A 113008-nucleotide genomic window follows, 5' to 3' on the forward strand; every position below is an offset into this window, starting at 1 on the left:
AAAGGCGCCTGTAGAAGATTCTTTATAACCCTCTATTCAATAAGGAGCGGCTACGCCGCACCTACTTATCCAAAGGCGACGCAGCCGCTTGCCAGCGGTGAAAGTTCACTTCCAGTACAGCCGGATGGTCCCCGCGTTCAGGACGTCGCTTCGGTGACCGCCTTCTCCAGCAGTTGGTTGGCGGCGTCGACGGCGGCCATGAGCGTGGCGGGCTCGGAGTCGAGGCCGGCGAGGATGTCGTCGACGTGGCGCAGGCCCGCGACGTCGAGCAGGCGCTTCTCGTTGGTGACCCAGGTGGCGCGGGCGGCCATGACCGCGTGGGCCGCCTGGGTGGCGGCGGTTGCGATGGTGCCTGCGGTGCCGGTCAGGTGGCCGCGCTCGGCGTAGGCGCCGCGGCCGTAGGCGAGTTCGAACCGGGCTTGGGTCCACCAGCGCTCGGGGGCCTTGCGGCTCAGCTCCTCGGGGAACCGCGGGCGCGGGAGTTCGCCGTGCAGGACCTCGTTGAGAGCGAGTTCGGCGACGACGAGGTAGGTGGGGATGCCGGCGCGGTGGAAGGGGAGGAGTTCGACGTCGAAGCGGCCTTTGCGGGCTTCGGCGATGCGGAATTCGACGTCGTCGAGGTCGCGGTAGTGGACGTCGACGTGGCGGCCGTCGATGTCGAGCCATGCTCCGCCGTTGAAGACGCCGCCGCCCCAGCCGCCGATGTCGGATACCTCGCCGGGCCAGCCGATGGCGCGCAGGTCGTCGGGGTCGAAGCGGTGGCGGTAGTAGACGGCGAAGTCCCAGTCGCTGTCGGCGGTGTGGGTTCCGGTGGCCCGGGATCCGCCGAGGGAGACGGCGCGGACGCCGTTGAGCTGGGCGAGTGTGTGGGAGACGTGCTCGCAGAATTCGGTGTCGTCGCTGAGCCGCATGGGTGAAACGGTATCGCGGGGGTGCGCTCGTATGCTGTCGGGGTGCTAGAGGAGCTTGAGGAGATTTCGGCGACGCGGTATGTGCTGCCGCTGCGTGAGGGTGGTTCGCTGCCTGGTCTGGTCGAGGCCGATGACTGCGGCATGTATGTGGTGAAGTTCGTCGGTGCGGGTCAGGGGCGCAAGTCGCTGGTGGCCGAGGTGATAGCGGGGGAGTTGGCGCGGGCGTTGGGGTTGCCGGTGCCGGTGTTGGCGCTGGTGCGGGTGGATGCGGTGATCGGGCGCAGTGAGCCCGATCCCGAGGTGCAGGAGTTGTTGAAGTCCAGTGGCGGGTTGAATCTGGGGATCGATTTCCTGCCGGGGGCGTTGGGTTTCGATCCGTTGGTGTTCGAGGTCGATTCGGTTTTCGCCGGCCGGGTGTTGTGGTTCGACGCGTTGATCGGGAATGTGGATCGGACGTGGCGGAATCCGAACATGCTGGTGTGGCATGGGGATCCGTATCTGATCGATCATGGTGCGTCGTTGATCTTTCACCATAATTGGCGGGATGCGGATCGGGCCGCGGTACGGGCGTATGACGCGGATGATCATGTGATGGTGCCGGCGGGGCCGGATCTGGTGGCGGCTGATGCGGAGTTGGCGCCGCGGGTTACGGGGGAGTTGTTGCGCGAGGTCGTCGGTTTGGTGCCGGATGACTGGTTGGTGGAGGAGCCGGGGTTCGGTTCGGCGGGTGAGGTTCGGGATGCGTATGTGGCGCATCTGCTGGCGCGTGTCGGTGAGCGTGTGTGGTTGCCGGAGGTGCGGCGGTGAGCGGCTGCGGGGTGCCTGGGGCGACGGTGGTGCGTGATGTGTTCGAGTATGCGCTGGTTCGGGTGGTGCCGCGGTTGGAGCGGGGGGAGCAGGTGAATGCGGGGGTGATCGTGTATTGCCGTGCGCAGGGGTTTTTGGGTGCGCGGTGTGTGTTGGACGAGGGGCGGTTGCGGGCGCTGGATCCGGGGGTGGATGTGCGTGGTGTGGGGCGGGCCTTGGATGCGGTGGAGTTGGTGTGCCGGGGTGGTGCGGGTGCCGGTCCGGCGCGTGATGAGGATGCGGGGCGGCGGTTTCGGTGGTTGACGTCGCCGCGGAGCACGATTGTGCAGCCGGGGGCGATTCATACGGGGTTGACGCGGGATGCGGCGGGGGAGTTGGCGCGGTTGGTGGATCGGTTGGTGTTGTGAGGCGCCGGCGGTAGCGGTGGAGGGGGTCGGGATCGGGGGCGGCCGTCTGGCGGTGTGGTTAGTTGTGCTAACTAATCGGGGTGGGCAAGGTCACCGTGTGCCGGGTGCTGCGGGGGCGGTGGCGGGGGATGAGTGCGTGCGGGCGGTGCGTTGCCCGTTGAAGGAGCAGTGTGCAGGTTGTCGCCGGGGCCGGTCGTGCCCCGGTCATCGGATCGTTGGATGATGTGGAGGTTGTGGCGTTGTCGCAGAGCCGGTTATCCGGGGTGCCCGCGTCGGCGGGGTGGTTGCGTACGGAGTCGGGTCGGGTTCCGCGGCGGTCGTTCGCGCTGCTGGTGTTGGTGCTGGGGACGCTGACGGCGATCGGCCCCTTGGCGACGGATCTGTACCTGCCGGCCTTTCCCCAGATCGCGGCGGATCTGGATGCGCAGCAGGCGCAGATCCAGTTGACGCTGACGGCGATGATGCTGGGGTTGTCGCTGGGGCAGTTGGTGATCGGCCCGTTGAGCGATGCGCTGGGGCGGCGCGGTCCGCTGCTGGTGGGTTTTGCGGCGTTCGCGCTGGCGTCGTTCGCGTGTGTGCTGGTGACCTCGGCGTCGGCGCTGGCGGTGCTGCGGTTCGTGCAGGGGATTGCGGGTGCGTCGGGTGCGGTGATCGCGCGTGCGGTGGTGCGCGATGTGTTCGAGGGTGATGAGGCGGCGCGGTTTTTTTCGCGGTTGATGCTGGTGACGGGGTTGGCTCCGTTGCTGGCGCCGGTGCTGGGGGCGCAGCTGCTGCGGGTGGGGCCGTGGCAGGTGAGCTTCGTGGCGCTGGGTGTGCTGGCGCTGGTGAGTCTGACGGTGGTGGCGCTGTGGTTGCCGGAGACGCTGCCGGTGTCGGTGCGGCGGCCGTTTCGGGTGGGTTCGCTGCTGCGGACGGTGGGTTCGCTGGTGCGCGATGTGCGGTTCATCGGGCCGACGCTGACGCTGGGGTTGGCGTTCGCGATGCTGTTCACGTACGTGTCGTCGTTCTCGTTCGTGTCGCAGAGCCGGTTCGGGGCCTCGGAGCAGGGCTTCGCGCTGATGTTCGCGGTCAACACGGCGGGGCTGATGATCGGCACGCAGGTGAACGCGTATTTGATCGGCAGGGTGGAGACGTCGCGGCGGTTGGCCGGGGGTCTGGTTGCGGCGCTGTGCGCGGTGGGGGTGCTGGGTGTGCTGGCGCTGGGCGGGCTGTCGGGTCCGGGGGCGCTGGTGGCGCTGACGTGTGTGTTCTTCACGATGATGCTGAGCTTGGGGTTCGTGATGCCGAATGCGACGACGCTGGCGATCTCCTCGCAGGTGCCGGCGGTGGCGGGGACGGCGTCGGCGCTGATGGGGTCGCTGCAGTTCGCGTTGGGGGGCGGGTTGTCGTCGATGGCGGGGTGGACGGATTCGGGTGAGGCGAGTCTGGCGAGTATGGCCGTGGTGATGGGGTCGGTGGGGGTGGCCTCGGGTGCGGTGTTCGCGGTGTCGTCGTGGTGGTCGGCGCGTGTGCGGGAGCGGGCGCGTCGTTCGGCGGTGTGACGTGGGATGACGGTGTGATGGGCGGCCCCGGTCGGTGATCGGCCGGGGCCGCTTCGTGTTGGGGGGCAGGGTAGCGGTTTTCGGTGTTGGGGCCGGTGTTTCACGGGTTGCCGCAGGGTGAGATTTGCGTGCACAGTAGGGCCACTCGCGTGAGGCGCGCACGGGGGTGTCTCGCCGGTCCCCCCGCCGGCTGTGAGGAGTCTGGGCTGATGGTGGAGTCGTCGGTTGGTGCGGTCGGTCAGGGGCGGCTTCGGGGGTTGGGTGATCTGCCGTATCACTGGTGTGAGGGTGCGGCGCGCGAGGAGATTCTGCTCGGGTTGGACGCCGAGGCGGCGGCGTGGGGGCCGTTGACGTCGCGGGAGTTCTCGTCGCAGGTGGCGGCGGTGTCCAAGGGGTTGATCGGTGTCGGTGTGGGGGCCGGCGATCGTGTGGTGGTGGTGGCGCGTCCGGGGGTGGAGTGCGCGCTGGTGGTGTTGGCGGCCTGGGTGGTGCGGGCCGCGGTGGTGTGTGTGCCGCCGGGGGTGTCGGCGGAGCGGTTGGAGTATGTGCTGCGTGACTGCGATCCGGCGGCGGTGGTGTTGGAGGACGGCCGGCATGCTGCGGCGGTGGGGGCGCTGGGGCGTGAGTTGACGGCGTTGGCGCGGGTGTGGCGGTTCGATCAGGGGGGTTTGGAGGGGATCGCGCGTCCTGGGGCGTATATGGATTCGACTGCGGTGCGGTTTCGGCGGGAGGAGCAGTCGCTGCGGGATGTGGCGGCGATCGTGTATCCGGTGAGCACGGTGGTGCGGACGCGTGGTGTGGTGTTGACCCACGGTGCGGTGCTGGCGGCGGCGGAGGCGCTGGTGGAGCGGCTGGGGCCGGTGTTGGAGGGGCGGCGCCGGGGTGAGCGCGAGGGTGCGGGCCGTGTGCTGGTGGAGCTGGGGCTGTGGGAGCCGGGTGCGCTGGCGGGTCTGGTGGCGTGCGGGTTGGTGCGTGCGCCGGTGGGGTTCGTGGGGCGGGGGCCGCGGTTGCTGCGGGATGTGCGGTCGTTCGGGCCGCAGGTGCTGGTGTGCCGGTCGTGGCTGGTCGAGCGGGTGTTCGCGGCGGTGAGGGCGTCGGCTCCGCCGAACGGGTGGGACCAGGTGGACCGGTTCAAGGTGGCTGCGGAGCTGGCGGTGGAGTTCGACCGGGCGCGGCGCAAGGGTGCGTGGCGGCGGATGTCGCGGGCGATGTATGAGTGGGTTTACGGCCGGGTGCGTGATGCGTTGGGCGGGCATGCGCGGCTGGTGGTGTGTGCGGGCGGGGATCTGCCGGAGGAGTTGGACGGGTTCTTCAACGGTGCTGGGGTGCCGTTGGTGCAGGTGTGGGGGGTTCCGGAGGCGTGCGGGGCGGTTGCGGCGGGGGCGCCGGAGTCGCGGCGTGCGGGGACGGTGGGCCGGGCGCTGGCGGGGGTGTCGGTGCAGCCTTCGGGTGAGGGGGAGTTGTGTGCGCGGGGGCCGCAGTTGTTCGCGGGTTATCGGGGGGATGAGGACGCGGGGCGTTCTGCGGTGTGGGAGGGGTGGTTGGCCTCGGGGGTGGCGGGGGAGTTGGACGATGCGGGGTTTGTGGTGGTGGGGCGGCGGTTGCGGGCGCAGGCCACGCGTGCGGGGGATCGTGTGCGGGAGGTCGGCGGTGGGCGGCCGGGTGCGGTCGAGCCGGATTTTGCGGGGGTGTGGGAGCAGCGGGTGTGTGCGCATCCGCTGGTGGCCCAGGCGATGGTGGTCGCCGGGGGGCGGCCCTATGCCAGTGCGCTGGTGACGTTGGCGGCGGATCAGGTGGAGTACTGGCGGTTGGTGAACAATCGGCCGCTGTCGTTGTCGCGTGCGGAGTTGGCTGCTGATCCGGATCTGGGGGCGGAGGTGCGTTCGGCGGTGGTGGCGGCCAATCAGGCGGTGCCGGCGGAGTGGGCGGTGCGGGCGTTTCATGTGTTGGCCGAGGAGTTCACGGCGGCGGGGGGTCTGGTGCTGGCTGATGGGAGCCTGCGCCGTGATGCGGTGCTGCGGGCGTTCGCCGAGGAGATCGAGGGGTTGTATCGGGGGCGGGAGTTGCCGCGCGGCGATCGGTTCGCTGGTTGATCACTGGTTGAGGTAGGCCAGGACGGCGCGGACGCGGCGGCTGTCGTCGGTGGAGGGCGGCAGGTCGAGTTTGGTGAAGATGCTGTTGATGTGTTTGCTGACGGCTTTTTCGGTGATGTAGAGGCGTCCGGCGATGGCGGAGTTGGAGCGGCCTTCGGCCATTTCGGCGAGGACTTGGCGTTCGCGTGCGGTGAGTTGGGCCAGGGGTCCGGTGTCGGTGTGTTTGGCCAGGAGTTGGGCGATGACGGCGGGGTCCATGGCGGTGCCGCCGGCGGCGACGCGGTGGATGGCGTCGATGAACTGGCTGATGTCGAAGACGCGGTCTTTGAGGAGGTAGCCGACGGCGCCGCGGTCGTCGGAGAGGAGTTCGCGGGCGTAGAGCTGTTCGACGTGCTGGGAGAGCACGAGGATGGGCAGGCCGGGTTGGGTGTGGCGGGCGCTGATGGCGGCTTGGAGGCCTTCGTCGGTGAAGGTGGGGGGTAGGCGGACGTCGACGACGGCGACGTCGGGGCGGTGGTGGGTGAGGGCTTTGTGGAGGTCGGGGCCGTTGTCGACGGCGGCGACGACCTCGCAGTCGTGTGCGGTGAGCAGGCGGATGAGCCCGTCGCGCAGGAGGGCGAGGTCTTCGGCGATGACGACGCGCACGGTGGCTCCGTAGGGGTGTGGTGGGGCCCGCGGGTGGGGCTGGTGGGGTTTATGGTGCCATCGCCGGGGGCGGGGCGGGGGGTGGTGCGGGGTTTGTGCGGTGGGGGGTGTCGATGCCGCAGGGCAGTTCCATGGTGATGATGGTGGGTCCGCCGGTGGGGCTGTGGGTGTTGATGGTGCCGTCGAAGGCGGCGAGGCGGCGGTGGATGCCGGTGAGTCCGGTGCCGGCGCGGGGGTCGGTGCCGCCGCGGCCGTCGTCGCCGACGGTGATGACCATGCGGTCGCGGCCGTGGTTGATGCGGACCCAGGCGCGGGTGGCGCGGGCGTGTTTGGCGGTGTTGGTGAGGAGTTCGGCGACGGCGAAGTAGGCGGCGGATTCGACGGGGCCGGGGGGTCGGCCGGGCAGGTCGATGTCGAGGGCGATGGGGATGTGGTGGGTGAGGGCGAGGGCGCGGATGGCGCCGTCGAGTCCGCGTTCGACGAGGACGGGCGGGTGGATGCCGCGGACGAGGTCGCGGAGTTCGGTGAGGGCTTGGCGGGTGGTTTCGCGGGCTTCGGTCAGGAGGCGGTGGGCGGCTTGGGGGTCGCGGGTGAGGGTTTCTTCGGCGAGGCCGAGGTTCATGCCGAGGGCGACGAGGCGGGCTTGGGCGCCGTCGTGGAGGTCGCGTTCGATGCGGCGGACTTCGGAGGCTTGGGCGTCGATGGTGTGTGCGCGTGAGGTGGCGAGGTGGGCGACGCGGGCGGTGAGGCGGTCGTGTTCGGTGGGTGCCAGGAGGCGGCGGTTGAGGCGGGTGTAGGTGTGGACGGTGGTGGGGGTGAGGAGGAGGGCGAGGGTGATCAGTAGGGCGCCGGTGATGAGGGAGGGCCAGGCGTCGGGTTGGGTGGTGACGGGTTGGAGGGCGTAGAAGCTGGGGGCGTGGCGCCAGGTGTAGGTGTGGGCGAGGGCGAGGAGGCCGTGTCCGAGGAGGGTGGGTGGGAGGGCGGCGAGGATGAGGCCGGCGGTGCTGTTGGCGGCGAGCCAGGTGTAGTCGCGGCGGGTGGCGGGGTCGGTGAGCAGGGTGGTGAGTTGGGTGGTCAGGCGGGTGTCGGTGAGGGGGCGGTAGGCGGGTGCGGGGACGGGTCCGGTGGCCAGGAGGTGGCCGAGGAGTCGGCGGTGGGTGTGGGCGTGGCCGCGTAGGAGGCGGGTGAGTGCGGCCAGGAGTGGCAGGCCGACCCAGATGGCGGAGAGTGCTGCGGCGGCGAGGCTGAGGCTGAGCAGCACGGTGCCGGCGGCGGTGTGGGTGGTCAGCAGGAGTGACCACACCAGCAGGCCGGGGCGGGTGTGGTGCCGGTAGCGGGGTCGGGCCATGGGCGGGTCCTTGCGGGGCTGGGGCGGGGCGGCGGTGTCCTTTCCATTGTGGGGTGCGGGTGGGCGCGGGGTCGGTGGTGGTTTCTCCCCTCGTGGGGGTGGTGTTCAGGACCAGCGCATGTCGGTCGCGTAGGGCAGGCGGGTGACGGCGGTGGCGGGGTTGGCGTTGAGGGCGTCGCGCAGTTGGGTCCAGGCGTCGCGGGGTGTGTTGTCGGTGCGGGTGCAGCCGCCGCGCTGGGTGCAGGCGGTGTGTTGGGACAGGGCGCCGGCGAAGCGGATGGGGCGGTCGTGGTGGCGGGCGCCCCAGGCGCTGGCGTTGGCCCATTGGCGGGCTTGGATGCCGTCGGTGCGGTAGATCTGGGGCAGGGCGCGCAGGGTGGGTCCGGCGCCGGTGGCGAGGTAGTGGATGTCGGCGAGGTCCCAGCCGTTGTTGCAGGCGGTGGTGGTGTGTCCGGGGGTGGGGCAGCCGCCGGCGGAGTTGGCGGCGTAGAGGGGGCGCTGGGTGTGGTCGGTGTAGGCGTCGGCCCAGGCGCGGGCCCAGGCGGGGGTGGACCAGGAGGGTTCGGCGTCGATGGCGCCGGTGATGGTGATGTGGTCGGTGTCGGCGCGGTCGGCGGCGGCGTCGACGATGCGGGCCCAGGCGGTGCCGGCGCGGGCGCCGCTGATGCCGCCGTCGTCTTTGTTGTTGACGCCGAGGGCGAGGTGGGCGGTGGTGGTGCCGTTGTTGCAGCGGGTGAATCCGTGGGCGTAGGCCTGGGCGATGTCGATGGCGGTGGTGGCGGGGACGCGGGGGGTGTCGGTTTTGGCGGTGGTGCCGGGGTGGCGCAGGCGGTTGCCGTGTTCTTGGGTGCCGAGGAAGAGGATGCGCAGGCCGTTTCGGCCGGTTTGGGCGGCGGCGCAGCCGGCGTCGGCGGCGTGGTCGGTGTCGCGTTGGGTGCCGTTGGCGGTGATGTAGAGGCTGGTGGTGTGGCCGGGGTAGGTGGGGGTTTGGGCGTGGGCGGTGGTGGTGGTCAGGGCGAGTGCGGTGGCGGCGGCGGTGAGGGTGCGCAGGGTGCGGGTGGGGTGCATGGGTTTCTCCTGGTCGGGTGGGTGTGTGTGGGGCTATTGAGCCGTGTGGGCCCGGTGGTGGGCACGTATCCCGGGGAGTTGGGCGGTTTCGGGGCGAGGGGGGCGTTTGGGGTGAAGCGGTGGGGCGGGTGGGGGTGGTGGCGGGGGTGATTCGGGGACTCGCGGGCTCCGGTTTCCCGTGCAATGCCGCAACCTGTGATGATTCTGTGTGTGTGGCGTGAACTGATCGTTGAGCTGTACCCGCGGGCGGAGTTGGCCGAGCCGGCCGATCCGGCGGTGGTGGCCTTGATCGAGAAGGAGTTGGGGCTGCCGGTGCCGTCGGAGTTGGCGTCGTTGTACGGCGAGTGCGACGGGGTGTGCAACGAGTACGGCGATGCGGTGGTGTGGCCGGCGCGGCGGGTGGTGGAGGACAACCTGGCGATGCGGGCGGAGCCGGATTATGTGGAGCTGTATGCGCCCTTCGATGAGCTGATCTTTTTCGGGGACAGCGACATGGGGCCGCAGTTCGCCTATGTGCTCACCGATTACGGGCCGGGGATCGTGGTGTGGGATCACGAGAGCGATCGGCGGCGGTTGGCGGCGGTGTCGTTGCGGGATTATCTGGTGCGGTGCCTGGGGGAGGGCGGGGGGTGGTTCCGCTGAGTGGTGTGCATTGAGCTGGGGGTTTGGGTGCCGGGGGGCGGGGCTGGGGCCGCGGGTCGGGCTGACCTGCGGCTTTGTGCTATTTTGCGGGGATATCGCCCTGGTGTGTGCGGGGCGGGTGTCCACCTCGGCAGCAGAGAGCGGTTCCAGCGATGTCGCAGTCGTCGGCCCCGCAGCGGGGCAGCGCCCCGGCGCGGGTGCGTGTGCAGGGTGTGCCGGTCGAGTCGTTTCCGGAGTTGGCGCCGGAGGCGCGGCGGGGCCGGGTGCGGGCCGTCACCGAGGTGGGCGAAGAGGTGCTGCACCGGCCGTGCCGGAGTGTGGGCGAGGAGGAGTTCGGCGGTGCCGCGTTGGCCGCGCTGATCGACGACATGTTCGTGACGATGTATGCGGCCGAGGGTGTGGGGTTGGCGGCCAACCAGGTCGGGGTGGATCTGCGGGTGTTCGTCTACGACTGCCCCGATGACGACGGTGTGCGGCATGTGGGGCATGTGTGCAACCCGGTGGCGGCCGAGCGGGGGGCGGGCGAGGATCTGCTGGCGGTGGAGGACGAGGGGTGCCTGTCGGTGCCGGGTCCTCATGCCGAGCTGGCGCGGCCCGAGCATGCGCTGGTGCGCGGGCGCGACCGGGAGGGCCGGCCGGTGGAGATCGCCGGCAGCGGGTATTTCGCGCGGTGCCTGCAGCACGAGACCGATCACACGCTGGGGCGGCTGTATATCGACCGGCTGCCCAAGCGGGTGCGGCGCAAGGTGCTGCGGCGGATGGAGGACATGCGCGCCGAGGTGCTGGAGCGGCGCCGCGCCAACGCCGAGCGGCTCGTGGGGGGCGCCGGTGGCGCTCAGGGCTGAGCCGGCCTCGCGCGGCCGTGGGCCGGGGCGGGGCGCAGGGGTTCGCCGGGGATGAGGTGGCGGGTGTGGCCGCGGGCGCACAGCCGGTCGTAGGCCTGCCAGACGTCGTCGGGGATGTCGACGGGGGCGCTCCAGCCGCGGCGGGCGTAGACGGCCAGGCGCTGCAGGTCGCCGACGAGGAAGTCGATGAGTTCGGCGTGGGTGTGCTCGCCCTCGGCATAGCCCTGGTAGCCGCCGCCGAAGCAGTCGAAGCTCCAGCGGGGCCCGGGCCAGTGCAGGGCGGCGGTGGCCAGGGCGCGCTGGGCCATGTAGGGCTTGGCGGTGACCACGGCGCTGCGGGGGGCGCTGCGGCCGGTTTCGGCGATCAGGCGGCGGGCCAGGGCGAAGTTCTCGGCGGTGTTGGTGGCGCGGGTCTCCAGCAGGACGGCGGAGTCGGGGATGGGGGCGCTGCGGCGGGCGGCGCGGGCGAAGGTGGCGGCTTCGGAGTCGGGCCAGCGCTGTGCGGTGCCGTCGCCGCCGGTGCGGCGGCCGCGGTCGCCGCTGAAGACGAGCAGCGGCGCCACGCCGTCCTGCCACAGGCGGGCGGCGTGGGCGGCCACGCGCAGGTCGTGGCTGCCCAGGACCAGGATGAGGTCGTGGCCGGTTCGGGCGGGTGCGGCGGGGCGGGTGTGGAAGTCCCACAGGCGCCGGGCGAGGGCGTGGGTCTCGGCCGTGATCACGGCGCCACCTTAGCGCGGGCGCGAGGGGGCCGGTGGTAGCGCTGCGGGGGTGCGCAGCCCCCGGAAAGGGGGCCAATCCGGCGGGATTGGCTCTTTTTCGCGGGGTGGGCGGTACCGGGTGCGGCCGGTGATGTGGGATGCGGGTCCGGGCTGGGCAGGCGCGGGGGCAGCGGCGCGCTGGGTCAGGGGGAGGGGGCCGCATGATGCGGGGACGCCGGGTGGCGGTTGTGGCGGCGGTCGCGGCGGTGTGCGGGCTGAGCGCGTGCGGTCTGGGCGCGCGGCCGGTGGCGGGCTCGGGCGGCGACGGCGCCGAGCCGGCCGGGGCGGGTGCGGTCGAGCGCGACACCGGTGTGCGGGGCCGGGTGGTGCGCGAGGGCGGCGCGGTCGGCGCGCACTGCCTGCTGCATGCGCGGGCGGCGTCGGTGTGGGCGCCGCCGGTGCCCGAGGCGGCGGTGATCAGCGACGCCCGGGGCCGCTTCTTCCGGGCGCTGCCGGCGGGCACCTACACCCTGTCGGCGCGCTGCGGGGGCGAGGTCGGGCGCGTGGATCAGGTGGCGGTGGCCGAGGGCGAGGTGGCCGCGGCGATCATCGTGGTGGAGTAGGGCGTAGTGGGCCCGATGCGGGTTAGTTTGGCGGCCATGGTCAACGTTGTCAGCAGCCGCGTTCTGATCCGCCCCACCGATCTGGAGCGCAGCCGCGCCTTCTACCGCGACGTGCTGGGGCTGGCGGTCTACCGCGAGTTCGCCACCGGCGGCGGCGAGTACGGGACCGTGTTCTTCCTGGGCGGGGGTTTCCTGGAGCTGTCGGGGCGCAGTGAGCGCGCGCCGGAGCCGCAGGCGGTGCGGTTGTGGCTGCAGGTGCCCGACATCGAGGAGGCGCGCGCGGAGCTGGCGGGGCGGGGTGCCGAGATCGCCCGGGAGCCGCGGCGCGAGCCGTGGGGGCTGGTGGAGATGTGGCTCGCCGATCCCGACGGCCTGCTTGTGTGTGTGGTGGAGGTGCCCGCCGACCATCCGATTCGCCGCCGCGACTGAGCGGGGCGGCTACCAGGTGGGGCGCAGGGGGCGGGTGCGGCGCCGGCGGCCCCGAGCACGCCGCCGCCCGCGAGGCGGTGCTGCCGGGGCTGCGGGGCAGCCTGGAGCCGAGCGTCGACGGGCGGGTGCGGCGCCCGGGTCCCGCAGACGCGGCCGCGGGTGCCGGCCGGCAGCCGACCGGGGTGTCCGATCCCCCTCCGGTGCCGGCCGCGGCCCGGGTGGCCACCGGGGCCGGGCTGCGCGCGGTGATGGCCGGCGGCGGCCTGCCGAGCCCGCCCTGGACGTGCTGAGTCCCGCGGCTCGGCCGGCCCCTCAGCCGCCGCGGCCGGCGCGGGCGCGCATGTCGGCGGCGCCGCCCGCGCCCACCGCCGCGGCCCGCCGGTCGCGGGTGGCCTCCAGTTCGGTGCGCAGCCGGGCGATCTCGCGGGGGGCGAAGGCGCCGATGAGCGCGGGCAGCGCGCCGCGCACCCCCTGCACGGCGCGCAGCCAGGGCTGGCCGTAGACGTGGGCGCGGCGGCGGGCGATGCCCTCCAGCAGGCGCTCCACGGCCGGCTCCGGCGCATAGGTGCGGTTCATCGGCCAGGGCAGGCGCCGGCGCATCTGCGCCAGGGCGGCGTCCTCGTCGGCGCCGCGGACCATGTCGGTGTCGGTCCAGCTGAGGTAGGCCACGCCCACGCCCACCCCCTCGGCGGCGACCTCGGGCGCCAGGCAGTGGGCGAAGGCCTCCACGCCGGCCTTGCCGGCGCAGTAGGCGCCCATCAGCGGGGCCGGCGCCAGTGCGGCCAGGGAGGCGACCTGCAGCAGGTAGCCGCGGCGGCGGCGCAGGGCGGGCAGGAAGGCGCGGGCGGTGGCGATGCTGCCGAGCAGGTTGACCTCGATGACGCGGTCGAAGGCCGGGGCGGGGGTGTCGGCGAAGGGGCCGCCGGTGGCGATTCCGGCGTTGGCCACGACGATGTCGACGCCGCCGAAGCGCTCCTCGGCCTCATCGGCGACGGCGTGCAGGGCCCGGGCGTCGGTGACGTCGGCCTCGAAGGCGGCGGCGCCGGCGCCGCACTCGGCGGCCACCGCATCCAGCTCCTCGGGTTCCAGGCCGACCAGCAGGCATCGGACGCCCTCCTGGGCCAGGCGCAGGGCCAGCAGCCGGCCCAGTCCGCGGGCGGCTCCGGTGACCACGGCGGTCTTGCCGGCCAGAGCGGGGTGGGCTCGCTTGCTCATGCACTCTCCTGGCGGTTGCTGGGGGCGAGGTGGGTTCGGGCGAGGTCGGACAGGGCCTGGGCCAGGGCCGCGGGGGTCTCCAGCGGGGTCATGTGCCCGGTGCGGGGCAGTTCCACCAGGCCGCGGCAGTCGGGCAGCGCCTCGGCGATGCGGCGGGCGTGGGCGATGGGGGTGAGCCGGTCGTCGGTGCCGGCCACGACCAGGGTGGGTGCCTGCAGGGTGCGCAGGTTGCGCCGCAGGTCCAGGCCGGCCAGGACGCGCCCCCACCGGGCGCGGGGCAGGGCGGGGGCGGCGTGGACCATGTCGGCGCACAGGTCGACCATGTCGGCCTGTGCGTCCTTGGCCATGGTGGCGTAGTGCAGGGCGGCGCGGGTGAGGCGGGTGCGGGGCCCCAGCGGCAGGGGGGCGGTCAGCATCATGCGGTGGGCCAGGGCGCCGGCGCGGGGGAAGCGGGCGGCGCCGGGGAAGACGCGCGAGGAGGCGGTCAGGTCGCCGGCGCCGGTGCTGGCCAGTAGGGCGGCGGCGGTGCGCGCGGCGAAGCGGGGCCGCTCGGCGGCGGCCATCACGGTCATGGCGCCCATGCTGTGGCCGGCGACCACGGCGCGTTCGCCGGGCTCCAGGGCGGCGTCCATGACGGCGATGAGGTCGTCGGCCAGGGCGGTGGTGCCGTAGCCGGCGGCGCGGGGGGCCTGGCTGGCGCCGTGGCCGCGCTGGTCGTAGCAGATGAGGCGCAGGTTCTCGCCCAGCAGGTGGATGAGGGGGTGCCACAGGCGGATCGCGCAGGTCCAGCCGTGGGCGAGGATGACGGGTGGGGCGTGGGCGGGTCCGTGGACCTCGGCGTGCAGGCGGGTGCCGTCGGCGGAGCGGACGGCGAGGGTGCGCCGGGGGGCGGGGGCGGCTGTGGGCATGGGTGGGCGGCTCCTGGGGCTCCGGCGGGGGCGGATGGGGACCGAGCCTAAACCATGACAATGCTCATTGGAAGGGTTTTGGCGGGGCCGCCGCGAAGGCGCGCGCCCGCTGCGCACGACGCGGCGGCACGGTGCCGCAGGGGACCGCTCGCGGGACCGCGCCCGCACCGCAGGAGGCGCCCTGGCAGGAGGTACGGCGCAGCGGCGCGATCGAGCACGACCGCCTCGCGTGCCCGCCGCCCCGCCGAAGACTTTCGAGGACGCAGCGCCACCGGCAGCGACCACCTGCCGGTGGCGGCCGAGATCACCTGGTGAGTGCCGCACCCGCCGAGGGTGCCCGCGTGCGGCCCGGCCGAAGCGGGCGGCGGGATCCGGGAAGGCGCCGCGCGGTCAGGGGCTCAGCTCCTCCAGGAGCGCGAAGCCCTCGGCGATCCAGTCCAGCTCGGTGCGGGCGCGGGCGATGAGGCCGTCGTAGGCGTAGACCTTGAAGCGCACCGCGCGCTCGGCCTCGCGCTCGTCCAGTTTGGCCAGGCGGGCCGCCAGGGTGGGGTGGCTGCGGTCGAGGAGGGTGGCGCGGGTGCCTTCGAGCATGCGCAGCTGCTCGGTCCAGTACTCCTGCTGCCGGCGCAGCTGCTCGCGCACGGCGGCGGGGTCGGCGAAGTCGAAGTAGGCCGCCTTCAGATACACCGGGTCGCGCTGGCGCTGGGGCGCCAGCGGCGACTCCATCCAGGCGCGGAAGTCGGCCAGCCCGGCGTCGGTGACGTGGTACTCCTTCTTGGTCCCCTTCCTGCCCCAGGCGACCTCGACCGAGGCGAGCAGCCCGTCGCGCTCCATCCGGTGCAGTTCGGGGTAGATCTGCGAGTCGGGCGCATGCCAGACGTGGGCCACCGAGCGGCTGAAGCTCTTCGCGATGTCGTAGCCGGTCATCGGTCGGCCGGTGAGCAGCGCGACCAGCGCGTAACGCAGGGACAACGACCCTCCCTCCCTCGGATCGGCCACGCCGTCCGTCCTTGCCAACTAACTATATCCATAGATAGTTTGCGAGTCCTGCGTCACATACCTCTCTCCATAGGGAGTTTCCATGACCCTCACCGCATCGTCCCTGGTGGAGACCGCGCCACCGGCCACCGCGGCCAAGATCTTCAACCACCCCCGCAACGCCTGGTACGTCGCGGCCTGGGACCACGAGGTCACCGGCAAGCAGCCGCTGGCGCGCACCGTCGCCGGCGTTCCGCTGGCGCTGTGGCGCAACCGCCGGGGCCGCGCCGTCGCCCTCGCCGACGCCTGCTGGCACCGGCTCGCCCCGCTGTCGAAGGGCAGGATCCTCGGCGACGAGCTGCAGTGCCCCTACCACGGCCTGCGCTACAACGCGACCGGCCGCTGCACCGGGATGCCCGCCCAGGAGACGATCAACCCCAGCGCGATCGTCCCCTCCTACCCCGTCGTCGAGCGCTACCGCTACGTCTGGGTGTGGGTCGGGGACCCCGACCTGGCCGACCCGGCCGCCGTGCCCGACATGCACCAGATGGACGACCCCGCCTGGGCCGGCGACGGCGAGACCATCCACGCCCACTGCAACTACCAGCTCGTCCTCGACAACCTGATGGACCTCACCCACGAGGAGTTCGTGCACTCCTCGAGCATCGGCCAGGACGAGCTGTCCGAGGCCGAGTTCGACGTGGTCCACCAGGGCGAGACCGTCACGGTCACCCGCTGGATGCGCGACATCGACCCGCCCCCGTTCTGGCTGAAGAACATGCGCGACAGGTTCCCCGGCTTCGAGGGCAGGGTCGACCGGTGGCAGATCATCACCTTCCAGGCCCCCGGCACGATCTGCATCGACGTCGGCGTGGCCAAGGCCGGCACCGGCGCGCCCGAGGGCGACCGCAGCCAGGGCGTCAACGGCTACGTGATGAACACGATCACCCCCGAGACCGAGCGCACCTGCCACTACTTCTGGGCGTTCATGCGCAACTACCGCCTGGACAGCCAGACCATCACCACCCAGCTGCGGCAGGCCGTGCACGGGGTCTTCGCCGAGGACGAGGACATGCTGCGCGCCCAGCAGCGCGCCATCGACGCCAACCCCGACCACGAGTTCTACAGCCTCAACATCGACGCCGGCGGCATGTGGGTGCGCCAGATCCTGGAGCGCATGCTCGCGGCCGAAGGGCGCCCCTCGGCCGCACCGGCTCCGGGACAGGGGGCCTGAGGTGGCGGTGCAGACCCAGACACGCTGGCAGCGGGCCCGGGTGGCCGAGGTCGGCGACGCCGCCCGGGGCATCCGCCGCATCGTCGTCGAACCCGAGCATCCCCAACACGCCGCGCCCGGCACCCACATCGACGTCGAAACCGGGACCGGCACCGGAACCCCGCGCGTGCGGTCCTACTCCGTCGTGCGCTCCGAGGACCGCGGCCGCAGGCTGACCCTGAGCGTACAGCTGTCGCCGGCCTCGCGCGGCGGCTCCGCCGCGATGCACCGGCTGCGGGCCGGCGACGAGCTGGCCGTCACCGGACCCCTGCAGAACTTCCCGCTGGCGGTCGGCGCCGACCGCTACGTCCTGGTCGCCGGCGGCATCGGCGTCACCGCACTGGTGGCGATGGCCGCTGCGCTGCGCCGCCGCGGCGCCGACTACGAACTGGTGCTCGCCGGCCGCAGCCGCGCCGTCATGGCCTACCTCGACGAGCTGGTCGCCGAACACGGCGACCGCGTCCGCGTCCACGTCGACGACGAGGGCACCCCCCTGGCGGTCGACGACCTCGTCGCCGGGATCGCCCGGGCGCCCGCGGCGGCGGCCACCGAGCTGTACATGTGCGGCCCGATCGGGCTCATGGACGCCGTCTCCCGCAGCTGGGCCGCACACGGCCTGCCGGCGACCAACCTGCGCTTCGAGACGTTCGGCTCCAGCGGCCGCCACCCCGCCGAGGAGTTCCGGGTGCACCTGCCCCGGCTCAACCGGGAGATCACCGTCGCGGCCGACACCACGATCCTCGACGCCCTCGAGGCCGCCGGCGTGGACACGCTGTCGGACTGCCGCAAGGGCGAGTGCGGGCTGTGCCTGGCCAAGGTGGTCGACTCGCGGGGCACCATCGACCACCGCGACGTCTTCCTGAGCGAGTCCCAGAAGGAACGCTCCACCAGCCTGTGCCTGTGCGTCTCCCGGGCGGTGGCACCCGCAGGCGACCCGGCCGGCCCCGCCGTCCTCTCCCTCCACCTCACCTGACCCGGCGCCCCCGCGCACCCCCACCCACCCTCACCACCTGGACACCCATGAACATCACCGCACGCATCTCACAGGCGCCCATGAGCGGCTACCAATGGCTGATCATCGGCCTGTGCACCTTCATGAACTGCCTGGACGGCTTCGACGTGATGGCGGTCGCCTTCACCGGGCCCTCGGTCACCGAGGAGTTCGCGCTCACCGGCTCCCAGTTCGGGCTGCTGGTCTCGGTCGGCCTGATCGGGATGGCGATCGGCTCGATGCTGCTCGCTCCCTTCGCCGATCTCATCGGCCGGCGCCCCCTGATCCTGATCAGCCTCGCCCTGGGCACGATCGGCATGTTCGGCGCGGCGATGGCCGCCTCGGTGACGGTGATGGGCGTCTTCCGCCTGGTCACCGGCATCGGCGTCGGGGGCATCCTGGCCAGCACCAACGTCATCGCCAGCGAGTTCTCCAACGCCAAGAACCGCGGACTGGCCATCGGCGTCTACACCGCCGGGTACGGCATCGGCGCCACCGTGGCGAGCATGGTCGCCAAGAGCGCCGTCGGCGGCGACTGGCGGATCGTCTTCTACGCCGGCGGTTTCGGCACCCTGCTCGCCCTGCTCGTCATCGCCGCCGTCCTTCCCGAGTCGGTGGCCTTCCTGGAGCAGAAGCGCTCCGGCGGCGCGCCGGCGCGGATCAACCGGACACTGGCCCGGATGCGGCTGGAGCCCGTCACCGGCGCCGACCTCGACCGGGCGGCCGAGGCCCGGGCCACGACCAGGCGGGCCGCGTCGGGATGGCTCAAAGACCAGCTGCCCCCCACGGTCCTGCTGTGGATCGTCTTCATCACGATCATGTTCGGCTTCTACTTCGTCAACAGCTGGACCCCCACGCTGCTGGTCGAGAAGGGGCTCTCCGAGGGCGCCGCCGTGACCGCCGGCATGGCGATCTCCATCGGCGGCACCGTCGGCTCGGTCCTCTACGGGGCCGCCGCCCGGCTGCGCACGCCGCGGGTGGTGCTGATCGGCTTCTCCCTGCTCTCGGCCGTCATGATGATCGTCTTCATCGTGAGCACCTCCACCCTGTGGCTCGGATTCGGCATCGGCGTCCTCGTCGGCGCCCTGATCAACGGCTGCATCGCCGGCGCCTACACCGTCGGCCCGCCCCTGTACCCGGCCAACATCCGCAGCGTCGGCATGGGGTGGGCCCTGGGGATGGGGCGCATCGGCGCCATCCTGTCGCCGACCATCGCGGGCATGCTCAAGGACGCCGGCGCCTCGGCGACCCAGCTCTACGTCGGCGCCGCCGTGGTGGTCGCCGCCTGCGCCCTGGTCCTGGTGGGCCTGCGCCGCCACGATCCCGATTCCCGCCCGGCGGCCCAGGAGGCGGTGGCCGCCTGAGCCCTGCGTGCTCTCCCCGCGGTGCGGCCCGGCCGGTTCTGCGGCCGGCCCGCACGCGCCGCCGCGGCCGCACGCCGGTGCGGCCCGGCGCGCACCGGTAGCGCCCCTGGGCTGGGCGAACCGGCGCCGGTCGCGAGCCGCAGGGGCCTTTGTAGGCTGGGGACGGCGCAGAACGCCCACGGGCGGGGGCCGAACATGGATTCCGAGATCGAGCAGGTGCCCTGGCCCCGGGAGTGGAAGGAGGGGCCGGCGGCGGGCCACGTCCTCATCGGCGCCTTCCTGCTCCTGCTCGCCGCGGGGGCGCTGCTCGGCGGAATCGGCGCCGCGGCCTCAGGCGGTCGGTCCGGGGCGTTCCTGCTTCCGTTCTCCCTTCTGCTCGCGGTGATCGCCGCGCTGCCCGCCTTCGCCTACCTGCGCCGCCGCGATGTCGACACCTGGCGGCTCAGCCTCGCGCGGGTGGAGCCCATCGGCACCCGCGCCGTGCACGTCGGCTACTCCCGCAGGGCCGCGGGCGGCCACCTCGCGGTCCTGGGGCTCTGCGCCGCCGCGCTGCTGGGCATCGTCGTGCTGCTCCCGCTGGCACCGCCCGGGGACGGGCGGGCCCTCGTGCTGTGGTTCGGGTCGGTTCTGCTGCTCGGTTGGCTGGTGTGGGTGGCGCTGGCCGTGGTGCGCGGCAGGGCCGCCCGCGGGTGGCTGGCGCTGGCCCCCGAGGGGGTCGTGCACCGGGGTTGGGGGACGACGACGATCGCGGCATGGGACGATGTCGCGTCCGTGCGCGCAGACACCGTCAAGCTCAACGCCTTCATCGTGCTCGCCGTGCCCGGCGGACACGCGCGCCGCGTGGTGCACTGCCGCGCGGTTCAGGCGCCCGAGGACCGGCTGCGGCCGCACCTGGCGGTGCGGCCCCGCATGCCGGCGGTCGATCCCGCCGTCCTCTACCACGCGCTGTGCTTCTACCACGCTGTTCCCCAGGCGCGTTCGGAGCTGGGCGACGGACGGGCCATCGAGCGCATGCGCCGGTGCGACTTCGCCCCTGGACCGGCCTAGCGCGGCCGGGCCGGCGTGAGCGCAGGGCAGCGGCGACGATCGGCGAATCCGCCGGGCCGCGGCCACGTCCTGTTCACCAAGCCGGTCACCACAGGGGGTGCGGCAACGGGGCCGAGGGGCGGTGGGAAGCCGCGCCCCCGCCGTTCTCAAGCACGGACTGGCTAGGGTGGGCGCCGGGCAGGTGCCCGCGACCGCCGATCCGGGCCGAGGTTTGGCCCCGCTGTCCGCCGAAAGGGCCCGCACGTGGAGCAGGAGCTGAATCTGGAGACGATCCTGGCCGAGCTGGCGCTGTATGCCCCCGTGGGCGAGAGCCGGCGCGGCCGCATCAGCTCGGCCGCGCTGGAGCCCGGCGGCACCGGGCTGCTCAAGGCCGTGGTCGACTTCGGATCCACCCCCGAGGGCCCCGATACCGGCCCCGATGTGGAGATCGCCAGCCGCCGCAGCGGCGCCGGCGCCGAGGGCGCCCAGCGCGAGCTGCGCGCCTTCTGCGCCGAGCGCGCGCTGATGGAGCGGCGCGCCCGCGACCCCGAGGGCGCCGCCTCCTTCACTCTGGGCGAGGGCGCCTCCTGGTCGGCGGGCGCCCTGGTCCTGGACGGTGCCGAGCGTCCCGCCGCCGTGCTGTCCACCGCCCACGCCTGGGTGGCCGCCGCCGAGGGCCCGGGCGGGGTGATGGTGCGGGTGTTCACCCCGCCGCCGGGCCCCGGCCCGGCGGTGCTGCGCCGCCTGCTGCGCGCCGAGGAGCTTGAGCCGCTGCGCGGGCGCGGCTGAGCCCGCGGGTCATCCGCAGTCGGCCTCCGGCTGGGCCGCGGTGTCGCCCTCGCCCCCGGGCCGGGCCCGCGCGCGGGCGGGCCCGGCGAGCAGCCGGCGCGGGCCCGGGCCCTGATCGGCCAGGCTGTCGTGGGGGTTGGACAGCGTGCAGCGCTCCAGCGACAGGCAGCCGCAGCCGATGCAGTCGGTGAGGTCGTCGCGCAGCCGCTCCAGCTGGTTGATGCGCTCCTGCAGTTCGTCGCGCCAGGTCGCCGACAGGCGGGCCCAGTCCTCGCGGGTGGGGGTGCGGGCCTCGGGAAGGCAGGCCAGGGCGTCGCCGATGGACGACAGCGGGATGCCCACCCGCTGGGCCAGGCGGATGAAGGCGACGCGGCGCAGCGTGTCGCGGCGGTAGCGGCGCTGGTTTCCGGCGGTGCGGCGGCTGGAGATGAGCCCTTTGCGCTCGTAGAAGTGCAGCGCCGAGACGGCCACGCCGCTGCGCTGGGCCAGTTCGCCCACGGTGAGCTCCTTGGCCTTCCATGAGGGCCCGCCGGTCATCGCGGCTCCTTCCCGGTGAACATCAAGCCCGCTTGAGGTCGAGGGTAGCCGCCGGCGCGCCGCTCGCGCGCACCGTCGCACCCCCGCCCGCGGGGCCGGCTCAGGACCCACCGGGCCGGCGGCCCGCGAGTAGCATGGGGGCATGGCCCAGCCTTCGGCCACCGGTGCCGCGGCTCCTCCCGGCGCGCCGGCGCTTGCGACCCTGCTCGCGCTGCGGCGCGCCCGCGATGTGCTCGACCGCGACTACGCCCAGCCGCTGGACGTGGCGGCGCTGGCCGCGGCCGCCGGTTACTCCCCCTACCATTTCGTGCGCATCTTCCGGCTGGCCTACGGTCAGACGCCCGGGGCCTACCTGCGCCGGCGCCGCATCGAACGCGCCCAGCGGCTGCTGGCCCGCCCGGGCGCGCGCGTCACCGAGGTGTGCCACGCGGTGGGGTTCTCCAGCCTGGGCTCCTTCAGCGCCGCGTTCCGCCGGCAGACGGGCGTGTCCCCCTCGCGCTTCCAGGAGTTGCGGCGCCGCAGCGGCCCCCTTCCCGTGCCCGCCTGCTTCCTGCTGATGAGCGCGCCGGGACGCCCGACACCGCAATCGTGAAGAAGCCTTCAACGGTGCCCGCGGGCTAGCGTCGAAGGCACATGTCAGGGCCGACGGCGGAAGGGGCCGGCGATGATCACGAGACTGGGTGTGGCGGGCGTGTATGTGTCCGACTACACCGAGGCCAAGCGGTTCTTCCTGGACAAGCTGGGGTTCGAGGAGCGCTTCGACCTGCGGATGGACAACGGGATGCGGTGGCTGACGGTGGGCCCGCCGGCCGACCCCGGCTTCCAGCTGTCGCTGAGCGTGCCCGGGCCGCCCATGCACGACGAGGAGACGGCCGCGGCCATCCGCGGCCTGATGGCCAAGGGGGCGCTGAGCGCGGGGGCCTGGAACACCGACGACTGCCGGGCCACCTACGAGCTCTACTCCGCGCGGGGCGTGGAGTTCCTGCAGGAGCCCCGCGAGGTGCCCTACGGCATCGAGGCGGTCTTCCGCGACCCCTTCGGCAACTGGTACAGCCTCAACGAGCTCAACCCGCAGGCGCTGGACGCCGAGGCCATGGCCGAGCGGTTCGCGCCCGGGGAGGCCTGAGCGCCCCGCGCCCGCGGCGTGGCGCAGGCGGCGTGCGTGCGGCGCGGCCGGTCCGGCCCCCGAGTCGGACCGGCCGCGGGGCCGCGGGCGGGTGCGCGGCGGCCTCAGGCCGGCACGCGCGCGGCGTCGCGGTCCCAGACCCGGTGGCCGGCCAGTACCCGGGCGAAGGCGTCGTAGAAGCGGGCGGGGTCGCCGCCGCGGTGGGTGATGACGCCCTGGTCGACGACGGCCTCGGAGTCGGCGGGGCCGGCCAGCTGCAGCCGGGGCAGCGGGGCGGCGGTGAGCACGTCCACCCCCTCGTGCAGCGCCGCGACCGGTTTGGCGTGCTTGAAGGCCTCGGCGACGTAGTTGAGGGCCAGCCCGTCCTCGGCGAGGGCGGCCGCGCAGTCGGCTCCGCCGGCCACGACCACGGCGTCGTAGAGCACCGAGGACATGGTGTGCATGGCGCGGTCGACGGCCAGGCTCTGGCCGTCGGTGGCGCTGAGCCTGCCGTCGTGGGAGGCCAGGACCTCCACCAGGGCGCCGCGCTCGGCCATGGCCTCGCGGAAGCGGGTGACCTCGGCGGCGTTGACGCCCTCGGCGGCCAGCACCGCGATCTGGCGCGAGTAGATCGTGTCCGTGGGCGCGTTGGCCTGGCTGAGCGCGGGCGAGGAGCGGCCGTGGTTGGGCACCTCCTCCTGGTCGGGCGGGGTGACGCCGATGCCGTGGGCGACCTCGGCGGCCAGGGTGTGGTCGATGCGGTTGAGCTGGGTGACGACGCGTTCGCGCACCGCCATGGTCTCGCACTTGCCCAGTTCGAACTGGAAGGCCTGGGTGAGGTGGCGCCGCTCGAAGTCGGCGAGGCTGTTGAGGAACAGGGTCGCCTGGCTGTAGTGGTCCTTGAAGCTCTCGCTGCGCTTGCGGATCTTGGCGCCGTCGACGCGCTCGGCGTAGTGGGTGTAGGGCGCTTCGCCCAGGTAGGGGCAGCCGCTGCCCAGTGAGTTGGGGAAGTAGCTGGTGCGCCCGCGGTGGATGCTCTGCTGGTTGTAGCCGTCGCGCTGGTTGTTGCTGACCTCGGCGACGGGCCGGTTGACCGGGAGCTGCTGGAAGTTGGGCCCGCCCAGCCGGATCAGCTGGGTGTCGAGGTAGGAGAAGTTGCGGGCCTGCAGCAGCGGGTCGTTGGTGAAGTCGATGCCGGGCACCACGTTGGCGGTGTGGAAGGCGATCTGCTCGGTTTCGGCGAAGAAGTTGTCGGGGTTGCGGTTGAGCACCATCTTGCCCACCGGGGTGACCGGGACCTCCTCCTCGGGGATGATCTTGGTCGGGTCGAGCAGGTCGAAGTCGAAGTCGAACTCCCGCGACTCCGGGACCAGCTGCACCCCCAGCTCGTATTCGGGGTACTGGCCGCGCTCGATGGCGTCCCACAGGTCGCGCCGGTTGTAGTCGGGGTCCTTGCCGCCGATCTTCTGGGTCTCGTCCCAGGCCAGCGAGTGGGTGCCCAGCAGCGGCTTCCAGTGGAACTTCACGAAGGTGCCCTCGCCGCGCTCGTTGACCAGGCGGAAGGTGTGCACGCCGAAGCCCTGCATCATCCGGTAGCTGCGCGGCAGGGCGCGGTCGCTCATCAGCCACATCATCATGTGCAGCGTCTCGGGCTGCAGGCCGACGAAGTCCCACAGGGTGTCGTGGGCCGACTGGGCCTGGGGGATCTCGTTGTCGGGCTCGGGTTTGACCGCGTGGACGAAGTCGGGGAACTTGATGCCGTCCTGGATGAAGAAGACCGGCATGTTGTTGCCGACCAGGTCGTAGTTGCCCTCGCGGGTGTAGAACTTGGTGGCGAATCCGCGCACGTCGCGCACGGTGTCGGCCGAGCCGCGGGAGCCGGCCACGGTGGAGAAGCGCACGAACACCGGGGTGCGCAGGCCCGGGTCGGTCAGGAAGTCGGCGCGGGTGTAGCGCGCCAGGGACTCATAGACCTGGAAGTAGCCGTAGGCGCCGGCGCCGCGGGCGTGGACGACGCGTTCGGGGATGCGCTCGTGGTCGAAGTGGGTGATCTTCTCACGGAAGTGGAAGTCCTCCATGAGGGTGGGGCCGCGCTCACCGGCGCTGAGGGCGTTGTCGGTGTCGTCCACGCGCACGCCGGTGTTGGTGGTCAGCGCCTGGTCGGAGTCGTCGCGGACCCCTTCGAGCCGGCGGTCCTTCTCGTCGCCGGTCGGGGCCCGGTCGCGGGAGTTTTCGGACATGGCGGTGCCTCTTCTGCTGCTCGCGTCGTCTCGGGCGGATGCGCGCGCCCGACGGAACCGTCCCGCACGCCCGCTGACCGAGGATCGCGGGCTGAAACTTCGCCCCGGCGCGGCCCCGCGGGGGTGGTCCGCCCTGGTCAGCGGCGGTTTGGGGGCGCATCCGGCACCGGCGGGGTGGCCGTGCCGGATCGGGGTAGCGGGTGGGTAGGGCGGTGGCGGAGGGGCCGCGGCGCGCGCCGGCGCGCGGGGCCGCCTCGGCTGCACCGCGCACATCGAGGGAAGGGAGCAGAGAGCGCTATGGCTTCGACGGGTCTCGTGCGTACCCGCGACAACAAGGTCATCGCCGGAGTGTGCGGCGGTCTGGCGCGCCGCTTCGGGTTGTCGCCGTTTCTGGTGCGGGTGCTGTTCGTCCTCTCCTGCCTGATCCCCGGGCCGCAGGTGCTGATCTACATCGCGCTGTGGATCGTGATGCCCCAGGGGTGAGGGCGAGCCGGTGCGGCGCCGCGCCGCGCTAGTGCGGCGCGGCGCCGGCGAGCAGGGCGGCCACCAGGTCGCGGGCCAGGCGCCGGCGGGGTTCGCGGGCGCGGTCGCGCGGGCCGGGGAAGTGGCTGAGGAAGGCGTGCTGGAAGCAGGCGCCCAGGAGCAGGTCGGCCAGGCTGGCGGGGTCGGCGCCGGGGGCGAGCCGGCCGGCCCGGCGTTCGGCCTCCAGGTAGGCGGCCAGGGCGTGGCTGATGGCGCCGGGGCCGGCGCCGCGTTCGCGCAGGGCGGCGCGGTGGGCCTCCAGCAGGTCGGGTTCGGAGAAGATCGAGGCCGACATGGGGAAGGCCTCGGTGTAGAAGGCGATGGCCGCGCTGGCGACCTCTTCCAGGGTGGCGGCCAGGTCGCCGCTGCCGGCGCGCTGGGGCAGGCCAGCCATGAGCGCGGGCAGGGCGCTGGGGGCGCGTTCGCTGAGCACGGCGACGAACAGGTCGGTCTTGTCGCGGAAGTGCTTGTAGAGGGTGGCTTCGGAGTAGCCGGCGGCGCGGGCGATCTCCTTGGTGGTGGCGCGCGCCAGTCCGCGCTCGGCCATGACCTGGTGGGCGGCGTCGAGGATGCGGTCGCGTGTGGACACGGTGCCTCCCGGGCGGGGGTCGGGGAACAATATTGACAGGTGAGTGGGCACTTACCCATAATGGTGGTGAGTAAGCACTCACCAACCTTCGGGAGTCGGCGATGAACCTCACCCTCATGGGCGCCACCGGCGGAGTGGGCCGGGCCTTCGCCCGCCAGGCCTGCGAAGCCGGGCACAGCGTGACGGCCCTGGTGCGCGACCCCGCGCGCCTGGACTACTCCCACCCGCGCCTGAGCGTCACCCGGGCCGACGTCGCCGATGCCGACGCCCTCGAAGGGCTCGTCGCCGGCCGCGACGCCGTCGTCTCGGCACTGGGCCACCGCGGAAAGGGCCCGGCCACCGTGTGCCGGCGCTCGGCGGCGGCCGCCGCCGAGGCCATGGGCCGCACCGGCGTGCGGCGCCTGGTCGTGGTCAGCGCCGCCGGGCTGGTCACCGACGAGGGCGACGGCCCGCTGACCCGCCTGGTGGTCAAGCCCCTGCTCCAGCGCATCCTGCGCGACCACTTCGCCGACCTGGCCGCCATGGAGGAGACCGTGCGCGCGAGCGGCCTGGACTACACGATCGTGCGCCCGCCCCGGCTGGTGGACCGGCCCCGCACCGGCCGCTACCGCACCGCGGTGGAGATCAGCGTGCGCGGCGGGCGCAACCTGAGCCGCGCCGACACCGCCGACTGCATGCTGGCCTGCCTGGAGAAGGGCGAGCCCGTGCGCGCCGCGATCCACCCCGCCTACTGAGCCCCGCGGCCGGGGCGGCCCGCGCCCTTCAGGACCCGTCGACGGTGAGGACGATCTTGCCGCGCAGGTGGCCCTCCTGGCTGAGCTCGTGGGCACGGGCGGTCTGCTCCAGGGGGAAGGCGCGCTCGATGGGCAGGCGCAGACGGCCCTGGCGCATCAGGGGCAGCACCTCGGCGAAGACCTCCTCCAAGGCGGCGCGGTCGGCGGCGCCGCCGGAGAAGTACACGCCGTGCTCGGCTGCGTCGGGGTCGGCGATGGTGACCACCCGCTGGGCCGATCCGGCCAGCTCCACCGAGATCCCCAGCACGCCGCGGCCCGAGGCGTCCAGGACGGCGTCGACCCCATCGGGGGCGGCCGCGCGCAGCCGCTCCCGCAGTCCCTCGCCGTAGGCGACCGGCTCCACGCCCAGTTCACGCAGGAAGCCGTGGTTGGCCGGGCCGGCGGTGCCGATCACCGCGGCGCCGCGCCCGCGCGCCAGCTGCGCGGCGACAAGGCCCACGCCGCCGGCCGCGGCATGGACGAGCAGCCGGTCGCCCGCACCCACGCCCAGGACGCCCAGCGTGCGGTAGGCGGTCTCGGCGGCCACCGGCAGCGCGGCGGCCTGCTCGAACCCCAGCCAGTCGGGCTTTTCCAGCAGCTGGTCGGCATCGGCCAGGGCGCGCGTGGCCGCGGCCCCGCCCTCGGCCCGGCCGAAGACGTGCTGCCCCGGGCTCCACCGGGTGGTGCCCGGTCCCAGCGCCTCCACGGTGCCCGCCAGGTCCAGGCCGGTTCCGGCGGGCTCGGTCAGGGGTTCGGAGGCGAATGCGCCGCTGCGGATCTTCCAGTCGACGGGGTTGACGCCGACGGCCCGCACGGCCACCCGCACCTGGCCGGGCCCGGGCTCGGGGTCGGCGACCTCCTGCAGGGCCAGTACCTCGGGGCCGCCGTAGCGGGCGTAGCGGATGGCCTGGGCCATGGGGATCCTCCTGATCGTCGCGGGTGCGGGCGGGTGTGCCTCTGCCACTGTGGAACCTCTACCGCACTGGAGGTCAAGGCGCCGTGGCGCGGATCACCAATCCCACGCGCGCCGCGTGCGGGCACCATTGTGCGGCCGGGCGGGCGGCGCGGTACCGGTCGGATCGGCGCGCATGGCGGCGGCGGGTCGCCGAGGCCGGCGCGCCCGGCCGCCACCTGCGGCCCCTCGGGGAGAGCACCGGGGCCGACGCCTCCACCAGCCGACGATGGCCTTAACCTCTGAGCCGCCCCGCCGGCGCTCCTAGGGCTCGGGGCGGCCAGCCACGCGTCGATGCCGGCGGCGATGCGCCGCTTGAGGTCGGGAGGCGCGAACGAGGCGGCCACACCCGCGCGGGCGAAGTCGGCCATCTCCGCGTCGCTGCAGCCGAAGGCGGCGCGCACGCGCGCGTACTCCCGGGTCAGCGAGGTGCCAGCGACGTCGGGAACGCCGGTGTTGAGGGTGACCTCCAGCCCGGCCTCGCGCAGCCGCGGCAGGGGGTGCCGGGCCAGTGAGGCGGCGAAGCCCAGCGCCACGTTGGAGGAGGGGCACACCTCCAGCGCGACGCCCGCCTCGCGCACCCGCGCGCACACACCGGCGTCGGCGGCCGCACCGATGCCGTGGCCGATGCGCTCGGCGCCCGGCTCCAGCGCCTCGGCCACCGGTGCCGCCCCGCCGGCCTCTCCGGCGTGGTGGACGATGTGCACGCCCGCCTCCTCCGCCTCGGCCAGCACCGCCGCGAAGGGCGCCAGCGGGTAGGACTCCTCGCCGGCCATCCCGATCGCGGCCACCTGCTCGGGGTGCTCCAGCGCCAGCCGGAGATCGCGTCGGGCGCGGTGGGGCGGGCGCCGGCGGGAGTGATCCAGGATGAGCCGGGTGTGCGGCCCGTGGGCGGCCCGGCCCTCGGCCAGCCCCTGCAGCACCGCCTCCAGCGGCATACGCCCCTCGCCCAGGCGCTCGCCGTGGGAGGCGGCGCTGAAGGCGGCCTCGGCGTAGCCGGTGTTCTGGGCCGCCTCGTCGGCGACGAACTCCCGGGCGATGCGGGCGAGGTCCTCGGGGCGGCGCAGGCAGGCCCGCACCCGCGCGCCGTAGTCGGCGAAGGCGCGGAACCCGCAGAAGCGCTGCGGCGGCGGGCCGGGCGGCGGCAGCCCCTTCTCCGCGGCGATCTCGCGCAGGGTGGCCTCCCGGACGGTGCTTTCCAGGTGGACGTGCAGGTGGGCCTTCGGCAGCAGGCCGAGATCGCGCATGGGCCGCAGACCAGGAACCCGCGCCTGCGCGGCGCGAGGGGTTTTCGCGCCCGGCGCGGGTGTGTGCCGGCGTTGTCCGGGTGTTCGCCGGCGGGGACCTTCCGGGTCGGCGGGGCGGCGCGCTACAGTTCCCGCGCCCGTGCGCCGACCCTGCCCCGGCGGGCGCATCGCGGGTCCGCGGCGGCGCGTCCGCGCGCAGCGGATCGCCCGAGGCCACCGTGCGTGGCATGCTTGCTGCGCGTCGTAGTGCCGAGTTCGGCCGAAAGGAATTCACCCGGGCGACACCGCCGGTTGGATCCCGGCCCGGTACACCGGCCAGGGCGCACCGCCGGCGATCCGGCCGGCACCGTGCCGCGCCCGCGCATCCGCCCGTTCCCCGACAACGACAAGGCAGCCCCGTGAGGATTTCGGTGATCGTCCCGGCCTACAACGAGGAAGCGGTGATCGGCCGCTGCCTGGAGGCCCTTGTGAACCAGCGCGTGCCCGCCGAGGAGATCATCGTCGTCGACAACAACTCCGCCGACGGCACCGCCGAGGTCGCCGCGGCCTTCGCCGAATACGGGGTGCGGGTGGTGCGCGAGGCGCGCCAGGGCGCGGTGCACGCCCGCAACCGCGGGTTCGACGAGGCGTGCGGCGACGTGCTCGGGCGCATCGACGCCGACACCATGGTGGGGCCGGAGTGGGTGGGCCGGCTGGCCGCCTCCTTCGACCCCGACCCCGCCACCGGCGCCCGCCCCGACGCGGTCACCGGGCCGTCGTGGTTCTACGACATCCCGCTGCGCCGCACCGGGCTGGCGGCCCACCGCTTCTTCTGCCACCGCCTCAACCGGATGCTGTCGGGCCATGCGATGCTGTGGGGCTCCAACATGGCGCTGAGCGCCGAGTGCTGGCGCCGCGTGCGCGAGCACACCTGCGCCGTGCCGGGGATGTGGGAGGACCTGGATCTGGCGGTGCACCTGAGCCGGCAGGGGATGCGGGTGCGCTACGTCGACCGGCTGCGGGTGCCGGTGTCGGCGCGGCGCATCGGCGCCTCGGTGCGCGATCTGTACTCCTACCTGCGGGCCTGGCCCTTCACCTACCGGCTGCACGGCCAGCGCCGCGCGGCCTGGGGCGCGGCGGTGTGCCTGCTGATCGGGCTGGTGCTGCTGCGGCCGTGCTCGCTGCTGGTGCGCGCCCACACCCCCTACGACGGGACCCTGGCGCTGCGCCGGCTGTTCCGCCGCTCCTCGGCGGTCAGCCGCCCGCTGCCCTGAGGCGCCGCCGCGCGGGCTCGGAGGCACCGGGCGCCGGCGGGGCGGGGAGCGGGCGCAGCCCCCGCGGTTAGCGCCCGGGGGTGAGCCGCCGCCGGGGATCTCCCCCGCGCGGGGGAGGCCCGGCGCGGCGGGCGGGGATTGACTGCCCGCATGGCTGCTTACTCATCCGACACCGCGTCCCCGACCGGCCCGCATCACCGCCGTCTCCCCGCCCCGCCCGCCCGAGCCGGCGCCGGCGTGCGGGCGGTGGCGGCAATGACGGTGCTGTGCTGCGTGGGCTTCGCCGCGGTCAACGTCGTCTTCGCGATCGGCGACCGCTTCGCCGAGGGCGCCTACCCCGAGTACGCCGCCGGGCTGGAGGTGATGAACTGGCTGGTGGTGGTCCTGAAACTGCTGGGCGCGGCGCTGGTGGTGCTGTCGGTGGCCCGCCCGCTGCGGTTCCCCGCGCCGGGCGCGGTGGCCGTGGCGCTGTGGGCGGCCTTCTCCACCGTGGCCGTCTACGCCGCCGGCAACGTGGCCCACGTCGCCGCGATGGCGACCGGCCTGGCGGGTGAGGCCGCCGACATCGACGCCGCCGGCATCGCCTACGTCGCGTTCTTCCTGCTGATGTCGGCGGGCCTGGGCACACTGGCGCTGTCCCACACCCGCCGCCACCGCATCCGGCCCCGCACCGCCGTCCTCGGCGCCCTGGGCGCCCCCTTCATCCTGTCCGGCATCCTGGCGGCCGCCCCGGCCCTGCTCACCGCCTTGGGCATCATGCCGCCCGTCTGACCACGCCCTGCAGGCACCGGCCGCGCGCCTCACCCGCCGATCCAGCGCGGAGTCCGGCGGTCCCGACGAGGGGCGCATCCCGCTCGGCCGGCCGTGCCGGGAAGGGCGCACCGCGCTCGTTCCCGGCCCCTCACCCCCTCCTGCGGGCGCGCAGGACCGTGTCGGTGAGGGGGATCCCGCCGCCGTGGCCGGTGGCGGCCTGGCGGGTGGCCTTCTCGGCGGTCAGCACCTCCCAGTGCTCCGGGTCCAGGGCCGAGGCGGCCTCCTGCGGGGTGAGGTGGGCGCCCGGGGTGTCGGCGTGGTGGGCGTCGTCGGGATGGTGGCCGACGACGAGGAGCGTGCCGCCCGGGGCCACCGCGGCGGCGAGGGTCTCCACCAGTGTCGAGGGCGGCGCGGCGGTGTGCACGTAGTGGCTGCACACCAACTCGAAGGCCGCGGCCTCGGGCGGTCGGGCGGTGAGGTCGGCCTGTGCCCACTCGATGCGCTCGGCGGCCTCGGGCCGGGCCGCGCGGACGCGTTCGCGGGCCCTCTCCAGCGCGGCCGCGGAGATGTCCACCGCCCTGACCCGCCACCCGTTGGCGGCCAGCCAGGCGGCCTCGGCCCCGTGGCCGCAGCCCGCGTCCAGCGCCCGGCCCGGTGCCAGGCCCTGGGCCGCGGCGAGAAGGTGCGGGTTGGGCGGCAGGCCGGCGCCCCCGTGGCCGTGCTCGCGGTCGGCGCCGCGGTAGTGCTCCTCCCAGTAGGCGCGGTCGAACTCCTGCGGCGCCCCGGAATGTGCGGACATCGGTTCTCCTCTTCTCGGTTGCGGGCGGGGATCGGGGTTTCGGTTCACACGCGCTCGGGACGACCGGGCTCGGGTACGGCGCCCGCCTCGTCGGAGTCCTCGTCGGACACCTGCCCACCGGGCCGGGCCTGGGCGCGGGCCTCCACGGCCGCCCGGGCCTCCTCGGCGACCAGGTCGGCGTTGATCTGGGCGCCGGCCAGGGCTCCCGCCGCCGCCGATGCTCCGACCTGGGCCGCGGGGTCGGTGATGTTGCCCGCTACCCACACACCGGGCACCGCGGTGCGGCCGGCGGCATCGGCGGCGATGTGCTCGCCCATGCCCTGCGGGTGCTGGTCCGGGTACAGGCCCAGGCCGGCCAGGAACCCCGCGCGCGGCCGGCCCCGGGGTCCCACCGCCAGCGCCTCGCGGGCGATGAGCCTGCCGTCGGCCAGCCGCACCCCGGCCAGCCGGTCCTCGGCGATCTCCAGGGCGGCCACCTCCCCCTCGACGACGCGGATGCCGCGGGCGGCCAGCTGCTCGGCCTCCTCGCCGGCGGGCGCGGCCGTGGTGTGGCTGAACAGCACCACGTTGGCGCTGAGCTGGCGGAACAGCAGCGCCTGGTGCACCGCCATCGGGCCGCCGGCCAGCACCCCGATGGCGCGGTCGCGGACCTCCCAGCCGTGGCAGTAGGGGCAGTGCACCACGTCGCGGCCCCAGCGGCCGCGCAGTCCGGGGATGTCGGGCAGCTCGTCGACCATGCCGGTGGCGACCAGCAGGCGCCGGGCGCCCACCGTGCGGCCGTCCTCCAGGGTGAGGACGAATCCGCCTGCGCGGCCCGCCGCGCTCGCCACGGCGCCGGCCGCCACGTGGCCGCCGTAGCCGCGCACTTCGGCGCGGCCGCGCTCCAGCAGCTCGCCCGGCGCCATGCCCTCGCGGCCGATCAGCCCGTGCACGCCCTCGGCCGCTTCGTTGCGCGGCGACCCGGCGTCGATCACGGCCACCGAGCGGCGCGAGCGCGCCAGCATCAGGGCCCCGTTCAATCCGGCGGCGCCGCCTCCGACGACCACCGCGTCGTAGCTGTCGTTCAGTTGATCGCTCATGTCGATCACCTCCTGCGACGAGCATGCGCGCCCACCCGCCGATACGGCAAACACCTTTGCCGATGTGGCAAACTGGAGGGTATGAGCGAGGACGTCGACGACACCCTGGACGCGGTCGGCCCGCGCCTGCGCGCACTGCGCCGCCGGCGCGAGACCACCCTGACCGAGCTGTCGGCGGCCACCGGCATCTCGGTGAGCACCCTGTCGCGACTGGAGTCGGGAGCCCGGCGGCCCACCCTGGAGCTGCTGCTGCCGCTGGCCAAGGCGCACGGGGTCACCCTCGACGAACTGGTCGACGCCCCGCCCACCGGCGACCCGCGCATCCACCTGCGCCCCGTCACCCGCCACGGCATGACGATGCTGCCCCTGACCCGCCGCGCCGGCGGCATCCAGGCCTACAAGCTGATCCTCCCGGGCAGTCCCGAGCCCCGCACGCCCGATCCCCAGACGCACGAGGGCTATGAGTGGATGTATGTACTCAACGGCCGGCTGCGGGTCGTTTTGGGCGAGCACGACCTGATCATGGAGCCCGGCGAGGCCGCCGAGTTCGACACCCGCGTGCCGCACTGGTTCGGCGCCGCCGGCGCCGAGCCGGCGGAGATCCTCAGCCTGTTCGGCCGCCAGGGCGAGCGCGCCCACCTGCGCGCCCGCCCGCGAAGCGGCGGCGGGGCCGGTGAGCCCGACTGAGGCCGGGCTCACGCCGGCGGGGCGCGGGTGGCGATTGGCCCGCTGCGGCCGGGACGCCTACCGTCGGTAACGGCAGGCAGCGGCGGTCCGCCGGCGCGGCGGCACCGCAGCGCAGGCCGAGTGGCCGCCGGGCACGCCGCCCGGCGCACCAACCAGGGGGAGAAGCAATGGCACGCATCCTGTTCGTCATCACCAGCGCCGACCACTGGACACTGTCCGACGGCACCAAGCACCCCACCGGGTACTGGGCCGAGGAGGTCGCCGCGCCCTACCGCGTCTTCACCGAGGCCGGCCACGAGGTGGCGGTGGCCACCCCGGGCGGGGTGCAGCCGGTGGCCGACAGCGCCAGCCTGGCGGCCGAGGCCAACGGCGGCGAGGAGGGCGCCGCGGCCGTGCGGCGCACCCTGGAGGGCTTCACCGCGCTGCAGAGCCCGTTGCGCCTGGAGGACACCGAGGCGGGCGAGTTCGACGCGGTGTTCTATCCCGGCGGGCACGGCCCGATGGAGGACCTTTCGGCCGACGCCGCCTCGGCCCGGGTGCTCACCGACGCGCTCGCGGCGCGCACCCCGCTGGGCGTGGTCTGCCACGGTCCGGCCGCGCTGCTGGCCACCGCCCGGCCCGGCAGCGAGTCGCCCTTCGCGGGCTACCGGCTGACCGGCTTCACCAACGCCGAGGAGCGCCAGGCCGGCCTGGCCGACAAGGCCCCCTGGCTGCTGCAGGACCGCCTGGAGGCCCTGGGCGCCGACTTCGCCGAGGGCGAGCCGTGGGCCCCCAACGTGGTGGTCGACGGCACCCTCTACACCGGCCAGAACCCGGCCTCCTCGGCCCCGCTGGCCCGCGAGATGCTCACCGCCCTGAGCTGACCAGGAGGCGCCCTCCGGGGCGGGGCGGATCCCGTCCGCCCCGCCCCCCCGTTCCGCTTATGGCCGCCGCCCGGCGCCGGCCGCCGCGCGCTCAGCGCATGGGCCGGCGCGGCGGCGGTCCCGCTCCGGCCGCGCCCCGAACCGCGGCCCTGGGCGCGCCGCACCCCGCCGTTGTCTGCGCACCCGTCGGCCGCCCAGCCGGCGCGGTGGCGCCGCGGAGTCGTGAGCCTCACCCACCTGCGCCCGCATCGGCGGTGTCGCCGAGAACGGCGGGGAGCCCGCGTCGGCCGCCGCCGTCCCGGCGAGTGGGGTCGGGCAGGCGGCCAGGGCGCCCGATTTTCCAGGTGCGATGGGATTGTGCTGACAAACACATGACCCGCCCCGGTTTCTGATATCTGCCTGGAACGTCCTCATCTGTGCCCTTCGCCATTCCCTGCTTGCAGCGATGCATTCCCGCACCGCTCCGGTTCGGCGGAAATCCCCGAATAACGGGATCCCGGATCCGGGTGGCCGATTATGGGGCCGACCGCGCTTTTTCGGGCTGCCGGCATGCACCCGGTCCGGGCCCTCGCCCGGTCGGCGTGATCGCCCGGATGGAGGGTGATCGGCGCGTTTTGCGGCGTCGCGGGCTGCGGTGTGCGGATGGTTCGGTCGGCGGAAAAGGCGCGGCCGGCTCGCCGGAAAATCCCGTGCGAGGCGTTTCGGTCCGGCGTTGAAAAAGTCCCGGGCACTTTTCTCTGGAACACCGCGCTAAACGGCGCTCCAGCCGTGCCACCATTTCTCCCGGCGGTCGCCTCCGGCCCTCGCGCCGGAAGTTCCAGAGGCGGCCGACGCCTTTCTCGACGAAAAAGGGAGTCTGATGGCGAAGCGCAACCTGGCCACCACTGCCGCGATGATTCTTGCGGCCGCAGCGGTGATCACGGCTCCAGCCCCGGCCTCGGCCGCCCCCCCCCAGATCGAACAGGAGGCCGACTACCGCATCGTCTTTACGAAGACCGACGCGATGATGGTCCCGCTCAACGGCGCCACCCAGCGCATCGACGTCCGGGTCTGGCCCTACGACCACCCGGGCATGGACTGGGCCCTCACCCACACCGGCAGCAGCAACGGGCTGCCGGCCTATGAGATCCGCAACCTCCGCAGCGACCTGTGCCTGCAGCCCAAGGACGGAGCCACGCAGGCCGGCCGGCGTGTCGAGCAGACCGCCTGCAACGGCCGCCTGGTGCAGCAGTGGAACCTGCCCTACGTCGGAGACGACGCCCGCCACATCGTGCCGGCCAAGAACTGGAACCTCGGCGTCACGCTGGAGAACCCCGCCTGGAACGGCTCCTTCCTCAAACTGGACTACCGCAACAGGGCCGACCCCGATTTCCGGTGGCACTTCTCCCCGCGCTAGCCCGCACCCCTCGGCCGCACCGGTAGGCCCGGCCGCGCCGGGCACGGCGGCTGACCGCACGGAGACCCCCCGACCGTCGGCGGACCGTGCAGTGCCCCGGCTCCCGGCCCCCGGTGCGCGCGGGGACGGCCGCGGCCCCGTGCCGCCACCCCGCCGATGGCCGCCCGCCCGGACCCGATCCGGGCGGGCGGCACCCGTACTCGGGGCCCATCCGGCCGGCGCGGCGCGCGCGGCTGTGAACTCTCCCACGCCCGACACCGTGGCGCCCGCCGGTTTTTGGACGGTTCCCACAATTGCGGCCCCCCAGGCTCCGTTGGCTGCGACATGGCACTACCCGCCGGTACACGGCAGGGTGGGAGGCTGGCAGGCGATGTGCCGCCGCTTCCTGCGCTTCCTGCGTGGTCCGTCCCATCGGTCGTTGAGAGGGGATTCCTCCGGTGTTCAGTCGTGTCGCCGTCGTCAACCGCGGTGAAGCCGCCATGCGGCTCATCCACGCCGTCCGGGATCTGGCGGCCCAGACCGGGGCCCGGATCGAGACGGTGGCGCTGCACACCGACGTCGACCGCGCGGCCGCCTTCGTCCGCGAAGCCGACCTGTCCTACGAACTCGGCCCCGCCTCGGCGCGCCCCTACCTGGACATGGCGGTGCTGGAGCGCGCACTCGTGGAATCCGGCGCCGACGCCGCATGGGTGGGCTGGGGCTTCGTCGCCGAAGACCCCGCCTTCGCCGAGCTGTGCGAGAAGGTCGGCGTCACCTTCATCGGCCCCAGCGCCGAGGCCATGCGCAAACTCGGCGACAAGATCGGCGCGAAGCTCATCGCCGAAGAGGTCGGCGTGCCCGTCGCGCCGTGGAGCCGCGGCGAGGTCGCCACCCTGGAGGAGGCCCTGCAGGCCGCCGAGCGCATCGGCTACCCGCTGATGCTCAAGGCGGCCGCCGGCGGCGGCGGGCGCGGCATCCGCGTCGTCACCGGCGAGAGCGAGCTCGCCGACGCCTTCGAACGCACCAGCCAGGAGGCCGCGCGCGCCTTCGGCAGCGGCGTGGTGTTCCTGGAGCGCCTGGTCACCGGCGCCCGCCACGTCGAGGTCCAGGTGATCGCCGACGGCCAGGGCACCGCCTGGGCGCTGGGCGTGCGCGACTGCTCGGTGCAGCGGCGCAACCAGAAGATCATCGAGGAGTCGTCCTCGCCCGTGCTCAGGCCCGACCAGGCCGCCGAGCTCAAGGCCTCCGCCGAGCGCCTGGCCGTGGCCGTGGGCTACCGCGGCGCGGCCACCGTCGAGTTCCTCTACCACCCCGGCGAGCAGCTCTTCGCGTTCCTGGAGGTCAACACCCGCCTGCAGGTCGAGCACCCCATCACCGAGTCCACCACCGGCTTCGACCTGGTCAAAGCCCAGCTGCACGTCGCCTCCGGCGGCCGCCTGGAGGGCGCCCCGCCCCCCGAGCGCGGCCACGCCGTGGAGGCCCGCCTCAATGCCGAGGACCCCGACCGCGACTTCGCGCCCTGCCCCGGCCGCATCGCCCGCCTGGACCTGCCCGCCGGGCCCGGCATCCGCGTGGACACCGGCGTCAGCGAAGGTGACGCCATCCCCACCGAGTTCGACTCGATGATCGCCAAGATCATCGCCTACGGCCGCGACCGCGACGAGGCCATGGCCCGCCTGCGCCGGGCCATGGCCGAGACCACCGTGGTCATCGAGGGCGGCGCCACCAACAAGAGCTTCGTGATGGACCTGCTGGAGCGGCCCGAGGTCGTCGAGGCCACCGCCGACACCGGCTGGATCGACCGCGTCCGCGCCGAAGGCGGGCTCGTCTCCCACCGCCACTCCGGCGTCGCGCTGGCGGCCGCCGCCATCGACGCCTACGAGGAGGAGGAGCGCGTCGAACGCCAGCGGCTGCTGTCGACGGCCTTCGGCGGGCGCCCCCAGGTCCGCCACGAAAGCGGCCGCCCGCTGGACCTCAAACTGCGCGGCGTCGGCTACCGCGTGCGGGTGGCCCGCGTGGGAGCCCACCGCTTCCGCGTCGGCGTCGAAGCCGGCGGCGACACGCGCACCGCCGACGTCGAACTCGACCGCTTCGACCGCCACACCGGCCACATCGTCGTCAACGGCACCCGCTACCGGCTGCTCACCGGCACCCACGGCCCCACCCACCTGGTCGAGGTCGACGGCGTCACCCACCGCGTCAGCCGCGACGAGGGCGGCGTCGTGCGCTCGCCCGCGCCCGCGCTGGTCGTGGCCACCCCGCTGCAGCCCGGCGCCGAGGTCGAGGCGGGCGCGCCGGTGCTGGTGCTGGAGAGCATGAAGATGGAGACGGTGCTGCGGGCGCCGTTCAAGGCGCGGCTGAAGGAGTGCGTGGTCTCGGTGGGCAGCCAGGTGGCCACCGGCGCCCCGCTGCTGCGGCTGGAGCCGCTGGCCGGCGCCGAGGCCGAGGACGCCTCCGCCGGCGCGGCCGCCCACCTGGACCTGCCCGCCGCCGAAGAGGCCCCCGCCCCCCAGCGGCTCGCCCGCGCCCGCGAGGACCTGCGCAGCCTGCTGCTGGGCTTCGACGTCGACCCCCACGACGAGCGCCGGGTGCTGGAGGACTACCTCGACCTGCGCCGCGGCGCCGCCGAGGGCCACCGCGTCCTGGCCCGGGAGCTCGAACTGGTCGAGGTCTTCGCCGACCTGGCCGAGCTCAGCCGCAACCGGCCCGCGGGCGAGGACCGCGGCGACACCCGCGTGCACAGCCCCCGCGAGCACTTCCACACCTACCTGCAGAGCCTCGACGTGGAGCGCGCGGGCCTGCCCGAGTCGTTCCAGAGCAAGCTCGCCACCGCGCTGGGCCACTACGGCGTCACCGACCTGGAGCGCACCCCCGAGCTGGAATCCGCGGTCTTTCGCATCTTCCTCGCCCAGCAGCGCGCCTCCGCCGACGCCGCGGCGGTGGCGGCGCTGCTGCGCACCTGGCTGCAGGAGCCCCCGCCCGACCAGGAGCTGCGCGAGCCCGCCGGGCTGGCGCTGGAGCGGCTGGTGGCCGCCACCCAGGTCCGCTTCCCCGCCGTCAGCGACCTGGCGCGCGGCGTGGTCTTCGCCTGGTTCGCCCAGCCGCTGCTGCGCCGCAACCGCGCCCGCGTCTACGCCGGAGTCCGCAAGCACCTGCGGTATCTGGACGCCCGCCCCGAGGCTCCCGACCGCGCCGAGCGCATCGCCGAGATGGTGCGCAGCACCGAGCCGCTGGTGCGCATCCTCGGCCAGCGCCTGCTGCGCCACGACAGGGACAACACCGTCATGCTGGAGGTGCTGACCCGGCGCTACTACGGCAACAAGGGCCTTTCGCAGGTGCGCACCCGCCGCTCCGGCGACTGCACGTTCGTCGTCGCCCAGCGCGCCGACTCCAGCGTGGCCTCCACCGCGGTGGGCTTCGAGCAGCTGGGCGCCGCGCTCGGCGGCCTGGCCGACCTGGCCGAGGGCGAGGCCCCCGTCGACGCCGACGTCTACCTCGCCTGGGAGCACCAGCCCGCCGACCCCGAGGCCATGGCCGCCGCCCTGCAGGAGGTCCTGGCGGCCCACCCGCTGCCCGAGGGCGTGCGCCGGCTCACCGCCACCGTCGCCGGCCGCAGCGGCGCGGTCATGCACCACCACTTCACCTTCCGCCCCGCACCCGAAGGGATGGCCGAGGACCGCCTCATCCGCGGCCTGCACCCCTACATCGCCCAGCGGATGCAGCTGGAGCGGCTGAGCGCCTTCGACCTCACCCGGCTGCCGTCCTCCGACGAAGAGGTCTACCTGTTCCAGTGCGTGGCGCGGGAGAACCCCTCCGACCAGCGCCTGGCCGCATTCGCCCAGGTGCGCGACCTCACCGAGCTGCGCGACCAGGACGGGCGCCTGGTGGCGCTGCCCACCGCCGAGGACGCCGTGGCCGCCTGCCTGGACTCCATCCGCCGCGCCCAGGCCCGCCGACCCGCCAAGAAGCGCTTCACCACCAACCGCATCGTGGTCTATGTGTGGCCGCCCAGCGAGATCACCCGCGCGGAGCTGGAGACCATCGCCGAACGGGTGCTGCCCACCACGGTCGGCGCCGGGCTGGAGGAGATCCTGGTCATCGCGCGCCAGCGCCATCCCTCCACCGGCGAGCTGCGCAAGATCAGTGTGCGCGTGCGCTTCGACGCCACCGGCGGCAGCGAGCTGACCGTCGGCGAGCCGCCCACCGAACCCGTCCGGCCCCTCGACGACTACCGGCAGAAGGTGCTGCGCGCCGGCCGCCGCAACACCGTCTACCCCTACGAGCTGACCGGGCTGCTCGGCCGCTTCGTCGAGCACGACCTCGACGAGCACCACGCCCTGGTGCCGGTCGACCGGCCCAAGGGGCACAACAGCGCCGCCATCGTCGCGGGCACGGTCACCACCCCCACCCGCCGCCATCCCCAGGGCGTCACCCGGGTCGTGCTGCTGGGCGACCCGACGAAGTCGCTGGGCGCGCTGTCGGAGCCCGAATGCCGCCGCGTCATCGCCGCGCTGGATCTGGCCGAGCGCATGGGCGTGCCGCTGGAGTGGTACGCGCTGTCGGCCGGGGCGCGCATCTCCATGGAGTCGGGCACCGAGAACATGGACTGGGTGGCCGCGGCGCTCAAGCGCATCGTCGAGTTCACCCAGGCCGGCGGCGAGATCAACGTCGTGGTCGCCGGCATCAACGTCGGCGCCCAGCCCTACTGGAACGCCGAGGCCACGATGCTCATGCACACCAAGGGCGTCCTGGTGATGACCCCGGACTCGGCGATGGTGCTCACCGGCAAGCAGTCGCTGGACTTCTCCGGCGGCGTCTCGGCCGAGGACAACTTCGGCATCGGCGGCTACGATCGAGTGATGGGCCCCAACGGCCAGGCCCAGTACTGGGCGCCGGATCTGGCCGGTGCGCGCGACGTGCTGATGCGCCACTACGACCACACCTACGTCGCCCCCGGCGAGCAGGCGCCGCGGCGGGCCGCCACCAGCGACCCCGCCGACCGCGACGTCTGCGACTTCCCCCACGCGCTGGAAGGCAGCGACTTCACCACCGTCGGCGACATCTTCTCCGCCCAGGCCAATCCCGAGCGCAAGAAGCCCTTCGACATCCGCACCGTGATGCGCGCCGTCTCCGACCAGGACCACCCGGTGCTGGAGCGCTGGGCCGACATGGCCGACGCCGAGACCGCGGCGGTCCACGACGCCCACCTGGGCGGGGTCCCGGTGTGCCTGCTGGGCATCGAGTCCAAGTCGGTGCCGCGGCGCGGCTTCCCGCCCACCGACGGTCCCGACGCCTACACCGCGGGCACCCTGTTCCCGCGGTCGTCGAAGAAGGCCGCGCGGGCCATCAACGCCGCCAGCGGCAACCGGCCGCTGGTGGTGCTGGCCAACCTGTCGGGCTTCGACGGGTCGCCGGAGTCGATGCGCAAGCTCCAGCTGGAGTACGGCGCCGAGATCGGCCGGGCGATCGTGAACTTCCGCGGGCCCATCGTGTTCTGCGTGATCTCGCGCTACCACGGCGGGGCGTTCGTGGTGTTCTCCAAGGCGCTCAATCCGGAGATGACCGTGCTGGCGGTGGAGGGCTCCTTCGCCTCGGTGCTGGGCGGCGCGCCCGCGGCCGCGGTGGTCTTCTCCGGCGAGGTCGACGCCCGCACGGCGGCCGACGAGCGCGTGCGCGAGCTGGAGGCCCGCGTGGCGGCGGCCTCGGGCACCGACCGGGCGGCGCTGACGGCCGAGCTCGACGAGCTGCGGGCCTCGGTGCGCGCGGAGAAGCTCGGCGAGGTGGCCGCGGAGTTCGACCGCATCCACGACATCCGCCGCGCGGTCGAGGTCGGCTCGGTCGACGCGGTCATCAGCGCCGCGGAGCTGCGCCCGCGCATCATCGAGGCCATCGAGGCGCGCTGGGGCTGAGACCGGGGCGGCGGGCTGCTGCGGCCAGGGCGGCGAGGCGCCCACCGCCGCAGCGGCCCGCCGCCGGGGCCCGAAGCCGTGAGCGCCGGCCCGCAGGGCGGGGGAGGGGCCGGCGGGTCAGGCGGAGCCGCCGCGGTGGCGGTCGTAGTAGCGGGCCATCTGCTCCCAGTAGACCATCGTCAGTCCCATCATCGCGGCCATGGCCGCGCCCGCCGGCACCGCGCGGCGGCGGTAGGCCGCGGCGACGGCGAGCAGGCCCGCGGCCGAGGTCGCGGCCTGCACCGCCATGGCGGCGTCGCGGGGCCGCTCGGCGATCCACAGCTCCTCGCCCAGCATCGCCCGCGTCGACCAGGCGCGGTCGTCGGCGGGCTCGGGGAACACGACCGGGTTGAGCGCCATCCACACGCCCACGGCCGCGGCATGGCGCCAGTCGCGGGTCCAGACGGGGACGAGGATCAGCGGGGCACTCGCCCACCGGCTCCACGCGCTCCAGGGATTGCAGTGGCGGGCGAAGACGGCGCGGCGCAGCCGCGCGAACGTGCTCGTCGGGCCTGGGGTCATGGGGACCGTCCCATCGTGTCGAACCTGCGTGAGTACGAACCGACCGCCGACCAGGCTTCCCGGCAGACCGCGCAGCACGCTACGCCGCCGCCCGCCCGCGCACAACCCCGGATGCCGCCGCCTCGCGGCCCGCGCCCCGGGCCCGAAAACCGGAGGCGCCCCGCCGCACCCGCGGGTTAATCTCGCGTGGTGTTCGACCACGAAGACCACTTCGGCGAGGACGTCGCCGCCACCTACGACGACTCCACCGGGGCGATGTTCGCCCCCGCGACCGTGGAGGCCACCGCCGACGCCCTGGCCCGGCTGGCCGGCGGCGGCCCCGCCCTGGAGCTCGGCATCGGCACCGGGCGCATCGCCCTTCCGCTGGCGCGCCGCGGCGTGGCGGTCCACGGCATCGACCTGTCCGAGGCCATGGTGGCCCGCCTGCGCGCCAAACCCGGAGCCGAGGCGATCGGGGTGACCCTCGGCGACTTCGCCACCGCCCGGGCACCCGGCAGCTACGCGCTCGTCTACCTCGTCTTCAACACGATCGGCAACCTCACCAGCCAGGACGCCCAGGTGGCCTGCTTCGCCAACGCCGCCGCCCACCTGCGCCCCGGCGGCTGCTTCGTCATCGAGACGGGCGTCCCCGAACTGCGCCGGCTCCCGCCGGGCCAGAGCATGCTGCCCTTCCACGCCGGCCCCACGCAATGGGCCTTCGACGTCTACGACACCGCCACCCAGGCGATGAGCTCCAACTACGTCGAGGTGGCCGAGGGGCGCGGCAGCTTCCGCTCGATCCCCTTCCGCTACGCCTGGCCGGCCGAACTGGACCTGATGGCCCGCATGGCCGGGCTGAGCCCGCCCCAGCGCTGGTCGGGCTGGTCGGGCGAGCCCTTCACCCACGAGAGCACCCAGCACGTCTCCATCTGGCGCAAACCAGCAGCCTGAGGAGCATGCGATCCGTCTCAACGCCGCCGCCGGGCGCCGTTTGGCCGACTCGCGGGCCCGGCGACCGCGCTAGAGTCGCCGCCTGCCGTGGGAGGGGGATTCGGGCAGCGGAAATGCGTTGGGCGCGCCGGTGCCGTCCGTGCGAAGCTGTGATCATGAACCGCCGGGACGACTCCGTGCCCGAGGCAGCAGGCGCGCCCTCGGGGACCGACTGGATCACCACACCCATCACCGCCGACCTGGTGCGCGGCGCATGCGAACTGGAACGCACCCAGCACGGCCTGCTGCCGCACCGGCTGCCGGCCCGCGCCCGCAGCCAGAGCCCCGACGGCCAACTGGCCATGGCCGAGGCCCAGCCCTCCGGCGTTCGCCTGGTGATGCGCACCCGCGCCACCGCCGTCGAACTGGACACCCTGCGCACCAAGAACGCCTACCGCGGCGCGCCGCCCCGTCCCGACGGCGTCTACGACCTGCTGATCGACGGCCGCTTGAGCGGCCAGGCCGCCACCACCGGCGGCAACACGGTGCTGATGGACATGACCACCGGATCGGCCGAGCACCTGCCCGGCCCCGTCGGCACCGTCGCCTTCACCGGCCTGCCCGAGGGCGACAAAGACGTCGAGATCTGGCTGCCCTTCAACGAGATCACCGAACTGGTCGCCCTGCGCACCGACGCCCCCGTCGGCCCCGCGCCCCGCCACGACCGCCGGACCTGGGTCCACCACGGCAGCTCGATCAGCCACGGCTCCGACGCGGCCAGCCCCACCGCCACCTGGCCGGCGCTGGCGGCCTGGCGCGGCGGCGCCGATCTGGTCAACCTCGGCCTGGGCGGCAGCGCCCTGCTGGACCCCTTCACCGCCCGCGCCATCCGCGACACCCCGGCCGACCTGGTCAGCGTCAAGATCGGCATCAACCTGGTCAACGCCGACCTGATGCGGCAGCGGGCCTTCACTCCGGCCGTGCACGGATTCCTCGACACCATCCGCGACGGCCACCCCACAGCGCCGCTGCTGGTCGTCTCGCCCATTCACTGCCCCATCCACGAGGACACCCCCGGCCCCAGCGCCCCGGACTTCAGCGGCCTGGTCGACGGCAGGCTGCAGTTCAAGGCCACCGGGGACCCCGACGAGCGCGCCGCGGGCAAGCTGACGCTGAACGTCATCCGCGAGGAGCTGGCCCGCATCGTCAAGCAGCGCGCCGCCGAGGATCCCCGCCTGCACTACCTCGACGGGCGCGAACTCTACGGCGAAGCCGACTTCGCCGAGCTGCCGCTGCCCGACCAGCTGCACCCCGACGCCGCCACCCACCGCCGCATGGGCGAGCGCTTCGCCGAACTGGCCTTCGGCCCCGGCGGCCCCTTCGCCGCCCCGCCCGGCTGAGCCCCACCGCAGACCCGGCGGCACTCGGGAAACCCGGTGGGCCGGCACCGGCCGCATGCCTGGAGGCATCGCCGCGGCCGGCGGCAGCGAGCTGACCTGGGCCGAAGGCGACGCGGGCGCGGCCTCGGCGGTATTGGACCGCGCCCGAGGGCGCCCTGCGCATCCCGCTGACCTTCTCGATGGTGGCGCGCCGCCCCTGCCCGGCTCAGGCCCGCAGGCCGGCGTCGACCGGCAGGACCGCCCCGGTCACATAGGAGGAGCGGTCGCTCAACAACCAGGCCGCGGCCTGGGCGATCTCCTCGGGCTCGGCCATGCGCCCCAGCGGCGCCGCGGCCTCCATCCGATCGGTGAGACCGGGCGAGTGCTCCTCCCAGGTGCGGACCATCTCGGTCAGAGTCGAGCCGGGGGCGATCGCGTTGACGCGGATCCCCTCGGGCGCGACCAGCAGGTGGTGATCTACACCGCCGCGCCCGGCTCCGCGGCGCAGGAGGCCCTGCGGCTGCTGTCGGTCGTCGGGACCCAGCGCATGGACGCACCCCGCTGAGCGGCGCGGGCCCAGGACCCGCCCCCTCAGCCGGGGCCCGCCTGCCCTCAGGTGGCGGTGCGGCCGTCGATGGTCTCGCGCAGGATGTCGGCGTGGCCGGCGTGCTGGGTCGTCTCGGCGATGACGTGGATCAGCACCCGGCGCACGCTGTACTCCGCTCCCGGCTCGCTCCACGGCGCCTCCGGCAGCGGGTGCGTCGCCGAGAGGTCGGGCAGGGAGGCGACGACCTCCTCGGTGCGCTCGGCCACCCGCTCGTAGCGCCGGAGGATCCCCTCCAGGGTGTCGCCGGGCAGCATCGCGAAGTCGTTCTCGCGGTCGATGATCCACTGCGGGAGCTCGCGCGCGGTGCCGGCCATGAGGTCGTCCCAGGTGACGCCGTCGGGCAGGTCGAAGCGCATCGCCGCGGGGCCCTCGACGGCGAAGCGCAGCCAGGCCTCCTCCGTGGAGGCCACGTGCTTGACCAGTCCGCCCAGGCACAGCGCGCTGACCGTGGGACGCAGGCGGATCTGCTCGTCGTCGAGCCCGCGGACGGCGCCGATCAGGGCTTCGCGTGCGGTGGCGAGTTCGGCGAGCAGGTCGGCGCGCTCGCTGCCGAGTCGGCTGGTGGGCGTGGCGGTTGCGGTCATGACGGGGTCCTTCCGGTCGTCGTCCTCATCGGGTACAGGACCACCCTCGCAACGGCAGCGGACAGGTTGTGTCCTCTTCTTCGGGCAGGATGGATTTCATGCCCACCGCTTCAGCGCGCCTGCTGGCGCTGCTCTCGCTGCTGCAGACACGCCGGGACTGGCCGGGAGACGTGCTGGCCCGGCGCCTGGAGGTCAGCACGCGCACCGTGCGCCGCGACGTCGAGCGCCTGCGCGAGCTCGGCTATCCCATCGCGGCCGCCAAGGGCCCCGACGGCGGGTACCGGCTGCGCGCCGGCACCGACCTGCCCCCGCTGCTGTTCGACGACGAGCAGGCGGTCGCCCTGGCCGTGGCGCTGCAGACCGCCGCCACCGCCGGCGCCGGGATCGAGGAGTCCGCGGCCCGCGCGCTGAACACCGTCCGCCAGGTCATGCCGGCCCGGCTGCGCCGCCGCATCGACACCGTCCAGGTCACCGCCGTCGAGCCGGCGGCGCACCGGCCCCGGGCCGACAGCGCCGTGCTGGCGGCGCTGGGTGCGGCCGTGCACGCCCGGGAGGTGCTGCGCTTCGACTACGACCCCGTCGCCGCGCCCGAGGGCGGCCGCGGGCCCGCACCCGACACACCGCCTCCGCCGCGCCGGGTCGAGCCCCACCACCTCGTCACCTGGCGCGGGCGCTGGTACCTCGTGGCCTGGGACCTCGACCGCGGCGACTGGCGCACCTTCCGCGCCGACCGGATCACCCCGCGCACCCCCACCGGACCCCGCTTCGCCCCGCGCGAGGTGCCCGGCGGCGACGTCGCCGCCTATGTCGCCGCCCGGTTCCGGGGCGCCGGCGGTCCCCACGCCTGGCCCTGCCGCGGCGAGGTCGTCCTCGACCTGCCCGCCGACGCGGTGTCCCCCTACGCCCGCGACGGCGTCGTCGAGGAACTCGGGCCCGCCCGCTGCCGGCTCGTCCTGGGCTCGTGGTCGTGGCCCGGCCTGGCCGCCGCCCTGGGCATGTTCGACGCCGACATCGAGGTGGTGGGCCCGCCCGAGCTCACCGACGCCTTCGCGATGCTGGCCCGCCGCTACGCCCGCGCCGCCGGCGGTGCCGCCGACGCGCCGCGGCCGGACTCCTGAGCTCCCCCGCCCGCCGGTCCGGTGAGGCGACCGGGGGAGCCGGACCGGGACGGGTACGCGTCGGGCCCCCGCGGGCGCCCGGACCGTGCGACACTCGATGCGTGGCCTCCAAACTCTTTCCGATGCTGTCCTGCGGCGATCTCCAGCGGTCCCTCGCCTTCTACCGCGACCTGCTCGAAGGCGTGGAGACCTACCGGTTCCCCGAGCAGGGGGACCCGCAGTTCATCGCGCTGAGGATGGGCCAATCCGAGATCGGGCTGGGTCCGGTCTCCGAGCGGCCGCTGCACGGCCGCCCGCAGCGTCCCGCGGGAGGCCACCGCATGGAACTGTGCGTCTACGTCGACGACGTCGATGCGGTGTTCGCCCGGGCGCGCGCCGCCGGGTTCGAGGCGGTCGCCGATCCGGCCGAGACGCCCTGGGGAGAGCGCATCGCCTGGATCGCCGACCCCGACGGCAACCTGGTGATGCTCACCCGCTGAGTTCGCGCGCGCCCGGACCGGGTGCGGCGGCGCGGCGGTGATGCGGTCGGGTGCCGCCGGGTGGGGGAGGCGTACGGGAACTCAGCCGACGCGGTGCACGCTGACGGCGTAGCCGCCGCCGGTGTAGGCGTGGCCGTCCCAGGTGGCGTGCCGGCTGACCGGCGCGAGCCCGGCGGCGGCGCACCAGGCGTCGTAGTCGGGCAGACCCAGCGGGGCCTCGTCCAGGGGCAGGTGGGCGGGGTCGAGGCCGAATCCGGCGACCAGCAGCCCGCCCGGAGCAAGGAGCGAGGCCAGGGCGGCGACGACGGCGGGCTCGGTGCCCGCGGCCAGCAGCGGGATCACGTTGCCGGCCGCCACGACCATGTCGAAGTCCGGATCCAGCCCCAGTGCGGCCACCTCGGCCAGGTCGGCCTCCAGCCACGCCAGCTCGGGCGCGCGGCGGCGCGCCTGGGCGAGCATGGAGGCGTCGACGTCCACGCCGGTGCAGGTGTGGCCGAGCTCGGCCAGGCGGATGGCGACCCGGCCGGTGCCGCATCCGGCGTCGAGAACGCGCGAGCCCGGGCGCAGCAGCCCGTCGCAGAAGCGGGCCTCGCCGTGGACGTCGGCGCCGGAATCGGCCAGGGCGGCGAACCGGGCGGCGTAGCGCTCCCCGGAGTCCTTGCCCGCCACCTGGGCCCAGCGGCTGGCGCGCTCCTCCATCGTCTCCTCCTTCGCACCCGGTCGCCTCGACGGTACCGCGCGGGCCGGGCCCTCGGGGAATCCGCGGGCCGCGGTCCGATGAGTTCGCGCCTCGCCGACCGTCCATCAGTGAGAGCCGAACATCCACCCCTGGAAAGGACCGCGCCATGGGCACGACGTATCTGCACGCGGTGGCCTCGCTGGACGGCTACATCGCCGACCCGAACGACGACGTGGGACCGCTGCACGACTGGTATTTCAGCGGCGACCATCCCCTCGTCGGCGAGGACCGCCCCGATGTGCACGGTGCGCCGTTCCGGGTCTCGGCGGCCTCGGCCGACTACGTGCGCGGCATGTGGTCGCGCCAGAGGGTCCTGGTCGTCGGACGGCACCAGTTCGACCTGACCAACGGCTGGGAGGGGCACCCGCCGGCGAGCGAGCACGTCGTGGTCGTGTCGCACCGGCCTCGGCCGCGGGGGTGGCACCCGCAGGCGCCCTTCCACTTCGCCGCCTCGGTGCAGGAGGGCATCGCGCAAGCACAGGAGCTGGCCGGCGAGGGGGAGATCGGTGTGGGCGCAGGCGAGGTCGGCGGACAGGCGCTGTCGCTGGGGCTCGTCGACCACGTGGCGATCGACGTCGTGCCGGTCGTCTTCGGGCGGGGCAAGCCCTACTTCGGGCCGCTCGCCGACGGCCACCTGATGCTCGGGGATCCCGAGGTGGTCATCCGCGGCGACGGGGTGCTCCATATGCGCTACCCGGTGCCCCGGCAACGCTGAGCACCGGGTAGCGCCCGGCGCGGACGGGAGGTACCACGCCGCTTCGGCCGCGGCCGCGTCGGCGCCCCGGCGGTCCCGCAGCCGGGGCGCCCGTGCTCCCTTCCGCCGAATTACGTTTATGTTTGGTTGCATCTCTACGTAACTACGAAACAAAAAACGAAACGGTGGGTGAATCCTGGCTTCCGATAAGCGTGCCTTATCGGAAGCCAGGATGGGGGGGTGTCAAGGGAGCGGCCGAGGGGCGCCAACGAAACCGCCGCCACCGCCGAAGGAGCCGGAGCCCCGCTCGAAGCGAGGCCAAAGAGCCGCCGACGACGACGGGACCCGCACGGCCCTGTCTCGCGCCGGGTGCGCTCAGCATGATGACGTGTCGTCGGGTTGAGAAGCGCTGCAACGCATCACCGGTCCGCCACGCTCAACCGGCGAGCGACGACAGCGGACTCAGTAAGGGCGCTTCCCGAGGTTCCGCGGCGAGTGCGCGCCCTCGCCGGCGGCCGGGAGCGATACCGACGGGACCACGGGCGGCCGGAGAAGAGGACGCCCCCTGTCCTCTCGGCTTGCGAGGGTGGGGGCATCAGCGATGGCGATCGGAAGGACCCCCGATGACCTCGGCCCCCACCGATCCGGCTCCTGCGGCCGGCGTGAGGGGGAGCGGGCCGGTCCGCTCACCGAGGCGGCGGTGGCCCGGGCTGCCTTGCGGAGGGCGGTGCAGGCGTCAAGCGACGTCCGGCTGCGTGCCTCCGCGAGGAACCGCGCCGACTCCTCGCCCTGCTCGGCCCGGCGCCGGGCCGCCGACGCACCGGCCCACGGCACCCGAGGACGCGTGATCCGATGACCGTACTGGGCACCCGCGCGCTCAACCGCGCCACGCTGGCCCGCCAACTGCTCCTGCACCCCGCCGACATGCCCGCACCCAGCGCCGTCGCCCACCTGTGCGGCATGCAGGCGCAGGAACCGCAGGAGCCTTTCACCGGCCTCTGGTCGCGACTGCGCGCCTTCGACCCGGCGCAGCTGTCCAGCCTGCTGAACGGGCGGCGGCTGGTGCGCATGCACCTCATGCGCCGCACCATCCACCTGCTCACCGCCGCCGACGCCCTGGCCTGGCGGTCCCGCCACGACCCGATGCTGCGCCAGCGGGTCCTGGCCGTCTTCCGCCGCGAGCTTCAGGGAGTCGACCTGGACGAGCTCGCATCGGCCGTGCAGGCCGCGACGGCCGACGGCCGGCCCCGCACGACGGCCGAGCTCGCGCGGGAGCTGGCCCGGCACCGGCCCGAGCCGGGCAGCCAGGCGCTGGGCGAGATCGCCACCGCCCTGGTCCCGATGGTGCAGGCGCCGCCGCGCGGGCTGTGGCGCACCGAGGCGGGCGTGCGCCTCGTAGCGCTGTCGTCGTGGCTGGGGACCGAACCCGACCCGCCGTGCCCGGAAAGCGGCGATCCCGCGGGCCAGGCGCTGGTACGGCGCTATCTGGCCGCGTTCGGGCCCGCCGCCTCGGCCGACCTGCGCGCCTGGTGCGGCCTGTCCGGGCTCCCGGAGGCACTGTCGGCGATGCGCGAGGAACTGGTCGTCTTCCGCGACGAGCGCGGCCGGCGCCTGCTGGACCTGCCCGACGCGCCGCGCCCCGACCCCGACACCCCCGCGCCGGTGCGGTTCCTGCCCGCGTTCGACAACGCGGTCCTGGGCTACCGCGACCGCACCCGCATCATCGACGAGGCCCACCGCGGCCTGCCGGTCACCGGAGCGCGCTTCGTCCTGCTCGACGGGCGGGCGGGGGCGACCTGGGGCCTTGCGGAGGGCGCCGTGGTGGTGACGCCGCTGCGCCGCCTGGCCGGCGCCGAGCGCACCGCCGTGGCCGAGCAGGGCGAGAAGCTGGCGCGGTTCCTCTCGGAGGGACGCAGCCGCCGGGTCCGCATCGCCGACCCCGGCCGCTGATCCGCCGCCCGCCCGGGGCGCCTGCGCGGCGCCCCTCCGGCCGCCGAAGCGCCCGGAAACACCTCGATACGTCCGATGCAGCAGCGGGTCCGGCCGCACGTCGCCTCGACCGCCACCCGCGTCCCGCCCGCCAGGCCGGTGGGCGACGGCGCCGGACACGCCCCAACGCCCGCGCTCCCCGGCGGAACCGCCCCGCAGGCCGTGCCCCCTTCACCCCAGCGCTTGGGCGACCCCATCGGGACCGGCGCGGGAGATACCCGGCGCAGCGGTTTTGCCGAGGCGGCAAGAGTGTTTGCCCACCGCAGGTGCGGGGCGCAGGATGGCCGGAGGAAACCGCAGCGGACCGGGCGGCAGGCGCCCGGCACGGCACGGCGAGGAGGAGGACGCGCCGATGAGCGAGGGCACCGAAGCCACCGGCCAGGAGTACTGGGACACCCGCTACCGGGAGAGCGAACGGATCTGGAGCGGCGAACCCAACGCCGCCCTGGTCGCCGAAGCCGCCGACCTGGCGCCGGGGCGGGCCCTGGACCTGGGCTGCGGCGAGGGCGCCGACGCCGTCTGGCTGGCCCGGCGCGGCTGGCGCGTCACCGCCGTGGACATCTCCGCCGTCGCCTTGGAGCGGGCCGCCGAGCACGCCGCCGAAGCCGGAGTCGCCGACCGGATCGACTTCCAGCGCCACGACCTGGCGCAGTCGTTTCCCGAGGGCGGCTTCGCGCTGGTCGCCGCGCTGTTTCTGCACTCCCGCGGCGACATGCCCCGCGAGCGGATCCTGCGCACCGCCGCCGCGCACGTGGTCTCCGGCGGCACGCTGCTGATCGTGGGCCACGCCGGACACGCCACCTGGGAGCACGACCACGACCAGGACGTCCGGCTGCCCGAGGCCGCCGAGGTCCTGGAGTCGCTGCAGGCCGACCCGGGGGAGTGGGAGGTACTGCTCAGCCAGGAGCGCCGACGCGACCACGCGAGCCCGGGCGGCCACCACGCCGACACCATCGTCAAGCTGCGCCGCCGCTGACCGCCCGCGCACCCGCCGGAGGCGGCGGTGGAGCCCGCCCGCACCGGCGGTCGGATCGACCCCCCGGACCGCCCCGCGCCGCACAGGGCGCCCGGGGCCGTATCGCGGTCACGCACCGACGACCGCGGCCGGACCGGCACCGGCCGACCGCACCGGGTCGCCGGGCAGGCAGGCACCGGTGTCGGCGGCCTCCTCACCACTGGCCCGGACCCGGCGGGCGCGGCCGCGCCGCCGATGCGCCCTGCGATGCACCCCGGCGCCGCCCCGGACCGACCAGGGGGACGCGGCAGCGCGAAAACCGGTTGGCCCCCGACGCGGGCGCGGGCGACCATGGGGCGCGGCGCCGCAGCAGCGCCGCCGAAAGGAGCACCCGTTGCGCACCGCCAGGCTGGGACGCACCGACGTCGAAGTCACCGAACTCGGACTGGGCTCGGGCCCCCTGGGCGGGCTGTTCGCCCCCCTCGACGACGCCACCGCCGCCGACACCCTCCAGGCCGCCTGGGACTGCGGCATCCGCTACTTCGACACCGCCCCGCACTACGGCATCGGACACGCCGAGCGCCGAGTGGGCGCGCTGCTGGCCCGGCGCCCGCCCTCGGCATTCACCGTCTCCACCAAGGTCGGCCGGCTGCTGGTCCCCCAGAACGCGGACGGCCGCCGCGACCCCCACTTCCACGTGCCGGCCACCCACCGCCGCGTCTGGGACTTCTCGCGCACCGGTGTGCGCGCGAGCGTGGAGGACTCCCTGCAGCGCATGGGCCTGGACCGCGTCGACGTCCTCTTCCTGCACGACGCCGAGAACCACTTCACCCACGCCCTCGAGGAGGGATACCCGGCGCTGGCCGAGCTGCGCGAGCAGGGCCGGGTAGGCGCGATCGGCGCAGGCATGCACGACACGGCGCTGTTGACCCGGCTGGTGCGCGAGTGCGACGTGGACGTGGTGATGGTCTCGGGCCGCCTCACCCTGCTCGACCACAGCGCCCTGGGCGAGCTGGTCCCAGCCTGCGCCTCCCGCGGCGTCTCGATACTGGCCGCCTCGGTGTTCAACTCCGGCCTGCTGGCCGAAGCCGAGCCCGGTGCCGGGAGCGCCCCCTACGACTACGCCCCCGCGGCCCCGCACGTCCTGCAGCGCGCCCGCCGCATCGCCGAGGTCTGCGCCGCCCACGACGTCAGCCTCCTCCAGGCCGCGCTCGCCTTCCCGCTGCGCCACCCGGCGGTCGCCGGGGTCGTGGCGGGCATGCGCTCGGCCGCCGAGGTCCGCGCCGACGCGGCCGCCTTCGCGACCGCGGTGCCCGAGCGGCTGTGGGAGGACCTGCGCACCGCGGGGCTGATCGACGCCCGCGCCGCCCGGGGACGCTGACCCGCAGCCGATCCGGGGGTGGGAGGTGCGGACATGCCTGTCGCCGCTTCCCCGTCCGCGCCACCGGCCGCCTCCCGCCGCGGCGTATCACCCCGGCCCCGGCCGGCGGGAGCTCTGGGGCAGGCGGGCGTGCGGGGTGGCCGCGCGGTCACGGCGGCCCGGGAGCCTCCTCGGGGTCGTGGCCGCGCACCGACCGGCCGCCGTCGAGGGGCAGCACCGCCCCGCTGACGAACCGCGCCTGGTCGCTGAGCAGGTAGGCGACCGCGTCGGCGACCTCCTCGGGCACCCCCACCCGGCCCAGCGGGTGCAGGCGCGCCATCTCGCGCTCGGTGCGCCGCCTGTCCTGCGGGCTCTGGCCATCCAGCAGGGCGGCGTAGCGCTCGGTGGCCACCGACCCCACCGCCACGGCGTTGGCGCGCACCCCCTGCGGCCCGTAGTCGACGGCCACAGCGCGGGTCAGGCCCTCCACGGCCGCCTTGGCGGTGGCGTAAGGCAGCGCACCGGGAACCGGGCGCTGAGCCTGATGGGAGGAGACGTTGACCACGGCCCCGCCGGTGCCGGCGTCGATGAAGCGCCGCACCGCCACGGCGCACCCGGTCACCACGGGCGCGAGGTTGGCGGCGACCAGCGCCATCACCTCGGCGGGCGCAGCGGTGTGCAGGTCGGCATCGCGAAAGACCGCGGCGTTGTTGACCCATCCGCGCAGCACGCCGCGCCGCTGGGCGGATGCGGCGGCCTCCTCGGCCACCGGTTCGGCCGCCGCGTCCCCCACGACCGCATCGGCCCGGGAATGCTCCGCGACCCACGCCGCGGACGCGGGATCGGTGTCGACGACGACCACGGCCGCCCCCTGGGCGAGCAGCCGCTCGGCCACCGCCCTCCCGATTCCGCGCCCGCCCCCGGTCACGACATGGCTGTCCGACATAGGCAGCAGCCTGTCACCGGGCACGGCCGCGGCATAGGGCCCCGAGCGCAGGGGAACCCGCGACCGCGATCGGGCCACCGCGCCGCGGCACCCGACCGCCCGGGGGCGCGGCCGCCCGATCCCGAGCCCGGGGCGCCCGCAGGCGACCGGGCCCGGCGGTGAGACGCGCGCGTATGCCCGCGAGCCCGCCGGCCATGGACCGCGCCCCGCCGCGGGCGTTGACTGTCTGCCATGACGACGAACACCCACCCGACCGCCGTCCTGGTGCTGGGCGGAACCGGAAAGACCGGCCGGCGCGTCGCCCGGCTGCTCACCGCGGCCGGCCGCCCGGTGCGCATCGGCTCGCGCAGCACCCGCCCGGCCTTCGACTGGCAGGACGAGGCGACCTGGGAACCGGCGGTGCACGGGGCCTCGTGCGCCTACGTCGCCTACGCCCCCGACCTCGCCTTCCCCGGCGCCGACGAGGCGGTGGGCCGCTTCGCGCGCCGCGCCGCCGAGGCCGGCCTCACCCGCCTGGTACTGCTCAGCGGCCGCGGCGAACCCGGCGCGCGGCGCAGCGAGGAGGCGCTGCGCGCAGCCGGCACCGCATGGACGATCGTGCGCTCCAGCTTCTTCGCCCAGAACTTCAGCGAGGACTTCCTGGCCGGAATGGTGGAGCGCGGCCAGGTCGCGCTGCCGGCCGGCGCGGTGGCCGAACCCTTCGTCGACGCCGACGACGTCGCCGAGGTCGCGGCGGCCGCACTGCTCGACCAGGCCCACACCGGCCGCGTCTACGAGGTCACCGGCCCCCGGCTGCTGACCTTTCCCCAGGCCCTGGCCGAGATCGGCGAAGCCGCCGGCCGCGACATCGCCTACCTGCCGCTGACCCCCGAGCAGTTCGCCGCGGGCATGGTCGCCGAAGGGTTCGACCCCGGCTACGCCGAGGCGCTCAGCGCCCTGTTCGCCGAGGTCCTCGACGGCCGCAACGCCCGCCTGGGCGAGGGCGTCGCCCAGGCGCTGGGCCGACCGCCGCGCGACTTCGCCGACTATGCGCGCCGCGCCGCGGCATCGGGCGCCTGGCAGCAGGCACCGGCCGCCGGAGCGGGGGCCGACCGTGGCTGAGGCGGTGACCGTGGCCGCTGTGGTGGCCACCGGCCTGTTCGCGGGACTGTTCTGCGCCTTCTCCTTCGCGGTCATGCCCGGCCTGGCCCGCAGCGCAGACCGCACGTTCGTCGAGGCGATGCAGCGCATCAACACCGCCATCCTCAACCCGGTCTTCGCCGCGGTGTTCGCCGGCGCACCCGTGCTGCTGCTGGCCGCCCTGGCGCTGCACCTGCCCGCCGGCCGGCCGGCACCGCCGGCGTGGCTGGCGGCGGCGCTGCTGTCGGCGGTGGCGGCCATCGCGGTGACGCTCGGGCTCAACGTGCCGCTGAACAACGCGCTCGGCGCCGCCGGCCGGCCCGCCGACGACGCCGCGGCACAGGCGGCGCGGGCCCGCTTCGAGACCGCCTGGGTGCGGTGGAACACGGTGCGCAGCCTGCTGTCGGTGCTCGCGCTGGTCTGCGCGGCCGCGGCCCTGGCCGCCTGAGCCGGGCCCACCGGCATAGGCTTGCCTGGCCGGCGGCCCTCGGTGCGGGGCCTCCGGCCGCCGACTGCGCCCAGTGTGAAGGGACCACCGTGACCGAGCAGCTCCAACCCATGCCCGAGGACTGGCAGCGCGCCCTGGCCATCGTCGCCCACCCCGACGACCTGGAGTACGGCGCCGCCGCGGCCGTGGCCTCCTGGATCGACGGCGGCCGCGAGGTGGCCTACGTGCTGGCCACCCGCGGCGAGGCCGGCATCGCCACCATGGACCCCGCCCGCGCCGCCCGGGTGCGCGAACGCGAGCAGCGCGCCAGCGCCGCGGTCGTGGGCGTCTCCGCGGTGGAGTTCCTCGACCACCCCGACGGCGTCATCGAGTACGGACCCGCGCTGCGCCGCGACCTGGCCGCCGCGATCCGCCGGCACCGCCCCGAGCTGGTCATCACCCTCAACCACCGCGACACCTTCGGCCCCACCGCCTGGAACACCCCCGACCACAAGGCGGTGGGCCGGGCCGCACTGGATGCCGCCGCCGACGCCGGCAACCGGTGGATCTTCCCCGACCTGCTGGAGGAGGGGCTGCAGCCCTGGGAGGGGGTGCGCTGGGTCGCCGTGGCCGCCTCGCCCCAGGCCACCCACGCCGTCGACGCCGGACCCGGCATGGAGCGGGCGGTGCGCTCGCTGCTGGAGCACCGCGCCTACATCGACGCCCTCACCGACACCGACCCCGAGACCTACGTCCGCGACTTCCTCACCTGGGCCACCCGGTCCGCGGCCGAACGCTTCGGCGGCCGCCCCGCCGTCGCCTTCGAACTGTTTCCCCGCTGACCCGGGACGCCGCGCCCCGCGGCCCCGGGCGCCGCACACCGCCCGGGGCCGCGGGCCTCAGCGGGTGTCGGCGGCCAGGCGCACCGCCAGCCCGGCGAAGACCGCGCCCGAAAGCCCGTGCAGCCACCGCTGCACGGCGGGTCGGCGGCGCACCAGATCGCCCAACCGCCCCGCCGCAAGACCGCAGGCGCCGTCCACGCCCAGCCCCACGACGATGAACAGCGCCCCCAGCACGGCGAACTGCCCGCCCACGCTGCCCTGGGCGGGGTCGATGAACTGCGGGAAGAACGCCAAATAGAACACGATCACCTTCGGGTTGGCCAGGTTGGTGGCCAGCGCACGCACGAACACCCGCAGCAGCGGCGCCGAAGACGCCCCTCGCACCCCGGCCGCCGGATCCGCCGGCAACCGCGCCGCGTCCCGAAACGCCAGCACGGCCAGCACCACCAGGTAGCAGGCGCCCACCAGCCGCACCGCGGTGAAGGCGGCCGGGAAGGCCTGCAGCAGCGCGCCCAGACCCAACGCCGCCGCGGCGGTGTGCACGGCCAGTCCGGCCGAGACCCCCAGCGCCGCCAGCAGCCCGGCGCGCGGCCCCCGTGCAAGGCCGGTGGCGGTGATGAACAGCATGTCGGGCCCGGGAGCCACCGACATCACCAACGCGGCCAGGCAGAACGCCGCGGCCACCTCCGGTTCGACCAGCATCCGCGCCCCCCGGTTCTGCGTCCCGTCGCCGCGCGCCTGTCCACGGCGCGCCGGCGGGAGCCTACCGGCGCCGATCCGCCCGCACACCCGGTTTTTCGCCCGCTCTGGACCCGCCGACCCACCGGCCGCGGGTCCGACACCGTCTGCGATCCTGGGCCCTCAAGACCGTGCGACACGCGAAGGGCGGGCGGCCATGGCGACACCGCGCGCGGTGGTCTTCGACTGGCGCGGCACACTCGCCGTGACCCTGACCGAGCAGGAGTGGGCCGCCGCGGCACTGCGGCGGGCCGGCCGCACCCCCTCGCCGGCGGCGGTCGCCGAGGCCACCGCCCGGCTGCAGTCGGCTCCGGAGCCGCAACGGCTGGAGGCCGAGGGCCTCGACACCGACGCCGCCCTGCACCGCCGCGTCTACCGCCGGATCCTGGCCGAGGCCGGGTTCGACGAGGAGCTGGCCGCGGCCCTGTATGCCGCCGAGTCCGACCCCGCGCTCAACCCCTTCGCCCTCGACGCCGCACCGTGCCTGCGCGCCCTGTCGGCGCGCGGCGTGGCCGTGGGCGTGCTCAGCGACATCCACGTCGACATCCGCCCGGCCTTCGCCGCGGCCGGCCTGGAGGACTGCATCGACGCGTTCGTGCTCTCCTTCGAGCACGGCATGCAGAAACCCGACCCCCGCATCTTCCGCCTCGCCGCCCGAGAACTCGGCGTGGCACCGCACGAGGCGCTCATGGTGGGCGACCGGGCCGGCCACGACGGCAGGGCGGTGGAGGCGGGGATGCCCGCGCTGCTGCTTCCGCCGCTGCGCTCGGTCCAAGACCGCCGGCTGCACCTGGTCGAGGCGCTGCTGAGCGCCCCGGCCTGAGCCCCCGCAGAGCGCGGGCCGATCGCACCCCTCTCCGGTCGGGGAAACCGGGGCGCCGGCGCGCCGGCGCCGCACGGATCCTCGGCACCCGCGCGGCCGCGGCGGTGTGGCCGCAGCGCCGCACGGGCACAAGCCCGGTGGACACCACCTGTCGGCCCCAGCACCGCAAGGAGACCCGCATGCTCGTTCCCCGCGCACTGGGAGCGGTGACCATCGCCTTCAGCGCCGCCATCATGGCCCGGCCCCGCTTGATGGCCGGGCCCAGCGGCCACGCCCGGCCCGACGGGCACGTCCCCCGCGACATCAGACTGCTCATGTACGCCATCGGCGTGCGCGACATGGCGCTGGGCGCCCTGATGCTGTGCGCGCCCAACCCGCCGGCCATGCGCGCGGCGGTCACCGCCCGGGTGGCCTCCGACCTCGGCGACCTCGCCGTCTTCGGCACCCGCCTGCCCCGGGCCCGCCAGCGCGCCGCCGTGGGCGCCGCCGCGGCCGGCTGGGCGGCGGTGTGCGCCTACAGCCTGCGCCACATCCCCGCCGACCCGCCGCCCCGGCCCCGGCGGCGGCCGCGGCGCCGGGGCTAATCAGCCGGCGTCGAACTCCCGGCGCAGCCGCACCGGCGCCTTGCTGCGCCAGGCCTCGGTGACCAGCTCGGCCAGCTCCGCGCGCGCCACACGCTCCAGGTCGACCAGGACCATGCCGTAGCCGTCGTAGTGGGCGGTGGTGAAGAACGCGGGATCGCCCGAGGCCAGCAGCGCCTCCTTCTCGTCCAGGGCGCACACCAGCGCCAGGCCGCCCTCGGCCTCGGTGCGCAGCCGCGCCAGCAACCGGTCGCGCACCTTCAGCGCCGGCGTGCCATAGGAGGTCGACTCCTCGGTCTCGGGCAGCGCGCACGCCATTTCCACCACATTCTGCCAGCTCACCGCCACGGCCCCTCCCCTCGACCGGCGACGCCCGCCGAGCGCCGAGGCGACGACGATGCCACGGCCCAGCGGCGGTGTCCAGGCACCACCCGGCCCGCCACCGCACTCGCGCGGCCCCGCCGGCCCTGGATTAGGCTGCAGCGGTGACCAACCACGATTCCCCCCAAACCCCCATCCGGTGGGGCATCCTCGGCACCGGGGCCATCGCCCACCGCTTCATGACCGGACTGCGCGCCCTGCCCGACGCCGACGTCACCGCCGTGGGCTCGCGCAGCGACGCCACCGCCCGCCGCTTCGCCGAGACCTGGGGCATCCCCCGCGCCCACGCCTCCTACGCCGACCTCGCCGCCGATCCCGGCGTCGACGTCGTCTACATCGCCACCCCCCACAACGTCCACCACGAGGCCACCCTGCTGTGCCTGGACGCCGGCCGCCACGTGCTCTGCGAGAAACCGCTGGCCGTCAACGCCGCCGAAGCCGCCGCCATGATCGAGGCCGCCCGCCGCAACGGGCGCTTCCTCATGGAGGCCATGTGGACCCGCTTCGCCCCCGCCACCGCCCGGATACGGCGACTCGTCGACGAGGGCGCCATCGGCGAGGTGCGCATGGTCACCGCCACCATCGGCGCCCGCATGGACTACGACCCCCACGGCCGCCTGTTCTCCCCCCACCTGGCCGGGGGAGCGCTGCTGGACGTGGGCGTCTACCCCCTCGCCTTCGCCTCCCAGTTCCTCGGCGGCTTCACCGACATCCAGGCCCAGGCCACCAAGGCCCCCACCGGCGTCGACGCCCAGGTCGCCATGGCGGTCACCGGCCGCAACCAGACGCTGGGGCTGCTGGGCTGCTCGATCGAGGCGCCCATCCCGCGCCGGGCCGACATCGTCGGTACGCGCGGCAGCATCGCCCTGACCGACTGGTACAGCCCCACCGGCTTCGTCCTGCACCGCGACGGCGCCGACGAGGAGGTCTTCGACTTCCCCCACCATGCCAACGGGTTCGAGCACGAGGCGATGGAGGTCCACCGCAGCCTGCGCGCCGGCCGGACCGAGAGTCCGCTGATGAGCTGGGAGGAGAGCCTGCGCATCGCCGAAGCCCTCGACACCGTCCGCGCCCGCATCGGCGTGTCCTACCCCGCCGACCAGCGCTGAGCCGCCGCGTTCAGGGGATCCGCGCGGCGGCGGTGCTGGTCGGGGCTGAGCCCGTGCGCCCGCTTGAACGCCGCGCTCAGCGCGAACGGGGTCGCATAGCCCACCCGACGCGCCACCGCGGCCACCGTCGCCCCCGGCTCGCGCAGCAGCTCGGCCGCCAGCTCCAGCCGCCAGGCGGTGAGGTAGGCCATCGGCGGCTCGCCCACCGCCTCGGTGAAGCGGCGCGCCAGCGTCGCCCGCGACACCCCCGCGGCCGCGGCCAGTGCGGCCACCGTCCACGCCTGCTGCGGCGACTCGTGCAGCAGGCGCAGCGCCGGCCCCACCACCGGATCGCCCTGGGCGCGGTACCAGCCCGGCGCGTGCCCGGCCTCGGTGAACCAGGCGCGCAGCACCGAGATCGCCAGCAGGTCCAGCAGCCGGTCCAGCACCACCTCCTGGCCGGGCTCGTCGCGGTCGAGCTCGGCGTCGATGGCTCCCGGCAGCGGCGACGACCAGCCCTGCTCGACCACGGCCACCGGCGGCAGCGCGCTCAGCAGCCGCCGGCCGATGCCGCCGCCGGCAGGGTAGGTGCCCACCAGCATGCGCGCCGCACCGCGGGGGCTGTCGCCCCACAGCCGCGTCCCCAGCCCCAGCCGCTCCGACAGCGGCTCGCCCGCAGGCGTGGTGCAGCGCTGGCCCGGGTGGATGACGATCCTCGGGTCGGTGGCGGGGGAGTCGGCGAAGGTGTAGGGGTCGGGCCCGCGCATCAGGGCCGCACCTCCGGGCGGCACCCGCCGGGGCTCGGCCCCCTCACCGGTCACCCACACCCGGCCGCGGAGCACGGCCACCAGCGACAGGGGCGCCCCGTCCTGCACGCGCACCGCCCACGGCGGGTCCATGGCCACCCGCAGCAGGAACCCGCCCCGCGCGCGGGGGCCCTCCAGCAGAGCGGCAAGGGCGTCCACACCGCCAGATTAGCCGCCCCGTTCCCGACCGCCGGCTGAGGAGGCACGACGCCGTGCGCGGCGCCGGTTTCGGTCGCGACGATGCCGCCCGGTGCGGGCACGCGCGCGAGGTGATCGCCGCCGGAGTGGTTTCGGCAGGCTGCGGGCTTATGCGCAGGTCACCGGGTTCACGGGGGTCACGTCGCTTCCGGTGCGGCGCTTGCGCTCCCCGGGGGCGACCGCCGTTGTGCGCCGATTCGGACACGCACGGTGATCACAGACCGGACCGAACGTGCGCGGATTTCCGCGAATGCACCCCCGACCTGCACCGACTCCCGATAGCTTCACGCCATGCCGTCCATGGAGCACGAGATGCCGATCGAGTTCCTGCACAACCGCCCAGAACTGGCGGCCGCCCTGCTGGAACGCTCCTTCGGCGTCGCGGTCCCCGACTACGACGAGGCCCGCATGGCCGCGGCCGACTGCACCGACAACCAGCCCAAGGAGTACCGCCCCGACGGCGTCGTCGTGCTCAGAAACGCCGGCCTCGACCGCCTCGCGGTCGTCGTGGAGATCCAGCGCGCCCAGGACAAGCGCAAGCGGTTCTCCTGGCCGGTCTACCTGGCCACGATCCGCGCCCGCCTGCGCTGCCCCGCGGTGCTGCTGGTGGTGTGCCACGACGCCGCCACCGCCAAGTGGGCCGGCGAGCCCATCGACATGGGCCACCCCAACTGGCACCTGCTGCCGCTGGTGCTGGGGGAGGACCGCGTGCCCGTGGTCACCTCGGTGGCCGACGCGGTCGCTCTGCCGGAGTTGGCGGTCCTGTCGGCGCTGGCGCACGGCGACGAGGAGAAGGAAACCCTTCTGGCCTGCGCCGAAGCGCTGGATTCCCTGCCGGGCGACGTCTTCAAGCTCTACCATGGCTATTTGAAGACGGCACTGACCGGCGCCGCTCGACGGAATTGGGACGAAATGGTCAAGACGAGCGAGAAGTTCGAGAACGACTTCGGCCGGAAGTACGAGGAGCTGGGCGAAGCCAAGGGACTGGCCAAGGGGCTGGCCGAGGGGAAAGCCGAGTCTGTTTTGCGGATCCTCGCCAAGCGGGGCGTTGCGGTCTCGGCCCGGGCGCGCGAGCGCATCGCCTCCTGCTCCGACCTCGACCAGCTCGACGCCTGGCTCGACCGCGCCCTGGTGGCCGACTCCGCCGACGACCTGTTCACCTGAGACCCTCCCCGAGGCCGCCGGAGGGGTTGAACGCTCCCCCCTACTCCCGACGGCGGCCGCCGCCAGCGGTCGGCGGCGCGCTTGTGCCAGGCGCCGCCGACCGCCCGGTCGCCACCTGCGCCGACCGGAATCGCTCAGGTGCCCGGGCGCTCACCGGGCTCACCCGGCGGTCCATCGGCCGGCCCTCCGGCGGGCGCGGCGGCCTCGTGCGCGCCCGGTGGCGGGGGATCGGCCGCCGCACCGCCCGAACCGCCGCCGCTGTCGGGGTCGTGCACCATCCCGCGCTCGGTGCGGGCGATGATGCGGGTTCCGGTCAGATCGCCGGTCACGTTGCACATCGTGCGCACCATGTCCAGGATCGCGTCGATGCCGGCGACCAGCGCCACCGGGGCGAAGGGCAGGCCCGCCTGGCTCACCGCCAGTGACAGCATGATCAGCCCGGCGCCGGGCACCCCCGCGGTGCCGATCGAGGCCAGCACCCCCACCAGCACCACCATCAGCAGCTGGGAGAGGGTCAGTTCCACCCCGGCGACGTTGGCGACGAACACCGTGGCCGCGCCCACATAGATCGCGGTGCCGTCCATGTTGACGGTGGCGCCCAGCGGCAGCGTGAACCCGTAGACGCCCTCGTCGACGCCCATGCGCCGCGCCGCGCGGGTGGAAACCGGCAGGGTGCCGCTGCTGGAGCGGGTGGCGAAGGCGGTCACCATGGGGTCGCGGGCGGCGCCGAAGAACCGCCGCAGCCCGATGCCGAACAGGGCCAGCAGCGCGGCGTAGACGCCGATCTGCACGGCCACCCCGCCGTAGACGACCGCGGTGAGCTTGGCCAGCGGCACCAGCGCCCCCACGCCGGTCTCGGCCATCACCGCCGCGATCAGCGCGAACACGCCCACCGGGGCGTACTGCAGCACGCCGCGCACGATGAGGAACACCAGCTCCATGCCCGCGTCCACGCCGCGGCGCACGAACTCGCCCAGGCCGCGGATGCGCTCCTCGGCGCTGTCGCGCATGAACGCCAGCGCGATTCCGGCCGCGATCGCCGCGAACATCACCGCCAGCACGTTGCCCTCGGCCAGGGCCGCGAAGGGGTTCTCGGGGACGACCCCCAGCAGCGTCTCGGCCAGCGGCGGCGCCTCCTCGGGCCGCTGCTCGGCCTCTCCGGGCGCCTGCAGGCCCGCGCCGGGGGAGACGGCCAACGCCAGCACCAGCCCCACGGTGATCGCCAGAGCCGAGGTGACCAGGTAGAACACCAGCGCCTTGAGCCCGATGCCGCCCAGCCGCGCCGGGCTGATGGAGGAGACGCCGGCGATCAGAGTGACCACCACCAGCGGCATCACCAGCATCTGCAGCAGCCGCAGGAACACATCGCCCAGCGGCTGCAGCGCGGCCGCGGGCTCGCCGACGATCAGGCCCGTGGCCGCGCCCGCCACCAGCGCGATCGCCAGCTTGTAGATCAGGGGGAAGTCGAGGTAGCGCCGCCACAGCGACCTCCTCGACGGTTGGTTGGCCATGTCTCACGCCGTCCTTTGCGCTCGTCGGACCCGGCGGCGCATCACCGCCTGAAGGGGTGGGTTCCCCGAGCGACGAGGCTGCCACCCTGAGCCACCGCATCGCTACCCGACCTTGACACGCGGCGGCGCAGCGGGGCGAACGGGACGGCTCAGGACGCGGAACCCGGCTCGTTCCTGCGGCTGCGGTAGGAGCGCATCTTGTGGCGGGCCCCGCAGACGGCCATGCTGCACCAGCTGCCGGAGTTGGCGGGGGAGCGGTCGTAGAAGACCCACCGGCACTCCGGCGCCGCGCACACCTTCAGCCGGGCCCGGGCCCCGGCGAGTTCCGCGGCGGCCAGGGCCGCCAGCACCGCGGCGGCCACCCCGTCGGCGCCCGCGCCGCCCTCGGGCGCCAGCCGGGCGGTGTCGCTGCCCGGACTCCAGCGCGGAGGACCCAAGAGCCGGCGGGCCTCGGAGGACAGGTGGGCACGGGCATCCGCGGCGCGGGCGGAGTGGGCCTCCAGGTGGTCGCGCACCGCCTCGCGCAGCCGGCGCAGGCGCTCCAGGTCCTCCTCGCCCGGATCCCGCGGCGCGTCGGCGCCGGGGAGCCGGCGCTCGCGCATCCACGCCCGGGCCGCCGCCGCATCGCCGAGGGCGTCGCGGCCCCGCAGCAGCTCGGCGGTGTTGCACAACGCCTCGACCAGCTCCAGACCGCCCGGTGCGGGCGGGCGCGCGTCCACCATGCCCCCGAGGTTACCGTCATGCACGGTCTAGTGGTAACGTTACCGCCATATCCGAAAAGCTGGTAACGAAAGGGGAGGGCCGTGGCCGGCACCGAACTCACCGAGACCTTCGACGCCCCCAACGGCACCATCGCCTGGCGGCGCACCGGCAGCGGCCCACCCGTCGTCCTGCTGCACGGCACCCCCTTCTCCTCCCGCATCTGGGACGACATCGCCGCCGCCCTCAGCACCACCCGCACCGTCTACCTGTGGGACATGCCCGGCTACGGCGACTCCGCGATGCACCCCGACCAAGACGTCAGCCTGCCCGCCCAGCAGCGCGCCTTCACCCTCCTGCTGCAGCACTGGGGCCTGGAGCGGCCCGCCGTCATCGCCCACGACATCGGCGGCGCCGTCGCCCTGCGCGCAGCCCTGCTCGACGGCGCCGCCTACAGCCGCCTGGCGCTGGTCGACGCGGTGAGCCTGCGCCCCTGGGGCAGCGACACCTTCCGCCTCATCGGCGCCCACCCCGAGGTCTTCGCCGCCCTGCCCCCACCGCTGCACCAGGCCCTGGTCGAGGCCTACATCGCCTCGGCCGCCCACCGCCCCCTGCACCCCGACCGGCTGCGGGAACTCGTCCGGCCCTGGCTCGGCGACTCCCGCCAAGGCGCCTTCTACCGCCAGATCGCCCAGGCCGACCAGCGCCACACCGCCGAAATCGAAGACGACCTGCACCGGCTGGCCATGCCCGTCACCGTCATCTGGGGCCAAGCCGACACCTGGCTGCCCCCCGAAACCGGCCGCCGCCTGGCCCGCGCCATCCCCGGCGCCGACCTGCACACCGTGCCCGGCGCCGGACACCTCATCCACCACGACGCCCCCGCCCAGATCACCGGCCTGCTCACCGCCTTCCTCACCGCCGACTGAACCCGCGGGACAGGGGAGAGGCGGCACCCGCCAGGCCCCGGGAGAAAACCGGATGCGCCCCGCACCGGCGCGGGCGAGGATGAGCCGACATGGACGCCCACACCCGCACCCGCCCCCTGGCCCTGGTCACCGGAGCCGGACGCACCACCAACATCGCCGCCGCCACCGCCCGCACCCTGGCCGCCCGCGGCTGGGACGTCGCCTTCACCTACTACCGCGCCTACGACACCCGCATGCCCTGGGGCCCCGAAGAAGGCGCCGCCCGCGCCCTGCACACCGCCATCACCTCACACGGGGTGCGCGCCCTGGGCGTGGAGGCCGACCTGTCCGACCCCGACGCCCCCCAGCGGCTGCTCGCCGCTGTCCACGACGAACTCGGCCCCGTCACCGCACTCATCCTGGCCCACTGCGAATCGGTCGACTCCGGCCTGCTCGACACCACCCTCGACAGCTTCGACCGGCACTTCGCCGTCAACACCCGCGCCGCCTGGCTGCTCATCCGCGAATACGCCCACCGCTTCCCCGGCCCCCACGGCAGCGGCCGCATCATCGCCCTCACCAGCGACCACACCGCCCACAACCTGCCCTACGGCGCCAGCAAAGGCGCCCTGGACCGCATCACCCTGGCCGCCGCCACCGAACTCGCCCACCTGGGAATCACCGCAAACGCCCTCAACCCCGGCCCCGTCGACACCGGCTGGATGAGCCCCGAACTCGCCGAGAAACTGCGCCGGGGCACCCCACTGGGCCGCCTGGGCACCCCCCAGGACACCGCCGAACTCATCGCGTTCCTGTGCTCCGACCGCGGCGGCTGGGTCAACGGCCAGCTCATCCACAGCAACGGCGGCCTGTCCTAACACCCGGCCCGCCGACTGGCAGGATGAGGACCATGTCCGCACGCGAACTCCTCGTGCTGGGCACCTCCAGCGCGGTGCCCACCCCGCGCCGCAACCACAACGGCTACTTCCTGCGCTTCGACACCCACGGCATCCTCCTGGACCCCGGCGAAGGCACCCAACTGCAGATGCGCCGCGCCGGCCTCACCGCCCACGACATCACCCGCATCTGCCTCACCCACTTCCACGGCGACCACTGCCTGGGCCTGCCCGGCGTCATCCAGCGCATCGCCCGCGACGGCGTCCCCCACACCGTCCACGCCGCCTTCCCCGCCGACGGCGCCCACTACTGGCGCCGCCTGCGCAACGCCACCGCCTTCACCGACACCGCCGACATCCGCGAACACCCCCTCACCGGCGACACCGCCCAGCCCGCCGGCGAAACCGATCTGCACATCCAGGCCCGCGCCCTGCACCACTCCATCACCTGCTACGGCTACCGATTCGCCGAACCCGACGGCTGGAGCCTGCAACCCCGCCTGCTGGCACACCACGGCATCAGCGGGCCCGCCGCCGGCGAACTCAAACGCCGCGGCCACGTCACCACCCCCGACGGCCGGCGCGTGCACCTGCACGAGTGCGCCGTGCCCCGACGCGGCCAGGTGGTGGCCTTCATCCTGGACACCGCCCCCTGCCCGGCGGCCGAGGAACTCGCCCGCGGCGCCGACCTCGCCGTCATCGAATCCACCTACCTGCACAGCGAACACGCCCTGGCCCGGGCCTACGGCCACCTCACCGCCGCCCAGGCCGGAGCCATCGCCGCCCGGGCCGGCGCGGCGACCCTGGTCCTGACCCACTTCTCCGAGCGCTACGAACCCGGCGACGACGCCCGGTTCCGCGACGAGGCCGCCACCGCCTTCACCGGAGACATCGTGGTGGCGTCCGACCTCCAGCGCATCGCCCTGCCCAAACGCCGCCGCTGACCGCCCCCGCCCACCGCGGGCGTCACAACCCGTGGGCCGCCAGCCACTGCGGATCCGGCGCCACCTGCTGCAGCACCTCCACCACCACCCCCTCCGGGCCCAGCACCTGGCAGCGGCGCTGCCCCCAGGGCTCGGTGACCGCCTCCAGCGCGAACTCCACCCCGGCCTCGGCCAGCCGCCGGGCCTCGGCGTCGACGTCGGCGACCAGGAACGCCACCAGCGCCCCCGACACCTGCCGCCCGCGCACCGCCTCGGGCCAGGACTCGTGGTCGCTGCGCACGAAGTCCAGGCTCACCCCCGGCAGGTCGGCGCAGGTGGTGTTGACGTACCAGCCGATGTCGACGTTGACGCCGAACCCGAAATGCTCGGCGAACCACGCCGCGCACCCGGCCGGATCCCGCACCGACAGCGCGAACCCGATCATGTTCTTGGCCTGCATGTCCGAACCCCTCTCCGAATCAACTACAGCCACAGTACTATGAACGTACTACTACACGCACCGTGGTTTTTCGGACGAGGAGCCCCGCCATGGCCAGAACCAACCACCCCCGCCGCCGCGCACTCCTGGACGCCGCCATCGACGTCCTCGCCGACCACGGCGCCCGCGGCCTCACCTTCCGCGCCCTCGACACCGCCGCCGCCCTACCCCCCGGCACCGCCTCCAACTACTTCCCCGACCGCGACACCCTCCTCGCCCAAACCGGCGCCCACATCCACACCCGCCTGGCCCCCACACCCCAGCGCATGGCCGAACTCTCCACCCCCGCCCCCACCCGCCACGCCGTACGCACCGCCATGCACGACCTCTTCGACCGCGTCAGCCGCGACCGCTCCGGCTACCTCGCCCTCCTCGAACTGCGCCTGGAAGGCACCCGCCGCCCCGACGTCCGTCACACCCTCACCCACGCCATCAGCACCGCCATCACCGACAACATCGACTTCCACGTCGAGGGCGGCTACCCCGGCGGCCGCACCACCGCCATCGCCCTCTACCTGGCCATGAGCGGCCTCATCGTCGAACACCTCACCCTGCCCGACGCCTGGCAGAACCCCGGCTTCCCCCAGATCATCGACGACCTCGTCGACACCCTCGTCCCCGCCGACCCCTGAGACCGACCACCCGCACCACCCCACCCCGACGACACCCCCGCAACCCCCGCACCCTGCGCAAACACCACCCACCCAGCAATGCTTGACTAGGCCCCATGAGCACCGCGCCCTACACCACCAGCACCGCATTCCTCGAAGCCCTCACCGAAACCGGCGTCGAATACGTCTTCGCCAACCTCGGCAGCGACCACCCCGGCATCGTCGAGGCCTACGCCCACGCCAACGCCAACGGCGACGCACACCGCTTCCCCAAGATGATCATCTGCCCCCACGAAAGCGTCGCCTTCTCCGCCGCCCAGGGCTACGCCCAACTCACCGGACGCCCCCAGGCCGTCATCGTCCACGTCGAATGCGGCACCCAGAACATCGGCGGCATGCTCCACAACGCCGCCAAAGGCCGCACCCCCGTCCTCGTCTTCGCCGGCGCCTCACCCTTCACCCAATACGGCGAACACACCGGCAGCCGCAACGAATTCATCCAGTGGATCCAAGACGTCCACGACCAGCGCGGCATCGTCCGCGGCTACACCAAATACGACAACGAGATCCGCACCGGCGCCAACGTCAAACAACTCGTCCACCGCGCCATGCAGATCGCCACCAGCCAACCCGCCGGCCCCGTCTACCTCGTCGGCGCCCGCGAGGTCATGGAGGCCCGCCTCGACCCCGCCGAAGCCAACGACCCCCGCTACCACCTCAACCGCACCGCCCCCATCGCACCCGCCGCCCTCGACCCCCGCACCACCGACACCATCGCCCGCGCCCTCACCCACGCCCGCAACCCCCTCATCGTCACCTCCTACCTCGGCCGCGACCCCCGCGCCGTCACCCAGCTCCAGCGCCTGGCCGAACACCTGGCCATCCCCGTCCTCGAATCCGTCCCCATGCGCCTCAACTTCCCCGCCGACCACCCCCTCCACGCCGGCTACCAGTGGAACACCCAGGAACCCACCCCCGCCCTCGCCGAAGCCGACACCGTCCTGGCCGTCGACACCGACGTCCCCTGGATCCCCCTGAGCAACCCGCCCCGCCCCGACGCCCGCATCTTCGTCATCGACACCGACCCCCTCAAAGAGCAGATGCCGCTGTGGCACGTGCCCGCCGAGATCTTCGCCCGCGCCGACGCGGCCACCGCACTCGACCAGCTCGCCACCCGCATCGACGACACCGGACCCGCCGACCCCGACGCCGTCGAGGAGCGCCGCAGCCGCCTGAGCGCCCACCACGACCGGCGCCGCCAGGCCCTCGCCGAGAACGAGCAGCCCCACCCCCCCGCCATCACCCCCCAGCACCTCGTCGCCCAACTGCGCGACCTGCTCGACACCCTCGACGACGACACCATCGTCCTGACCGAAGCCATCTCCAACTACCAGACCGTCAACGAGCACCTGCGCGCCACCCGGCCCGGCAGCCTCATCGGCTCCGGCGGCGGATCCCTGGGCTGGCACGCCGGCGCCGCCATCGGCGCGAAGCTCGCACACCCCGACGCGCTCGTCGTCAGCCTCGTCGGCGACGGCTCCTACCTCTTCGGCGTGCCCGCCTCGGCGCAGTGGGTCGCCCGCCGCTACAACACGCCCACCCTCACCGTCATCTTCGACAACCGCGGCTGGAAATCCCCCAAACTCTCCACCCTGGGCGTCCACCCCGACGGCGCCGCCGCCACCCACGACGACTTCAACACCGGATTCGACCCCGAAGCCGACCTCCCCGGCATCGCCACCGCCGCCGGAGGCGCCTGGGGCCGCACCATCGACCACCCCGACCAGGTCGCCGACACCCTCAAGGAAGCCGTCGAGGCCGTACGCGCCGGCCAGTCGGCCGTGGTCAGCGTCCACGTGCCCAAGGTCTGAGCAGGCGGCCGGCGAACCCGCGCCGACGCGCCCGGCGGGGGAGCGGCGGCAGTCACCGGGGAGCCCGGGGATCGCCGGACGCTGCGATCACACAGCGTGACTGCCCCGACGGCCGCCGCGCCAGGGCAGGGGAGCGGCGCCCCGGTGCCGGATCCCCGGCCGCCCGGCCGACCGCGGAAAACGCGTTGAGAAACCGCGCGGCGCCGTGATCGGCTGCTGGGCGTACACGCCCCCGGATACGGCGGGCACCCCTCAGTGGACCGGGAGACCCCGACATGACCAGCGCATTCACCGAGCTCGCCATCGACTGCGCCGACCCCCGCGCCCTCGCCCGGTTCTGGTGCGCCGTCCTGGGCTATGAGGTGCAGGAGGCAGACGAGGAGATCGTGACGATCGGTGCCCCCGCGGCGGCCGCGAGCGCGGACCGCCCCGGCCCGGTGCCCCCCGTACTGACGTTCGCGCGGGTGCCCGAACCCAAGACGGTCAAGAACCGGGTGCACCTCGACGTCCGCCCGTCCGACGGGGATCAGGACGACGAGGTCCGACGCCTGCTCGGCCTCGGAGCCCGATACGCCGATGTCGGCCAGGGTGCGGAGAGCTGGGTCGTCCTGGCCGACCCCGAGGGCAACGAGTTCTGCGTCCTCGCGGGGCGCCGCCCCTGATCGTCGATGCGCCACAGGCCGCTCCTGGAAACGGCGGGGGCGCCGCTTGCCAGGCACCCGCCGGGAGGTCCGGAGCCGGCTGGCACTGAGATTGCGGCGATGGGGCCGGGGTGCGCGCAGGGCCCGCCCGTCACCCGCCACCGCCCCAACGGAGGCGCTTCGCGCCACGTACTTATGCAGGGCAGGCTTGCCGCCGAGCGCACGCTGGATTCATGAGGTGGAGCCGCGCCACCGGTGGCGGGCCCTCGACGCACTCGGCGCAAAGGTGCACCGGCGCGCGAGTGGGATTCGCGCGACCCGGCCCGATCTTCTCAAGCAGGGCGTAGCCGAAGCGTTCCGCGGTTCGTGCCGGCGTTTCCGTCCGGAGCCGCTGCGGCGGCGCACGCGGCTGGTAATGCGGCTGCTGACCGGCGCGGCCGCGGCTCCGGCGGGGTTGGCCGTGCCGAAGCTGTTCGGCGCGGCGGAGCCGGAGTGCAACAGAGCGCGAGGGCAGGGTGGGGAGAGCGGTCGGCGCCGTTACTTTACATAATGTGCATTATCGGCGCTTCGGATGCGGGCACCGAGAGGAGCTCGTATGTGTCCGCCACCGCCGAAACATCTACGAAGCGCCGCACACCGGCAGCCCCCGCCGACGCGCCCGGCCCCGGCGGATTCGCCGGCCCGCGGCCGAACTGCCACGCCGCGCGGACATGCGGCGCAGATCCGCATACGGCGCCATATGTCGCCAATCGCGCAGGCGCGCGGCAGGAAGGTCCGCGCGGATGCCCGACGCACTGCCGGGCCGATGTACGCGGCCTTGGAAGCCGGATGTGCCGGCGGTGCGGCCTGCCGATCCATCCCGATGCGTCCGGACGCCGCAGGCGGCCTCGCACAGGCCGGCCGCGGGCGCTCCCGGTACCGGCACACCGATCCCCTCTGCGCCCGATATGAGTAATTTTCATGCATAAAATACGTTATGCATCATTCGTCGGTTCCGGCGGGTTCCGGCTGACGCAGAGTTCGGCGGAGTCCCCGCACCGCTGCACCCCGCCAGCCCCGGCACCGCAACTCCCGCACCCCGCGAAGCGACGCCACAGGGCCCGCCACACCCCCGCACGCGCCGGCCCCTCCCCGACACGGCCGTGCCCCCGACCCGGCGACGCCTACTCCCCCGCCCGCGTTGACCGCGACACGCCCCGACCCCGCTATCGGCCACAACCGGTCACCGCGCCCGCAAACACCTGCAATCCGCTCCAGCTCAGGCGATCCTCAAAGGGTGTCCAACAGCACCAGCACGTCCCCGCAGGGCGAGGCCCGCGACGACTCCGCGCCGCGCCCGGCCACCGCCACCGAGCGCACCGCCGCACCGGCCCCGCCGGCGCGCCGCAACCGCCTGGTCGGCGTCGACGTCGCCCGCGGCCTGGCCGTCCTGGGCATGTTCGTCGTCCACGTCGGACTGGGATGGAGCCTGGGCAACGGCACCAACCCCCTCACCGACCTGGTCTCCGGGCGCTCCGCCGCCCTGTTCGCGCTCCTGGCCGGAGTGTCCATCGCGCTGCTCTCCGGCGGATCCGCGCCCGCCCCCGGCCGCGCCATGGGCGTGGCGCTGTGGCGGGTCGTCATCCGCGGCCTGATCATGCTGCCTGTCGGTGTGGGGCTGACGATGCTGGACACCCCCGTCTCGGTGATCCTCGCCTACTACGCCGCCTTCTTCGTTCTCGCGGTGCCCTTCATCGACGAGCGCTGGAAGGTCGTGGCCGGTACCGCCGCCGCCCTCGCCGCCGCCGGCCCGGTGGCCTCGTTCTGGCTGCGCGGCATGATCGACGACGGCGCCCTCACTCGCCCCGTCGCGCTGATCAACGCCTACGACCCCCTCGTCGCCCTCTCCGGCAGCGGCCTCGTCGACCTGCTGCTGACCGGCTCCTACCCCGCTGCGACCTGGCTGCCGTTCGTGCTGGCGGGTCTGGCCATCGGCCGCCTCGACCTCACTTCGATGCGCGTGCGCGCCTGGTTGACGGCCGCCGGCGCCGCCCTGGCCGCTCTCGGCTACGGGCTGTCCTGGATCGCGATGAACCTCATGGGCGGCCGGCAGCGCCTCGAAGCTACCTACAGCGCCGAGGCCATGGCCGACCACGGCGGCTACAGCAGCACCGCCCAGGCGCTGGAGCACGGTTTCAGCGGAACGGTCCCGGTCAACGACTGGGTCTGGCTGCTGACCGCTCTCCCCCACAGCGGCACCCCGCTGGAGATCGCCGGAGCCGGCGGAGTGGCCATCACCGTGCTGGGCCTGTGCCTGCTGGCCGAACGCGCTCTGCGCTGGATCGGCTATCCCCTGGCGGCCGTGGGCGCCCTGGCGCTGACCGTCTACGTCGGCCACGTCCTGCTCATCTGGGTCGCCGAGAACGACCTGTGGCAGGGCACGGTTCTGCAATGGGCCACCGACTACCTGGCGCTGACGCTTTTGATCGGATGCTTGGCCGGAGCCTCGGCCTGGCGGCTGACCGTGGGCCGAGGTCCGCTGGAGTGGCCCCTGCACATCGTCTCCTCCTGGGCGGCCAAGCGGATTCCCTAGTGTCGATGCCGTTTAGCGCCGGTGCCGTTCCGATCATCCCTCCGGCCCGGGGCTGATGACCGGTCGCCCGACGCGGCGACGGTCGGTGTGGGCGGTCTGGGCGGTCATCGGTTGCCGGGAGCGGATGACCGGTCGCCCGAGGGAGACAGCCGACGGAGGCGGCGAGGGCAGCGCAAGGCTCGTACCTGCGCCGATCGGTGCCGGTGCCCGCCGGTACGGGATGCGACGAGGGCGGCGACGGCTGGCGGTGGTTGCGCCCGCGCCCATCGGTTCGGGTGCCCGCCGGTGCGGCAGGTGACGGGGGCAGCGACGGGCGGTGGTGGGGCCGCCTTCGTCGTGTTCAAGGAGTCGGTCACCACAGGAGGTTGCGGCAATGGGGCTGTGATGCGCGAAGCGCGGTGCGCCAGCTTGCCGCCGAGCGCACGGTCCATGTTTGCGCCGGAGGTCCGCCACCGGTGGTGCGGCTCCGTCTGACGGGTGCAGCGTGCGCTCGGCGGCAAGCTGTGACCGCGCTTCGCGGGGCGCACCCATTGCCGCAGCCTCGGTGGTGGCCGCCCCGGGGGGTGCCCGGTGGGTTCCTGGAAAGCGGCGCCCCCGCCCTTCTGACACACGGCTCGGGCGGGCTGTTCCGGGCATATCGCCTCGCGTTCGGGCGACGATGCCCGCCGATGGCGCGCGGTGAGGCTGCGCGGCGCACCCCAACCCCGGATCTTCCGGGATGCGGAAGGAAACCGGGGTGGTTTGCCCGCAATGCCCGGATGCGGTGGGAGGTGGCGGCGGCCGGGCGCCACGAGGTGCGCGTTTGGATCGCTTCGGGCGCGGACCCCCGGTCCAAACGCCATGATCATCGCCGATCCCGGCCGCGCGGGCCGCTCCAGCGCCCCCGCATACCGGACATCACGGGAGAAATCGACGCCGCCGACGGTCCTCCGCGCGGCCGGAGCCCGCCCGGGCGATCGCGCGGCGCGTCTCGTCACCCCATCGCCGCCCCGAAGGCGCCGAATGTCGGGGTTCCGTGTCCGGTTCCCGCGTCGAGGGTGTCGGTGGGGCCACGCTCGGCGCCGAAAGCGGCGTCACGGACACCCTCGACGCGACCGGGGCCAGAGCGAGCTAAATTAAATCGGGCATTCGGGGTTTCGGGTGGGGGTGCGCAGGCGCCGAGGCCCACCGGAACACCCCCCGGCGCGCCGCCCCCGTCGCCCACCGCCACCGGCGCCCACCGGGACCGATCCCCGGGGCCTGAGCCCTGCGCGGTCGTCGCCGCTTCGTCGGATGATCGGCCATGCGCCGACCTCGGCCGGTGGCCGCCGGCCCGGACCCCCGCCGCCGCCCCTCGTCGCGTGGGCCACCGGCGGGCACCCGCACCGATGGGCGCGGGCTGAGCCCACCGCCGCCGTCGCCGCCTCGTCGGGTGATCAACCATCCGCTATCGGCAACCGGTGATCGCCGACCCGGACCCTCACCGCCGTCGCCGCCCCCGTCGCGCGTCACCGGCGCCCACCCGAACCGATCCTCGCGGGCCGAGCCACCCGCCGCCGTCGCCGCCCCGTCGGGCGACCCGCCATCCGCCTCCAGCAACCGGTGACCGCACAGCCCGAACCCCCGCCGGCCGTCGCCGCCCTTCGTCTCCTGGGCCACCGGCGGGCACCCGCACCGATGGGCGCGGGCTGAGCCCACCTCCGCCTGCGCTCACCCGAACCGATCCACGCGACGCGGACCCCCACCGGCCGTCGCCGCCCCTCGCCGCATGCCTCACACGCCTCGCCGACCCCGCAGCCGCCTGGATCACCGGCCAGGTCCCCACCGTCGACGGCGGCCTCGACCTCACCTGAACCCCGCCACACCCGACCATCCCACGTGTGCACGCCCGCGACATCGGCAATCCTTCAACCATGACCGCAGACGACACCCGACCCGCCGCCCGCACCACCATGCGCGTCGCCGACGCCATCGACGAATACCTCACCGCCCGCCAGCCCCAGAAGCCCTCACCCCACACCATCGCCGCCTACCGCCGCGACCTGCACACCCTCCTCGACCACCTCGCCCGCGCCGAGCGCTGCCGACCCGAGCGGCTCCACCTCGCCGACCTCACCCCCACCCTCCTGCGCCACGCCTTCGCCGCCTTCGCCGCAGACCGCGCCCCCACCAGCGTCACCCGCGCCTGGTCGACCTGGAACGGCTTCTTCGGCTTCCTGGTCGCCCACAACCTCACCGACGGCAACCCCATGCCCGCCGTCCCCCGCCCCCGCACCAAACCGCACCGCCCCAAGCCCCTCATCGGCGAAGACACCCCCGAGAAACTCCTCGCCGCCCTCGCCGCCGGCTGCCGCCGCGCCCGCGACCCCTGGCCCCAGCGCGACTTCGCCGTCCTGGCCCTCGCCCTGCTGACCGGGCTGCGCTCGGCCGAAATGCTCGACCTGACCATCGACTCCCTCGGCGGACGCCCCGGGGAACGCCGCATCCGCGTCCACGGCAAAGGCGACACGACACGCTCCCTGCCCATCGAGCCCCCGCTGGAAGCCCTCATCGACGACTACCTCGCCAGCCGCGCGGCCCGCTTCGGCCGCACCCCCGCCGGCGGCGACCCCCTGCTCGTCGACAACCGCAACAACGCCCTGCGCCGCGGCGGCCTCCAATACCTCGTCCGCCAGTGCTACAAGCACGCCGGGGTCAACGACCGCGTCGCCCGCGGCACGCTCGTCCACGCCCTGCGCCACACCTTCGCCACCCGCCTCGCCGAAGACGGCGCCTCGGTCACCGAGATCATGCACCTCCTCGGCCACGCCGCCATCACCTCCTCCCAGACCTACATCGACACCACCGCCGCCGCCCAGCGCGACGCCGCACGCTCCAACCGCACCTACACCGCCCTGCGCGACCTCACCGAGACGCCCTCAGCGCCCACCGGCTGAACCCCCGCCGCCCCCGCCCGGCCGATTGACTACGCTTGCCCACGTGTCCACGACGATCTCCACCGTCAACGTCAACGGGCTGCGCGCAGCAGCACGCAAGGGCTTCCTCGCCTGGCTCGACTCCAGCGACGCCGACATCGTCTGCCTGCAGGAGACCCGGGCCCGCCCCGACCAGCTCCCCGACGCCCTCACCCACCACCCCCGCTACCACCTGCTGCTCGCCCCCGCAGACGAACCCGGACGCAACGGCGTGGCCCTCTACACCCGGACGCCGCCCCAGGCCCACCGCATCGGCTTCGGCGCCCCCGAATTCGACACCGCCGGCCGCTACCTCGAAGCCGACATCGGAGACCTCACCGTCGCCAGCCTCTACCTGCCCTCCGGCGACGCCGGCACCCCCCGCCAAGACGCCAAGCACCGCTTCATGGACGCCTTCCTGCCCTACCTCGCCCGCCGCGCCCACGACACCACCGCGCGCGGCCGCCACCTCCTCGTCTGCGGCGACCTCAACATCGCCCACCACACCGCCGACCTCAAGAACTGGCGCAACAACCGCACGCACTCCGGCTTCCTCGACCACGAACGCGACTGGTTCACCACGCTGCTCGCCCGCACCGGCTGCCGCGACGTCGTCCGCGCCCTCCACCCCGACCAGGACGGCCCCTACACCTGGTGGTCCTACCGCGGCCGCGCCTTCGACAACGACGCCGGCTGGCGCATCGACTACCACCTGGCCACACCCGACCTCGCCCACCGCGCCAAGGACGCCCGCGTCGAGCGCGCCCCCGCCTACGACCAGCGCTGGTCGGACCACGCGCCCGTCACCGTCACCTACGCACCATGACCGCACACCTCGCAACCGACCCCGCCGCGCACTCCCCCGCGCGCCGCACACACCTGAAAGGCCGCCCATGAGCCTGCCGATCGTCCTGGTCCACGGCCTGCGCTTCTCAGCGAGCATGTGGCGCCCCCAAGTCGACCGGCTCACCGGGCAGGGCCGCCGCGCCATCGCCTGCGACCTGCCCGGGCACGGCAGCCGCCGCGGCGAGGACTTCACTCTCGACGGCGCCATCGAGGCCGTCACCGACGCCATCGACAGCCTCGGCGGCCGCGCCCTGGTCGTGGGGCTGAGCCTGGGCGGGTTCGTCTCCATCGCCACCGCCGCGGCCTGTCCCCACAAGACCGCCGGGCTCGTCGCCGCCGGGTGCACCGCGCGCCCCGCCCAGACGCTCGCGCAGGTCTACCGGATCCCCACCGTGCTGCTCGACCGCCTCCCCGACAAGGGCCAGGCCGTCAACGAGCGCTTCCACCGCCTCACCCTGGGCGACGGCGCCCAGGCCGCCCTGGACGGGGGCCTGGCGATGGAGGCCGCCCGCGCCGTCATCGACCAGGTCGCCGACATGGACGTGCTCGCTTCGCTGCGCGCCTATCCCGGGCCCGTATGGCTCATCAACGGCTCCCGCGACCACTTCCGCATCCACGAGAAGCGCTTCCTCGACGCCTGCGCCGACGGCCGCCTGCTCAACCTTCCGCGCGCCGGCCACCTGGTCAGCCTCGACCAGCCGGACAACTTCACCCGCGTCATCGCCGACGCCGCCGACGTGGCCTCGCTGCGGCCGCCCAACGCCGCGCCCCGGCATCCGGGCACGACACCGATGCTGGAGGATCCCACCCGCCAGGACCCCGCCTCTTGATCCGCTCTGCTGGTGTGCGGGGCGTGGCCGGGGCCACACCGCTCATCGCCCCCGCCGGGGGTGGGCCCTGCCTAGACTCGCCGACGTGATGATCAGTGCGCAGGCGCTCCTGTTCGACATGGACGGCACACTCGTCGACTCCGGCCCCGCCATCGAGGAATGCTGGGCCCAGTGGGTCGAGGAGTACGGTATCGACCGCGCGCGGTTCGCCGAGGTGATCGGCCACGGCATCCCCGCGCGCCAGATCGCGGCCCGGTTGCTGCCCGCAGAGGAGGTCGCCGCCGCCACCGACCGCCTGGAGCAGTTGGAGATCGACCGGGCGCCCAGTCTGCGGGTGCTGCCGGGCACGCGCGAGCTGCTGGCGTCGCTGCCGGACGAGTCCTGGGCCATCGTCACCTCGTGCACGCGTCCGCTGGCCGAGGCGCGGGTCAAGGCGGTGGGCATCGACCCGCCGATGCTGATCACCGCTGACGACGTGCGTGCGGGCAAGCCCGATCCCGAGCCGTATCTGCTGGCCGCCCGCCGCCTGGGCGCCGATCCGGCCGGCTGCGTGGTGTTCGAGGACGCGCCGGCGGGGCTGGCCTCGGCGCGGGCGGCCGGGGCCCGCACCGTGGCGGTGACCACGACGGCTCCGGCGGCCGAGCTGGACGCCGATGTGGTGGTCGCGGATCTGGAGTCGGTGGAGTGCGCTCCCGCGGGGTCGGTGCTGAGCGTGCGCATCACCGTGTGAATCCTTGCTGCCCCGGCGTCGTGGCGGCATGGGTTCTCTCCGCCCGCGCGCGGGTCCCGTCCGCGGCCTGGGGCGGTTGACCTGGTGTGTCACCGCGGCCGCTTGGGCCGTCCGCAACGTTCATCGTGCGGTGGTTGGGGCTTAATGCCTCTTATGTCGTCATAGAGCACGGTCCACCCGCCCCTTCCCCCCTGGAGGGCGGATGTCGAGCGACTGAGGAGACCGTGCATGTCCGACGTCCCCCGATCCCCCCAATCCCCCGGCCCCGAAACCCCGCCCGCCGCCCCCGCGGCCGGGCCGCTCCCCTCCCCCGCCGCCCGGACCCCCACCCGGCGCCGTGCGCTGGCGGCGGGCACCGCCACGCTCGGCGCCGCCGCGCTGGGCGCGGGGACCCTGGGCGCCTCCCCGGCCTGGGCCGAGCCCGGCGCGGGCCGCGGCCGAAGGATCACCGACCCCTTCACCCTCGGGGTGGCCTCGGGCGACCCGCTGCCCGACGGGTTCGTGCTGTGGACGCGGCTGGCGCCCGAGCCCCTGGCCGAGGACGGGCACGGCGGCATGCCCGACCGCCGCGTGCGGGTGCGCTGGCAGGTGGCCGCCGATGAGCGGTTCCGCCGCGTCGTGGCGGCCGGAGCCGAGTTCGCCCGGCCCGAGGAGGGCCACTCGGTGCACGTCGAGGTGCACGGGCTGCGGCCGGGTGCGGAGTACTTCTACCGCTTCCGCGTGGGGCGGGAGTTCTCTCCGGTGGGGCGCACCAAGACCGCGCCGCGGCCCGGGGACCGGCTGGACCGCTTCGCCTTCGCGTTCGCCAGCTGCCAGAACTTCCCCTCCGGCTACTACACCGCCCACGCCCACATGGCCCAGGAGGATCTGGACCTGGTGTGCTTTCTGGGCGACTACATCTACGAGGGCGGTGCCCAGGGCGAGCTGGGCCGCGGGCACCTGCCCGCCCGCGAGGTGTTCTCTCTCGCCGACTACCGCGTCCGCCACGCCCAGCACAAGACCGACGAGGATCTGCAGGCCGCCCACGCCGCCTTCCCCTGGGCGGTGGTCTTCGACGACCACGAGGTCGAGAACAACTGGGCCGACGACATCTCCGAGGCCGACGACGAGCCCGATCAGGATCCGGAGGTCTTCCTGCGGCGGCGCGCCCGCGCGTTCCAGGTCTACTACGAGCACATGCCGCTGCGCCGCGCCCAGCGGCCGCGGGGGGCCGCCATGCAGCTGTTCCGCCGGCTGACCTTCGGCGATCTGGTCGACGTCCACCTGCTCGACACCCGCCAGTACCGCAGCGACCAGGTCGGTGACGCCGGCCACGCCGACCCGGGGCGCACGCTGCTGGGCGCTCGGCAGCGCGAGTGGCTGCTGGAGGGGCTGCACGGGCCGACCGCGCGCTGGAACGTGCTGGCTCAGCAGGTGTTCTTCTCCCAGCGCCAGTTCCTGGCTCCCCCGGAGTCCAACTTCACCAACGACGGCTGGGACGGCTACCGCTACGAGCGCGACCGCATCCGCGACCAGCTGGCCTCGGGTCCCTCCAACCCGGTGGTGATCACCGGCGACGTCCACGCGAACTACCTGTGCGACGTCAAGGCCGACTTCGACGACCCGGATTCGGCCACGGTCGCCACCGAACTGGTGGGTACCTCGATCACCAGCGGCGGCGACGGCGAGGACCAGCGGCCCGGCGACCTGGTGCAGCTGGAGCAGAACCCGCACATCAAGCTCATCAACCGCCGCCGGGGCTATGTGCGCAACCAGGTCTCGCGCGACCAGTGGCGGACGGACTACCGCATCGTGGACTACGTGAGCCGGCGGGGCGCGCCGGTCCGGGACCTGGCGACGTGTGTGATCGAAGAGGGGCGGCCCGGTGCGCAGCAGGTGTAGATAGGAAGGTGAGGTTCTGAACACCCCCGTCTTTACGAAGTAGATTCGTAAATCGGGGTGCGGACCCGCGCCCGGCATGAGAACGGCCCCCGGCGGGTCATGCCCGCCGGGGGCCGTCTTCGTCTGCAGGCCGACGCGGTGGTCGCCTCTCGGCGCGTGGCACAACGCGGCTCCGTGGCCGTCCGGGGTCCAAGCCCCGAAACGCGGTATTCCGCGAAGGCGATGGGTGAGGCCCGGGGGACACTTATTACCGCATCGACCTGCACCCGGCCCAACGACACGGTTCGGCCCGCTATTCCCACGGCCGCCGACCCGGGGCCGCCGCGGCGCGGATCAGCCGGATGCGGCGCCCTGGCCGGGGCGGATCAGACCGGAGTCGTAGGCGGCCACCACCGCCTGGGTGCGGTCGCGCACCGACAGCTTGGCCAGGACCGAGGAGACATGGGTCTTGACCGTCTCCACGCCCACGAACAGCTCCGCGGCGATCTCGGCGTTGGACATCCCCCGCGCGACCAGCCGCAGCGTGGCGGCCTCCCGGTCGGTCAGCGCGGCCACGGCCCGCGCCGCGGGGGTGTCGGCCGCGCCCGCCGCCGCGGCCAGGCGGCGGATGGCGCCGGGAAACAGCAGGGAGTCGCCGCGCACCACCAGCCGCAGCGCGTCCAGGATCTGCTCGGGCCGGCTGCGTTTGAGCAGGAACCCGCGGGCGCCGGCGCGCAGCGCCCCGTAGACGTAGTCGTCGTTCTCGAAGGTGGTCAGCACCATCACGGCCGGCCCCCGGTCCAGGGAGCGCTCCAGCGCCCGCGTGGCCTCGATGCCGTCCAGGCGCGGCATGCGCACGTCCATGAGCACGACGTCGGGGCGGTGGCGGCGGACCATGTCCACCACGCCGGTGCCGTCGGCCTCTTCGGCGACCACCGACAGGTCCTCTTCGGCGTCGATGAGGGCGCGCAGGCCCGCGCGGATGAGTTCCTCGTCGTCGACGAGCGCCACGGTGATCACGGTGCGTCCTTCCAGGAGACGGCGGCGCGCAGCCGCCACTGCCCGTCCTCGGCTCCGGCCTGCAGGGTGCCGCCGAGCAGGCGCAGCCGCTCGCGCATGCCCCCCAGCCCGCGTCCGCCCGAGCGGGCGCCGCGGGCGCGGCCGGAGGGTGGGTCGGGCAGGGGGTTGGCGATCTCGACCTCCAGGCTGTCGGGGCCCGCGCGCAGGTGCAGGTCGACGGGCACGGGGCCGGCGTGGCGCAGCACGTTGGTGAGCCCTTCCTGGCAGATGCGGTAGGTCTCGCGGGAGACGACGCCGGGCACGGCGGCGGGGTCGCCCTCGACGCGGGCGGTGACCCGGGCTCCGATGGCGCGGGTGGCCTCCAGCAGCGCCTCCAGGTGCGACAGGTCGCGCTGGGGGGCGGTGGTGGGCCGCTCCTCGCGCAGCAGGCCCAGCACGTGGTCGAGTTCGGCGGTGGCGGTGCGGGCCTGCTCGGCGATGGCCTCCAGCGCCGAGCGGGCGAAGGCGGGGTCGGTGTCGATGACGCGGGCGGCGGTGCCGGCCTGCAGGCTGACCGCCGAGAGGGCGTGGCCGATGGAGTCGTGCAGTTCGCGGGCGAGCCGGTTGCGTTCGGCCAGGGTCTCGGCTCGCTGCTGGGCCGCGGCCAGCCGTTCGGCGGCCGAGGGGCCCAGCAGCAGCGGCGCCAGGGAGGACATGAGCGCGCCGAGGGCGGCCATGGCATAGACCACCGCCAGCAGGACGGCGGCGCCGGCGAATGGGGCGGCGATGCGCTGGGCGGGGGTGAGCGGGCCGGGACCGAAGGGGTTGAGGAAGCCCTCCAGGAGCATGCGGGGGTCGGGGGCCAGGGCGGTGGCGGCCAGTACCGCGGCCTGGGTCAGCCCGACCATGGTGGCCAGGCATGCGAGGAAGCCCAGCAGCAGGTGCAGCACGAGCCACAGGGCGGTGCGCAGGCGGGTGCGGGCGGTGGCGGCCTCGGCGACCTCTTCGGCGCTCAGCGCGCCGGTGACCAGGGCGCGCACCAGGTGGGCCTCGGTGGTGCGCACGCCGGGCAGCCAGGCGCTTGCCCCCACCAGCAGCAGGGCCGGGACCAGGCCCACCAGCAGGGCGGGGCCGGGGGCGTCGGTGGCGGCGGTGCCGGCGATGACCAGCGAGCTGAGCACGGCGGTGGCCATCAGGTAGGGCGTGAAGACCACGCCGCCCAGGATCAGGTGGACCCAGCGGGTGTAGGTGGCGGCCTGCAGGAGTGGTCGCAGCGGCCGGATGAGCAGCACGAGGCGATGATCGCACGCGGCGCGGGACGGGCGCCTCCCCCGGCGGGGGGAGGCGGCGGGCGCGGTGCGCAGGGTGGCCGTGGGTGAGCACGGCGCCACAGCCGATACCCTCGATGCCCGTGACCTGGGACCGCACTTCTACCACGACCTCTTTCGGCACCGCGGAGCTGGCGCACTCGCTGCGGCGGCGGCACATGGCGATGATCGCCATCGGCGGGGCGGTGGGCGCCGGGCTGTTCATCGGCTCGGGGGCGGTGATCAGCACCGCCGGTCCGGCCGCGGTGCTGTCCTATGCGCTGGCGGGCCTGCTGGTGCTGCTGACGCTGCGCGCGCTGGGCGAGATGGTGGTGGCCCGGCCCTCGGCCGGGTCGTTCTCCGACTACGCCCGCATGGCGCTGGGCCCGCGCGCCGGGTTCTGCATCGGCTGGCTGTACTGGTGGATGTATTCGGTGCTGGTGGCGGCGGAGTCGGTGGCGGGCGCGGCGATCCTGGGGTCGTGGGTGCCGCTTCCGGGGTGGCTGCTGGCGCTGGGGCTGCTGCTGGTGATGACCGGGGCCAACCTGGTCTCGGTGCGCATGTTCGGCGAGACCGAGACGCTGTTCTCGCTGGTCAAGGTCGCCACGATCGTGGTGTTCCTGGTGCTGGGCGGGCTGTTCGCGCTGGGCCTGTGGCCGGGGGCGGGCGGTCCGACGGTGGAGAACCTGTGGGTCCACGGCGGCTTCGCGCCCGAGGGGTGGGGCGCGGTGCTGGCGGCGACGGTGGTCGTGCTGTTCTCCTTCGGCGGTGTGGAGATCGTGACGATCGCGGCCGGGGAGAGCGACGAGCCCGAGCGGGGGGTCGCGCGGGCCACGACCAACGTGCTCTGGCGCATCGGGCTGTTCTATGTGGCCTCGATCCTGGTGGTGGTCGCGGTGCTGCCGTGGGACACCGCCGAGCTGCTGCGCAGCCCGTTCGTGGCGGTGATGGAGCGGGTGGGGGTGCCCGCGGCGCCGCTGGTGATGGAGGTGGTGGTCTTCGTCGCGGTGCTGAGCGTGCTGAACGCGGCCCTGTACACCTCCTCGCGGATGCTGCACGTGCTCACGCGCCAGGGCGACGCGCCGCGCGCGCTGTCGGCGGTGGGGCGGCGCGGCGTGCCCCGGCGGGCGATCCTGCTGGGCACGGTGGTGGGCTATGCCTCGGTGGTCGGCAACTACCTGTGGCCCGAGACGGTGTTCGCGTTCCTGGTGGCCTCCATCGGGGCGATCCTGGTGGTGCTGTTCGTGACGATCGTGGTCTCCCAGCTGGTGCTGGGACGGCGGCTGCGCCGGGAGGACCCCGCGGCGCTGCGGTTTCGGATGTGGGGTTTTCCGTATCTGAGCTGGGCGGCGCTGATGGGGCTGGTGGCCGTGCTGGGCGCGATGGCGCTGCTGCCCGATCAGCGGCTGCCGCTGCTGGCGACGCTGGCGGCGGTGGCGGTGTCGCTGGTGGCCTATGAGCTGCGCCGGCGTTGGGGGCGCCGCCCGGTGAGCCGGGTGCCGCTGGGCTCCTCCGCCGCGCCCGGTGCCGGGACCGGCGCGGAGGAGGACGGCCCCGGCCGGCAGTGAGCGCCCCACCGCCGCCGGTGCGGCCGCGGGGTCGGCGTCGGCGCGGGCACCCCGGAGGACGGCGGCGGCGGGCGCGCTCGTAGGCTGGCGGTGTGCAGGCCGACTCGGAGTTCGCGTTCTTCGACGGGCTGCCCCGCACGCGGGGGGCCGCGGCCGCGCTGCTGCGTAGCGGCGACGGCCGGCTGCTGCTGGTCAAGCCCACCTACAAGCCCGGCTGGTCGCTGCCCGGCGGGGTGATCGAGCAGGGCGAGTCGCCGCTGGAGGCCTGCCGGCGCGAGTGCGCCGAGGAACTGGGGCTGGTCCCGGCGCTGGCGGGGCTGGTGTGCGTGGACTGGCTGCCGCCCCACCTGCACCCCGACGGGCGGCCGGCGACCGTGTTCGTCTTCGCGGGCGCGCTGGCCGAGGCCGACTTCGCGCGGGTGCGGCTGCCGGCCGAGGAGCTCAGCGACGCCGTGCTGGCCCCGCCGCAGGATCTGGGAGCCCTGCTGAGCGAAGGGGTGCACCGCCGTATCAGCGCCGCGGTGGCCGCAGCGGACACGGGCCGCACCTGTTACCTGGAGCACGGCCGCCCGGTGCTGGGCGCCTGAGCCCCCTCCTCTCCCCCGCCGCCGGGTCGGCGCCTGCCGCGGCGGCCTTGCGGCGTTGGAGGCGAGCCTGACCAGGATGCCCCCGGTTCGGTCGGCACGGGTGTGTGATGGTGCGTGTCAACCGGGCCGGCTCGCCGTACTCGTCGCGGGTGAGGCCGTGGCGGCGGAAGCCCGGTTTGCCGAGCACTCGCTGGGAGGCGGTGTTCCAGATGCCAACCGTCGCCCACCACCGGCCGAATCCGCATGCCGCCGTGGCGCCGAGCACCGCTGCGGCGGCCGCGGTGGCATAGCCGTGTCCGTATCCCGCTGGCGGAGTTCCCAGGCGATCTCAGGTTCCTCGGCGCCGGTCTGCCCGGCGGGTCGAACCGCTGTAGCCGATGAAGTCGTCTTCGGCCCGGCCCTGCACTGCGAGAAGGGCGATCCCCGATGATCGCATCGCCGCGTGCTGAGCCTCGATGCGCTGCCGCACGTCCTCGGCGGTCGGGGGCGCGGCGCCTCGCACGGGGGCGCCGCGGTGGTGCGGCCCGGAGTCAGGACCCGTCGGCGGAGAACTTGCGCAGGTAGTGCGGCTTGTCGAACATCCGGGCCGCTTCCAGGGCCGAGGGCGTGCCGGCGGCGGGGTCGGCGCCGTGTCCGACCAGGACGTCGACGACCTCGTCCTCGCCTTTGAAGACCGCTCCGGCCAGGGGCGACTGCCCGCGGTCGTTGAGCCGGTCGACCTCGGCGCCGCGCTCGCACAGCAGGGCGGTGGTGCGGGCGTGGCCGTGGTAGGAGGCGAGCATCACCAGGGTGTCGCCCTTGTCGTTGGTGAGGTTCACGGGGACGCCGGCGTCGAGGTAGGCGGCGAGCAGGTCGGTCTCGCCGCGGCGGGCGAGATCGAAGACGCGGGTGGCGAGTTCGACGACGTCGGGATCGGGCTCGGCGGCGCCTGCGGGATCTGTGTTGCTCACGGCTCCAGCCTAGGTCCTGGTGGAGCCGGGTGCGGCTGTCGCCGCCCGGGTGTCTGAGGGGCCGCTGTCGGTGCCGAGCGCGCCACCGGGGACGCCTCGGAGCGGCGCGGGCGCTGTCACGCAGGGTGAGTTTGCCCGGGTTTCGTTTGCCGATCGACGGGATTTTCGGGCGTCCTCAACTGCGTCTTGCCACGGTGCGGGGTGGTGCGGTGACGGTGCGGACGGCCACGCATCGTGCCGACTATGTCCAGTTAGCGTCGAATGTCGCTATGGTGCATGCTCAACTCCCCGTGGAGTCGCGTCGGGCGGCGCCGCACGCGCGGGCACCCGCCCGCGGAGGCGTCGGCGGCCCACCGAAACCCGGTGGCCGTGCCGCCGTGTCCGCTCGCCGCCCCTACACACCTAGGAGAAGACTCGTGCGACATTTCGTGGGATTCATCGTCGGACTGGTGCTCGCGCCCGTGCTCATGCTCGGCACCGGATGGGTGCTGCCCCGCTTCGCCGACCTCGAAGAGACCGGCCGGTCGATCCTCACCACCGGCGGCGTGGTGACCCTGGGCGCCGCGTCCGTCGTGGCGCTGCTGATGGCACTGGTCCTGGTGCCGCCGGGGCTGACCCCGCTGCTGCCGGGAATCGCGGGGCTGACGCTGGCGGGGGCCACGGCCGTGGAGCTGCTGCGGCCCGCGCTGGTGGAGCGGGTGCCCGGCCTGCCCGGCGTGGAGGGCGCGCTGACGCTGCTGTCGATCGGGGCCTACCTGCCGCTGGCGCTGGTGCTGTTCGTTCCGATGCTGGTGCCCACCCGGTGGGTGGGCAAGGAGGCTCCCCAGGGCGTGACCGAGGAGGAGTACTTCGACGGCCTCTACGACGAGGACTACGAGGACGGGGGCGCCGAGCCGCGGCGCGCGGCCCGGGCCTGAGCCGCACGAGGCTGCCGGCTCCCCGTTCCCGGCAGACCGCTGCAGCCCGGCCGGCCCGCCTGCGGCGACCGCGCCCGCCCGCGGTCGGGCGGCGGCGCAATCGCGCCGCGCAGAGGTCCGCCACCGCCTGCACGGCTCCCCCGGCGAACCGCGCAGGGCGCCGCGCGCAGCACGGCCCCGGTGCCGCAGCCGCGGGCGGCCCCGCCCCGCGGGGTATCCGGGGATTGCGCCCACCGCCGCCTCCGGCGCGCCGGTCCTCCCGGCTCAGAGCCAGGTGGGGCCCCACCCGGCGCTGTTGGAGACGCCCGGCGGCAGCGGAGGCAGCAGGGGCGCGCCCGGAGACGGGGCGGCCTCACCGCTGTCGGCGTCGTCGCTGTCGGCGCCGGAGCCCTCGCCACCGCCGCGGTCCCCGCTGTCTCCGCTGTCCCGGCCCTCCCCGCCGGCGTCGCGGTGCTCCTCGGCGTGCTCGCCGCTGTGCTCCGCGAGGCGCTCCGGCTCCTCGTGCCGGGTCGCCGGGTCTGCGGGCGCGCCGGGCTCCGGTTCGGCCGGGGGTGTGCGGTCCGGTATCGGCACCGGCGCCGCTCCGCCGGGGAGCCCATCGGGGACCGGCCGGGCGGGGGCGCCGTCCCCGTGGCCGCCCGACCCGCCCGGCGGCCCCGGCGCGCCTTGCGATCCGCCGCTGGGCGACTCGCCGAAGGGCGCGGGGGCCGGCTCGGCGGCGCCGTCCTCCTGGTCGGGGCGCACCGGTGCCGCGTCGGCCTCCCCGCCCGAGAGGGGGGCCGCGGGTGATCCGGCGGCCGCCTCGGAGCCGGGCCGGTGCTCTGCGCCGCCGCGGCCGTCCGCATCGCCGGTGCCGGCGGCGTCGCCGGCCGCGCTCGGCGCCCCCGCGCCAGCGGCGCGGGCCGAGACCGAGGAGGCGGTGTAGGGCCGCGCCGGGTAGGAGTCTCCTTCGCCGATGCCGGGCCGGACCTCCTCGGGCCGCTCGGCCGCCGCGCCTTGTCCGCCGCCGTCGCTGCGCAGGGCCGCTCCCCCGCCGTCGGCCCGCGGCCAGGCGGCCGGCGGGGCTGCGGGCCCGGCACCCGCCGGATCACCGGGGCGACCCGGGGCGGGGCCTGCCGTATGCGCGCCGCCGCCCTCGGAGAACTCACCCGTCCCCTCGCCTGCGGCGTCGGGGCCGCCGTCGCCGCCGGTCGGGGCGGGCCGGGCCGGGGCACCGGTGGGATCCCGGCCCGAGGCCGTGTCGGGCGCCGGGGCGGGGACGGGCTCCTGCGGCGGTTCAGCAACGCCGGGCGCCGCCGGGTCGGCTTCGGCGGGAGTGCGGGCGGCGGCCGGTGCGGCGCGGCCCCACCAGGCGTCGGCCTCCTCCGCGGCGATCTCCTCCTCGACCTCCAGCCAGCCGCGCACCATCGGATGGCGCCGGCCGGCGTTCCACGAGCGCGGGTAGGGCTGCTCCTCCAGGACCAGCACGTGCTCGCCGTCGACGGTGGGGATGTCGGCGGGCACGCCCTCGTTCCACACCCACGAGCCGTCGAGGGCGACGAGGTTCCACCAGCCCTCCACGACCCGGGCGGCGGGGTCGGGCGGTGCGTCGCGGAAGGCGGCCGTCCAGCGCGGGTCGGGGCGGCGGCCGGGCAGGCCGCGGCCTTCGGGGCCGATGAGCGCGTCGGCGAGCAGGGTGTGCAGCTGGAAGTTGTCGCCGATGCCGTCGAAGAGGACGCGGAAGCCGCGCCCGGAGGCGCGGTCCAGCACCAGGGCGGAGGTGGCCTCGGCCATGCGCAGCAGGGCGCGGATCTCCGCGAACTCCGCCAGGGCGCCGCTGAGCTGGTTGGCGACCGCGACGAGTTCGGCGCGCAGCTCTGCGTCGGCGCGCACGGTGCTGCGCACCTCGGCCTGGCTGAGCATGGTCTTGGCGGCGACGCCGTAGCGGCGCACGGTCCACCAGCACACCGTGGCGGTGGGGGCGGTCTCGCCCAGGCGGGCGGCCACGCGCTCCTCTTCGGCGGCGGTGACGTCGTCGGGCTCGGGCGGGCGTCCGCCGCCGGTCTGCTCCCAGGCGTGCAGGAAGACGGCCGCGCCCTGGCCGATGCCGCGCAGCAGGCGCACGACCTCGGCTCCGGCCGGTCCGGGTGCGGCGCCCATCTCGACCAGGGCGCCGGCGACCACGGCGAGGTCGGCGGTGATCCCGGGGGCGGTGTGGCCGCCGCCGAGGAAGGGGCCCAGCGCCTCCAGGGCCAGCTCGCGCTCGGCGGGCGGCACCTGCGACGCCAGCCGGTAGACCCGTTGCACCGCCGGCGGGAAGCGTCCGGGGTCGGTGGCGACGGAGGCGTCGATCAGCTCCTGGAACGCCGCGCGAAACTCATCGATCACGCACGCATCTTGACATATAACGGACTCAGGTTGATCACAGGCCCAAACGGGTCACCGCGTTGTCTTCGAGAGGGCTGGCGGTGCGGATGTAGCCGTGGACGGTGCGGGCGTTGCTCCACCGGCCCTGGCGCATGATCTCGCGGTCGCTGGCGCCGCCCATCGCGGCCTGGGTGGCAAAGCCCGCGCGCAGGGAGTGGCCGGAGAAGGCCGCGGCGTCGAGTCCGGCGCGGCGGGTGTAGCGCTTGACGAGGTCGGCGACCGCGCGGCCGGACACCGCTCGGTGGCCGATGCGGCCGTGGCGGTCCACGGGCGGAAACAGCGGGCGGGCGGTGCCGTCGGCCAGGTCGGTGCCGGTGTAGGTGTGGCAGCGGTGGGCGCGGGTGGCGGTCGCGGGGGCGGCGGCCAGTGCCTGGGCCACCGCCGGGGCGCCGCCGTCGCGGCGGGCCTGGAGCAGGTCGGCCCAGTCGGCGAAGGCGCAGACGGGGCACGTGGCGGGTCGGCGCCCGCGCGGCAGGGCGACCTGCTGCTCGGTGCGGGCGTCCTGGTCGGTCTTGGTGGCGCCCAGGCGCAGGATGAGCATCGGGTCGCCGGTGCGGTGGTCGGCGTCCAGGGCGACGTCGTCGAAGGTCAGGGCGGCCAGTTCGCTGCGGCGCAGGGCTCCGGCGAATCCGGTGAGCAGCAGCAGGGCGTCGCGGCGGCGCGCGATGCCGCCGACGGGATCGGCCGGATCGGGCAGTTCGGCCAGCAGCGCCTCCAGCGTGGGCAGCAGCAGGGGGCGCTTGCGGCGCGGGGCCGCCCGGCGGCGGCGCCGGATGCCGCGCAGGGTCATGCGCACGACGTCGCTGCGGGTGGGGGCGGCCAGCCCCTGGGCTCCGTGGACTGCGGCGATCGCGGCCGCCTTGCGCTCCAGAGTGGAGGGGGCCAGCGCCCAGCGCGCGGGGTCGTCGGGGCGGACGGTGTCGGCGGCGGCGGCGAGGTAGACGGCCACGTCGACGGGGTCGGCGGGCAGGGAGCGGCGGCCTTCGGCCAGGCACCACGCGGTGAAGGCGATCCAGTCGGAACGGTAGGCGCGCAAGGTGTTGGGCGACTGCGCCGAGGCCAGGTAGCGGCCCAGCGCGCCGGCCTGCTCGTCGTCGAAGCGGCGGCGCACCGCCTCCAGCGCGCCTTCGTCGACCAGGACGCTGCGGGTGCCGCGCAGCAGGTGCTCGCGCACCTGGGCGGGGACGATCCCGGCCACGCCGTCGGGGGTCTCGCGCTCGGGCGCCGTGCGGGGGCTGGGGGTGTCGTCGTCGGCCACGCAGGCCATGATGGCCCATGGCGGCGCCCTGGCGCGCGCAGGGGCCCCGGCGCGCCGGGCGGAGCTCTCAGCCGGCGGCGATGCCGTTGGCGATGGCCTGGGCGATGCCCGCGGGCGAGTCCAGGGAGAACAGCACCGCCGCCGAGCACACCAGCGCGGCGGTGAACAGGATCGCGGCGATCCTGCGGCGCAGGACCGCCGCCCACACGGCGCCGGCCAGGGGCGCGGCGAGCGCGCACACCACCAGCCCCAGCAGGTACCAGGAGGCGGCGCTCATGCTGGCGAAGGCAGTCTCGCCGGGGCCGCGGCTGATCACGGCGAAGCCCTCGGCCAGAAACAGCACGAAGAAGACCAGCGAGCCCAGCGCCCACACCGCCGCCAGCGCGGTCCACACCGCCACGGGCCAGCGGCGCCGGTCGTCGAGGACGACGGGGGTGCGGCTGACCTTGGCGCCGCCGGCGGCCGGGCCGCCCGCGGCGGCGCCGGAACCGGTGCCCGAGCCGGCGTCGGTGCGCGCGGCCTTGGGGCGGGTCTGCTTGGTCTTCTTCTTGGGCGACACGCGTTCTCCGTCGGGTCGGTCGCGGGCGGTGGCGGTGCGGCGGTTCGGGCCCCGGCCCGGCCCGCGCGCGCCGGGGCGGCGCCGACCGTGCTCAGGCGGCCAGCAGCAGGTGGATGGCCACGACGTAGACGACGGGCCACCCCAGCAGGGCCAGCGACCACAGTGCGGCGCGGCGGTCGCCGGCGACCGTGGTGATCGCGGCGGCCAGCAGCGGCAGGCCCACCGAGGCGCTGAAGCTGAGGGTGTACCACTCGGCGGCCGATCCCTCGCCGGCCGCGATGGCGCGCAGGTAGCCGATCGGGCCCAGCACCAGGCAGGCGGCGCCCAGCAGGCCCGCGGTGATCCGGACTCCCAGGGGGTGGCGGGTGTTGCGGATCTGCCGCTCTCCGTTCTGTGCAGGCGTCAACGGGGGAACCTTCTCCCAACGAGGCGGCCGCCCGAGGCGGCGCGGGGTGTGCGGGTACGACAGGCGTGCCGGCGCGGTGCGACCGTGCCGCCGCAGACGCGGTGCGGCCGCACCGCCCTGCACACGATTCTCCGGCATCGCCGGAGCGGTTGGGGCCGGGTCGGTGCCATAGGGGACATCCAACTCGGCCTCGGGCTGCGGATCAACCCGGCGCCGCAGGCCGGGGCGCGGCGGGGCCGCTGCGGAGCGGTCGCGTCGCGCGGTGTTTCGCCGGGGTTGGGCGGGCCGTGCCGCGGGGTTCGCCTGCCGCGGGCGGCGGCGGGCGTTCAGCGGCGCGGGTGGCCGTGCTCGGGCCAGGGGCGGGCGTCGGCGCACAGGCCGGCGAAGCCGGACAGGACCCGCAGTTCGGCGACCGAGCGCGGGGCCGAGGCGCCCAGGTGCGGCGAGTAGACCAAGGCGGCCACGGTCTGGGCGCGGGACAGGGCCACGTTGAGGCGGTTGCGGGAGAGGACGAAGTCCAGCCCGCGGGCGGCGTCGGCGGCGCTGGAGACGGTCATGGAGCAGATGACCGCCGGAGCCTCCTGGCCCTGGAAGCGGTCCACGGTGCCCACGCGCACGGCGTCGAGCCCGGCCGCCTCCAGCGCCTGGCGCAGCGCGCGCACCTGCAGGTTGAAGGGCGCCACGACCAGGATGTCCTCGCCGGTGATCTCGCGGTCGACGACGGCGCCGGGCTCGTGGAAGGTGCGCCCGACCAGGTTGCGGGCGATGGCGACGACGGCCTCGACCTCCTCGGGGCTGTGGGTTGACCGGCCGGTGTGGGCGGCCTCGTACCGGTAGAGCCCGGCGGGTACGCCGCTCATCGCGCGTTCGGCCGCGCTGGGGTGGGCGTGCAGCAGGCCGCGGTAGGACAGCCGGGAGACCGGGGCGCACACCGCGGGGTGCATGCGCCGGGTCTGGTCCAGGAAGTAGCCGAGCCGGGATCCGATGATCTCGGCGCCGCCGGCCAGGTGCTCCAGGGCCGAGGCGGCGGCCCCGTCGCCGTGGGTGCCCTGGACGACCTGGGGCAGCTGCTGGGGGTCGCCGAGCAGGACGAGGTCGCGGGCGGCCGCGGAGACGGCGAGGGTGTCGGCGAGCGCGAACTGGCCGGCCTCGTCAATGATCAGCACGTCCAGCGGGTCGGCGAGCACCGATTCGTTGGCGAGGTTCCAGGCGGTGCCGCCGATGAGGTGGCCGGCGGTGTGGCCGCTGCGCCAGGCGGCCAGGTCCTTGGGCGATTTCGGCTGGTCCCAGGGCAGGTCGGGGTCGGGCCGTTTGGCGGGCGGGCGCTTGGCGCAGGGCAGGTCGACTCCGGCGGTGCGGGCGGCGTGCACGGCGGCGCCGAGCACGTTCTCCACGGCCTTGTGGCTGGTGGAGCACACGCCCACGCTGCGGCCGGCGGCGACGAGGTGGGTGATCAGCCGCGCGGCCAGGTAGGTCTTTCCGGCACCGGGCGGGCCCTGGACGGCCAGGTAGGAGGAGTCGAGCCGGTCGACGGCGGCGATGACGGCGGCGACGAGGTCGCCGCCGTGCTCGGCCGGATCGGGCAGGGCCGCGCCGTCGCGGGTGCGCGGGGGGCGCCGGCACAGCACGTCGACTCCGGCGCTGTGCGGCAGCTCGGGCAGCGCCTGGGCGGCCTCGGCGGCCAGCTTCCACAGCGCCTCGTCCTTGGGGGCCGAACGCACGGGGGCGCCGGGCAGCACCGCCGAGGGGGCGCGGGCGTAGGTCTCGCCGGGGGCGGAGGTCTCGACGAGGGTGAGGTGGCGGGGGGAGGCGGCCTCGACGGTGGCGTTGACGGTGTCGGCCTCCTGGCCGGGCGGCCCGGCATACAGCAGCCGCACGCCGTCGCCGGCGCTGAAGGGGTGGGGGCGGGCGGGGTCGGCGCGCAGCTCGATCTCGCGGCGGGCCAGCTTCTGCCGCCCGGTGGGCTCCTGCCACTCCCCCAGGCGCGCGCCCAGGGGCACCAGGCACTCGTTGTCGGCCTCCAGCTCTTCCATGGGCGCCGAGACGCGGCGGAAGTAGTCCCACCAGGAGGGGTTCTCCTCGCGGCGGTAGTAGCCCGCCAGGGCGGCCAGCAGGGCGCGCGCCTCCTGATCGGGGCTGCGGCGGGCGGGGTCCTCGGGCACGCCCTCCAGCAGGGGCTCGGCCAGGGCGCGCAGGCGCTCCTCCTGCTCCTCGCGGCGGCGGCGCCGTTCGGCGGCGCGTTCGTCGGCGTCCTCGGCGGCCAGTTCGCTCTGGGCGGCGGGGCGGGCGGTGATGCCGTGCTCGGTGCGCAGGTGCTCCAGCCAGTCGCGCAGGCGCGCGGTGGAGACGCAGTCGTCGCGGTTGTAATCGGCGATGGAGCCCAGGACCTTCTCGGCGCGCTCGGTCTCGCCGGCCTCGGCGGCGGCGAGGTAGTCGGCGTAGGCGTCGATGCTGGAGGCGGCGGTGGTGACGTCGCCGCCGCGGGATCCCGGCAGATAGAGGGGTTCGAGGTACTTGATGGAGTAGGAGCGCTGGGAGACGCGCAGGCTCTTTTTGACCGCGGTGTAGAGGTCGACGAGGCGGCGGTGGCGCAGCAGCTCGTCGACGTCGGCCTCGCGGGTGCCGAACGCGGCCGCCAGGAGCTTGAGCCGGTCGGCCTCGTAGGAGGCGTAGTGGTAGACGTGGGCGCCGGGGTCGGCGTCGATGCGCGCGCACACGAAGTCGACGAACTCCTCGAAGGCGCGCTTCTCCTGGGCGCGATCGTGGGCCCAGAAGGCGTGGAAGCGCTCGCCCGGAGCCTGGCCGGAGGGGTCGGCGAGGGTGACGGCGCCGAAGAGGTACTCCAGTCCGCGGCCGTCGGCGCCGTCGTAGTAGGGGTAGCCCTCCATGTCGAAGAACACGTCGCCGGGGCTGGGGGCGGGCAGGGCGGCCAGGCCCTCCTGGGCGTAGACCTCGGCGATGACGGTGCCCTGGGGGTCGGCGTCGGTGCGGGTGGCGTCCTGGCGCGCCTGCAGAGCGGCCTGTTCGCGCAGCCGGGTGAAGGTGTGGCGGGGCATGGCCGAGGGGCGGTCGTCCTCGCCGGCGCCGGCCAGGGCGTCGATGGTGGCGATGCCGCAGTCGCGCAGGCGGCGGGCCTGGTCGGTGCGGATGCCGGCGACCAGGCAGAGGTGGCGGGCCTCGGCGCGCCCGGCGCTGCACAGGGCGTTGTAGCCGCAGCCCTCGCAGGCCGGCCGGGGCTCGCCCCACAGCGGGTCGGGCAGGGCTGGCGGTTGGGCCAGCAGGTGCTGCAGGCGCCGGCGGACGCCGTCGAGGATGGGCAGGAACTCGGCGACGCGGTGGGTGTGCACGCCGCGGTCGCCGGTGATCAGGTGCATGTGCTCGCCGCGGCCCGGCGCGGTGCGCTCCAGCGCGGCGGCGTAGGCGGTGAGCTGGAGCACGGCCGAGGGGCCGGGGCGCCGGGCCAGTTTGGTGTCCCAGGGCTCGTAGCGGGCGGGTGCGCCGGGGCGGCGGGCGCCGGTGGCCGGGTCCACGGCGGTGGAGATGGCGAAGTCGGCGCGGCCGTGGAAGGCCAGGCCGGGTGCGATGGGGTCGTAGAAGCAGGCCTGGTAGACGACGGGGGCGCCGGCGGCCATGGCCTGGGCGGTGGCCTCGGCGGCGGCGCGCATGGCGGCGTCGGTGGGCGCGGGGTCGGCGATGGCGACGACGCCGTCGCCGAACAGGGCGCGCAGCCGCTCCAGCTCGGCCTGCTCGTGGGCGGCGCCCTGCTGGGCGACGAGCGGGTCGATGTCGGTGGGGGCCGGCGCGCCGGGGACGTCGGCGGCCGCGGCGGCGCGCAGCCGGCTGCGGTGGTCGCATTCCAGGGCGTCGACGAGGTCGGTCGGGGAGATGACGCGCCCGGTCTCGGTAGCGAACATCCGCCACTCCCTTCCCCGCTGTCAGCCTGGCCGCATTGTGCCACGCGGGTGCGGCCGGGTGCGGGCAATCGGGCGGGTTCGCGCCTGTCGCGCGGGGGCGGCTAGCTAGCCCACGACCTGCCATTCCACGTCGACGACGCCGGCGCTGGGCGAGGCGATCTTCTCGAAGGAGGCGGTGGACAGGTCCAGGCAGCGTCCGGCGACGTAGGGGCCGCGGTCGTTGATGCGCACGGTGACCGACGCGCCGTTGTCGGGGTTGGTGACCTCGACCATGGTGTCCATCGGCAGGGTCTTGTGTGCGGCGGTCATGGCGCTGGGGTCGAACTGCTCGCCGCTGGCGGTGGGCTGGGGCTCGCTGTACATGGAGGCCTCGCAGGAGCCGCCCTGGCCGGTGGGGCTCAACTGCGAGCCGCCGGCCGAGCCGGAGGAGCCGCCGGTCTCCTCGGCGGGTGGGGGCGGGGTCTTGCGCTCGGGGGAGGTGGTGGCGCTGAGGGACCGGGTGGCCGCCTCCTGGGCCTGCTGCAGGCGCTCGTGGGCCTGCTGGCCGCTCTGGTCGGCGGGGGCGGAGGGGGAGGTGCGGGGGGCGGGCCGGGCGTCGGCGGTCTGGGCCTGGGGGAGGGTGGCGCGGCCGGCGGCGGACTCGGGGCCGGCCGCGAGGCTGTCGACGGTGGCGGCGCCGGCGGTTCCGGCCGCGACGAGGGCGGCGCCGGTGGCGGTGATGACGATGAGGGAGCGTTTGGCTCGGAGGCGCTCGCGCAGGGAGGTGCGAGCGGGCGCGTGATTGCCCACGGCGGATCGTCCTTAGAACGGGGACTGCGGTCGGCCGCGCCGGCGACCGGGCGCGGGGGCGGTCGCCGGGGGTGCGCGGCGGCGCCACCCGGGCGGCAGGGGGTGGTGGCAGCGGCCTCGGTTCAGGGGGACAGCGAACCGCGGAGGGGTTCACCGAGAGCCGACACGGAATTATTCATCACGGGACGGTAACACGTCCAGTGGGTGACGTTTTGCGAAATTCGTCGTAAAAACCCGTTCTGGCGGGATATGGGGCGAAGGAGGCCCACGGGACCCGAGTGAGACCTTCGTCTCCTTCGACCGGTCCGCCCCCGCTGCGCCCGCGCGGCGCCCGGCGCCCGGAGCCCGGCCAAGACCCGTGTCTACCGGGCGCCGGCACCCCGGTCAACCGCACCCGCCCAACCCCGGCGCTTGACCTCAGACCGAGGCGAGCGCGGCGGCGCGGTAGCGGGCGGCCGCGGCCGCCGCCACAGCCGGGTCGGGACACAGCGGCGCGGCCACCGCGTCGGCGCCCGCCCCGGCCAGGCGCCGGTGGAACAGGCCCGGCGCCAGCAGCCAGGAGGCCAGCGCCACGCGCCGGTGCCCGCGAGCGCGCATCCGCTCCACCGCCTCGGCGACACCCGGCTGGGCCGTGGCGACATAGCCCTCCTGCACCGGGGTCTCCAGCAGCTTTGCCAGCCGCCGCGCGGCGCCGGCGACCTGGCCGCGCGCATCGGGGTCGGAGGAGCCGGCCGCGGCCAGCACCACGGCCTCGCCCCGGCGCCAGCCGGCCTGGCGCAGCCGCCGACGGGCCGCCTCCACCAGCAGCCGGTCGGCGCCCAGCGCCTCGGCCACCACCGCGTCGCCGCGCCCGGCACGCTCCAGCTGGGCGGGGATGTCCACCCGCACGTGGTATCCGGCCGCCAGGAACGCGGGCACCACCACCACGGGCCCCTCGATCGCCGCGGCCGCCTCGCCCACGTCGGGGGCGCACACGTCGGCGAAGCCCAGCCCCACCCGCGCCCCGGTCAGCCCGGCCACGTCCGCGGCCAGGCGCCGGGCCGCGGCCACCCCCCGCCGATCGCGGGTGCCGTGCACGGCCAGCAGCAGAGCGGGATCGGCCATCAGTCGCCTCCGTGCGCGCACTCGCCGGTCTCCAGCGCGAGCCGGTAGCCGCGCTTGACCACGGTCTGGATGATCGCGGGATCGCCCAGCGCACCGCGCAGCCGCGCCACGGCGGTCTCCACGGCGTGGGCGTCGCCGTCGCCGCCCAGGCAGGCCAGCAGCTCGCCGCGGTCGCGGACCTGGCCCGGGCGGCGGGCGAGCTCGCGCAGCAGCCGCATCAGCGCCGGCGAGACGGGCCGCACAGCGCCGTCGACCAGCACGGCGTGCCCGCGCAGCCGCAGGCGGTGCCCGGCCACCGGCAGGCTCGGGCACCGCTCGGGCAGCTCCTCGGCCAGGCGCTTGACCAAAGCCCCGATGCGGGCCCGCTCGGGCCAGAGCACGGGCACGTCCTCGGCCGCCAGCGGCCGCGCGGTCACCGGGCCCACGCACATCGCCAGGGTCGGGCCCCGCAGCCGCTCGACGAGGCGGCGGTGGGCGCCCAGCCGGCGCGCACGATCCAGCAGGGACGCCGCCGCGGGGGCACTGGTGAAGGTGACGGCGTCCACGCCGCCGCCGGCCACGTCCTCGATCAGCCGGTCCAGCGCCGCGGTGTCCTCGGGCTCGGTCCACCGGTAGACGGGCACCTCCACCACATCGGCGCCGGCCATGCGCAGGGCCGCGCAGAAGTCGGGCAGGGGCTCGCCGTGCAGCTGCACGGCCACGCGCAGCCCCTCCACCCCCGACTCCAGCAGGTAGTCCAGCACCTCGGCCGAGGACTCCGAGGGCGGCGACCACTCCTCGGTCAACCCCGCGGCGCGCACCGCCCCCTTGGCCTTGGGGCCGCGGGCCAGCAGCCGGGAGGAGCCCATCGCCGCCACCAGCTCCTCGGCGCTGCCCCAGGTGTCGCAGGCCTCCACCCAGCCGCGGAACCCGATCCCGGTGGTGGCCACCACCACGTCGGCGGGGCGGCGGATCAGCTCGCGCGAGGCCGCGGCCAGGCGCTGGTCGTCGCTGAGCGGCACGATGCGCAGCGCCGGGGCGCCCACCACCGCGGCGCCCTTGCGGCCCAGCAGCGCCGACAGCTCCTCGGCGCGCCGGGCCGCGGTGACGGCGACGGTGAACCCGGCCAGCGGCGCCGTGGTCGCCGCACCGGCGGGCGCCTGCTCGTCGGGGGCCCGGCGCGCGGCGGGCGCGCTCGGCGGTGTGGGCGTCATACTCCCGCCTCGCCGGGCCGGGAGCAGACCTCCACCACACCCGCGCGCACCCGCACCGCGTAGGTGGCCAGGGCCACGTCCGGATCGTCCAGGCAGCGGCCGGTGCGCAGCGAGAACACCTGCTTGAGCATGGGCGAGGCGACGGTGGGCTCGCCGGCGCGATCGCCCACGATGCCGCGCGACATCACGGCCGCCCCGCTGAAGGGGTCGATGTTGCCCACGGCGTAGAGCTCGTCGCCGTGGGTGCGGAAGAGGGCGGCCTGTGCGGCATCGGGCAGCAGCACGGCCACGCCCCGTTCGCGGATGAGCCGGTCGCGGCCGCAGGCGGCCACCCACAGCGACGCCGAGCTCACGGGCAGGGTCGGGGTGCTCATCGGGTCTCCTTCGTCGGCGCCCCCGCCGACGGCGGCGGAGGGGATCGGACAGGCTGCGCACCGCGGCCGGGCGGGCGCCCGGCCGCGGTGCGGCGCTAGGCGGTTCCGGCGGCGGCGGGCTCCGATGCGCCGCGGCGGGCGGGCATGCCCAGGGCCACCGGCCCGGCCGGGACGGGCTGGTCGCGTTCGATCTCGAAGGAAATGGTGGGGTCGGGCGCCTCCGGGGCGTTGGCGAAGGAGACGAAGCGCGCCAGCTTCTCGGGGTCCTCCAGCACACCGCGCCACTCGTCGGCGTAGCCGGATACATGGCGCGCCATGGCCTCCTCCAGTTCCGCGGCGATGCCCAGGCTGTCCTCGACCACCACCGCGCGCAGGTGGTCCAGACCGCCCTCCAGCTGCTCGATCCAGGCGGCGGTGCGCTGCAGCCGGTCGGCGGTGCGGATGTAGAACATCAGGAACCGGTCGATGTAGCGGATGAGCGTCTCGTCGTCGAGATCGGCGGCCAGCAGCTCGGCGTGGCGGGGGGTGAAGCCGCCGTTGCCGCCGACATAGAGGTTCCAGCCGTGCTCGGTGGCGATGACGCCGAAGTCCTTGCCGCGCGCCTCGGCGCACTCGCGCGCGCACCCCGAGACCGCCGACTTGAGCTTGTGCGGCGACCGCAGGCCGCGGTAGCGCAGCTCCAACCGGATGGCCATGCCCACCGAGTCCTGCACCCCGTAGCGGCACCAGGTGCTGCCCACACACGACTTCACCGTGCGCAGCGCCTTGCCGTAGGCGTGGCCGGACTCGAACCCGGCCTCCACCAGCCGGGCCCACACCGCCGGCAGCTGCTCGACGCGGGCGCCCAGCAGGTCGATGCGCTGAGCACCGGTGATCTTGGTGTAGAGGCCGAACTCGCGGGCGACCTCGCCGATGACGATGAGCTTGTCGGGGGTGATCTCCCCGCCGGGGATGCGCGGCACCACCGAGTAGGTGCCGTTGCGCTGCAGGTTGGCCAGGAAGTGGTCGTTGGTGTCCTGCAGCGCGGCCTGCTCGCCCTCCAGGATGTGGCCGCCGCCCAGCGACGCCAGGATCGAGGCCACCGCCGGCTTGCAGATGTCGCAGCCGCGCCCGGTGCCGTGGCGGGCGATCAGCTCGGAGAAGGTGGCGACGCCGGTGGCCGTGACGATCTCCACCAGCTCGGCGCGGGAGTGCGCGAAATGCTCGCACAGCGCCTTGGACTGCTCGATCCCCGAATCGGCCAGCAGGTTCTTCAGCAGCGGCACGCACGAGCCGCAGCTGGTGCCGGCGCGGGTGCAGGCCTTCAGCGCGGGAATGTCGGTGCTGCCCTGGGCGATGGCGTCGGTGACCGTCCCCTTGGTCACGGCGTTGCACGAGCACACCTGGGCGTCGTCGGGCAGCGCCGCCACCCCCGCCCCGGCCGCGGCCCCGCCGCGCTCGGGCGCGATCAGACCGAGCGGGTCGCCGGGCAGCGCGCGCCCCACCAGCGGCCGCAGGCCCGCATAGGCCGAGGCGTCGCCCACCAGCACCCCGCCCAGCAGGGTCGAGGCGTCGTCGGAGACCACGAGCTTGGCGTAGCGGCCCCCGGGGGCGTCGTTGAGCACCACCTCCAAGGCGCCCTCGGTCTCCCCCTGGGCGTCGCCGAAGCTGGCCACGTCCACCCCCAGCAGCTTGAGCTTGGTGGAGGTGTCGGCGCCGGTGAACTCCGCCGCGCCGCCGGCCAGGTTCTCCGCGGCGACCTCGGCCATGGCGTTGCCGGGGGCCACCAGGCCGTAGACGGTGCCCTGGGTGCTGGCGCACTCGCCCACGGCGTAAATGCGGGGGTCGCTGGTGCGGCAGGCGGAGTCCACGGCCACGCCCCCGCGGGGGCCGATCTCCAGCCCCGCCGCGCGGGCGAGCTCATCGCGGGGACGCACACCCACCGAGAACACGACGACGCCGGCGTCGATCCGCTCCTGGCCGGGCCCCTCCTCACCCAGCAGCACCCGCAGGCCGCCCCGGGGGTCGGGTTCGATGCCGGCGAGCCCGGCGGCGGTGTGGCAGGTGACGCCGGTCTCGGCGACCAGCCGGCCCAGCACCGCTCCCCCGCCCTCGTCGACCTGGCGCGGCATCAACCAGGGCGCCATCTCCACCACGTGGGGCTGAAGACCCAGCAGCCTCAGGGCGTTGGCGGCCTCAAGACCCAGCAGGCCCCCGCCGACGACCACCCCGGCGGTGTCGTCCCGCGCCGCCGCGGCGCGGGCGGTGGCGGTGATGGCCTCCAGATCCTCGATGGTGCGGTAGACGTGGCAGCCGGGCAGGTCGCGGCCGGGCACCGGGGGCACGAACGGCGCGGAGCCGGTGGCCAGCACCAGGGCGTCGTAGGCCAGCGTGCGCCCGGTGGAGGTCTCCACGGTGCGCGCCGCGCGATCCAGGGCGGTGGCCGCCTCGCCCAGCAGCAGCTCCACGTTGCCGTGGCGCGCCAGGTCGGGCAGGCGCAGGTCGAACTCGCCGGCGCCGTCGAAGTAGGAGGACAGGGCGACGCGGTCGTAGGCGGGGCGCGGTTCCTCCCCCAGGACGGTGACGTGCCAGGGTTCGGCGGTGTCGCGGCTGAGGACGGCCTCGACGAGGCGGTGTCCGACCATGCCGTTTCCGATGACCACGAGCTGTCTCATGCCGGGTTCTTCTCCTCGCTGGTGGGCGTGTTTCCCGCGGGTCTAGGGGGTGCTTCGACGCGCCGTCTTCCCTCCTCGCTCGTCGGTCCAGACGGCGCCGCACCCCTCCGACCCGCTCGGGCCTCGCTCCCTTGCTCGTCGGCCCGGACGGCGCCGCGCCCCTCGGCCCGCTTGCGCCGGGCACGGCGGCCGGTGCTCTGTGCCATTCACACAACCCGGAGCGTGTTTCGCGACCGTCAGCCGTCCGTGAAGGAGATGTTTCGTTTCCCTGTCATCGCCGGCGGCAGGGAGGTGAACGCCCGAAAACGGCACGCCAAAAGGCCCGCGCCCCGGCCCCGGAGGGTCGGCGCGCGGGCCCGCACGCGGTGGTCAGGCGCCGATGAAGTCGTCCAGGCGCACCGGCAGGCTGCGCACCCGCACCCCGGTGGCGTGGTAGGCGGCGTTGGCCACGGCCGCGGCCGTGCCCACGATCCCGATCTCGCCGATGCCCTTGGCCCCCAGCGGGTTGACCAGAGGGTCCTCCTCGTCGATCCAGTGGGCCTGGACGTCCTCCACATCGGCGTTGGCGGCGATGTGGTACTCGGCGAAGTCGCCGTTGACGACGTGGCCGAACCGCGCATCGACGACGCTCTCCTCGTGCAGCGCCATCGACAGCCCCATGGTCATACCGCCCGTGAACTGCGAACGGGCGGTGCGGGCGTTGACGATGCGCCCGGCGGCGAACACGCCCAGCAGCCGCGGCACCCGCACCTCGCCCGTGGCCGCGTGCACCCGCACCTCGGCGAACTGGGCGCCGTAGGCATACATCGCATAGTCGTCCTGGGCGGGGTTGGCCGGCAGGTGCCCGGTGGCCTCCGCACCCGGCTCGGGCCGCTCCCCGTGGCCGCGGCGGAACTCCTCGGCGGCGGCGTGGATCGTCGACCCCCACGACATCAGCCCCGTGGAACCCCCCGCCAGCGACGCCTCGGGCAGCGAGCTGTCGCCCAGGCGCACCCGCACCCGCTCCAGCGGCACCCCCAACGCGTCGGCGGCCACCTGCGCCAGCGCCGTCCAGGCGCCGGTGCCGATGTCGGCGGCGGCCAGCGACACCGCATAGACCCCCTCGCCCTCGTAGCGGATGCGGGCCCAGGAGTCCCCCGGCGGCGGCACCACCGGGTAGGCCGAAGCGGCCACCCCCATGCCCACGCGCCAACCGTTCTCCACCCGCCCGCCGGGCTCGGGCGCCCGGTCGGCCCACCCGAAGCGGCGCGCACCCTCGCGCAGGCAGGCCGCCAGGTTGCGGCTGGAGAAGGGCTTGCCGGTATGCGGGTCGCGCTCGGGTTCGTTGCGCAACCGCACCTCGATGGGATCCAGTCCGCACGCCCAGGCCAACTCGTCCATGGCCACCTCGGGACCGAACATGCCCGGGCACTCCCCCGGCGCCCGCATCCACGTGGGCACCGCGGCGTCGAGCCGGACCACGCGATGGCCCATGCGCCGGTTCGGCGCGGCATACATCGACTTGGCCGGCCCCGCGGCCTCCTCGACGAAATCGGCGACATGCGAACTCTGCACCGTGGCCACCACGTCCACACCCGACAACCGGCCGTCGGCGCCCGCACTCAACCGCACCCGCTGGATGGTGGGGCTGCGATAGCCCACCAGCGCGAACATCTGCCGCCGGGTCAGCGCCAGCTTGACCCAGCGCCCCGGCAGCGCGACCGCGGCCAGCACCGCCAGCACCGTGGGAGCGTGCAGCGGCCCCTTGGAGCCGAACCCCCCGCCCACGTAGGGGGCGACGACGTGGACGCGCTCGGGCTCCATCCCCAGCAGCGCCGCCACCGTGCGGCGGACCTCATAGGAGCCCTGCGTGGACTCGTACAGGAACAGCTCGCCGCCCTCGAAGCGGGCCACGGTGGTGTGCGGCTCCATGGGGTTGTTGTGCTGCATCGCCGTGGCATAGGTCTGCTCCACCACCACCTCGGCGGGCGCGGCCGACTCCACTTCGCCCTGCCGGTGGTCCTCCTCGGGCGCCACGGCGTCGGCGCGCTGGTCGGAGAAGCCGGCGTCGTGGGGCCACTGCTCATAGCGCACGGTCACCAAGGCGGCCGCGTGCCAGGCCGCCTCGAAGGTCTCGGCGACGACCGCGGCCACGACCTGCCCGCGGTAGGACACCTCCCCCGACTGCAGCACCGCAAGCTCGGCCACCCGCTGCAAGCCGCTGAGCTCGGCGCCGGTGTCCAGCCCCGGAGCGCCGGCGTGGGTCAGCACCGCGATGACGCCCTCCACCGCCTCGGCCTCGGCTGCGTCGACCTCCAGCACCCTCCCGCGGGCCACGGTGGCCTGCACGGGCGCGACGTAGGCCGGGTCGGCGACCCGGTACTCATAGGCGTACGGGGCGGTGCCGGCGGCCTTGGCGGGCCCGTCGCTACGAGGCGGCCCGGTACCGGTGGCCGTGCCCGGGCGGCCATAGGCGGTCGCGGTCACAGCTCCCCCTCTCCGCGCAGCTCGGCGGCGACCTCACCCAGCGTCTCGGTGACGGCGGCGCGCACCAGCTCCAGTTTGAACACGTTGCCCGGCAGCGGCCGCGCCTCCGACAGCTCGGCCTCGGCCGCGGCCGCGAAACCCGCCTCGGTGGCCGCCGACCCCCGCAGCGCCTCCTCGGCCAGCAGCGCCCGCCAGGGCTTGTGCGCCACACCGCCCAAGGCGATACGCACATCGGCCACCGTGCCGTCGGCGGCCAGCTCCAGCCCGACCGCGGCCGAGACGAGCGCGAACGCGAAGGAGGCGCGGTCGCGGATCTTGCGGTAGCGGGCGCGGGCGGCCATCGGCATCTCCGGCAGCTCCACGGCCGTGATCAGATCCCCGCGGGAAAGCACCGTGTCCTGCTCGGGCGCCTCCCCCGGCAACCGGTGCAGCTCGGCCACCGGGATACGGCGCTCGCCCCCGGCCGCATCGGTCACCACCACCCGGGCGTCGAGCGCGACCAGCGCCACCGCCATATCGGAGGGATGGGTGGCCACGCAGTCGGGCGAAGCACCGAAAACAGCGTGATAGCGCTGATAGCCCTCCAGCGCCGAGCAGCCCGAGCCCGGCTCGCGCTTGTTGCAGGGTGTACCGGTGTCCTGGAAGTACACGCACCGCGTGCGCTGCAGCAGATTGCCGCCGGTCGTGGCCGCGTTGCGCAACTGCCCCGAAGCACCCGAAAGCAGCGCCTGCGACAGCACCGGATAGCGCTCGCGCACCAGCGGATGGGCGGCGGCCTCGCTGTTGCGGACGTTGGCGCCGATGCTGACCCCGCCCTCGCCCTCAGGCAGCGCCTCCACCCGGTCCATCGGCAGGTGGGTGATGTCCACGAGCATGTCGGGCGCCGCCACGCCCAGCTTCATGTGGTCGACCAGGTTGGTGCCCCCGCCCAGAAACGCCGCACCGGGGTGCTCGGCGACCAGGGCGGCCGCCCCGGCGGCGTCGGAGGCCCGGCGGTAGTCGAAGGGCTTCACCGGCCACCTCCCCGCGGAGCCGGGGCCGCGGGCGCCTCGCCGGCGGGCCGGGCCGCCTCCTCCACCGCGGCGACGATGCCGGCATAGGCACCGCAGCGGCACAGGTTGCCGCTCATCCGCTCGCGGATCTCGGCGGCGGTCAGCGCGGGCCCACCGTCCCCGCCCGCTCCCGGGGGCGTGACGGCACTGGGCCAGCCCGCGGCGGCCTCGTCCAGCACGCCCACCGCCGAGCAGACCTGGCCCGGAGTGCAATAGCCGCACTGCAGCCCGTCGTGCTCGACCAGCGCCTGCTGGACCCGGTGGGGACGCCCGTCGCGGCCCAGCCCGGCGGCGGTGGTGACCTCGGCGCCCTCGGCCGCCACCGCCAGCACCAGACAGCTGACCACGCGCCTGCCCGAGAGCAGGACCGTGCACGAACCGCACTGGCCGTGATCGCAGCCCTTCTTGGGGGAGGTGATGTGCAAGTGCTCGCGAAGCGCGTCCAACAGCGTCGTGCGGGTGTCGACACGCAGATCATGGCTCTGCCCGTCGACAGTGAGTGAGATGTCGGCGTCCATGTGCTCCTCGCCGTCTCGCCCGGCAGCCTGGCTCGAATGCCCCGCTGACCCCAGCGCGGCGCGGTAAACCCGGCGCCGGGCGAGACCGGCGCTCAGCCCGCCGGCAGCGGGCTCGCGCCGTTCCAACCGGCCAGCAGCGCATCGACGTCCCGCGTGCAGCCGCCGCACCCGGTGGTCGCCCGCGTGGCCGCGGCGATATCGGGGCGCGTACGCGCGCCGTCCAGCCACGCGCTCTCCAGATCCGCGCGCGAGACCCCGTTGCAGCGGCACACCGTGGGATCGGCCGCGGCTGCGCCCTGGTCGGAGGCCGGAGCGGGACGCCCCGTCAAAAGCGCCAGGCGGTCGGCCGGCACGGGCGCCCTCTGCTCATACATCCGCGCGATCTCCGAGGCGGGATCGGGAAACCCCAGCAGGACCGCCCCGGCGATGCGCTCGCCGCGCACCGAGAGCTTGGCATAGCGCCCTCCGTGGGGATCGGCGATGGTGACCGTCTCCGCGGTGCCGTCGGCCTCGGCCTCGCCCATACTGGCCAACTCGATCCCCTCGGCCTTGAGCCGGGTGACCGGGCGCGCACCGCTGTAGCGGGCCTCGGGACACGCGCCGGTGAGCCGGTCGGCCAGCACCGCGGCCTGCTCCCAGCCCGGCTGCACCAGCCCCGCCCCGCCGCCGGAGTGCTGGGCGCAGTCGCCGATGGCGTGCACCCGGGGGTCGCTGGTGGCCAGCCCGTCATCGACGAGCACCCCGTGCTCCACCGCGATACCGGCGCCGGCGGCCAACCCGGTCCGGGCCTTGACCCCGGCGGTGACCACCAGCGCATCGCCCGCCAGCACGCGGCCGTCGTCCAACTCCAGGCCCGTACCCGGAATCCAGCGGGAGGCCACCCGCCAGGAGTGCACCGCCACCCCCAGGCGCGTGTAGTGCCCGGCCAGGATCTCGGCGGCGGGCCGATCGATCTGGCGGCGCATGATCCAGGGCGAGGACTCCACCAGCGAGACCCGCATACCTCGTTCGGCCAGCGCCCGCGCCGCCTCCAACCCCAGCACGCCCCCGCCCAGCACCACCACGGGACCGCCGGGCCGGGCCAAGGCCCCCAGGCGCCGGCAGTCGGCCAGATCCCGCAGCGCCGTCACGCCGTCCTCGGGGGCGCCGTCGGCGGCGGCCAGCCCCGGAATCGGCGGGAACGCGGCACCGGCGCCGGTGGCCAGCACCGCCTCGTCGTAATCCAGGGCCGTGCCGTCGTCCAGCAGCACCCGGCGCCCGACCGGATCCAGCTCCACCGCGGCGGTCCCGGTGCGCACCTCCACCGCGGGCGACTCGGGCACGGGCAGGCGGATGTCGCCGGGACCGAAGCGCCCGGCGAGCACACCGGGCAGCAGGACGCGGTTGTAGGCGGGCTCGTCCTCGGCGCCCACCACGGTGAGGCGGACCCGTTCGCCCTCGGGGTCGCGGCGGGCGACCTCCTCGGCGAAACGGGCGCCCACCATACCGTTGCCGATCACCACGATGCGGCGCGCGGAATGTGTGACCATGACAGTCGGTGCCCGCGGCGCGGCGCGCCGGGCGGCACCGGCCTCCCTTCATCGGCCTGGGGGTGCGAAGCGGGCTTGCGGACAGGGCGTCAACCGCCCGCCGCGGCGGCGCCGGGCGGTACGGGCTCGGCCGGATCGGCCGGATCGGCTTTCTCCAGCCGGACGGCGCTGACTTTGAACTCGGGCATCCGACTGAACGGGTCCAGCGCCGGATTGGTCAGATTGTTGGCGGCCTGGTCGCCGCCGAAGTGGAAGGGCACGAACACCGTGTCGGTGCGCGCCTCGGCGCGGTGGCGCACCCGCGCCAGCGTGGCGCCGCGCCGCGAGACCACCCGCGCCCAGTCGCCCTCCCCCAGCCCCACCCGGGCCCCGGTATCGGGATGGACCTCCACGAACGCCTCCGGTTCGGCCCCGGCCAACTCGGCGATGCGCCGGGTCTGGGCCCCCGACTGGTAGTGGCCCATCACCCGCCCCGTCGTCGCCAGCAGCGGAAAATCGGCGTCGACACCCTCGGCCGCACCCCGGTACCCCACCGCGGCGAACCGGGCGCGCCCGTCGGGGTGGGCGAACCCCTCCAAGAACATGCGCGGAGTCGTGGCCCGCGCATCGGCCACCGGCCAGAACAGCTCCTCACCGGCCTCCAACCGCTCCGGCGTGACCCCGGCGTAGTCGGCACCGCCCCCGGCCGAGGCCCGGCCCAGCTCCGCCAGCACCGCGTCCGGATCGGCCGGGAACCGCCCGGCGGGCTGGCCCAGCCGCCGCGCCAGAGCGCTGAGCACCTCCAGATCGGTGCGCACCCCCTCCGGGGGCTCCAGCACCGCCCGCCGCCGCAGCAGGCGCCCCTCCAGGTTCGTCATCGTGCCCGCCTCCTCCGCCCACTGGGCCACCGGCAGCACCACATCGGCCATCGCCGCGGTTTCGGACATGACGAAGTCGCAGACCACCAGCAGATCCAGCGCCGAGAGCCGGTTTCGGACACGCCCGGCGTCGGGCGCCGAAACCGCGGGGTTGGATCCCAAAACCAGCAGGGCCCTGGGGCCGGCGTCGGTGCCCAGCGCATCCAGCAGCTCGAAAGCGCTGCGGCCGGGCCCGGGCAGCTCGGCGGGATCCACCCCCCACACCCCGGCCACATGCCCGCGGGCCGCGGCGTCGTCGATGCGCCGGTATCCCGGCAGCTGGTCGGCCTTCTGACCGTGCTCGCGCCCGCCCTGGCCGTTGCCCTGACCCGTGATGCACCCGTAGCCCGACCCCTCGCGCCCGGGCAGCCCCAGCGCCAGCGCCAGATTGATCCACGCCGACGCGGTCTCGGTGCCCGTGGCGTGCTGCTCGCTGCCGCGGCCGGTGAGCACGTAGGCGCCGCGGGCGGTGCCCAGCAGCCGGGCGGCCTCGCGGATGCGGTGCGCCGCCACCCCGGTGACCTGCTCGGCCCGCTCGGGCCAGAACCCCGCCGCATGCGCCCAGGCCGCCTCGAACCCGCTCGTGCGCGCGGCGATGTACTCCTCGTCCAGCAGGTGCTGGGCGCGGGCCGCATGCAGCAGTCCCAGCGCCAGGGCCGCGTCGGTGCCCGGGCGCGGCGCCAGGTGCAGCCCGCCGCCGGCCACGGCCTGCTCGGCGGTGGCCGTCGACCGCGGATCCACCACGATCAGCCGGGGCGCCGCAAGATGGCCCATCATCGGCGGCATGGTCTCGGCCGGGTTGGCCCCGGCCAGCAGCACCACCTCCGCCGAGGCCAGATCGGGCAGCGGGAAGGGCAGTCCCCGGTCGATACCGAAGGCGCGGGTGCCGGCCGCGGCCGCCGAGGACATGCAGAACCGGCCGTTGTAGTCGATCTGGGACGTACCAAGCGCCAGGCGGGCGAACTTGCCCAGCAGATAGGACTTCTCGTTCGTCAGCCCGCCGCTGCCGAAGACCGCCACCGCGTCGGGGCCGTGCTCGGCGCGCAGCCCCGCCAGCTTCGCTGCGACACGGTCCAGCGCACCGTCCCAGTCGGTCTCGGTGAACTCCGCGGTGCGCTCGGCGCGCACCAGCGGGCGGGTCAGGCGCTGGGGGGAGGCCAGCAGCTCGGCCGCGGTCCAGCCCTTGCGGCACAGCCCGCCACGGTTGGTGGGAAAGGCGGCCGGGCGGGTGGCCGGCGCACCCTCCGGGCCGGCCTCGACGAACATCGCGCACTGCAGTGCGCAGTAGGGGCAGTGGGTGGCGGCGCTCATCGGGCACCCGCCCCCTTGTTGCCGGGTTCGCCGACCGGGACCCGGGCGGCCGCGGCGGCGCGGCCGGCGGGGCGGCGCAGGTAGACGCGGTAGACCACCGCCACACAGACCAGGTAGAAGACCAGGAAGGCCACGTAGCCGGGGACCGCGTCGCCGAAGCTGAGGAACGACTGGCGGAAGACCAGGTTGATCCCCACACCGCCCAGCGCGCCGGCCGCACCCACCAGGCCCAGGACCGCCCCGGCGATGCGCTTGTGCTCAGCGCGGGCCTCCTCGGCGGGCACGCCCGCGGCGATGCGGTTCTCGGCCTCGGCCGCATAGATCGCCGGGATCATCTTGTAGGTGGAGCCGTTGCCGATCCCGGTGAGCAGGAACAGCACGATGAACCCGGCCGTGAACAGGACCAGGGACTCCTGCAGCGATGCCGCCACGATCGCCCCGGTGCCCGCGGCCATGGCGGCGAAGTTCCACAGGGTCACCCGGGCGCCGCCGAAGCGGTCGGCCAGCCGCCCGCCGACGGGGCGGATCAGCGACCCCAGCAGGGGGCCCAGGAAGGTGACCGCGGCGGCCTCCAGCGGTGTGCGGTCGAACTGGTTCTGCAGCAGCAGCCCGAAGGCGAAGGAGAACCCGATGAAGGAGCCGAACGTGCCGATGTAGAGGAACGACATGATCCAGAAGTGGCGGTCCTTGGCGGCGGCGATCTGGGCGCCCGCGTCGGCCCGGGCGCCGGCCAGGTTGTCCATGCGCGTCCAGGCCACGGCGGCGGCCAGCAGCAGCAGCGGGATGTAGAGCAGGGCCAGCAGGTAGCCCTGGGCGGCGCCGAAGGCGGCGATCACGCCCAGCCCGGCGAGCTGGGCGGTGGCCACGCCGATGTTGCCGCCGCCGGCGTTGAGCCCCAGCGCCCAGCCCTTGCTGCGCTCGGGGAAGAAGGAGTTGATGTTGGCCATGGAGGAGGAGAAGTTTCCGCCGCCCAGGCCGGCGGTGGCCGCCAGCAGCAGGAACAGCCAGAAGGGGGTGTCGGGGCGCTGGATGAGCACCACGGCCAGCGCGGTGGGCACCAGCAGCGCGCACGCCGAGATCAGCGTCCAGTTGCGGCCGCCGAATCGGGGCACGGCCAGGGTGTAGGGCACCCGCAGGACGGCGCCGACCAGGGAGACGATCGAGACCAGCAGGAACTTCTGCGCGGCGGTGTAGTCGAACCCGGTCTCGGGGGTCATGAACAGGGTCAGCACCGACCACAGGCTCCACACCGAGAACCCGATGTGCTCGGCGAAGATGGACGCCCACAGGTTGCGGTTGGCCACCCCGCGCCCCGTGCTGTTCCAGAACGCGGGGTCCTCGGGCTCCCAGTGGGTGATCCAGCGCCCGCGCGGGCGGGGCTGGGTCGACGTGCTCTGTGCGGTCACGGCCTGGCCTTCCTCGATCGACGCCGGGTTCGCGCAACGTGAACGAAGGTAGGCAGCCGGCGTTGCCTGGAGGTGTCCCGCCGTAACACTCGCGAAACGGAGCGCTCACCGCGGCGCTGCGGCGGCGGTGAGGTCGGTGCGGGGCCGGCCGCCGGTCGGGCACCACACCGCCGCCGCGGTGGCGTCCCGTCCGCGCATTCCGGCCTCCTCTCCGCCAGGCGTGCGCGACCGAGGACGCCGACAGCCAACCGCGCGAAGCCGCGGTCAGGGCGGCCTCCCTTCGGTCCAATGGACCTGCCGGCCCGATTGTTGCGAGGATCGGCTTTTCAGCGAGAGGACTGGGGTTCTTTCGCTGGTCGGCGGAATCATCGAGCCTGGAGAGTTGTGAAATGGCGAATCCGAACGCGGGAATTCTCGAAGAGATCGAGGACCAGCACCTCACCGAAACCAATATCGGCGCCGGCGACGACCCCAACACCATTACGCTGGTGAGCATCACCGGCGGGTGCCCGACGGTCAACGCGGTCTGCTTCATCACCACCGACGCGGTCTGCCCGGCCACCCCGACCGGCTGATGCGGTAGCGAAGCCGGCACCGGGCACAGGACAATCGCTGCGCCACCGCGCCACCGCGCGCTTCCCTTCGGACCGATGGACCACCCGGTGCAGGGCCCGCAAGGATTTCCGGTCAGTGGAATGGACGGAGTGCGGGTTCTTCCACTGACCGTTGCTGCCTCACGGGCGACGCGAAGTCGCAGGAGCTCAGCCCGCCGGTGCCGGGCTGCGGCGCAGGAGCCGCGCCGCGACCCCGTGGCGGGGCGAGAAGAGGTAGGCCAGCGCGAAGCCGCACGCCTGGGCGACGACGACGGCTCCCCCGGTGGCGATGTCGGCGTGGAAGCTGACGTAGGTGCCCACCACCGAGGCCGCCGCAGAGACCGCCGCGGCGATCAGCAGCATCCGCTCGAACCTGTCGGTGAGCAGGTAGGCCGTCGCCCCCGGGATGACCACCATGGCCACGACCAGGATGATGCCCACCGCCTGCAGCGCCACGACCACGGTCACCGACAGCAGCCCCAGCAGCAGCGCCTCCAGGCGCCGCGGACGCAGGCCGATGGCGTGGGCGTGGACGGGGTCGAAGGCATAGAGGGTCAGGTCGCGGTGCTTGAGCCCGACCACGGCCAGGATCAGCGCCGCCATCGCCAGGATCTGCAGGATCTCGCCGTCGGAGACGCCCAGGACGTTGCCGAAGAGGATGTGCATCAGGTCGGTCTGGGAGGGGATGCGGGAGATCAGCACCACGCCGATGCCGAACATGGCGGTGAACACGATCCCGATCGCCGCGTCCTCCTTGACGCGGGAGGTCCGGTTGACCACGCCGATGAGGGCGACCGAGCCCGCGCCGAAGACCAGCGCCCCCGCCGCGAAGGGCAGCCCGAACAGGTAGGACAGCACGACGCCGGGCAGCACCGCGTGGGAGACGGCGTCGCCCAGCAGCGACCAGCCCGTCAGCGTCATCCAGCACGACAGCAGCGCGCAGACGACTCCGGCGACGACGCTGACCAGCAGCGCGCGCTGCATGAAGTCGAACTGCAGCGGCACCGTGATCCACTCGGCGAGCGTGCTCACGCCGCCCTCCCGCCGGGGTGCGGGGCGATGCCGAAGGCCTCCAGGAGGCGCTGGGGGGTCAGCACGTCGGCGGGCGCCCCCTGGGCGATCAGGCGGCGCTGCAGCAGCACCGCCTCGTCGCACAGGTCGGGCACCCCGGCCAGGTCGTGGGTGGAGACCAGCAGCGTGGCTCCGTCGTCGCGCATGGCGGCCAGCACCTCGCTGATGGTGGCCTGGGAGGGCCGGTCCACGCCGGCGAAGGGCTCGTCGAGCAGGAAGAGGCGGGCTCCCTGGGCGATTCCGCGGGCCACGAACGCCCGCTTGCGCTGCCCGCCGGAGAGGGCGCCGATCTGGCGGTGGGCGAGGTCGGACAGGCCGGTGCGCTCCAGGGCCTGCTCGACGGCCGCGCGGTCGGCCCGGCGCGGGCGGCGGGACGGGCCCATGTGCCCGTAGCGGCCCATCATCACCACGTCGGCCACGCGCACCGGGAAGGCCCAGTCGACCTGCTCGGACTGGGGGACATAACCCACCAGCCCGCGCCTGCGGGCCGCGGCCGGGTCGGAGCCCAGGATCCGCACGCGGCCGCGGGAGGCGGGGGTGAGGCCCATGATCGTGGTGAACAGGGTGGACTTGCCCGAGCCGTTGGCGCCGAGCAGGCCGCAGATGCGGCCCCGGCCCACGCTCAGGCTTACGTCCTCCAGTGCGAGGACGTCGCCGTAGCGCACGGTCACCCCCGCCACCTCCACCGCGGGAGGCGGCGGGGACTGCTCCTGCCCCGGCTGCGGGGGCGTCCGGGTCGTCTCGGTGGCGCTCACGCGTCCTCCTCGCGGGTGAGTCCGGCGGCGATGGCCGCGGTGTCGTAGCGCAGCAGTTCCAGGTAGGTGGGCACGGGGCCGCCCGGCTCGGACAGGGAGTCGACGTAGAGGTCGGGGCCGAGTTCGGCGCCGCTCTCGGCGGCGACCTGGCGCTGGGCGCCGTCGTTGACGGTGGTCTCGCAGAAGACGGTGGGCACGTCGTTGTCGCGGACGAACTCCACCACCGAGGCGACCTGGCGGGGGGTGGCCTGGGTGTCGGCGTTGACCGCCCACAGGTAGCGCTCGGTGAGGCCGGCGTCGCGGGCCAGGTAGGAGAAGGCGCCTT

102 protein-coding genes and 1 pseudogene (1 of these 103 only partly in view) are annotated in these 113008 nt (G+C 74.6%); 54 read left to right on the forward strand and 49 right to left on the reverse strand.

Annotation, left to right across the window (positions count from 1 at the left end; translation table 11 throughout):
• Nucleotides 1–137 precede the first annotated feature (137 nt).
• Nucleotides 138–911, reverse strand: a complete 774-nt coding sequence (locus FZ103_RS05110; RefSeq protein ID WP_155999260.1) for a nucleotidyltransferase domain-containing protein — start codon at nt 909–911, stop codon at nt 138–140.
• Nucleotides 912–953: 42 nt separating this feature from the next.
• Between FZ103_RS05110 and FZ103_RS05115 the strand changes: the two genes are divergently transcribed.
• The 4 genes from FZ103_RS05115 (at nt 954) to FZ103_RS05130 (ending at nt 5759) form a co-directional block, all read left to right on the forward strand.
• A complete protein-coding gene (locus tag FZ103_RS05115) occupies nt 954–1718 on the forward strand; it encodes a HipA family kinase (RefSeq protein ID WP_186355837.1) in 765 nt (254 codons plus the stop codon).
• Between the two features lie 26 nt (nt 1719–1744).
• Entirely contained in the window at nt 1745–2125 is a 381-nt protein-coding gene (locus FZ103_RS05120; protein ID WP_186355873.1) for a DUF3037 domain-containing protein, read from the forward strand.
• A gap of 284 nt (nt 2126–2409) precedes the next feature.
• A complete protein-coding gene (locus FZ103_RS05125) occupies nt 2410–3666 on the forward strand; it encodes a multidrug effflux MFS transporter (protein ID WP_255429787.1) in 1257 nt (418 codons plus the stop codon).
• 209 nt (nt 3667–3875) lie between these two features.
• Complete coding sequence (locus FZ103_RS05130; protein WP_155999263.1) at nt 3876–5759, forward strand: AMP-binding protein; 1884 nt, start codon at nt 3876–3878, stop codon at nt 5757–5759.
• Here FZ103_RS05130 and FZ103_RS05135 read toward each other — a convergent pair whose 3' ends face one another.
• The 3 genes from FZ103_RS05135 to FZ103_RS05145 form a co-directional block, all read right to left on the reverse strand.
• Complete coding sequence (locus FZ103_RS05135; protein ID WP_186355838.1) at nt 5760–6404, reverse strand: response regulator transcription factor; 645 nt, start codon at nt 6402–6404, stop codon at nt 5760–5762.
• Between the two features lie 49 nt (nt 6405–6453).
• Nucleotides 6454–7752 carry a sensor histidine kinase gene (locus FZ103_RS05140; protein ID WP_155999266.1) on the reverse strand — a complete coding sequence of 433 codons (1299 nt, stop codon included), beginning with the start codon at nt 7750–7752 and terminating at the stop codon, nt 6454–6456.
• Nucleotides 7753–7857: 105 nt separating this feature from the next.
• Entirely contained in the window at nt 7858–8820 is a 963-nt protein-coding gene (locus FZ103_RS05145; RefSeq protein ID WP_255429770.1) for a hypothetical protein, read from the reverse strand.
• A gap of 198 nt (nt 8821–9018) precedes the next feature.
• Here FZ103_RS05145 and FZ103_RS05150 point away from each other — a divergent pair, with 198 nt between their 5' ends.
• Entirely contained in the window at nt 9019–9462 is a 444-nt protein-coding gene (locus FZ103_RS05150; protein ID WP_155999430.1) for an SMI1/KNR4 family protein, read from the forward strand.
• Between the two features lie 152 nt (nt 9463–9614).
• A complete protein-coding gene (gene def / locus FZ103_RS05155) occupies nt 9615–10307 on the forward strand; it encodes a peptide deformylase (RefSeq protein WP_155999268.1) in 693 nt (230 codons plus the stop codon).
• Here def and FZ103_RS05160 read toward each other — a convergent pair.
• Nucleotides 10298–11026 (reverse strand): YdcF family protein, encoded by a 729-nt coding sequence (locus tag FZ103_RS05160; protein ID WP_186355839.1) that lies wholly within the window; start codon nt 11024–11026, stop codon nt 10298–10300. The genes def and FZ103_RS05160 overlap by 10 nt on opposite strands.
• 200 nt (nt 11027–11226) lie before the next feature.
• Here FZ103_RS05160 and FZ103_RS05165 point away from each other — a divergent pair, with 200 nt between their 5' ends.
• Nucleotides 11227–11628 (forward strand): carboxypeptidase-like regulatory domain-containing protein, encoded by a 402-nt coding sequence (locus FZ103_RS05165; RefSeq protein WP_155999271.1) that lies wholly within the window; start codon nt 11227–11229, stop codon nt 11626–11628.
• 36 nt (nt 11629–11664) lie between these two features.
• Complete coding sequence (locus FZ103_RS05170; RefSeq protein WP_155999274.1) at nt 11665–12057, forward strand: VOC family protein; 393 nt, start codon at nt 11665–11667, stop codon at nt 12055–12057.
• Nucleotides 12058–12369: 312 nt separating this feature from the next.
• On the opposite strand, the gene FZ103_RS05175 is transcribed toward FZ103_RS05170, so the two are convergent.
• From FZ103_RS05175 to FZ103_RS05185, 3 genes are all read right to left on the reverse strand, one after another.
• The gene (locus FZ103_RS05175) at nt 12370–13272 is read right to left on the reverse strand and encodes a short-chain dehydrogenase/reductase (protein ID WP_155999277.1); all 903 of its coding nucleotides are present in this window, start codon (nt 13270–13272) and stop codon (nt 12370–12372) included.
• A complete protein-coding gene (locus FZ103_RS05180; protein WP_155999280.1) occupies nt 13269–14180 on the reverse strand; it encodes an alpha/beta fold hydrolase in 912 nt (303 codons plus the stop codon). Before FZ103_RS05180 ends, FZ103_RS05175 begins: the two co-directional genes overlap by 4 nt.
• Before the next feature lie 390 nt (nt 14181–14570).
• Nucleotides 14571–15152, reverse strand: a complete 582-nt coding sequence (locus tag FZ103_RS05185; RefSeq protein ID WP_155999283.1) for a PadR family transcriptional regulator — start codon at nt 15150–15152, stop codon at nt 14571–14573.
• 109 nt (nt 15153–15261) lie between these two features.
• Between FZ103_RS05185 and FZ103_RS05190 the strand changes: the two genes are divergently transcribed.
• From FZ103_RS05190 to FZ103_RS05210, 5 genes are all read left to right on the forward strand, one after another.
• Entirely contained in the window at nt 15262–16392 is a 1131-nt protein-coding gene (locus FZ103_RS05190) for an aromatic ring-hydroxylating dioxygenase subunit alpha (RefSeq protein WP_155999286.1), read from the forward strand.
• 7 nt (nt 16393–16399) lie between these two features.
• Nucleotides 16400–17404: a PDR/VanB family oxidoreductase gene (locus tag FZ103_RS25975; RefSeq protein ID WP_222936510.1), complete on the forward strand. Its 1005-nt coding sequence runs from the start codon at nt 16400–16402 to the stop codon at nt 17402–17404.
• 47 nt (nt 17405–17451) lie between these two features.
• Entirely contained in the window at nt 17452–18786 is a 1335-nt protein-coding gene (locus FZ103_RS05200) for an MFS transporter (protein ID WP_155999289.1), read from the forward strand.
• A gap of 195 nt (nt 18787–18981) precedes the next feature.
• Nucleotides 18982–19833, forward strand: coding sequence for a hypothetical protein (locus FZ103_RS05205; RefSeq protein WP_155999292.1), 852 nt, complete (start codon nt 18982–18984; stop codon nt 19831–19833).
• A 243-nt stretch (nt 19834–20076) separates the two neighbouring features.
• The gene (locus FZ103_RS05210; RefSeq protein ID WP_186355841.1) at nt 20077–20601 is read left to right on the forward strand and encodes a hypothetical protein; all 525 of its coding nucleotides are present in this window, start codon (nt 20077–20079) and stop codon (nt 20599–20601) included.
• Nucleotides 20602–20610: 9 nt separating this feature from the next.
• On the opposite strand, the gene soxR is transcribed toward FZ103_RS05210, so the two are convergent.
• Nucleotides 20611–21138, reverse strand: a complete 528-nt coding sequence (soxR, locus tag FZ103_RS05215) for a redox-sensitive transcriptional activator SoxR (RefSeq protein ID WP_155999295.1) — start codon at nt 21136–21138, stop codon at nt 20611–20613.
• Between the two features lie 142 nt (nt 21139–21280).
• Between soxR and FZ103_RS05220 the strand changes: the two genes are divergently transcribed.
• Both FZ103_RS05220 and FZ103_RS05225 read left to right on the forward strand, forming a co-directional pair.
• Entirely contained in the window at nt 21281–21730 is a 450-nt protein-coding gene (locus tag FZ103_RS05220; RefSeq protein WP_155999298.1) for a helix-turn-helix transcriptional regulator, read from the forward strand.
• Nucleotides 21731–21802: 72 nt separating this feature from the next.
• Complete coding sequence (locus tag FZ103_RS05225) at nt 21803–22264, forward strand: VOC family protein (protein WP_155999301.1); 462 nt, start codon at nt 21803–21805, stop codon at nt 22262–22264.
• Between the two features lie 104 nt (nt 22265–22368).
• Here FZ103_RS05225 and FZ103_RS05230 read toward each other — a convergent pair whose 3' ends face one another.
• Nucleotides 22369–24483, reverse strand: a complete 2115-nt coding sequence (locus tag FZ103_RS05230) for a catalase (protein ID WP_155999304.1) — start codon at nt 24481–24483, stop codon at nt 22369–22371.
• Nucleotides 24484–24780: 297 nt separating this feature from the next.
• On the opposite strand from FZ103_RS05230, the gene FZ103_RS05235 reads away from it, so the two are divergent.
• Nucleotides 24781–24966: a PspC domain-containing protein gene (locus FZ103_RS05235; protein WP_155999306.1), complete on the forward strand. Its 186-nt coding sequence runs from the start codon at nt 24781–24783 to the stop codon at nt 24964–24966.
• 28 nt (nt 24967–24994) lie between these two features.
• On the opposite strand, the gene FZ103_RS05240 is transcribed toward FZ103_RS05235, so the two are convergent.
• The gene (locus FZ103_RS05240; protein WP_186355842.1) at nt 24995–25594 is read right to left on the reverse strand and encodes a TetR/AcrR family transcriptional regulator; all 600 of its coding nucleotides are present in this window, start codon (nt 25592–25594) and stop codon (nt 24995–24997) included.
• Between the two features lie 101 nt (nt 25595–25695).
• Between FZ103_RS05240 and FZ103_RS05245 the strand changes: the two genes are divergently transcribed.
• Complete coding sequence (locus FZ103_RS05245; protein ID WP_155999308.1) at nt 25696–26328, forward strand: NAD(P)-dependent oxidoreductase; 633 nt, start codon at nt 25696–25698, stop codon at nt 26326–26328.
• Nucleotides 26329–26356: 28 nt separating this feature from the next.
• On the opposite strand, the gene FZ103_RS05250 is transcribed toward FZ103_RS05245, so the two are convergent.
• Together FZ103_RS05250 and FZ103_RS05255 are read right to left on the reverse strand one after the other, a co-directional pair.
• Nucleotides 26357–27283, reverse strand: a complete 927-nt coding sequence (locus FZ103_RS05250; protein ID WP_155999310.1) for an NADP-dependent oxidoreductase — start codon at nt 27281–27283, stop codon at nt 26357–26359.
• Between the two features lie 332 nt (nt 27284–27615).
• Nucleotides 27616–28734 (reverse strand): annotated as a pseudogene (locus FZ103_RS05255) (adenosine deaminase); the annotation flags it as partial.
• Between the two features lie 230 nt (nt 28735–28964).
• Here FZ103_RS05255 and FZ103_RS05260 point away from each other — a divergent pair.
• A complete protein-coding gene (locus tag FZ103_RS05260) occupies nt 28965–29819 on the forward strand; it encodes a glycosyltransferase family 2 protein (protein ID WP_186355843.1) in 855 nt (284 codons plus the stop codon).
• Nucleotides 29820–30065: 246 nt separating this feature from the next.
• Nucleotides 30066–30590 (forward strand): hypothetical protein, encoded by a 525-nt coding sequence (locus FZ103_RS05265; protein ID WP_155999313.1) that lies wholly within the window; start codon nt 30066–30068, stop codon nt 30588–30590.
• A 130-nt stretch (nt 30591–30720) separates the two neighbouring features.
• Here FZ103_RS05265 and FZ103_RS05270 read toward each other — a convergent pair whose 3' ends face one another.
• On the reverse strand, nt 30721–31371 hold the full coding sequence (locus tag FZ103_RS05270; RefSeq protein WP_155999314.1) for a bifunctional 2-polyprenyl-6-hydroxyphenol methylase/3-demethylubiquinol 3-O-methyltransferase UbiG: 651 nt from the start codon (nt 31369–31371) through the stop codon (nt 30721–30723).
• Nucleotides 31372–31415: 44 nt separating this feature from the next.
• Nucleotides 31416–32450: an NAD(P)/FAD-dependent oxidoreductase gene (locus tag FZ103_RS05275; protein ID WP_155999315.1), complete on the reverse strand. Its 1035-nt coding sequence runs from the start codon at nt 32448–32450 to the stop codon at nt 31416–31418.
• A gap of 81 nt (nt 32451–32531) precedes the next feature.
• On the opposite strand from FZ103_RS05275, the gene FZ103_RS05280 reads away from it, so the two are divergent.
• The 4 genes from FZ103_RS05280 to FZ103_RS05295 all read left to right on the forward strand — a co-directional run bounded on the left by FZ103_RS05280 (nt 32532) and on the right by FZ103_RS05295 (nt 41284).
• Complete coding sequence (locus FZ103_RS05280) at nt 32532–33137, forward strand: helix-turn-helix domain-containing protein (protein ID WP_155999316.1); 606 nt, start codon at nt 32532–32534, stop codon at nt 33135–33137.
• Nucleotides 33138–33304: 167 nt separating this feature from the next.
• A complete protein-coding gene (locus tag FZ103_RS05285) occupies nt 33305–34000 on the forward strand; it encodes a type 1 glutamine amidotransferase domain-containing protein (RefSeq protein WP_155999317.1) in 696 nt (231 codons plus the stop codon).
• 859 nt (nt 34001–34859) lie between these two features.
• On the forward strand, nt 34860–35396 hold the full coding sequence (locus tag FZ103_RS05290) for an RICIN domain-containing protein (RefSeq protein WP_186355844.1): 537 nt from the start codon (nt 34860–34862) through the stop codon (nt 35394–35396).
• Between the two features lie 437 nt (nt 35397–35833).
• Nucleotides 35834–41284, forward strand: a complete 5451-nt coding sequence (locus tag FZ103_RS05295; RefSeq protein WP_186355845.1) for a carboxyl transferase domain-containing protein — start codon at nt 35834–35836, stop codon at nt 41282–41284.
• 117 nt (nt 41285–41401) lie between these two features.
• Here FZ103_RS05295 and FZ103_RS25330 read toward each other — a convergent pair whose 3' ends face one another.
• On the reverse strand, nt 41402–41845 hold the full coding sequence (locus FZ103_RS25330; protein ID WP_255429771.1) for a DUF6653 family protein: 444 nt from the start codon (nt 41843–41845) through the stop codon (nt 41402–41404).
• Nucleotides 41846–42034: 189 nt separating this feature from the next.
• Between FZ103_RS25330 and FZ103_RS05305 the strand changes: the two genes are divergently transcribed.
• A complete protein-coding gene (locus tag FZ103_RS05305; RefSeq protein ID WP_186355846.1) occupies nt 42035–42775 on the forward strand; it encodes a class I SAM-dependent methyltransferase in 741 nt (246 codons plus the stop codon).
• A 155-nt stretch (nt 42776–42930) separates the two neighbouring features.
• On the forward strand, nt 42931–44154 hold the full coding sequence (locus FZ103_RS05310) for a GDSL-type esterase/lipase family protein (protein WP_155999318.1): 1224 nt from the start codon (nt 42931–42933) through the stop codon (nt 44152–44154).
• A 205-nt stretch (nt 44155–44359) separates the two neighbouring features.
• On the opposite strand, the gene FZ103_RS25335 is transcribed toward FZ103_RS05310, so the two are convergent.
• Both FZ103_RS25335 and FZ103_RS05320 read right to left on the reverse strand, forming a co-directional pair.
• Nucleotides 44360–44539: an SDR family oxidoreductase gene (locus FZ103_RS25335; protein ID WP_255429772.1), complete on the reverse strand. Its 180-nt coding sequence runs from the start codon at nt 44537–44539 to the stop codon at nt 44360–44362.
• A 206-nt stretch (nt 44540–44745) separates the two neighbouring features.
• On the reverse strand, nt 44746–45324 hold the full coding sequence (locus FZ103_RS05320; protein WP_155999319.1) for a DinB family protein: 579 nt from the start codon (nt 45322–45324) through the stop codon (nt 44746–44748).
• 98 nt (nt 45325–45422) lie between these two features.
• Between FZ103_RS05320 and FZ103_RS05325 the strand changes: the two genes are divergently transcribed.
• Both FZ103_RS05325 and FZ103_RS05330 read left to right on the forward strand, forming a co-directional pair.
• A complete protein-coding gene (locus tag FZ103_RS05325; protein WP_155999320.1) occupies nt 45423–46442 on the forward strand; it encodes a YafY family protein in 1020 nt (339 codons plus the stop codon).
• 101 nt (nt 46443–46543) lie between these two features.
• Nucleotides 46544–46921: a VOC family protein gene (locus FZ103_RS05330; protein ID WP_222936512.1), complete on the forward strand. Its 378-nt coding sequence runs from the start codon at nt 46544–46546 to the stop codon at nt 46919–46921.
• Between the two features lie 81 nt (nt 46922–47002).
• Here the strand turns inward: FZ103_RS05330 and FZ103_RS05335 are convergent, their stop codons facing one another.
• Nucleotides 47003–47620 (reverse strand): bifunctional 2-polyprenyl-6-hydroxyphenol methylase/3-demethylubiquinol 3-O-methyltransferase UbiG, encoded by a 618-nt coding sequence (locus FZ103_RS05335; protein ID WP_155999321.1) that lies wholly within the window; start codon nt 47618–47620, stop codon nt 47003–47005.
• Between the two features lie 146 nt (nt 47621–47766).
• On the opposite strand from FZ103_RS05335, the gene FZ103_RS05340 reads away from it, so the two are divergent.
• The 4 genes from FZ103_RS05340 to FZ103_RS05355 all read left to right on the forward strand — a co-directional run bounded on the left by FZ103_RS05340 (nt 47767) and on the right by FZ103_RS05355 (nt 52679).
• Nucleotides 47767–48375 (forward strand): dihydrofolate reductase family protein, encoded by a 609-nt coding sequence (locus FZ103_RS05340; protein ID WP_155999322.1) that lies wholly within the window; start codon nt 47767–47769, stop codon nt 48373–48375.
• Nucleotides 48376–49206: 831 nt separating this feature from the next.
• The gene (locus tag FZ103_RS05345) at nt 49207–50304 is read left to right on the forward strand and encodes a winged helix DNA-binding domain-containing protein (RefSeq protein WP_155999323.1); all 1098 of its coding nucleotides are present in this window, start codon (nt 49207–49209) and stop codon (nt 50302–50304) included.
• A gap of 391 nt (nt 50305–50695) precedes the next feature.
• Complete coding sequence (locus FZ103_RS05350; protein ID WP_155999324.1) at nt 50696–51319, forward strand: bifunctional 2-polyprenyl-6-hydroxyphenol methylase/3-demethylubiquinol 3-O-methyltransferase UbiG; 624 nt, start codon at nt 50696–50698, stop codon at nt 51317–51319.
• A 373-nt stretch (nt 51320–51692) separates the two neighbouring features.
• A complete protein-coding gene (locus FZ103_RS05355; protein ID WP_155999325.1) occupies nt 51693–52679 on the forward strand; it encodes an aldo/keto reductase in 987 nt (328 codons plus the stop codon).
• A gap of 148 nt (nt 52680–52827) precedes the next feature.
• Here FZ103_RS05355 and FZ103_RS05360 read toward each other — a convergent pair whose 3' ends face one another.
• Nucleotides 52828–53604, reverse strand: coding sequence for an SDR family NAD(P)-dependent oxidoreductase (locus tag FZ103_RS05360; protein ID WP_155999326.1), 777 nt, complete (start codon nt 53602–53604; stop codon nt 52828–52830).
• Nucleotides 53605–53835: 231 nt separating this feature from the next.
• On the opposite strand from FZ103_RS05360, the gene FZ103_RS05365 reads away from it, so the two are divergent.
• The 3 genes from FZ103_RS05365 (at nt 53836) to FZ103_RS05375 (ending at nt 55992) form a co-directional block, all read left to right on the forward strand.
• Nucleotides 53836–54705: an NmrA family NAD(P)-binding protein gene (locus FZ103_RS05365; RefSeq protein ID WP_155999327.1), complete on the forward strand. Its 870-nt coding sequence runs from the start codon at nt 53836–53838 to the stop codon at nt 54703–54705.
• Nucleotides 54698–55171, forward strand: coding sequence for an anthrone oxygenase family protein (locus FZ103_RS05370; RefSeq protein ID WP_343233387.1), 474 nt, complete (start codon nt 54698–54700; stop codon nt 55169–55171). Before FZ103_RS05365 ends, FZ103_RS05370 begins: the two co-directional genes overlap by 8 nt.
• Before the next feature lie 89 nt (nt 55172–55260).
• Entirely contained in the window at nt 55261–55992 is a 732-nt protein-coding gene (locus FZ103_RS05375; protein ID WP_343233388.1) for a PIG-L deacetylase family protein, read from the forward strand.
• 57 nt (nt 55993–56049) lie between these two features.
• Here the strand turns inward: FZ103_RS05375 and FZ103_RS05380 are convergent, their stop codons facing one another.
• Entirely contained in the window at nt 56050–56694 is a 645-nt protein-coding gene (locus FZ103_RS05380; protein WP_155999329.1) for a LysE family translocator, read from the reverse strand.
• A gap of 193 nt (nt 56695–56887) precedes the next feature.
• Between FZ103_RS05380 and FZ103_RS05385 the strand changes: the two genes are divergently transcribed.
• Both FZ103_RS05385 and FZ103_RS05390 read left to right on the forward strand, forming a co-directional pair.
• Nucleotides 56888–57553, forward strand: coding sequence for an HAD family hydrolase (locus FZ103_RS05385; RefSeq protein WP_155999330.1), 666 nt, complete (start codon nt 56888–56890; stop codon nt 57551–57553).
• 179 nt (nt 57554–57732) lie between these two features.
• Nucleotides 57733–58137 (forward strand): hypothetical protein, encoded by a 405-nt coding sequence (locus FZ103_RS05390; RefSeq protein ID WP_186355847.1) that lies wholly within the window; start codon nt 57733–57735, stop codon nt 58135–58137.
• Here FZ103_RS05390 and FZ103_RS05395 read toward each other — a convergent pair whose 3' ends face one another.
• A complete protein-coding gene (locus FZ103_RS05395) occupies nt 58138–58476 on the reverse strand; it encodes an MmcQ/YjbR family DNA-binding protein (protein WP_222936519.1) in 339 nt (112 codons plus the stop codon). It abuts the gene before it with no gap.
• A 143-nt stretch (nt 58477–58619) separates the two neighbouring features.
• Between FZ103_RS05395 and FZ103_RS05400 the strand changes: the two genes are divergently transcribed.
• A complete protein-coding gene (locus FZ103_RS05400) occupies nt 58620–59624 on the forward strand; it encodes a Gfo/Idh/MocA family oxidoreductase (RefSeq protein ID WP_343233389.1) in 1005 nt (334 codons plus the stop codon).
• Here FZ103_RS05400 and FZ103_RS05405 read toward each other — a convergent pair.
• A complete protein-coding gene (locus FZ103_RS05405; protein ID WP_186355848.1) occupies nt 59603–60568 on the reverse strand; it encodes an AraC family transcriptional regulator in 966 nt (321 codons plus the stop codon). The two genes, FZ103_RS05400 and FZ103_RS05405, sit on opposite strands and share 22 nt — an antisense overlap.
• A gap of 330 nt (nt 60569–60898) precedes the next feature.
• On the opposite strand from FZ103_RS05405, the gene FZ103_RS05410 reads away from it, so the two are divergent.
• Nucleotides 60899–61771: a hypothetical protein gene (locus FZ103_RS05410; protein WP_155999331.1), complete on the forward strand. Its 873-nt coding sequence runs from the start codon at nt 60899–60901 to the stop codon at nt 61769–61771.
• A 134-nt stretch (nt 61772–61905) separates the two neighbouring features.
• On the opposite strand, the gene FZ103_RS05415 is transcribed toward FZ103_RS05410, so the two are convergent.
• Together FZ103_RS05415 and FZ103_RS05420 are read right to left on the reverse strand one after the other, a co-directional pair.
• Complete coding sequence (locus tag FZ103_RS05415) at nt 61906–63282, reverse strand: dicarboxylate/amino acid:cation symporter (protein ID WP_155999332.1); 1377 nt, start codon at nt 63280–63282, stop codon at nt 61906–61908.
• Between the two features lie 149 nt (nt 63283–63431).
• On the reverse strand, nt 63432–64004 hold the full coding sequence (locus FZ103_RS05420) for a CGNR zinc finger domain-containing protein (protein ID WP_155999333.1): 573 nt from the start codon (nt 64002–64004) through the stop codon (nt 63432–63434).
• A gap of 81 nt (nt 64005–64085) precedes the next feature.
• Here FZ103_RS05420 and FZ103_RS05425 point away from each other — a divergent pair, with 81 nt between their 5' ends.
• The 3 genes from FZ103_RS05425 (at nt 64086) to FZ103_RS05435 (ending at nt 66729) form a co-directional block, all read left to right on the forward strand.
• Nucleotides 64086–64910 carry an alpha/beta fold hydrolase gene (locus FZ103_RS05425; protein WP_186355849.1) on the forward strand — a complete coding sequence of 275 codons (825 nt, stop codon included), beginning with the start codon at nt 64086–64088 and terminating at the stop codon, nt 64908–64910.
• A gap of 89 nt (nt 64911–64999) precedes the next feature.
• Nucleotides 65000–65767 (forward strand): SDR family oxidoreductase, encoded by a 768-nt coding sequence (locus tag FZ103_RS05430; protein ID WP_155999334.1) that lies wholly within the window; start codon nt 65000–65002, stop codon nt 65765–65767.
• Between the two features lie 32 nt (nt 65768–65799).
• The gene (locus tag FZ103_RS05435) at nt 65800–66729 is read left to right on the forward strand and encodes a ribonuclease Z (protein WP_155999335.1); all 930 of its coding nucleotides are present in this window, start codon (nt 65800–65802) and stop codon (nt 66727–66729) included.
• A gap of 22 nt (nt 66730–66751) precedes the next feature.
• On the opposite strand, the gene FZ103_RS05440 is transcribed toward FZ103_RS05435, so the two are convergent.
• Nucleotides 66752–67168, reverse strand: coding sequence for a VOC family protein (locus tag FZ103_RS05440; protein ID WP_155999336.1), 417 nt, complete (start codon nt 67166–67168; stop codon nt 66752–66754).
• Between the two features lie 89 nt (nt 67169–67257).
• Here FZ103_RS05440 and FZ103_RS05445 point away from each other — a divergent pair, with 89 nt between their 5' ends.
• The 9 genes from FZ103_RS05445 (at nt 67258) to FZ103_RS05485 (ending at nt 80122) form a co-directional block, all read left to right on the forward strand.
• Nucleotides 67258–67839: a TetR/AcrR family transcriptional regulator gene (locus tag FZ103_RS05445; RefSeq protein ID WP_155999337.1), complete on the forward strand. Its 582-nt coding sequence runs from the start codon at nt 67258–67260 to the stop codon at nt 67837–67839.
• Between the two features lie 95 nt (nt 67840–67934).
• Complete coding sequence (locus FZ103_RS05450; RefSeq protein ID WP_155999338.1) at nt 67935–69689, forward strand: thiamine pyrophosphate-requiring protein; 1755 nt, start codon at nt 67935–67937, stop codon at nt 69687–69689.
• Nucleotides 69690–69964: 275 nt separating this feature from the next.
• The gene (locus FZ103_RS05455; RefSeq protein WP_155999339.1) at nt 69965–70351 is read left to right on the forward strand and encodes a VOC family protein; all 387 of its coding nucleotides are present in this window, start codon (nt 69965–69967) and stop codon (nt 70349–70351) included.
• 1255 nt (nt 70352–71606) lie between these two features.
• The gene (locus tag FZ103_RS05460; protein WP_343233390.1) at nt 71607–72902 is read left to right on the forward strand and encodes a hypothetical protein; all 1296 of its coding nucleotides are present in this window, start codon (nt 71607–71609) and stop codon (nt 72900–72902) included.
• Nucleotides 72903–74794: 1892 nt separating this feature from the next.
• Nucleotides 74795–75817 (forward strand): tyrosine-type recombinase/integrase, encoded by a 1023-nt coding sequence (locus tag FZ103_RS05465; protein WP_255429773.1) that lies wholly within the window; start codon nt 74795–74797, stop codon nt 75815–75817.
• Between the two features lie 43 nt (nt 75818–75860).
• Nucleotides 75861–76661, forward strand: a complete 801-nt coding sequence (locus FZ103_RS05470) for an exodeoxyribonuclease III (protein WP_343233391.1) — start codon at nt 75861–75863, stop codon at nt 76659–76661.
• A 67-nt stretch (nt 76662–76728) separates the two neighbouring features.
• Entirely contained in the window at nt 76729–77511 is a 783-nt protein-coding gene (locus FZ103_RS05475; protein ID WP_155999342.1) for an alpha/beta fold hydrolase, read from the forward strand.
• An 88-nt stretch (nt 77512–77599) separates the two neighbouring features.
• Nucleotides 77600–78241, forward strand: a complete 642-nt coding sequence (locus FZ103_RS05480) for an HAD-IA family hydrolase (protein WP_155999445.1) — start codon at nt 77600–77602, stop codon at nt 78239–78241.
• A gap of 228 nt (nt 78242–78469) precedes the next feature.
• On the forward strand, nt 78470–80122 hold the full coding sequence (locus FZ103_RS05485; protein ID WP_155999343.1) for an alkaline phosphatase: 1653 nt from the start codon (nt 78470–78472) through the stop codon (nt 80120–80122).
• Between the two features lie 333 nt (nt 80123–80455).
• Here the strand turns inward: FZ103_RS05485 and FZ103_RS05490 are convergent, their stop codons facing one another.
• Both FZ103_RS05490 and FZ103_RS05495 read right to left on the reverse strand, forming a co-directional pair.
• Nucleotides 80456–81121, reverse strand: a complete 666-nt coding sequence (locus FZ103_RS05490) for a response regulator transcription factor (protein ID WP_186355851.1) — start codon at nt 81119–81121, stop codon at nt 80456–80458.
• Nucleotides 81118–82392, reverse strand: coding sequence for a histidine kinase (locus tag FZ103_RS05495; RefSeq protein WP_343233392.1), 1275 nt, complete (start codon nt 82390–82392; stop codon nt 81118–81120). The genes FZ103_RS05490 and FZ103_RS05495 overlap by 4 nt, the downstream gene beginning before the upstream one ends.
• 194 nt (nt 82393–82586) lie before the next feature.
• Here FZ103_RS05495 and FZ103_RS05500 point away from each other — a divergent pair, with 194 nt between their 5' ends.
• Together FZ103_RS05500 and FZ103_RS05505 are read left to right on the forward strand one after the other, a co-directional pair.
• Nucleotides 82587–83975 carry an amino acid permease gene (locus FZ103_RS05500; RefSeq protein ID WP_155999448.1) on the forward strand — a complete coding sequence of 463 codons (1389 nt, stop codon included), beginning with the start codon at nt 82587–82589 and terminating at the stop codon, nt 83973–83975.
• Between the two features lie 92 nt (nt 83976–84067).
• Nucleotides 84068–84562 (forward strand): NUDIX hydrolase, encoded by a 495-nt coding sequence (locus FZ103_RS05505; RefSeq protein WP_186355852.1) that lies wholly within the window; start codon nt 84068–84070, stop codon nt 84560–84562.
• On the opposite strand, the gene FZ103_RS26160 is transcribed toward FZ103_RS05505, so the two are convergent.
• Both FZ103_RS26160 and FZ103_RS05510 read right to left on the reverse strand, forming a co-directional pair.
• Nucleotides 84486–84884, reverse strand: a complete 399-nt coding sequence (locus tag FZ103_RS26160; RefSeq protein ID WP_394350079.1) for a GNAT family N-acetyltransferase — start codon at nt 84882–84884, stop codon at nt 84486–84488. The two genes, FZ103_RS05505 and FZ103_RS26160, sit on opposite strands and share 77 nt — an antisense overlap.
• Nucleotides 84885–85092: 208 nt before the next feature.
• Nucleotides 85093–85512: an ankyrin repeat domain-containing protein gene (locus FZ103_RS05510; RefSeq protein WP_186355853.1), complete on the reverse strand. Its 420-nt coding sequence runs from the start codon at nt 85510–85512 to the stop codon at nt 85093–85095.
• Nucleotides 85513–85928: 416 nt separating this feature from the next.
• On the opposite strand from FZ103_RS05510, the gene FZ103_RS05515 reads away from it, so the two are divergent.
• Nucleotides 85929–86429, forward strand: coding sequence for a hypothetical protein (locus tag FZ103_RS05515; RefSeq protein ID WP_186355854.1), 501 nt, complete (start codon nt 85929–85931; stop codon nt 86427–86429).
• Between the two features lie 264 nt (nt 86430–86693).
• Here the strand turns inward: FZ103_RS05515 and FZ103_RS25980 are convergent, their stop codons facing one another.
• The 16 genes from FZ103_RS25980 to FZ103_RS05595 all read right to left on the reverse strand — a co-directional run bounded on the left by FZ103_RS25980 (nt 86694) and on the right by FZ103_RS05595 (nt 110264).
• Nucleotides 86694–88796, reverse strand: a complete 2103-nt coding sequence (locus FZ103_RS25980) for a hypothetical protein (RefSeq protein WP_343233393.1) — start codon at nt 88794–88796, stop codon at nt 86694–86696.
• A gap of 34 nt (nt 88797–88830) precedes the next feature.
• The gene (locus tag FZ103_RS05525; protein WP_394350078.1) at nt 88831–90093 is read right to left on the reverse strand and encodes a site-specific integrase; all 1263 of its coding nucleotides are present in this window, start codon (nt 90091–90093) and stop codon (nt 88831–88833) included.
• A gap of 67 nt (nt 90094–90160) precedes the next feature.
• The gene (locus tag FZ103_RS05530) at nt 90161–90652 is read right to left on the reverse strand and encodes a hypothetical protein (RefSeq protein ID WP_186355855.1); all 492 of its coding nucleotides are present in this window, start codon (nt 90650–90652) and stop codon (nt 90161–90163) included.
• Nucleotides 90653–90743: 91 nt separating this feature from the next.
• Nucleotides 90744–91058, reverse strand: a complete 315-nt coding sequence (locus FZ103_RS05535; protein WP_155999345.1) for a hypothetical protein — start codon at nt 91056–91058, stop codon at nt 90744–90746.
• Nucleotides 91059–91384: 326 nt separating this feature from the next.
• A complete protein-coding gene (locus tag FZ103_RS05540) occupies nt 91385–94972 on the reverse strand; it encodes a TM0106 family RecB-like putative nuclease (RefSeq protein ID WP_155999346.1) in 3588 nt (1195 codons plus the stop codon).
• A 105-nt stretch (nt 94973–95077) separates the two neighbouring features.
• Nucleotides 95078–95761 carry a septal ring lytic transglycosylase RlpA family protein gene (locus tag FZ103_RS25340; RefSeq protein ID WP_343233394.1) on the reverse strand — a complete coding sequence of 228 codons (684 nt, stop codon included), beginning with the start codon at nt 95759–95761 and terminating at the stop codon, nt 95078–95080.
• A 417-nt stretch (nt 95762–96178) separates the two neighbouring features.
• Nucleotides 96179–96865 carry a sirohydrochlorin chelatase gene (locus FZ103_RS05550; RefSeq protein ID WP_186355856.1) on the reverse strand — a complete coding sequence of 229 codons (687 nt, stop codon included), beginning with the start codon at nt 96863–96865 and terminating at the stop codon, nt 96179–96181.
• The gene (locus FZ103_RS05555) at nt 96865–98058 is read right to left on the reverse strand and encodes a uroporphyrinogen-III synthase (protein ID WP_155999347.1); all 1194 of its coding nucleotides are present in this window, start codon (nt 98056–98058) and stop codon (nt 96865–96867) included. Before FZ103_RS05555 ends, FZ103_RS05550 begins: the two co-directional genes overlap by 1 nt.
• Nucleotides 98055–98432 carry a nitrite reductase small subunit NirD gene (gene nirD, locus FZ103_RS05560; protein WP_155999348.1) on the reverse strand — a complete coding sequence of 126 codons (378 nt, stop codon included), beginning with the start codon at nt 98430–98432 and terminating at the stop codon, nt 98055–98057. Before nirD ends, FZ103_RS05555 begins: the two co-directional genes overlap by 4 nt.
• Nucleotides 98433–98527: 95 nt before the next feature.
• The gene (nirB, locus tag FZ103_RS05565; protein ID WP_155999349.1) at nt 98528–101086 is read right to left on the reverse strand and encodes a nitrite reductase large subunit NirB; all 2559 of its coding nucleotides are present in this window, start codon (nt 101084–101086) and stop codon (nt 98528–98530) included.
• A gap of 369 nt (nt 101087–101455) precedes the next feature.
• Nucleotides 101456–103552: a xanthine dehydrogenase family protein molybdopterin-binding subunit gene (locus FZ103_RS05570; protein ID WP_186355857.1), complete on the reverse strand. Its 2097-nt coding sequence runs from the start codon at nt 103550–103552 to the stop codon at nt 101456–101458.
• Nucleotides 103549–104565, reverse strand: a complete 1017-nt coding sequence (locus FZ103_RS05575; RefSeq protein WP_186355858.1) for a xanthine dehydrogenase family protein subunit M — start codon at nt 104563–104565, stop codon at nt 103549–103551. The genes FZ103_RS05570 and FZ103_RS05575 overlap by 4 nt, the downstream gene beginning before the upstream one ends.
• Nucleotides 104562–105122 carry a 2Fe-2S iron-sulfur cluster-binding protein gene (locus FZ103_RS05580; protein WP_155999350.1) on the reverse strand — a complete coding sequence of 187 codons (561 nt, stop codon included), beginning with the start codon at nt 105120–105122 and terminating at the stop codon, nt 104562–104564. Before FZ103_RS05580 ends, FZ103_RS05575 begins: the two co-directional genes overlap by 4 nt.
• Before the next feature lie 92 nt (nt 105123–105214).
• Nucleotides 105215–106651 carry an FAD-dependent oxidoreductase gene (locus FZ103_RS05585; protein ID WP_155999351.1) on the reverse strand — a complete coding sequence of 479 codons (1437 nt, stop codon included), beginning with the start codon at nt 106649–106651 and terminating at the stop codon, nt 105215–105217.
• A gap of 89 nt (nt 106652–106740) precedes the next feature.
• On the reverse strand, nt 106741–108858 hold the full coding sequence (locus FZ103_RS05590; protein WP_155999352.1) for a molybdopterin oxidoreductase family protein: 2118 nt from the start codon (nt 108856–108858) through the stop codon (nt 106741–106743).
• Complete coding sequence (locus FZ103_RS05595) at nt 108855–110264, reverse strand: nitrate/nitrite transporter (RefSeq protein WP_343233395.1); 1410 nt, start codon at nt 110262–110264, stop codon at nt 108855–108857. Before FZ103_RS05595 ends, FZ103_RS05590 begins: the two co-directional genes overlap by 4 nt.
• Before the next feature lie 389 nt (nt 110265–110653).
• On the opposite strand from FZ103_RS05595, the gene FZ103_RS05600 reads away from it, so the two are divergent.
• Nucleotides 110654–110839 carry a plantaricin C family lantibiotic gene (locus FZ103_RS05600; RefSeq protein ID WP_155999353.1) on the forward strand — a complete coding sequence of 62 codons (186 nt, stop codon included), beginning with the start codon at nt 110654–110656 and terminating at the stop codon, nt 110837–110839.
• A gap of 186 nt (nt 110840–111025) precedes the next feature.
• Here FZ103_RS05600 and FZ103_RS05605 read toward each other — a convergent pair whose 3' ends face one another.
• The 3 genes from FZ103_RS05605 to FZ103_RS05615 all read right to left on the reverse strand — a co-directional run.
• Nucleotides 111026–111841 carry a metal ABC transporter permease gene (locus FZ103_RS05605; protein WP_155999456.1) on the reverse strand — a complete coding sequence of 272 codons (816 nt, stop codon included), beginning with the start codon at nt 111839–111841 and terminating at the stop codon, nt 111026–111028.
• Between the two features lie 44 nt (nt 111842–111885).
• A complete protein-coding gene (locus FZ103_RS05610; RefSeq protein ID WP_343233404.1) occupies nt 111886–112614 on the reverse strand; it encodes a metal ABC transporter ATP-binding protein in 729 nt (242 codons plus the stop codon).
• Nucleotides 112615–112679: 65 nt separating this feature from the next.
• A protein-coding gene (locus tag FZ103_RS05615; RefSeq protein ID WP_155999458.1) for a metal ABC transporter substrate-binding protein crosses the window boundary here: on the reverse strand, nt 112680–113008 show its 3' portion. 544 nt of this gene lie beyond the right edge of the window; the window shows 329 of its 873 coding nt (coding positions 545–873); its start codon lies beyond the right edge, outside the window; the stop codon is at nt 112680–112682.

Origin of the sequence: Streptomonospora sp. PA3 (genome assembly GCF_009728995.1) — a bacterium.
In the GTDB taxonomy this organism is placed as follows: domain Bacteria; phylum Actinomycetota; class Actinomycetes; order Streptosporangiales; family Streptosporangiaceae; genus Streptomonospora.

Bases quoted from the DNA above. Each gene is read 5' to 3' on its own strand.
- FZ103_RS05310 (WP_155999318.1), top strand. From the start codon at position 42,931: ATGAACCGCCGGGACGACTCCGTGCCCGAGGCAGCAGGCGCGCCCTCG.
- nirB (WP_155999349.1), bottom strand. From the start codon at position 101,086: ATGAGACAGCTCGTGGTCATCGGAAACGGCATGGTCGGACACCGCCTC.
- FZ103_RS05415 (WP_155999332.1), bottom strand. From the start codon at position 63,282: ATGGCCAACCAACCGTCGAGGAGGTCGCTGTGGCGGCGCTACCTCGAC.
- nirD (WP_155999348.1), bottom strand. From the start codon at position 98,432: ATGAGCACCCCGACCCTGCCCGTGAGCTCGGCGTCGCTGTGGGTGGCC.
- FZ103_RS05220 (WP_155999298.1), top strand. From the start codon at position 21,281: ATGGCCCAGCCTTCGGCCACCGGTGCCGCGGCTCCTCCCGGCGCGCCG.
- FZ103_RS05205 (WP_155999292.1), top strand. From the start codon at position 18,982: ATGGATTCCGAGATCGAGCAGGTGCCCTGGCCCCGGGAGTGGAAGGAG.
- FZ103_RS05275 (WP_155999315.1), bottom strand. From the start codon at position 32,450: ATGAGCGATCAACTGAACGACAGCTACGACGCGGTGGTCGTCGGAGGC.
- FZ103_RS05590 (WP_155999352.1), bottom strand. From the start codon at position 108,858: ATGAGCGCCGCCACCCACTGCCCCTACTGCGCACTGCAGTGCGCGATG.
- FZ103_RS05345 (WP_155999323.1), top strand. From the start codon at position 49,207: ATGACCGTACTGGGCACCCGCGCGCTCAACCGCGCCACGCTGGCCCGC.
- FZ103_RS05385 (WP_155999330.1), top strand. From the start codon at position 56,888: ATGGCGACACCGCGCGCGGTGGTCTTCGACTGGCGCGGCACACTCGCC.
- FZ103_RS05390 (WP_186355847.1), top strand. From the start codon at position 57,733: ATGCTCGTTCCCCGCGCACTGGGAGCGGTGACCATCGCCTTCAGCGCC.
- FZ103_RS05235 (WP_155999306.1), top strand. From the start codon at position 24,781: ATGGCTTCGACGGGTCTCGTGCGTACCCGCGACAACAAGGTCATCGCC.
- FZ103_RS05585 (WP_155999351.1), bottom strand. From the start codon at position 106,651: ATGGTCACACATTCCGCGCGCCGCATCGTGGTGATCGGCAACGGTATG.
- FZ103_RS05380 (WP_155999329.1), bottom strand. From the start codon at position 56,694: ATGCTGGTCGAACCGGAGGTGGCCGCGGCGTTCTGCCTGGCCGCGTTG.
- FZ103_RS05600 (WP_155999353.1), top strand. From the start codon at position 110,654: ATGGCGAATCCGAACGCGGGAATTCTCGAAGAGATCGAGGACCAGCAC.
- FZ103_RS05140 (WP_155999266.1), bottom strand. From the start codon at position 7,752: ATGGCCCGACCCCGCTACCGGCACCACACCCGCCCCGGCCTGCTGGTG.
- FZ103_RS05365 (WP_155999327.1), top strand. From the start codon at position 53,836: ATGACGACGAACACCCACCCGACCGCCGTCCTGGTGCTGGGCGGAACC.
- FZ103_RS05130 (WP_155999263.1), top strand. From the start codon at position 3,876: ATGGTGGAGTCGTCGGTTGGTGCGGTCGGTCAGGGGCGGCTTCGGGGG.
- FZ103_RS05190 (WP_155999286.1), top strand. From the start codon at position 15,262: ATGACCCTCACCGCATCGTCCCTGGTGGAGACCGCGCCACCGGCCACC.
- FZ103_RS05540 (WP_155999346.1), bottom strand. From the start codon at position 94,972: ATGTTCGCTACCGAGACCGGGCGCGTCATCTCCCCGACCGACCTCGTC.
- FZ103_RS05250 (WP_155999310.1), bottom strand. From the start codon at position 27,283: ATGGCCCAGGCCATCCGCTACGCCCGCTACGGCGGCCCCGAGGTACTG.
- def (WP_155999268.1), top strand. From the start codon at position 9,615: ATGTCGCAGTCGTCGGCCCCGCAGCGGGGCAGCGCCCCGGCGCGGGTG.
- FZ103_RS05360 (WP_155999326.1), bottom strand. From the start codon at position 53,604: ATGTCGGACAGCCATGTCGTGACCGGGGGCGGGCGCGGAATCGGGAGG.
- FZ103_RS05225 (WP_155999301.1), top strand. From the start codon at position 21,803: ATGATCACGAGACTGGGTGTGGCGGGCGTGTATGTGTCCGACTACACC.
- FZ103_RS05245 (WP_155999308.1), top strand. From the start codon at position 25,696: ATGAACCTCACCCTCATGGGCGCCACCGGCGGAGTGGGCCGGGCCTTC.
- FZ103_RS05150 (WP_155999430.1), top strand. From the start codon at position 9,019: ATGATTCTGTGTGTGTGGCGTGAACTGATCGTTGAGCTGTACCCGCGG.
- FZ103_RS05605 (WP_155999456.1), bottom strand. From the start codon at position 111,841: ATGCAGCGCGCGCTGCTGGTCAGCGTCGTCGCCGGAGTCGTCTGCGCG.
- FZ103_RS05145 (WP_255429770.1), bottom strand. From the start codon at position 8,820: ATGCACCCCACCCGCACCCTGCGCACCCTCACCGCCGCCGCCACCGCA.
- FZ103_RS05550 (WP_186355856.1), bottom strand. From the start codon at position 96,865: ATGGCCGATCCCGCTCTGCTGCTGGCCGTGCACGGCACCCGCGATCGG.
- FZ103_RS05555 (WP_155999347.1), bottom strand. From the start codon at position 98,058: ATGACGCCCACACCGCCGAGCGCGCCCGCCGCGCGCCGGGCCCCCGAC.
- FZ103_RS05325 (WP_155999320.1), top strand. From the start codon at position 45,423: ATGCCCACCGCTTCAGCGCGCCTGCTGGCGCTGCTCTCGCTGCTGCAG.
- FZ103_RS05335 (WP_155999321.1), bottom strand. From the start codon at position 47,620: ATGGAGGAGCGCGCCAGCCGCTGGGCCCAGGTGGCGGGCAAGGACTCC.
- FZ103_RS05200 (WP_155999289.1), top strand. From the start codon at position 17,452: ATGAACATCACCGCACGCATCTCACAGGCGCCCATGAGCGGCTACCAA.
- FZ103_RS05290 (WP_186355844.1), top strand. From the start codon at position 34,860: ATGGCGAAGCGCAACCTGGCCACCACTGCCGCGATGATTCTTGCGGCC.
- FZ103_RS05350 (WP_155999324.1), top strand. From the start codon at position 50,696: ATGAGCGAGGGCACCGAAGCCACCGGCCAGGAGTACTGGGACACCCGC.
- FZ103_RS05465 (WP_255429773.1), top strand. From the start codon at position 74,795: ATGACCGCAGACGACACCCGACCCGCCGCCCGCACCACCATGCGCGTC.
- FZ103_RS05485 (WP_155999343.1), top strand. From the start codon at position 78,470: ATGTCCGACGTCCCCCGATCCCCCCAATCCCCCGGCCCCGAAACCCCG.
- FZ103_RS05320 (WP_155999319.1), bottom strand. From the start codon at position 45,324: ATGACCGCAACCGCCACGCCCACCAGCCGACTCGGCAGCGAGCGCGCC.
- FZ103_RS25335 (WP_255429772.1), bottom strand. From the start codon at position 44,539: ATGGTCCGCACCTGGGAGGAGCACTCGCCCGGTCTCACCGATCGGATG.
- FZ103_RS05180 (WP_155999280.1), bottom strand. From the start codon at position 14,180: ATGCCCACAGCCGCCCCCGCCCCCCGGCGCACCCTCGCCGTCCGCTCC.
- FZ103_RS05270 (WP_155999314.1), bottom strand. From the start codon at position 31,371: ATGTCCGCACATTCCGGGGCGCCGCAGGAGTTCGACCGCGCCTACTGG.
- FZ103_RS05410 (WP_155999331.1), top strand. From the start codon at position 60,899: ATGCCGTCCATGGAGCACGAGATGCCGATCGAGTTCCTGCACAACCGC.
- FZ103_RS05455 (WP_155999339.1), top strand. From the start codon at position 69,965: ATGACCAGCGCATTCACCGAGCTCGCCATCGACTGCGCCGACCCCCGC.
- FZ103_RS05285 (WP_155999317.1), top strand. From the start codon at position 33,305: ATGGCACGCATCCTGTTCGTCATCACCAGCGCCGACCACTGGACACTG.
- FZ103_RS05340 (WP_155999322.1), top strand. From the start codon at position 47,767: ATGGGCACGACGTATCTGCACGCGGTGGCCTCGCTGGACGGCTACATC.
- FZ103_RS05440 (WP_155999336.1), bottom strand. From the start codon at position 67,168: ATGCAGGCCAAGAACATGATCGGGTTCGCGCTGTCGGTGCGGGATCCG.
- FZ103_RS05475 (WP_155999342.1), top strand. From the start codon at position 76,729: ATGAGCCTGCCGATCGTCCTGGTCCACGGCCTGCGCTTCTCAGCGAGC.
- FZ103_RS05230 (WP_155999304.1), bottom strand. From the start codon at position 24,483: ATGTCCGAAAACTCCCGCGACCGGGCCCCGACCGGCGACGAGAAGGAC.
- FZ103_RS05110 (WP_155999260.1), bottom strand. From the start codon at position 911: ATGCGGCTCAGCGACGACACCGAATTCTGCGAGCACGTCTCCCACACA.
- FZ103_RS05165 (WP_155999271.1), top strand. From the start codon at position 11,227: ATGATGCGGGGACGCCGGGTGGCGGTTGTGGCGGCGGTCGCGGCGGTG.
- FZ103_RS05175 (WP_155999277.1), bottom strand. From the start codon at position 13,272: ATGAGCAAGCGAGCCCACCCCGCTCTGGCCGGCAAGACCGCCGTGGTC.
- FZ103_RS05430 (WP_155999334.1), top strand. From the start codon at position 65,000: ATGGACGCCCACACCCGCACCCGCCCCCTGGCCCTGGTCACCGGAGCC.
- FZ103_RS25330 (WP_255429771.1), bottom strand. From the start codon at position 41,845: ATGACCCCAGGCCCGACGAGCACGTTCGCGCGGCTGCGCCGCGCCGTC.
- FZ103_RS05170 (WP_155999274.1), top strand. From the start codon at position 11,665: ATGGTCAACGTTGTCAGCAGCCGCGTTCTGATCCGCCCCACCGATCTG.
- FZ103_RS05450 (WP_155999338.1), top strand. From the start codon at position 67,935: ATGAGCACCGCGCCCTACACCACCAGCACCGCATTCCTCGAAGCCCTC.
- FZ103_RS05500 (WP_155999448.1), top strand. From the start codon at position 82,587: ATGGCGATGATCGCCATCGGCGGGGCGGTGGGCGCCGGGCTGTTCATC.
- FZ103_RS05480 (WP_155999445.1), top strand. From the start codon at position 77,600: ATGATCAGTGCGCAGGCGCTCCTGTTCGACATGGACGGCACACTCGTC.
- FZ103_RS05445 (WP_155999337.1), top strand. From the start codon at position 67,258: ATGGCCAGAACCAACCACCCCCGCCGCCGCGCACTCCTGGACGCCGCC.
- FZ103_RS05435 (WP_155999335.1), top strand. From the start codon at position 65,800: ATGTCCGCACGCGAACTCCTCGTGCTGGGCACCTCCAGCGCGGTGCCC.
- FZ103_RS05580 (WP_155999350.1), bottom strand. From the start codon at position 105,122: ATGGACGCCGACATCTCACTCACTGTCGACGGGCAGAGCCATGATCTG.
- FZ103_RS05420 (WP_155999333.1), bottom strand. From the start codon at position 64,004: ATGGTGGACGCGCGCCCGCCCGCACCGGGCGGTCTGGAGCTGGTCGAG.
- soxR (WP_155999295.1), bottom strand. From the start codon at position 21,138: ATGACCGGCGGGCCCTCATGGAAGGCCAAGGAGCTCACCGTGGGCGAA.
- FZ103_RS05280 (WP_155999316.1), top strand. From the start codon at position 32,532: ATGAGCGAGGACGTCGACGACACCCTGGACGCGGTCGGCCCGCGCCTG.